Origin of the sequence: Defluviimonas sp. SAOS-178_SWC (assembly GCF_039830135.1) — a bacterium.
GTDB lineage: Bacteria > Pseudomonadota > Alphaproteobacteria > Rhodobacterales > Rhodobacteraceae > Albidovulum.
Map to the genome: position 1 here is coordinate 1,773,496 of NZ_CP156081.1, position 110,339 is coordinate 1,883,834.

Here is a 110,339-nt window from a genome sequence, read left to right on the forward strand (position 1 = left end):
TGTGCGATTTGCCGGCTCCGTGCCCGGAAAAGAGGCTTTGTAGGTCAGCGATTTTGACCTATAATGTCCGTGCTCGGACACCGGGGAGGGCCAGATGGGCAAACCGCAGATTTCACTGGACGACCGCTACGACCTGACCCGGTCGCCGGTTCTCCTGAACGGCACACAGGCGCTGGTGCGGCTGATGCTCGCGCAGAAGGAACGCGACCGCAAGGCGGGCCTGAACACGGCAGGGTATGTCACCGGGTATCGCGGATCGCCGTTGGGCGGCGTCGACCTCAACATGGCCCGGGCAAGAAAGCTCCTCGACGCGAACGATATCCGCTTTCAGCCGGGGCTGAACGAGGATCTGGCCGCGACGGCGGTCTGGGGCACCCAGCAGGCGGAACTGCGCGGCGAGGGGCGCTATGACGGCGTCTTCGCGCTCTGGTACGGCAAGGGGCCGGGGGTGGACCGGTCGGGCGACGTGATGCGGCACGCCAACATGGCCGGAACCTCTCCAATGGGCGGCGTCCTGATGGCGATGGGCGACGACCATACCGGCGAAAGCTCCACCACGCTGCATCAGTCCGACTGGGCGATGGTGGATGCCTACATGCCGGTCGTCAGCCCCGCGGGGGTGCAGGAGATCCTCGACTACGGTCACTACGGCTGGGCGCTGAGCCGCTTTGCCGGCGTCTGGGTCGGTCTCAAGACGATGAAGGACACGGTGGAGGCGACGGCCGTCATCGACGGCAATCCGTTCCGCATGTCCTTCGTCACGCCCGACTTCCGGATGCCCGAGGGGGGGCTCAACATCCGCGTCCAGGACACGCCCGTCGCGCAGGAAGCGCGGATGATCGACTACAAGCGCTTCGCGGCCGAGGCGTTTTCCCATGCCAACCGGATGGACCGGCGGATCTGGGGCAAGCCGGGGGCGAAGATCGGATTCGTTGCCGCCGGCAAGAACTGGCTCGACCTCGTCCATGCGCTCGCGCTTCTGGGGATCGACGAGGCGGAGGCGGAGCGGCTGGGGATCACCACCTACAAGGTGGGCCAGACCTTCCCGCTCGACATGAAGGGGTTTCACGACTGGGCCGAGGGGCTCGACCTCATCGTCTGCGTCGAGGAGAAACGCAAGCTGATCGAGGTGCAGATCAAGGAGGCGATCTTCGACGACCGCCAGGGCCGGCGCGTCTACGGCTGGTACAAGGGCGGCGCGGGCGGCATGCACCGGGAGGAGCTGTTCCCGACCCGCCACGCGCTCGACCCCGCCTGGATCGCCGAGAAGCTCGGCGACATCCTGATCGAGGAGGGGCGCGGGACAGACGGAATCCGGGCGGGGCTTCAGGCGGTCAGGGAGGCGAAGAAGGCCGACAACGCGCCCGAGATCGCATCGCGCCTTCCCTATTACTGCTCGGGATGCCCGCACAACACCTCGACCAAGGTGCCGGAGGGCAGCCGCGCCTATGCCGGCATCGGCTGCCACTACATGGTTCAGTGGATGGACCGCTCGACGCTTGGCTTCACCCAGATGGGTGGCGAAGGCGTGAACTGGGTCGGCGAGGCGCCGTTCTCGAAGACGCCGCACGTGTTCCAGAACCTCGGCGACGGCACCTACAACCATTCCGGCATCCTCGCGATCCGGGCCGCCCTGGCCGCCGGAACGACCATCACCTACAAGATCCTCTTCAACGACGCGGTCGCGATGACCGGCGGGCAGACGAACGAGGGCGGCCTCACCGCCGCCCGCATCGCCCGTGAGGTACAGGCGATGGGGGTGGAGCACGTCGCCGTCGTCTACGATGACAAGGAGGACGTTGACCGGAACGCCTTTCCTGCCGGACTGGAATTCCACGAGCGGCACGAGATGGATACGATCCAGAAGAAGATGCGCGATCTCGATGGTGTGTCGGTCATTCTTTACATTCAGACCTGCGCCGCCGAAAAACGCCGCCGGCGCAAGCGCGGCCTGTTCCCGGACCCCGACCGCCGGGTGTTCATCAATACCGACATCTGCGAGGGCTGCGGCGATTGCGGCGTGCAGTCGAACTGCGTCTCCATCGTGCCGGTCGAGACCGAGCTGGGGCGCAAACGGGCGATCGACCAATCGTCCTGCAACAAGGATTTTTCCTGTATCGACGGCTTCTGCCCGTCCTTCGTGACGCTTCAGGGCGCGAAGGTGAAGAAATCCGGCGCGGCGGAGTTCGATCTGCCGGACCTGCCGGAACCCGCGCTGCCGAGGATCGACGGCACCTATAACGTCCTGATCACCGGCGTCGGCGGTACGGGCGTCGTGACCATCGGCGCGGTCCTGGCGCAGGCCGCGCAGATCGACGGCAAGGGTGCCGGAATGATGGAGATGGCCGGCCTCGCCCAGAAGGGCGGCGCGGTCAACATCCACCTGAGGCTCGCCGAAAACCCCGCCGACATCAGCGCGATCCGCGTCGCGGTGGGCGAGGCTGACTGCGTCATCGGCGGCGATCTGGTCGTGACCGGGGGGGCGAAGACCCTTGGCCTGATGAAGACCGGCCGCACCGGTGCCGTCGTCAACGCGCATGAGATCATCACCGGCGCCTTCACGCGTGATCGCGAATTCCGCTTGCCGACCGGAGCTTTGCGGCTGTCTCTTGAAGCACGGCTTCGGGACCGGGTGTGGTTCCTCGACGCCACCGAACTGGCCCGGCGGCTGATGGGCGACTCGATCTTTTCCAACATGCTGATGCTGGGCGGGGCCTGGCAGAAGGGCCTCGTTCCGCTTTCCGCCGAGGCGATCCGTCAGGCCATCGAGATGAACGGCGCCGCGGTCAAGGGCAACCTCCGTGCTTTCGAGATTGGCCGCTGGGCGGCAGCCCGTCCCGGCGAAGCTGCGAAAATGGGTGAGGAACCCGAAGCGGAACCTTTGACATTGCAGCAAAAGATCGACTTCCGCGCCGATCTGCTTCGGACCTATCAGAACGAAGCCTATGCCGAGCGTTACCGGCGCCTCGTCGCATCCGCGCCCGAAGACCTGCGCGAGGCGGTGGCCGAGGGCTATCACAAGCTGCTCGCCTACAAGGACGAATACGAGGTGGCGCGCCTGCATCTCGAAACCGCCGAAAAGGCGCGGTCCGAGTTCGAGGGCGATTTCCGCATGAGCTTCCACCTCGCTCCGCCGATGCTGGCCAGAAAAGGCCCCAACGGGCGTCCGAAGAAGCGGGAGTTCGGGCCGTGGATCGTCCCGGTGTTCCGTCTTCTCGCGGCGATGAAGGGGCTGCGCGGAACGGCGTTCGATCCCTTCGGCCGATCGTCGGAACGGCGCATGGAACGCGCGCTGATCGCGGAATACGAGGCGGACATGACGGAGGTCCTGCCCAAGGTCACGCCCGCGACCCGCGATGCGGTCGAAGCGCTCGCCCGCCTGCCGCTCGACATCCGCGGCTTCGGTCCGGTGAAGGAGGCGTCGCACCGCGCGGCGGCAAAACGGCGTGAGGAGCTTCTGGCCCTGATCCGCGCCGGTGGCGCACCGGTAAAGGAAGCGGCGGAATAGCGCGGGCCGCTTGTCGGTGCGCGCCCGCCGCGCGGTGGAAGCGAAACAGGCGATGGATTTCCGTTGCCGGGCGGCGTATGACTTGTGTCCAAAGCCGCTGCCGCATCGCGACTACGGTATTGAATATAAAAAGGAATACCGCGCCTGAGCCCCGACGGCTCCGGGGCAGGGAAGGGAAGCGCGAATGGCGGTCGGCATTTTCGATTCGGGGCTCGGCGGGCTCACCGTCTACGACGCGGTGGCGCGGGCGATGCCCGACGTGCCCTTCGTCTACTACGGTGACAACGCCCATGCGCCTTATGGCGTGCGCGATGCCGAAGACATCTTCAACCTCACCTGCGCCGGGGTCGAACGTCTTTGGGCCGAGGGCTGCGACCTCGTCGTCCTCGCCTGCAACACCGCCTCGGCCGTCGCGCTGAAGTGCATGCAGGAGACCTGGGTGCCGAAGGACAAGCGCGTCCTTGGCGTCTTCGTGCCCCTGATCGAGGCGCTGACCGAACGGCAGTGGGGCGACAACTCGCCGCCGCGCGAGGTCGCGGTGAAGCATGTCGCGCTTTTCGCGACGCCCGCCACCGTCGCCTCCCGCGCGTTTCAGCGCGAACTGGCCTTCCGCGCTATCGGGGTCGACGTGGAGGCGCAGCCCTGCGGCGGCGTCGTCGACGCGATCGAGCAGGGCGACGAAATGCTGGCCGAGGCGCTCGTCCGCTCCCATGTCGAGGCGTTGATGCGGCGGATGCCGAAGCCGGAAGCGGCGATGCTCGGCTGCACCCATTATCCGCTGATGCAGGCCGCCTTTCAGGACGCGCTCGGCCCGGATGTGAAGGTCTATTCGCAGGCGGATCTCGTGGCGCCAAGCCTCATTGACTACCTCGCGCGGCATCCCGATTTCGCCGGAACCGGCACCGAGTCGAAGTTCCTCACCACGGGCGATCCCGTGCGGGTGTCGTCGAAGGCGACGCAGTTCCTGCGCCGGCGGATCGCGTTCGAGGCGGCCTGAGGGAGCGGCAATGCGCGCCTTCGTGGCGATTCCCGTCCCTGAGGACATTCGTGACCGGCTGGAGGAGTTGCAGTCGGACCTTCCGGTCGGCCGTCTCTCGGATCCCGGGACCTTCCACGTCACGCTAGCATTTCTTGGCGAGGAACCCGTTGAACGGATCGAGGCCGCCCATGAGGCGCTGGACCGACTTGCCGCCGCGCCGTTCAGCCTCCGGATCGACGGGCTGGACACGTTCGGCGGGGCCGCACCCAGGACGCTGTTCGCCGCCATTGCACCCTCCGCACCGCTCGACGCCCTTCAGCGCAAGGTCAGGAGCCTTCTGCACGGGGCGGGGATCATGCCCGACCGGACGCGGTTTCGCCCGCATGTCACCCTTGCACGCTTCCGGCCCGGATCGGGAATCGACGCGGCGCTCGCACGGTTCCTGACCCGACACGCGACCTTCGGCACAGCGCCCTTTCCGGTGACGGAGGTCGTCCTTTACCGCTCGCATCTGACCGGCGACGGCGCAATTCATGAAGCGCTCGCCGAGTATCCGCTCTAGGCCGTCCTTGGACGAAGAAATCGGTTGAATCCGATGCCCTCGTCGCCCATCAAACGGCGAACCTTGCGACACGAGGCCCGCCATGACCCACAAGATCGCCATTCTCGGCGCATCCGGCTATACCGGGGCGGAGCTTGTCCGCCTGATCGCCACCCATCCGGCGATGGAGATCGTGGCACTGTCCGGCGACCGCAAGGCCGGCATGGCGATGGCCGAGGTCTTCCCGCATCTGCGCCACCTGAACCTGCCGGTGCTGGAAAAGATCGAGGACATGGATTTTTCCGGCGTCGATCTGGCCTTCTGTGCCCTGCCGCATGCGACCTCGCAGGCGGTGATCAAGGCGTTGCCGTCCGATCTGAAGGTTGTCGACCTCTCCGCCGATTTCCGGCTCCGCGATCCGGCGGAATACGAGAAATGGTATGGCAAGCCCCATGCCGCCGTCGACTTGCAGAAGACCGCCGTCTACGGCCTGACCGAGTTCTACCGGGATGAGATCCGGGCCGCGCGGCTTTGCGCCGGCACCGGCTGCAACGCCGCAACCGGGCAATACGCGATCCGGCCCCTGATCGAGGCGGGCGTGATCGACCTTGACGAGATCATCCTCGACCTCAAGTCCGGGGTCAGCGGGGCAGGGCGATCCTTGAAGGAGAACCTTCTTCACGCCGAGCTGTCTGGTGGCACCTATCCCTATTCGGCGGGCGGAGCCCACCGACATCTGGGCGAGTTCGATCAGGAGTTTTCCAAGGTCGCCGGCCGGCCGGTACGGATCCAGTTCACGCCGCATCTCATGCCGTTCAACCGGGGCATCCTCGCCACCGTCTATGTGCGGGGCGATGCGCAGGCGGTCCATGCCGCGCTTGCGGGCCGTTACGCGGACGAAACCTTCCTCGAGGTGCTACCCTTTGGCGCACTCCCCTCGACAAGGTCGATCGCAGGCTCCAACTTCGTGCATATCGGCGTGATGGCCGACCGGCTGCCGGGGCGCGTTCTTGTCGTCGCGGCGCTCGACAACCTCGCCAAGGGGTCGTCGGGGCAGGCGATCCAGAACGCCAACCTGATGCTGGGGATTGAGGAAACTGCGGGGCTCATGCTCGCCCCCGTCTTCCCGTGAGGATGCGATGAAGGGACTGAAGAAACAACGCCGGATCCAGATCATCGTGCTTGCCGCCGTGGCGATGGCGGCCAGCTTCGGGGCGTTCTACCTTGCCGCCCCCGATGCGCTGCAATATTTCCGCTCGCCCACCGAGGTCGCCGAAAAGGCGCCCGGCCCGAACGAGACCTTCCGCATCGGCGGTCTGGTGGAGGAAGGCAGCCTCGTGCGCGGCCAAGGGGCGGCGATCACCTTCCGCGTGACCGATACGAACGAGGCGATCCCGGTGCGCTACGAAGGCGTTCTGCCGGACCTTTTCGGCGAGAACGAGGGCGTGGTGGCGACGGGAAAGTTCGTTGACGGCACGTTCGAGGCGACCGAGATCCTCGCCAAACATGACGAGACCTACATGCCCAAGGAAGTGGTCGACGCCCTGAAGGAACAGGGCATGTATGTCGATCCGAACGCTGAGGCTGCGACGAATTAACGAATTCGTCAGAGCCTTTTCCCCTGACCCCTGGGGAAAAGCTCATGCAGACCGTCACCGACATTGCCCGTGAAATCGTCGCCCGCGAGGGCGGGTTTGTGAACGATCCCGACGATCCCGGCGGGGCGACGAAATTCGGCGTCACGATCGGAACGATGCGGCGGCTCGGCCTCGACCTGACCGGCGACGGGCGGGTGACGGAGGCCGATGTCCGCCGCCTGACCCGCGCGAAGGCGGAAGACATCTTCATCCAGCACTATTTCCGCGGGCCGGGCCTCGCGGAGTTGCCGGAGGCGCTGCAGGCATCGGTCTTCGACATGTATGTCAATGCCGGGGCGAACGCGGTGAAGATCCTCCAGCACCTGCTCAATGACATGGGCAACGACCTGACGGTCGACGGCGTCCTCGGTCCGATCACCCTCGCCGCCGCCCATCGCGCCGCCGGGAATGCGCCGCATCTTCTCGCCGATGCCTACGGGATCGCCCGGCGGAACTATTACTACAGGCTTGCCGATACCCGGCCGTCCAGCCGCAAATATGCCCGGCGCAAGGACGGCGGCAAGGGCGGCTGGATCACCCGCGCCGAGGCGTTCATCTCGCCGCGCTTCCACCTCAGCGAGGCCGAGCACCGGGCGAGGACCGCGACATGGGCATGATCGGACGCATCCTCGCTGGACCCGCCGTCGCGACGCTCGGTCAGACCGTCACGACCGTGGCCGATGTCTTCACCCCGAATGCCACGAAGAGGATGCAGGCCTCGCACGAGGCCTATCTCGCCGCGCTTGGCGAATACGGGGCGGAATTCCAGTATGTTCGTCCGGGGCCTTTCGACCGGTTCGTGAACGGGCTGAACAGGCTGCCGCGCCCCATGCTGGCGCTCGGCACGCTCGCGCTCTTCGTCTACGCGATGATCGATCCCGACAGCTTCACCCGCCGCATGGTCGGGCTGAACTATGTCCCCGAACCGCTCTGGTGGCTCCTGGCCGCGATCGTCGGCTTCTATTTCGGCGCACGCGAGGCGCATTACGTCCGCGCCAAGCCCGTGCCGCCGCCGGCGGTGTCTGCGGCGGTCGCGTCCGAAGGCCGGGACGGCAATGCCGCGCTGGCGGAATGGCGCCGAGGCAACGGCGACTGAGCGCATCTTCTTCTTGGCCGAAATACTCGCGGGGGGCCGGGGGGCGGCAAGCCCCCCGTGGCGCTTCCGGAGCCGGTCCGGGTCGCGGCGCGTCGGGGGCGCGACATCGCAGCGCAGCCCATTGGCCCGGCGCCGCGAAGGCACTATGCTCGGCACATGATCGTAGAATTCGGCCATTTCACCCTGAGTCTCGCCCTCATGCTTGCGGCCTTTCAGGCCGTGGTCCCGCTTGTCGGCGCCCAGAAAGGCTGGCGCGGCTGGATGGCCGTCGCCGGCCCGGCGGCCACCGCCCAGTTCCTCTGCATCCTGATCTCCTTCGCGGCGCTCACCTACGCCTTCGTCGCCTCCGATTTCTCCCTCCGGCTGGTCGTGCAGAACTCGCACACGCTGAAGCCGATGCTCTACAAGGTGTCGGGCGTCTGGGGGAACCACGAGGGCTCTATGCTCCTCTGGGTGCTGATCCTCTCGGGCTTCGGCGCCACGGCGGCATGGTTCGGCGGCGCGCTGCCCGAACGGCTGAAGGCGCGGGTGCTGAGCGTCCAGGCGATGATCGGCGCGGCCTTCCTCGCCTTCATCCTTTTCACGTCGAACCCGTTCCTGCGGCTGGCGGAGCCGCCGTTCGACGGGCAGGACCTCAACCCCCTCCTGCAAGACCCCGGCCTCGCCTTCCATCCGCCCTTCCTCTATCTCGGCTATGTCGGCCTTTCGATGGCCTTCTCCTTCGCCGTCGCGGCGCTGATCGAGGGCCGGGTGGATGCTGCCTGGGCGCGCTGGGTGCGGCCCTGGACGCTGGCCGCCTGGATGTTCCTCACCGTCGGCATCGCGCTTGGTTCGTGGTGGGCCTATTACGAACTCGGCTGGGGCGGGTTCTGGTTCTGGGATCCGGTCGAGAACGCGTCCTTCATGCCCTGGCTCGTCGCGACGGCGCTGCTGCATTCCGCGATCGTCGTGGAAAAGCGCGAGGCGTTGAAAAGCTGGACGATCCTTCTGGCGATCCTTGCCTTCGGCTTCTCGCTCATCGGCACGTTCATCGTGCGCTCGGGCATCATCACCAGCGTTCACGCCTTCGCCAATGACCCCGAGCGCGGCATCTTCATCCTCGCCATCCTCGCCGTCTTCATCGGCGGCGCGCTGACGCTCTATGCCGCGCGGGCGGGGGCGATGGAGGCGAAGGGCGTCTTCGGCCTCGTCAGTCGCGAATCGGCGCTCGTCCTGAACAACGTCCTCTTGTCGGTCGCGGCCTTCGTTGTCTTTGTCGGGACACTCTGGCCGCTCATTGCGGAACTCGCCTTTGATCGCAAGCTTTCGGTTGGCGCACCGTTCTTCGATCAGGCGTTCACGCCCTTCATGGTGCTTCTGGCCGTGATCCTGCCCATCGGTGCGATCCTGCCCTGGAAACGCGCGAACCTCGCGCGGAGTTTCCGGCCCCTGCGCGGCGCGCTGGCGCTGGCGCTGGCCTTCGGCGCCCTCGCCTTCGCGGTCCAGAGCGGCCGCTCGGCCCTGGCGCCCGTCGGCCTCGCGCTTGGCGTCTGGCTGATCGCCGGCGCGGCGACCGAACTCTGGCAACGCGCCGGCCGGCAACTGTCGCGCCTGAAACGCCTGCCGCGCGCCGACTGGGGCAAGGCCGCAGCGCATTCCGGCCTTGGCATCACCTTCATCGGCATCGCCTGCCTGACCGCCTGGGATATCGAGGATATCCGTGTAGCGAAAATCGGCGAGACCTTCGATGTCGGGGGCTATGCGATCACGCTCGAAAGCGTCGATCGCGTCCAGGGCCCGAACTACATTTCCACCACGGCGACGATGCGGGCGGCCAAGGGCGGCCGCGACGTGGCGATTCTTCATCCCGAGAAGCGGGTCTACCCGGTCGCCGGAATGCCGACGACCGAAGCCGCGATCGACAACGGGGTCTGGCGCGATCTCTACCTGGTCATCGGCGACCCCCAGGACGATGGCGGCTGGGCGGTGCGGACTTATGTGAAGCCGTTCGCCAACTGGATCTGGGCGGGCGCGATCATCATGGCGTTCGGCGGCATCCTCAGCCTTTCGGATCGGCGCTACCGCGTCGCCGCCGGTGCGCGCAAGGCCCCGGCGATGGCCGCGCCGGCGGAGTAGGGAATGCGCTGGCTGATCCTTGCCCTGGCGCTTCTCGCCGGCCCGGCGCAGGCCGTGCAGCCGGACGAGGTGCTGGCCGATCCCGTACTTGAAGCACGGGCGCGGGAGTTGAGCCAGGGTTTGCGCTGCCTCGTCTGCCGCAACGAGAACATCGACGAATCGAATGCCGATCTCGCGCGGGATCTGCGGATTCTTGTGCGCGAACGGCTCGTGGCTGGCGACAGCGACAGCGAGGTCATCGCCTATCTCGTCGACCGTTACGGCGAATACGTGCTCTTGAAACCCACGGCGACGGGCGAGAACCTGATCCTCTGGATCGCCGGGCCGGCGATGCTGCTTGTGGCGCTGGCATCCGCGGCGGTCTATCTGCGCCGCCGGAGATCCGCGCCCGACGTGGCGCCGGCCCCGCTCAGCGATGACGAACGCGCCCGGCTTGACGAAATCCTGAAGGAATGACGCGGGGTTTCGCTTTGCGATCCGCAGCCCGGCGGTAAGCTGGCGCGGCGAAGGCACCGGAGGAGGCGCGCGTGAGCTATCAGACCATCCGCTACGAGGAGACGGACGGAATCGCCGTCATCACGCTGGACCGCGAAGCGGTGATGAATGCGCTGAACCGCGCGATGCGGGCCGAGATCACCGAGGCCGTGGGCCGGGCCGCCGGTGCCGCGCGGGTGATCGTCCTGACCGGGGCCGGCCGGGCCTTCTGCTCCGGCCAGGATCTGAGCGACCCGGCGGTCGCGGACGGTTTCGATGTGGGCCGCGTGCTCGCCGAGGAATACGAGCCGATGCTCAGGGCGATCCTCGCGGCGCGGGTGCCGGTCATCGCCGCCGTTAACGGCACCGCCGCCGGGGCCGGGGCAAACCTCGCGCTTGCCGCGGATGTCGTGATCGCCGCCGAGAGCGCCAGTTTCATCCAGGCTTTCACCCGGATCGGCCTCATCCCCGATGCCGGCGGCACCTATGTCCTGCCGCGCACGATCGGCATGGCCCGCGCGATGGGGGCGGCCCTTTTCGCCGACAAGGTGAGCGCCCGCCAGGCCGCCGACTGGGGGATGATCTGGGAGGCGGTGCCCGAGGACACCTTCGAGGCGCATTGGCGCGCACGGGCCGCCGCCCTTGCGAAAGGGCCGACCGAAGCCTTCGCGCGGATCAAGACGGCGATGCGCGCGAGCCTCGGCAACGACCTCGACACGCAGCTTTCGCTGGAGGCGGCGCTCCAGGGCGAATGCGGAGAGACCGCGGATTTCCGCGAAGGCGTCAACGCCTTTCTCGAAAAGCGCCCGGCGCGGTTTCAGGGACGTTAGGGCCGATCCGGTTGCGGCGCGGTTCCCGAGCCGGTGTTCCTCTCTCGCCGCCCCGGCGGGGCCGGGACGGCTCGGGTCGCCTCCGGCGGGGATATTTCCTGCAAGGTGAAGGCGCGGCGTTTCGGAACTTGACCGGAGGCCGTTCGGGGCCGACAGTTGGAACATGAGGGCGCTTGGCCCGGAAGGCACGGGGGCCAGCCAGCGAAGGCGTCCGGTCGCGTGCCGTCGGGGGATATCATGCGCTGCATCACGGTACTGGGGCCGTCTCAATCGGGGAAAACCGAGCTTGTCCGGGCGCTTGCCGCGCTCGAGGATGGCCATCCCCGGTCCGAGACGGCCGGTCATCTGACGCTGACGCGCTTCGGCTTCATGGGCGAGGACTGGTGCGCGCTCGATCTTGCCGGGGGGCCGGAATTCGCGCGTATGGGCGGGGCGGCGCTTCTCGCCGCCGACGCGGCGGTTCTGTGCGTCGCGCCCGACCCGGAGGAGGCGGTCCTTGCCGCGCCCTGGCTGCGGGCCATCGAGGCCGCGAACGTGCCCGCCTTCATCTTCGTCAACCGCATGGACATGCCCAAGGGACGGGTCCGCGACATCGTCTCGGCGCTTCAGGCCTATACCGGCCACACCGTCGTCCTGCGCCAGATCCCGATCCGCGAGGGCGGCCAGATCGTCGGCGCCGTCGACCTTATCTCCGAACGCGCGTGGCGCTACCGCGAGGGCCAGCCCTCGCAGCTGGTCGCAATGCCGAAGGATCTCGAGGACCGCGAGCATGAGGCGCGGGCCGAGCTTCTGGAGCACATGTCCGATTATGACGACGCGCTTCTTGAGGAGTTGATCGAGGATCACGAACCGGCCGCCGGCGCGCTTTACGAGATCGCGCGGCGCGAGACCCAGCACCGCGACGTCATTCCCACTTTCCTCGGTGCCGCGAGCCACAAGAACGGCATTCTCAGGCTGATGAAGGCGCTGCGGCACGAGGCCCCCGATGTCTCGGCGCTGCGCGAGCGGCTCGATGTCGCGGATGCGCAAGCGGTGGGGTTCCATGCCCAGATCCGCAAGCATCTTGGCAAATGCGTGATGCTGCGGGCGCTTGGCGACGGGGTGAAGCAGGGCGCGCAGCTCGGCGGGGCCGGGCTTGGCGGCCTGGTCGAGATCGGGGGAAAGGCCGGCGGCGGTCAGCTCGGCATCGGCGAGGTCGGAATCTCTGTGAAGTCCGATCAGCTGGATGCCGGCCGGGTCTTCACCGCGGGCGCCGCCGTGCCGGTGCCCGATTGGGGGCGCGGCTGTCCGCCCGCGCTCGCCCGTCTCGTGACCCCCGCGCATGAGCGCGACGAGGTGCGGCTGTCGGCGGCGCTGAGCCGTCTCGCGGAGGCGGATCCGATGCTCACGCTCGGTCAGGATCAGGCGACGGGCCATGCGCTTCTGAAGCTTCAGGGCGTGATGCACGAGCGCCAGGTCCTGGCCTCCTTGGCAGAGGATTTTGGCGTCGAGGTGACGACGAGCGTGCCCGATCCGCGCTACCTTGAGACCATTTCGTCCCCGATCGAGGAGCATTACCGCCACCGCAAGCAGTCGGGCGGCGCCGGGCAGTTCGCCGATGTCGCGATCACCGTGCGGCCGGGGTCGCGCGGCGAGGGGTTCCAGTTCGCCGAGGTTGTGAAGGGCGGCGCCGTACCGCGTAACTACATCCCTTCGGTCGAGGAAGGCGCGCGCGAGGCGCTCGACAGGGGGCCTTTGGGCTTTCCGGTCACCGACCTCACGGTCACGCTCAACGACGGCAAACATCATGCCGTCGACAGTTCCGACTTCGCCTTCCGCACGGCGGGCCGCATGGCGGTGCGCGAGGCGCTGGCCAAGGCCGGGCCGGTCCTGCTGCAACCGATCGAGCGGGTCGATATCCACGTGCCCTCGGTCTATTCCGGGGCGATGGTGTCGATGATCTCGGCGCTCAAGGGGCAGGTCCTCGGCTTCGACCGCGATCCCGATTGCCGCGGCTGGGATATCTTCCGCGCCCTTCTGCCAGCCTCGGTCGAGGAGGAACTGGTGATGGCGCTTGGATCGGCGACGCAAGGCACCGCCTGGCATGAGACGGAGTTCGACCATTACGAGGAAATTTACGGGCGCGAGGCCGAACGGATTTCGAAGGAGCACGCCTCGGCGGCGGCGTGATCTTTGGCGGTGCCGCAAGAGGACGGCAGCGGCCCCCTTGCGACGCCCGGCCGACAGGGACTATCCTGACGACGGTCGGCAGTTCACCAAGGCGTCGCCGCCCCCAAGAGGGGTCAGCTAAACCTGCATCAGGGCATCGAAGGCTGCTTGTTTCCACAAGCGCCGAGCCGGCAAGGGCGACCATCGGCCCCCGCACAGGCGGGGAGGGGCGCATGTCGGAGGACAGGACATGGCACGCGATGCGATTGCCTTTCACGTGAACGATCTTTCCGCCTTTGCGCGGTCGCTCCGCAAGGGGCTGGGGGAAGAGGGGTCGCTTCCGGGGCATCTGGCACTTCTCAACCACATCGCCCGGGCCGGAGGGTTTCGGAATTATCAGCACCTGAAGGCGCTTGCGTCTGCGGGGGCCGGGTTGAAGACGGAACCGGTCGACGAAAAGCGGCTGGCGCAGGCGCTCCGCTCGTTCGATGCAGAGGGGCGGATGGTCCGCTGGCCGGCCAAGACGGGGATGCAGGGACTCTGCCTTTGGGCGCTCTGGGCGCGTTTGCCGGTGCGGCAGGAGGTGACGGAGGCGGAGGTGAACGCGATCCTCGACCGCTGGCACCTTTTCGGCGACCGGGCGCTCCTCAGGCGGTCGCTCATCGACCACGGGCAGGCGACCCGCAGCATCGACGGGCGCGCCTACCGGCGGACAGAGGCCGCGCCGCCGGCCGAGGCGCGGGCGCTGATCCGGGCGCTTGCGGGGCGCGCGGGCTAAACGAAAACGGCCGCCCGGGCTGGGGCGGCCGTTCCATTCCGGATCGCGGCGGATCAGCGGGCGTCGACGTCGACGTAGTCGCGCGCGGTCTGACCGATATAGAGCTGGCGCGGGCGGCCGATCTTCTGGGTCGGATCGCCGATCATTTCCTTCCACTGCGAAATCCAGCCCACGGTGCGGCTGACCGCGAAGATCGGCGTGAACATCGAGGTCGGGAAGCCCATCGCCTCGAGGATGATGCCCGAGTAGAAATCGACGTTGGGATAGAGCTTCTTCTCGACGAAATACTCGTCCTCGAGGGCGATACGCTCCAGTTCCTTGGCGACCTTCAGCGTCTCGTTGTCGTGGATGCCAAGAAGGTCGAGCACTTCGTCGGCGCTTTCCTTCATCACCTTCGCGCGCGGGTCGAAATTCTTGTAGACGCGGTGTCCGAAGCCCATCAGGCGGAACGGATCGTTCTTGTCCTTCGCGCGGGCGATGAATTCGGGAATCCGGTCGACGCTGCCGATCTCGCGCAGCATCTCCAGGCAGGCCTGGTTGGCGCCGCCGTGCGCCGGCCCCCAGAGGCAGGCGATGCCGGCCGCGATGCAGGCGAAGGGGTTGGCGCCGGAGGAGCCGGCCAGCCGCACCGTCGAGGTGGAGGCGTTCTGCTCGTGATCGGCATGCAGCATCATGATCCGGTCCATCGCCTTCGCGAGGATCGGATCGACCACGTATTCCTCGCACGGAACCGCGAAGCACATGTGCAGGAAGTTCGAGGCGTAATCGAGCGAGTTCTTCGGATAGACGAAGGGCTGGCCCATCGAATACTTGAAGGCCATCGCCGCGATCGTCGGAAGCTTGGCGATCATGCGGATCGCGGCGACCTCGCGCTGCCACGGGTCGGAAATGTCGGTGGAGTCGTGATAGAAGGCCGACATCGCGCCGACCACGCCGACCATTGTAGCCATCGGATGGCTGTCCCGCCGGAACCCCCGGAAGAAATAGTGCATCTGTTCATGCACCATCGTGTGCTTGGTCACGCGGTTTTCGAAGTCCACCATCTGCGCTTCGTTCGGCAGTTCGCCGTAAAGCAGGAGGTAGCAGACTTCGAGGAAGTGCGACTTCTCCGCCAGCTGTTCGATCGGATAGCCGCGATAGAGAAGCTCGCCCTTGTCGCCGTCGATATAGGTGATGGCGCTGTCGCAGGCGGCGGTCGAGGTGAAGCCCGGGTCGTAGGTGAAGACGTCGCCCTGCGCGTAGAGCTTGCGGATGTCGATGACGTCCGGCCCGACCGTCGGCTGCAGGATGGGCAATTCGATCGATTTGCCGTCAAAGCTCAGCGTCGCGGTCTTGATCATCTTATCCATCGCGGTTTCCTTTCCTAGCATCCGCCCGGTCCTGGCCGGTCGAAGGGTGAACGTGGCGGTCAACGCGCGAAGGTGCGCCTCAGGCCGCTGCATCCTTGAGCCGGGCGAGGGTCTCTTCCCGCCCGATGACGAGCATCATATCAAAAACGCTGGGACTGATCGTCCGTCCGGCAAGGGCTGCCCTGAGTGGTCCCGCGATCTTGCCGAGCCCCAGCCCATGGGTTCCGGCGACGCTGGCCACGATCTCCTCCAGCTTATCCCGGCTCCAGCTAGCATTTTGCAGCTGCGGCGTCAATTCATTCAGTATACCACGGGATACCGGGTCGAGTGCCTGCGCCGCTTTCTCATCCGGCGTAAAGGGCCGATTCCCAAGAATAAAATGGGCTTTTTCAAGCAGTTCCGGGAACGTTTTGGCGCGCTCCTTTAGGCAGTAAAGCCCACGGAGCAGCCCATCTTTCTGCACTTGCGAAAGGGCGGGAAGACCTGCGGCTTCCAAAAATGCCTCAATTTCAGGCAAAAGCTCGGCATCGGAGGTCGCGGCGATGTGCTGGCCGCAGAGGTTTTCGAGCTTTTTGAAGTCAAGTCGTGCCGGGGCGCGGCCGATTCCCTCCAGATCGAACCACGCGCGCGCTTCCGCATCGCTGAAAAATTCGGCGTCGCCATGCGCCCAGCCCAGCCGGGTGAGGTAATTTCGCATTCCCGCCGCCGGGTAACCCATTGCCTGGTATTCCTCGAGGCCCACCGCGCCGTGGCGCTTGGAGAGCTTCTTGCCATCCGGCCCGTGGATCAGCGGAATATGCGCCCAGACCGGTTCCGCCCAGTCCATCGCCCGGTAAACCTGCGTCTGGCGCGCCGCGTTGTTCAGGTGGTCGTCCCCCCGGATCACATGCGTGACGCCCATGTCGTGATCGTCCACGACAACTGCCAGCATGTAGGTCGGCGTACCATCCGAGCGTAAACACACCATGTCGTCGAGCTGGTCGTTGCCGAACGTCACGGTGCCTTGCACCTTGTCCTCGATCACCGTCTCTCCGTCGCGGGGGGCCTTCAGCCGGATCACGTAGGGCGCGTCGGGATGCGTCGCGGGGTCGGCATCGCGCCACGGGCTCTGGAACAGGGTCGAACGGCCCTCGGCGCGGGCGGCCTCGCGGAACGCCTCGATCTCGTCCTGCGTCGAGAAGCACTTGTAGGCATGACCCCGCGCCAACATCTCGCGCGCCACCTCGGCATGACGCTCGCGCCGGTCGAACTGGCTCACGACCTCGCCGTCCCAGTCGAGGCCGAGCCAGGTGAGGCCCTTGAGGATCGCCTCCGTCGCCTGCGGAGTGGAGCGTCCGCGGTCGGTGTCCTCGATCCGGAGCAGGAACTTGCCGCCACGGCCCCGCGCGAAGAGCCAGTTGAAAAGCGCGGTGCGGGCACCGCCGATATGCAGGTATCCCGTGGGCGAGGGGGCGAATCGGGTGACGATATCGGACATGGCCGCGTTAACCTTTCGGAAACCATAAGCGTTCAGGCTGACCTCGGTTCATTAGGCAAAGCCGGACGGGGACACAAGGTGCGGGTGCTGACAGGTCCGCTTGAAGCGCTCGGGGCGGCGCGGGGGCGGCTCCTGCCCTGGGCGCCGGTTTTCCTGTCGGTCGGCATCGGTGTCTACTTCGCACTGCGGGTCGAGCCGGGGGCGGCGGGTCTCGCGACGGCCGGGCTTGTCGCGGCGGTTGCCGCGCTCGCCGGCCTGCGCGGGCCGGACCTCGCGCGGATTCCCGCAACCGCACTCGCCCTTGTCGTGGGCGGGCTTCTTCTCGCCTCGGCGCGCACCCACCTCGTGTCCGCGCCGGTTCTGACCTTCCGGTATTACGGCCCGGTGGAGGGGCGGGTTGTCGGAATTGACCGCTCCTTTTCGGACCAGCTTCGCCTGACCCTCGATCATGTCGTGCTGGAAGACGTGCCGCCAGACCGGACTCCCTTGCGGGTAAGGGTCGCATTGCATGGCGAACAGGGCTTCACCGACCCACAGCCGGGCCTCACCGTCATCCTCTCGGCACATCTCTCGCCCCCGGACGGACCGGTCGAACCGGGCGGCTTCGACTTCCAGCGTCTTGCCTGGTTCTCGCGGCTCGGCGCCGTCGGCTATACACGGTCGCCGGTTCTTGCCATTGCGCCGCCGGAGGGCGGGCTGCCGCTCCTCGCATTCCGGATGCGGCGGGCAATCTCCACGGCGATGCAGGAGCGAATGGAGGGGCAGCCGGGGGCCTTCGCGGCGGCCCTGATGACGGGCGACCGCTCCGGCGTGGCGCATTTGACCAACGATGCGCTCAGGGGGGCGAATCTCTCGCACCTCATTGCGATCTCGGGTCTTCACATGGGGCTTCTGACCGGCTTCGTGTTCGCCGCGTGCCGCTACGGTCTGGCGCTTGTCGCGCCGCTGGCGCTCCGGCTCGACACGCGGAAGCTGGCCGCGTTTCTCGCGCTCCTCGCGGCGATCTTCTACCTTGTTCTCGCGGGGCCGAGCGTGGCGACCCGGCGCGCCTTCATCATGGCCGCCGTGATGCTTGTCGCGGTCATTGCCGACCGGCGGGCGATTTCCCTCCGCTCGGTGGCGATCGCGGCCCTGATCGTCCTCGTCCTCGAACCTGAAAGCCTGGTCGAGCCCGGCTTTCAGATGTCCTTCGGGGCGACCGTGGCGCTCATCGTGACGTTCAAGCCCTGGGTCGCGGTGCAATGGCGCATTCCCGCACCCTTGCGGCCGATGGCGATGCTCGTCCTCTCGTCGTTGGCCGCGAGCCTCGCCACCGGCCCCATCGCTGCCGCGCATTTCAATCGGATCGCCGAATACGGGCTCCTCGCGAATTTCCTCGCGGTGCCGCTGATGGGACTCGTCGTGATGCCGTCCGGGGTCGTCGCGGCCATCCTGTCCCCCCTGGGCCTCGCGGCGCCGGCGCTTTGGGTGATGGAAAAGGGAACCTGGGCGATCCTTCTCATCGCCAGCTGGGTCTCGGGTCTCGACGGCGCGGTCGTGGTGGTCCCGGCGCCGCCGCCGCTGACCTTGCCGCTTCTGGCACTCGGCGCTCTGGCCGTCCTGATCGCCAGGCCTCTTCCGCTGCGCGCCGCTGGCGGCGTGGCGGTCATCGCGGCAATGGCATTTTGGGCGATGGTCGAGCGGCCCGCGCTCCTCGTCGCCGGTGACGGATCAATCATCGGCGTGATGGGCGAGAAGGGGCGGGCGCTTTCCAAACCGAAGGGGGCCGGCTTCATCGCCCAGAGCTGGCTTGAGGATGACGGGGACCTCGCGCTGCAGGAAGACGCCTTCGCCCGACCGGGCCTCACTGGCGCCCCTGGCGCGTTCCAGACGGTGGTGGCGGGGCGCAAGGTCTGGCATTTCGCCGGCAAGGGCGCCGCAGCCAAGGCGGCCAACGCCTGCACCGGCGATGGTCTCGTGATCCTGTCCACGGATTGGGAAGGAACCGTGCCTGCGGGTTGCCGCATATACGACGCCGCGAAGCTCCGCGATACCGGCGCGCTCGGGGTCTATGCCGACGGAGCGACCCTGAGGATCGTCAGCGCCAAGGACATGGCGGGACAAAGGCTCTGGAACATCCGGCCGGGCCGAAGATCCGACCGACGTCGGGCGGCGCTTCAGTAGCTTCGGATCAACCCGACGAGCCGACCCTGGACCTTGACATGTTCCTCGGGCAGGACCCGCGTCTCATAGGCCGGGTTCGCGGCTTCTAGAGCGATCATCCCGCCCCGACGGCGGAACCGCTTCAGCGTCGCCTCGTGGCCTTCGACCAGCGCCACGACGATATCGCCGTTATCGGCCGTCGTCTGTTCCCGGATCACGACGATATCGCCGTCGTTGATGCCGGCCTCGATCATCGAGTCGCCCTTGACCTCGAGCGCATAGTGCTGGCCGCGCCCGGCGAGCATGGATCCCGGGACCGCGACGTGATGCGAGACCTCCGAGATCGCCTCGATCGGCACGCCCGCGGCGATCCGTCCCATCACCGGCAATTCCAGCGCATGAACTTCCTCGACCGGCATGGCGCCCCTCGGCGGGTCGGCCCTGTCGCCCTCGATCACGCGGGGCGAGAAGCCCGGCTTCTCCATCGCGTCGGGCAGTTTCACGATCTCGATCGCGCGGGCCCGATGGGCAAGGCGGCGGATGAAGCCGCGCTCTTCAAGTGCAGTGATCAGCCGGTGGATGCCCGACTTCGACCGCAGGTCAAGCGCGTCCTTCATTTCGTCGAAAGAGGGCGGCACACCGTCACGGGCCACGCGTTTCTGGATGAAATCGAGAAGTTCCAATTGCTTGCGGGTCAGCATGATGCCTGTTTTCCTTTGCCGATTGCCACGCCGTTCTGTTGACGTTCTACGCGCGTTCCCCTTTTGTGTCAACAAATTCGGGCGCGGAGCGTGGGCTGGCCGTCACAGCGGAATGTAATCGACCTCGGTCCCTTCCGGCCGCGCGTCATCGCCGACGGGACGCACCAGCAGCGCGTTCGCCTCGGAAAGGACAGAGAGGAGCGCGCTGTCCTGTCGGTCGAACGCCGTGATCCGGGCGCCGCTCTCCGCGGCTTCGACCCGTGCCCGCATGTAATGGGCGCGCGGCCCGTTGGCGGCGACCGGCCGGGCCAGACGGGCGCGGTGGACCGGCGCGGGCGCGGGGGGCAGGCCCTGCAGCGCCCGCAGCATCGGACGCATGAAGATGTGCCCGCAAACGATCGACGATACGGGGTTTCCAGGAACGCCGAGCAGGATGGAACTGCCGAGCCGCCCGGCCATCAGCGGTTTGCCCGGACGCATCGCGATCTTGTAGAACGACCGCTCCATCCCCATCGCCTCGGTTACCGGCGCGACAAGGTCATGGTCGCCGACCGACGCGCCGCCGATCGTCACGACAAGATCGGCGCCCTCGGCGAGGCCGAGCGTGAACCGCAGGCTTTCGGCGTCGTCGCGCGCGATCGGCAGCATCCGCACCTCGGCCCCCTCCGCCTCGGCCAGGGCGCCAAGCGCGAAGCTGTTGGAGGCGATGATCTGGTCGGGCCCCGGCACTTCGCCCGGCATCACCAGCTCGTTCCCGGTGGCGAGGAGCGCCACGACGGGGCGCCGCGCGACGGTCACCTCGGCCACGTTCATCGCGGCGATAAGCGCGAGGTCGGACGGCGCCAGCCGCCGCGGGGCCGCGATCCGGTCGCCGGCGCTGAAATCCTGACCGGCCGCGCGGATATTCGTCGCCGCTTCCAGCTTGTCGCCAAGGGTGATCCGGTCACCCTCCCGGATCACGTCTTCCTGGAGGATCACACGCTCGGCACCCTTTGGCACGGGCGCGCCGGTGAAGATACGGACCGCTTGGTCGGGACCAACAGAACCGGAAAACCCTTTTCCGGCAGCAGCTTCCCCGATGATATTCAGGCAGGCACCTGGCTGGTGATCCGCCTCCCGGATCGCGTAGCCATCCATGGCGGAAGCCGCGAAGGGCGGCTGGTTCAACCGCGCCACGACCGGCGCCGCCAGAACCCGGCCCGCCGCGCGCCGCAGCGGTACCACTTCCGTTCCCACCGGTGCGCAGAGCGCGAAGAGCCGGCCGAGCGCCTCATCAACCGAAATCATGCCGCGCCTCCGCTATTGCTCCGCCTCGTAACGGCCTGATTTTCCGCCGTCCTTCAGGACGACCCGCAAGCCCTCGATCCGCATCGACTTCTCGGCCGCCTTCAGCATGTCGTAGACCGTCAGCGCCGCGACCGACGCGGCCGTCAGCGCCTCCATCTCGACCCCGGTCTGGCCGGAGGTCTTGACCGTCGCCTCGATCCTCACGCCGGGAAGCGCCGGATCGGGCGTGAGGTCCAGCGCCACCCTGGTGATCGGAAGGGGATGGCAGAGCGGGATCAGGTCCGAGGTGCGCTTCGCCGCCATGATCCCGGCCAGCCGGGCCACGCCCAGAACGTCGCCTTTCTTTGCCCGTCCCTCGGTGACCAATGCCAGCGTTTCTGCCCGCATCACCACCTGGGCCTCGGCCACGGCGATCCGGTCGGTCACCGCCTTGTCCGAGACATCGACCATATGGGCATGACCATCCTTGTCGAAATGCGTCAGCGCCATGTTCAGACCTCCACCGGATTGGCGAGGATCGCCCGCGTCGCCGATGCCACATCGTTCTGCCGCATCAGGCTCTCGCCGATAAGAAACGACCGGGCGCCGCAAGCGGCCATGTCGGCAAGATCCTGCGGGGTGAAGAGCCCGCTTTCGCAGACCACCATCCGGTCGGCCGGGATCCTCGGGGCAAGCGTCCGCGTCGTCTCAAGAGTAACCTCGAACGTCTTGAGATTACGATTGTTTATCCCGATCATCGGTGATTTCAGTCGAAGCGCCCGGTCCAGCTCCGCGCCGTCATGGACCTCGAGAAGCGCGTCCATCCCCCAGCCGATCGCCGCGTCCTCAAGCTCCGCCGCCTGAGCGTCGGAGACCGAAGCGAGAATGATCAGGATGCAATCGGCCCCCCAGGCCCGCGCCTCGGCGACCTGGTAGGTGTCGTACATGAAATCCTTGCGGAGCGCCGGCAGGGAGACGGCCGCGCGGGCGGCTGTGAGGAATTCGGGGGCGCCCTGGAAAGAGGGCGCGTCGGTCAGGACCGAGAGGCAGGTGGCTCCGCCCGCCTCGTAGGCGCGCGCGAGCGCCGGCGGGTCGAAATCGGCGCGGATGAGGCCCTTTGACGGGCTCGCCTTCTTGATCTCGGCGATGAGGCCGTAGCCGGTCGCCGATGCCCGCCGCAACGCCGAGGCAAAGCCGCGCGGGGCGCTTGCCGCCCGCGCCGCGGCTTCCAGATCGGCCAGCGGCCGCGCCGCTTTCGCGGCCTTCACTTCCTCAAGCTTGTAGGCCTTGATCTTGTCGAGAATATCCATGGCCCTTCCTTACCTCCGCGTCCCGCCGGCGAAAAGCCCTTCCGCCTTCTTCTGTTCTCAAATACTCCCCGGGGGTGTGGGGGTGGGAAACCCCCGCTTCCGCGCTATCCGCCCCAGTCGACCGTTGGCGCCTGCTGTGCCGCGAGCCAGGCATTGATCCGGCTGAACGGACGCGAGCCGAAGAAGCCGCGCCGGGCCGAAAGCGGCGAGGGATGCGCCGTCTCGATGACGAGATGATCGCCCGGCCGGACATGGGGGCGAAGCTTCTGCGCGTGCCCGCCCCAGAGAAGGAAGGCCGTCGGCCGGGTGGAGACCTCGGCCAACACCTCCTCGGCCAGACGCTGCCAGCCGAGCCGGGCATGACCGCCCGCCGCCCCGGCGGGCACCGACAGGCTGGTGTTGAGCAGAAGAACCCCCTGCCGCGCCCAGCCGCGCAGGTCGCCGTTTGGCCTGCGGATGTCAAGATCGGCATGCAACTCCTTGTAGATATTCGACAAGGAGCGGGGCAGCGGCGTGACCTCCGGCGCCACTGAAAAGGCGAGCCCGTGGGCATGTCCGGGCGTCGGATAAGGGTCCTGACCGAGGATCACCACCCGCACCGCCTCCGGCGGCGTCAGGTCGAGCGCGGCGAACCGCTGGGCTTCGGGGGGCAAGACGGGACGAGGGTCGTCCGCCAGCGCCGCCTCGATCCGGGGCAGGTCGCGGGTGAAGAAGGGCAGATGCGCCCAGGCCTTGGGGATCATGCCCTTTGCGTCGCCCGTGCCAGGGCGTCGATCTTCGCCTTCGCCGCGCCGCTGTCGATGCTTTCCGCCGCGCGCGCAACGCCATCGCGCAGATCGCTTGCCTTGCCGGCAACGACAAGGGCCGCCGCCGCATTGAACAGGACCGCATCGCGATAGGCGCCCAGTTCGCCATCGAGGAGCCTGCGGAAGGCCGCCCCGTTTTCTTCCGGGCTGCCGCCGAGGATCGCCTCGAACGGATGAACCGGCAGGCCGACCTCTTCGGGGTGCAGCTCGAATTCGTGGACCTTCCCGTCTTCGAGCGCCGCGACCGAGGTCGGGCCGGCGATCGAGATCTCGTCGGTCCCGTCTGCGCCATGCACGAGCCAGGCACGCTCGGACCCCAGCGCCGCGAGGGTCTCGGCCATCGGCCGGATCCACTGGCTGGAGAACGCGCCGGTCAGTTGGCGTTTCACCCCGGCGGGATTGGTCAGCGGCCCGAGAAGGTTGAAGACGGTGCGGGTGCCAAGTTCCGCCCGGGTCGGCATGACGTGGCGGATCGCCGGATGGTGCATGGGCGCCATCATGAAGGCGATCCCGCAGCTTTCAAGCGCTTTTTCAACGGCTTCCGCGCTGATCATCACGTTGATGCCGAGCTGGGTCAGCGCGTCCGCCGCACCCGATTTGGAACTGAGATTGCGGTTGCCGTGCTTGGCCACCACGACGCCTGCGCCCGCGACGACGAAGGCCGTGGCGGTCGAGATGTTCAGCGTCCCCTTGCCGTCGCCGCCGGTGCCGACGATGTCCATCGCGCCCTCGGGCGCCCGCACGGCATGGCATTTCGACCGCATCACCCGCGCCGCGGCCGCGATCTCCTCGACCGTCTCGCCCCGCGTCCTGAGTGCCATCAGGAGGCCGCCCATCTGGCTTGGGGTCGCGGCACCTTCGAAGAGGGCGGCAAAGGCGCGCTCGGCCTCGTCCCGCGTGAGCGGCCGGTCGGCGGCAAGGCCGATCAGCGGGCGGATATCGCCGCTCATGCCGGCACCTTCAAGGGCACGTTGGCACCTTCGAGGAAGGTCCGGAGCATCTGGTGCCCGTGTTCGGAGGCGATCGATTCGGGGTGGAACTGCACCCCCTCGATCGGCATTTCGCGGTGGCGCAGCCCCATGATCGTCCCGTCCTCCAGCCAGGCGGTAACTTCGAGGCAATCGGGCAATGTGGCGCGGTCGACGACCAGCGAGTGGTAGCGCGTCGCGAGGAACGGCGAGGGCAGGCCGGCGAACACGCCCTTGCCCGAATGGTGCATGACGCCCATCTTGCCGTGCACGATCTCATGGCAGCGCACCACCTTGCCGCCGAAAGCCTGACCGATGGTCTGATGGCCAAGGCACACGCCCAGAAGCGGTGTCTTCGTCTCGGCCGCCGCCGCCGTCAGAGCGAGGCAGATTCCCGCCTGATCCGGGTCGCAGGGGCCCGGCGACAGCACGATGGCCGATGGATTCAGCGCCATCGCCTCCTGCACGTTCAGCGCGTCGTTGCGGTGGACGACGACATCCGCCCCCAACTCACCCAGGTAGTGGACGAGATTGTAGGTGAAACTGTCGTAATTATCGATCAGAAGCAGCATGGCCTTGCCTTCATTCCTGACGGATGCAATCGGGGGGTGATCGCGCCCGCGTGACGGGCTATACATGGTCAGAGCCACGCGGCCGGGTCAAGGCAAGAAGCGGGCCAATGAGGTTGACAGGCGTCGGAGGCGGACGTGGGCAGAGGCTATTTCTTCGGTTTGCTGATCGGGGCGCTCGCCTCGGTTTTGGGCTTTGCGGGGGCGTCGCTGATGCTCCCGCCGACAGCCGCGCCGGTCGCGGGGTCGGGCACGGCGGAGGTCGCATCAGGAGGCGAAACCGTGTCGCCTGAAAAGGCGGCGGAGGAGCCGGAACCCACCGAGGCCGTCGCGGACAAGCCCGCATCGGAAGCCGTCGCATCGGTCACGCCCGAGGCCGTGACCGAGCCGGAGCCTCAACCTGAACCCTCTCCGGCGGCGGAACCCGCAGTCGCCGCCCCGGCACCGGTGTCAGCCCCGGCAGAGGGGACCGAGGCAAGCCTGGAGGCCGACACCGCATCGACCGGCGCCGAGGCGACGGCATCCGTTCCGGAGACGCCCGAAGTCGAAGTGCCTGCCGGATCGGAATTCGCCCGCCCCAAACCGGAAGAAGACCCGGTCCTTCCCGCGCCCGAACCCGCTCCGGCCATTACCGAAACGCCGGATGTCGCCCGGCCCGAGGCCGAAGCCGCGCCGCACCTGGCAGAGGTCAATCCGGCCGCGATGCCCGAGGGCCAGTCCGAGGCGCCGTCCGCACCCGCGGCACCGGATACCGCCACGGCGCAGGCCGTCGCCGACGTTCCGGCCGCCGAAACGACTGTGCCCGTGCCGCCGCCGGGAGAGGCCACGGCGCCGGTTCTCGCGACCGAGGCGCCGGCCGACTCGACGTCCGAGATTGTCACCGCGGAAGCCCGGCAGGTTCCGGAACAACCCGCCGCGCCGTCAGAGGCTGCCGTCCCTGCGGAACCTGTGAATGAACCCGCTGCGGAGCCCGCCCCGCCGGTTGCCGAAGCCGCTCCCGCGCCCGCTGCCCCCGAGGCCGCGCCCGAGCCGGCGCCGGTTTCGCCCACCCCGGCGGCCGAATCGTCCACCGCCGAGCCGTCCGAAGACCTGCCACCGGCGGATACGGGGCCGACGATCATCGACATCGCACCGCGCGCGCCGATCGGCGCGGCGAATGCGCCGCAGCCAGGGTTCAAGCAGTCCGTGCCGGGGGTGAAGGTGAACCGCCTTCCGTCCATCGGAGCCGAGCCTGCCGCCGATGTGCCCGGCGCCGAGCCCGAAACCTTCGCGCCCGCACCCGCGCCGGAGATCGTGCTCGACAAGCCGCAATTGCCGCTCGCGGAAACGGCCGTCGCGCGCTTCGCGGCGCGGTTCGACAATTCAGAAGCGAAGCCGCTCATCGCGGTCATCATGCTGGACATCGGCGAGGAGAATGGTGGCGTCGCACCCGACGCGCTTGCGGCCATCGACGGCCCCGTCACCATCGCCATCGACCCAGAGCGCCCGGACGCGGCCGCGCGTGCGGCGGTCTACCGGCTCGGGGGCCATGAAGTGGCGATCCTTGCGCCCGATCTGCCGGAAGGCGCCACGGCGAGCGATCTGGAGGTGAGCTATCAGAGCTATGTGCAGGTGCTGCCCGAATCCGTGGCCTTCATCGGCGCTCCAGGGGCGGCTTTCCAGAGCGACCGTCGCGTCGCGCAGCACCTCGTGGCGCTTCTGGCGACCGAAGGGCGCGGGCTCGTGAGCTATGCGCGTGGCCTCAACCCCGCACGCCAGGCGGCGGCGGGCGAGGGGCTGCCCCATGCCGATATCTACCGCGACCTCGATGCAGGGGGCGAAAGCGCCACGACGATTGCCCGCTACCTCGACCGGGCGGCGTTCGAGGCCGCGCGTCAGGGCGAGGTCGTCGTCGCCGGCACCTCGGCGCCCGAAACCGTCGGGGCGATCGAGGACTGGATCGCGGCAGGCGCCAAGGGCACGGTGGTGGGGCCGGTCTCGGCGGTCATGCTGGGTGATTGAGCGGGGCCGGGGTCGCGTTCAGGAATTACCGCGCTGGACGAAGAGGCCGGCATCCTCGGCCGCAGCCTTGAGGGCCTTGGACTTGTTCACGGTCTCCTGGAACTCCGCCTCGGGGTCGCTGTCATAGACGACGCCGCCGCCGGCCTGGATATAGAGCTTGCCGTCCTTCACGACGGCGGTGCGGAGCGCGATGCACATGTCCATCTCGCCGTTCGCCGCGAAATAGCCGACGCCGCCGCCATAGATGCCGCGCTTTTCCGGCTCCAGCTCGTCGATGATCTCCATCGCCCGGACCTTCGGCGCGCCCGAGACGGTGCCGGCGGGCAGGCCCGCGAGCAGGGCGGAGAGGGCATCCTCGTCGTCGCGGATCTCGCCCACGACGTTCGAGACGATGTGCATGACGTGGCTGTAGCGCTCGATGATGAACTTCTCGGTCGGGTGCACGGTGCCGATCTTCGCCACGCGGCCGACATCGTTGCGGCCGAGGTCCAAGAGCATGAGGTGCTCGGCCAGTTCCTTCTGGTCGGCCAGAAGGTCGGCTTCATGGGCGCGATCCTCCTCCGGCGTCGCCCCGCGCGGGCGGGTGCCGGCGATCGGGCGCACCGTCACCTCGCCGCCGCGCAGCCGCACGAGGATCTCGGGCGAGGCGCCGACGATGTGGAACGATCCGAAGTTGAAGAAGGTCAGGAAGGGCGAGGGGTTGGTGCGCCTGAGACTCCGGTAAAGCGCGAAGGGCGGCAGGGTGAAATCGGCGGTCCAGCGCTGCGACGGCACGACCTGGAAGATGTCCCCGGCGCGGATATACTCCTTGGCTTTTTCGACGGCGGCTTTGTAGCCCTCCGGCGTGAAATTGGACTTGAGCGGCCCGACCGCGGCGACGTCGCCGAGCGACCGCGCCTCGCCCGCCGGCGCGCGTTCGAGATCGCGCACCGCGTCCATCACCCGTTCGGCCGCCTGCGCGTATGCTGCCCGCGCCGAAAGGCCGGAGCCGATCCAGGCCGGCGAACAGACCGTCACCTCGCCCTTCACGCCGTCGAGGACCGCGACGATCGTCGGCCGCATCAGCATCGCGTCGGGCGCCCCGATCGGGTCAGGCTTGACGTTCGGCAGATGCTCCACCAGCCGGATCATGTCATAGCCGAGATACCCGAAGAGACCGGCGGCGATGGCCGGAAGCCCCTCGGGCATCTCGATCCGGCTTTCGGCGATCAACGCCCGAAGTGTCTTGAGCGGATGGCCGTCGAGTGCCTCGAAGGCTTCGGAATCGTAGCGCGCCTGCCGGTTGATGCGGCTCGTCGTGCCGTGACAATCCCAGATCACGTCGGGCTTGAGGCCGACCACCGAGTAGCGCCCCCGTACCTCGCCGCCGGTTACCGATTCGAGCATGAAGCTCATCGCCTGCGCGTCGGCGAGCTTCAGCATCAGCGATACCGGCGTGTCGAGATCGGCGGCGAGCCTTGCGTAGACGAGCTGATTCTCGCCACGCGCCCAGCCGGCCTCGAAATCCTCGAAGGTGGGGATCAGTGCCACGGTGCCCTCAGTTCATCTGTGCGTGGACGGCGTTGATCGCGGCCGCGTCAAGGCGGATGCCCGCCTCGCCCTCGATCGCCTGGGTGAAAAGCTGGAACATGTCCTGCGCCAGCGACTGGCCGAACTGCGCCTCCAGCGCCTCGCGGGTCCGCACCACCTCGTCGCTCGTCGGATCTGCCGCATGGACCGCGTTGACCGCGACGAGAAGCACGCGGCCCGAGTCGTCGACCACGGCGGAGCCGCCGTCGTCCAGCGCGAAAGCCTTTTCGCCCACGGCGGTCGGAGTGTCGGCGATGAAGCCACCCCGCGCGAAGCCGTCAAAGCGGGTGGTCACGAGGCCGGTGCCTTCCAGCGTCGCGCCGCCGGCAAGCTTTGCCTGAACCTCTTCGGCGTGCTTCAGGAGACGGTCATGCGTTTCCTTCACTTTCCAGGCCGCCGCTGCCTGATCGCGAACCTCGTCAAGCGGGCGCAGGGCCGGCGGGTCGATCCCGTCGAGGCGAAGCGCGAAGACGCCACCGTCGTCAAGCGGCGTCAGGGTCGGGAAATCGTCGGTCGTTGCGGCAGCCGCGGCATCCCGGAAGGCCGTGTAGGCGGCAATGCCGTCTTCGGTTCCGGTGCTGAACGCGATCTCGCCCAACTCCATCCCGGTTTCCTTCGCGACCTCTTCGAGCGTCGCCCCGCTGGCCAGAAGATCCTCGATCCCGTCGCTCTTGTCCGCCACCATGCGCCGCGCCTTGTCGGTCGCGGCTTCGGCGGACAGATCGTCGCGCGCCTCGTCGAAGGTCACTTCCTGAGCGTCCAGAATACCGTTCATCGCGTAGAGTGCCGGTCCGAGATCGGACTGGATCGGCCCCGCGACGCCCGGCGCGTCGAGCGCGAAGACGGCATCGCCCGCCGCCCCGAGCGCGTCCTTCGACATCTCGCCGAGGTCGATATCGGTCAGCGACAGGCCGCGTTCGGCGGCAAGCTCCTCGAACGTTGCCTCGCCGGCATCGAAGCGCGCCTTCGCGGCCTCGGCGCTGGCCGCGTCGGGATAGACCAGCCGTTCGACCAGGCGCCGTTCGGGGGTCACGAATTCGTTGATCCGGTCGGCATAGGCGGCCCGGAGCGTCGCATCGTCGAGTTGCACATCGCCCGCCAGCATGTCCGGAGAGAGCCAGACATAGGTGATCCGCCGGGTTTCGGGGCGGGTGAAATCGTCCGGATGCGCATCGTAATAGGCTTTTATCGCCGGCTCGTCCGGGGCGGCGACCGGCTCCGGCAGGTCGGAGGCGATCAGTTCGGCGACGGTGAAGTCACGCGTTTCGCTCGCCCAGGCGGCGATCCGTGCAACATAGGTCTCGGGAGCGGCGGTGCCGCCGAGGATCGCGCCTTGAAGGACGGTCCGGGCCGCCTCGTCCCGAAGCTTGGATTCGAATTCGCCCTCGCTCAGGCCTTCCTGCTTGAGGGTCAGCGCATAGGTGTCGCGGTCGAACTTGCCGTCGAGGCCCTGGAAGGCCGGCACCGCGACAAGTTGCTTGCGCACCTCGGCATCGCCGACCGACAGGCCGATGCGGCCCGCTTCGTTGTCGAGGGCGGCGGAGGCGATGACGCGTGCCTGCACCGTCCGGTCGATGCCGAGGGCCTGCGCCTGAGAGAAGCTGAGGGGCGTGCCGATCTGGGCGGCGACGGCGGAGATTTCGCGCTGCAATGTCCGCGCGTAGTCGCGCAGGTCGATATCGCGGTCGCCGACGGTGCCGAGCGAACGGACCGAGCCGCCGAAGTTCCGCGCCCCGAAACCGCCGAGGCCGAGGATCAGCATCGCCATAAGGATCCAGACGATGGTGTTTCCGCGCTTCTTGCTGCGCAGCGGGTTCGACATGGCGTTTCCTTCCCCCGAACGGACCTTGTGCGAAGGTGTTTAGGCCAGCGGACCGGGCGGGGCAAGGCCGCCCGTCGGGGGCCAGGGTCAGGGCTTGAACGCGGCGAGCCGGTCGATCAGCGTGCCGATCCCGGCGCTGTCGATATTGGCAAACGCGATGCGCAATTCCCGATCCCCGGCCGGGTCGTCCGCGGGCCGGAACATCGTGCCGGGAAGGAGAAGGACGCCCGCCTCCTGCACCAGCCGTCTGGCCAGCTCCGGCGAGGCGATCGGGTAGGGGTGGCGCACATAGGCGAAGAAGGCACCGCAACCCAGAAGCTCCCAACCGTCGAGCCGCGCGAACCCCGCTTCGAGCGCGGCGCGGCGGGCAAGCGTCTCGGCCCGTTCGCCCGCGACCCACTGACCAAGGTTGAGCATCCCCCAGAGCGCGCCGATCTGGCCGAGCTGCGAGGGGCAGATCGCGACGGTGTCGAGGAACTTCTCCACCTCGGCGAGGCGCGCAGTATCGGCGACGATGGCGCCGACGCGGTGGCCCGTCAGACGGTAGGCCTTCGAAAAGGAATAGAGATGCACGAGCGTCCCGCGCCAGTCGGGATCGGCAAAAAGGTCGTGCGGTGCGTCCGGCCGGCTGTCGAAATCGCGGTAGGTCTCATCGACGATCAACGCGATGCCCTTCGCCTTGGCGAGGTCGAAGAAGGCACGGAGCACCTCGGCCGGGTATTCGACGCCGCCTGGATTGTTCGGCGTCACGAGAACGATCGCGCGGGTGCGGGGGGTGATCAATCGCTCCGCCGCCTCCGCCTCGGGGATCAATCCGGGCCCGGTCGGCAGCGGCACGGAGCCAACCCCCTGCATGTCCAGCCACATTTTGTGATTGAAATACCAGGGGGTTGGAAGGATGATTTCATCCCCGGCCCGTGCCAGGGTCGACAAGATCGCGCAAAAAGCCTGGTTGCAGCCTTGCGTGATCGCGACCTCGGTGGCCGCGATCTCTCCGCCATAGGCCGCCGACCATTGAGCCGCGACTTCGGCCCGCAGGGCCGGCAGGCCGAGCACCGGGCCGTAAAGATGCGCGGCCGGTTCGTTCAGTGCCGCCTCAGCCAGCGCCTGCCGGAGCGCGGGGGGCGGCGGGTCCATCGGCGCCGCCTGGCTCACGTTGATGAGCGGCCGGTCGGCAGGAAACACGACCCCGTCCAGCCAACGCCGCGCCTCCATCACCGGTGGCGGGAAGGTGGCGGCCATGTCGGGGTTGAGCGGCAGGGTCATCGGGGGTTTGTCCTCGGCAATCTCTCGCCTCCCTTGGTACAGGGATCACGGCCGGAGGCAAGGCGTCTTACGGTTCCTCGGGTCCGGCCTTCATGCGCTGATACTCGTGCCAGACGAGCCAGATCACCACGAGGTCGAAGATCGTGAGCGCGATCAGAAAGGGCGCATGGGTGAGGGAAAAACGTTCGATTTGATAGAGAATGAACCCGACCAGCACGAGGATCGAGGCCGGGTAGGCCCAAAGGATGCGGAAGGCGAGCGCCGCAACGATCACAAGTTTCACCACCCCGTGACCGATGAGGTAGAGCGCCCAGAAATTCTGGGTCGAGACCGAATACCCTTGGGCAAGCCCCAGAAGCCAGTTCGCCACCCGGTCGCCCGGATCCTCGACGATCTCGTAATGCGTGAGCCAGCGGACCGTTCGTGTCACCCAATCGGCACTGGCCAGCCAGATAGCGATGCCAGACAGCAATTCGGTGGCGGCGAATGCCCCCTTGGCGATCAGGCTGACATCGAAAAGCTGACGCAGCCGGCGCTCGACATGGGCGCTGAACGGCCTGCCCACCGCGCCTCAGTCCCGTCCGCGATAGGGCTCGACATATTGCAGGGCCATGTCCCACGGGAAGAAGATCCACGTGTCCTGGCTGACCTCGGTGATGTAGGTATCGACCATCGCGCGGCCCTCGGGCTTGGCGTAGACGGTGGCGAAATGCGCCTTCGGATAGAGCTTTCTCACCAGTTCCAGCGTCTTTCCGGTATCGACGAGGTCATCGACGACCAGAACGCCCGCGCCGTCCGGGCCCATGATGCTGGCCTGCGGCTCCTTGATGACGCGGGGCTGGGTCTGATCCTGATGGTTGTAGGACTTGACCGAAATCGTATCGACGACGCGGATGTCGAGCTCGCGGCTGACGATCATCGCCGGCGCCATGCCGCCGCGCGTGATCGCGACGACCGCCCGCCAGGCGCCGTCATCGGGGCCTTTGCCGTCCAGACGCCAGGCCAGCGCCCGCGCGTCGCGGTGAATCTGATCCCAGGAGACGTGAAAGCCTTTTTCGTGCGGCAGCCGGTCGCTCAATGTCCGCTCTCCTTGTCGCCCCTTCCGGTGACGACGTCGATATCGGGCGCGTCAACCGCTTTCATGCCAACGATATGATATCCCGCATCGACGTGATGCACCTCGCCCGTGACACCCGATCCGAGATCGGAGAGAAGATAGAGCGCGGACTTGCCGACGTCGCCCTGGTTGACGTTGCGCCGCAAGGGTGAGTTCAGCTCGTTCCACTTCAGGATATAGCGGAAGTCGCCGATGCCGGACGCCGCGAGCGTCTTGATCGGACCGGCGGAAATCGCGTTGCAGCGGATGCCGTCCTTGCCGAGATCCTCGGCGATGTAGCGCACCGACGCCTCCAGCGCGGCCTTGGCGACGCCCATCACGTTGTAATGCGGCATCACCCGCTCGGCCCCGTAGTAGGTCAGCGTCAGAAGCGAGCCGCCATCGGGCATCATCGCCGCCGCGCGCTGGCAGACGGCGGTGAAGGAATAGACCGAGATGTCCATCGTCATGCGGAAATTCTCGATTCCGGTATCGACATAGCGGCCGCGAAGCTCGTTCTTGTCGGAAAAGCCGATCGCATGCACGACGAAGTCGAGCTTGCCCCACACCTTTTCCAGATGCGCGAAGAGCGCGTCGAGCGACCCGGCATCGGCCACGTCACACTCGACCAGTTCGGTGACGCCGATCTGCGCCGCAAGCGGTTCGACCCGCTTTTTCAAGGCTTCGCCCTGATAGGAAAAGGCCATTTCGGCGCCATGATCCGCGCAGGCCTTGGCAATTCCCCAGGCGATCGACTTGTCGTTCGCAAGCCCCATGATCAGGCCGCGCTTGCCGGCCATCAATTTGGTTGCCATATCTGTCCCCGCGCCACTTTCTTAACGAGTTACGAAGCATTAGGCTAAGTTCCAACCTGCTTCAAGGGCGGGGGACGCCGCTTGGCGAAGTCGTTCGGCAGTATGCAATCAGAGCGTGAAGCAGCCTGGAAGGCCCGATAATGGCAGACCGAAGCGGAATATTCGGGGGAGACGACCCCTTCGTCCTCGCACGGTCCTGGCTGACGGAGGCCGAGGCGTCCGAACCGAACGATCCGAACGCCATCGCGTTTGCCACCGTCGATGCGGACGGGTTGCCGAATGCGCGCATGGTGCTTCTGAAAGAGATTGAGGCCGACGCTTTTCTCTTCTACACAAACTACGGTTCGGCAAAAGGGCGCGAAATCGCGATCGCCGGCAAGGCGGCTTTCGTGATGCACTGGAAGTCGCTGCGCAGGCAAATCCGGGTCCGGGGCGTGACCAGCCGGGAGGAAGGGTCGATGGCGGACGAGTATTTCGCCTCGCGGTCCTTGCAAAGCCGGCTCGGCGCCTGGGCGTCGCGGCAGTCCGAACCGCTTGCCTCCCGGGGCAGGCTGATGGCTGAGGTGGCACGAGTGACCGCGGCGCAAGGATTGGCGCCGGAGCGACCGCCCTTCTGGGGGGGAATACGGCTCAAACCGCTGGAGATCGAATTCTGGGCCGATGGGGCCTTCCGTCTTCATGACCGATTCCAATGGCGTCGCGCGACGCTGGCGGACAGTTGGGAGATTACGCGACTGAACCCTTAATCGTCGCGAGTGTTGGTGATCAGTTTCATTCGGTGCCTTCAGTGAGCTTCAATTCGCTTCCTCTCCGGTTAGGCCGGCATGAGGGGCGGGGATGGGAAAACGACCGGTTATGACACAAGAACAACAGGACCAGCACGAGGTCGTCGGCCGCGTGAAATGGTTCGATCCTGCGAAGGGATTCGGCTTCATCGTCGCCGATGAAAGCGGAGGCGACATTCTTTTGCATGCGAATGTCTTGCGGAATTTCGGTCAGAGCTCCGTCGCCGACAACGCGCGAATCACCGTGCTCGTCCAGCAGACTGCACGCGGCGCCCAGGCGGTCGAGGTGCGGGAGATCCTGCCGCCCGAGAACGAAGACGCGATGCCGATCGAGGATCTCGGGGATAGCGACGCGGCCGAGATCGCCGCGCTGCCGCTGGAGCCGGCGCGGGTGAAATGGTTCGACAAGACGAAGGGATTCGGCTTCGCCAATGTCTACAGCCGCCCCGAGGACGTGTTCATCCATATCGAGGTTCTGCGCCGCTCCGGCTTTGCCGATCTGCAACCGGGCGAGGCGGTCTGCCTTCGCGTGATCGAGGGCAAGCGCGGCCGCATGGCGGCGCAGGTCGCCTCCTGGGAAGCGGCGGTCCGGGAAAAGAAATGATCCTGCGGGTTGCGATCGCGGCGATCCTCCTTGGCGGCCCGGCGGCGGCTGCCTGCACCGAGACGGTGGCCGAGTTTCGCTGGGACGCTGGTCAGGCGCGATTCGCGGTCGAGATTGCCGACGATCCGGGCGAACGCGCCAACGGGCTGATGTTCCGCAAGCGCCTGCCGGCGAGCGCGGGGATGCTCTTCATCTACGAACATCCCCAGCCGGTCTCGTTCTGGATGAAGAACACGCTCATTCCGCTCGACATGGTGTTCATCGGCCCGGATGGCCGCGTGAACGCGGTCCATGCGAACGCGGTGCCGGGCGACCTAACGCCGATTCCGGGACCCGACGGCACGCTGATGGTGCTGGAGATCCAGGGCGGGCTCGCCGCGCGGCTGGGGTTGGGCGAGGGGGCCGAGTTGCGCCATCCGGCCGTCGATCCGGCGACGGCGCTTTGGGCCTGCGGGCAACCTTAGGCCTTTTCCTCCGGCCCTCAACTCGCTAGAGACGGGGCGTCGGGGCGTAGCGCAGCCTGGTAGCGCGACGGTTTTGGGTACCGTAGGTCGGAAGTTCGAATCTTCTCGCCCCGACCAGCCTTCCAAAGAATGCATTCGGCACCCGCCGCGGCCGTATGTGCCGCCGCGTGAATTCACCTGCCCCGGCAGACTCGCGGGGCAAATCCCTTGCAGGCAAAAGATTTCCGGGCTGGCGGCCCGCGCCGCCCGATTTCGGGTGAATCACCCCGGCCGGCCTCATCGGGCAGGTCAACCGAAATCTCCTCCCGAACGCGTGAAAAACTAGTTGACCCGACCGGGTCGAATACGTCAGTTTGTATGGGCTGACGGAGAAGCCACAAGATTTAGTGGTCGGCACGGCGGGGACAGAACAACACCAACATCGGTCACGTTAACAGATGACCAGGACGCAGCGGGCGCATCCGCTGTGAACGATGGCTTGTCCCTCAACGCCCCGAAAGCGCTTGCGCGGCAAGACGCTCCGGTAAGGGGCGCGTCGCGGCCTAGAGAAGTGAAAAGATGGGGCAGACATGAAGATCGAACGCAAATTTACCAAGGCCGGGCGCGACGCCTACTCGGAAATCGGATTCACCACGACCGTGTCGGAGATCCGCAACCCCGACGGCAAGATCGTCTTCCGCAACGACAGCGTCGAAGTGCCCGAGGGCTGGAGCCAGGTCGCCTCCGACGTGCTCGCCCAGAAGTATTTCCGCAAGGCCGGCGTTCCGGCGCGGTTGAAGAAGGTCCGCGAAAAGGGGATGCCCGAATTCCTCTGGCGCTCAGTGCCCGATGAGAAGGCGCTGGCCGACCTGCCCGAGGACGCACGCTATGTCGGCGAGACCTCCGGCAAACAGGTCTTCGACCGCCTCGCCGGGGCATGGGCCTACTGGGGCTGGAAGGGCGGCTACTTCACGACCGAGGCCGACGCGCAGGCCTATTACGACGAGATGCGTTTCATGCTGGCCGAACAGATGGCCGCGCCAAACTCGCCGCAATGGTTCAACACCGGCCTGCACTGGGCCTACGGCATCGACGGCCCGTCGCAGGGGCACTACTACGTCGACCACAAGTCCGGCGAGCTGACGAAATCCGCCAGCGCCTACGAGCATCCGCAGCCGCATGCCTGCTTCATCCAGTCGGTGAAGGACGACCTCGTCGGTGACGGCGGCATCATGGACCTCTGGGTTCGCGAGGCGCGGCTTTTCAAGTATGGGTCGGGCACGGGCACCAACTTCTCCTCGCTCCGGGGCGAGGGCGAGAAGCTGTCGGGCGGCGGCAAGTCCTCCGGCCTCATGGGCTTCCTCAAGATCGGCGACCGCGCGGCGGGCGCGATCAAGTCGGGCGGCACCACGCGCCGCGCGGCCAAGATGGTGATCTGCGACATGGATCACCCCGATATCGAGGACTTCATCAACTGGAAGGTCATCGAAGAGCAGAAGGTCGCCGCGCTGGTGGCCGGCTCCAAGATGCATGAGCGTCAGCTCAACGAGATCTTCGCGGCGATCCGCACCTGGGACGGTTCCACCGAGGACGCCGTGGATCCCGCGAAGAACGAAGCCCTGAAAGCCGCGATCAAGTCGGCGAAGAAAGTGGCGATCCCAGAAACATACGTCAAACGCGTGCTCGATTACGCGAAACAGGGGTACGGGAGCATCGAATTCCCGACCTACGACACCGACTGGGACAGTGAAGCCTATGCGTCGGTCTCCGGGCAGAACTCCAACAACTCCGTCCGGGTGACCGACGCCTTCCTCAAGGCCGTAAAGGACGACGCGGATTGGGAGCTTGTCCGCCGGACTGATGGCAAGATTGCCAAGACCGTGAAGGCGCGCGACCTCTGGCAGCAGGTCGGCCACGCCGCCTGGGCCTGCGCCGATCCCGGCATCCAGTTCCATGACACGGTCAACGCCTGGCACACCTGCCCGGAAGATGGCCAGATCCGGGGATCGAACCCTTGTTCGGAATACATGTTCCTCGACGACACGGCCTGCAACCTGGCCTCGATGAATCTGCTGACGTTCCATAAAAACAATGCCTTCGACGCCGAAGCTTATGTGCATGCGACGCGTCTCTGGACGGTCACGCTGGAAATCTCGGTGACGATGGCGCAGTTCCCGTCGAAGGAGATCGCGCAACGCTCCTACGACTTCCGCACGCTCGGCCTCGGCTACGCCAATATCGGCGGGCTGCTGATGAACATGGGCCTCGGCTACGACTCGGACGAAGGCCGGGCGTTCTGCGGCGCGCTGACGGCGATCATGACCGGCATCTCCTACGCCACCTCGGCCGAGATGGCGGGCGAACTGGGCGCTTTCCCGGGCTACGCCAAGAACGCCGACCACATGCTCCGCGTCATCCGCAACCATCGCACGGCGGCTTACGGCAAAACCGGCGGTTACGAGGACCTCGCTGTCGCCCCGGTCGCGCTCGATCACGCGAACTGCCCGGACCAGGCGCTTGTTTCCCTTGCGAAATCCGCCTGGGACGAGGCGCTGGCCCTCGGCGAGAAGAACGGCTACCGCAACGCCCAGGCGACCGTCATTGCGCCGACCGGCACGATCGGCCTCGTGATGGACTGCGACACGACCGGGATCGAGCCGGACTTCGCGCTGGTGAAGTTCAAGAAGCTCGCCGGCGGCGGCTACTTCAAGATCATCAACCGCTCGGTTCCCGCCGCGCTCGAAACCCTTGGCTACGGCTCGGCCGAGATCGAGGAGATCATCGCCTACGCCGTCGGTCACGCCAGCCTTGGCAACTGCCCCGGCATCAACCACACCTCTCTGATCGGACACGGCTTCGGCCAGGCGGAACTTGAGAAGATCGAGGCGGCATTGCCTTCGGCCTTCGATATCCGCTTTGTCTTCAATCAGTGGACACTCGGCGAGAAGTTCTGTCAGGAAGCCCTTGGAATTCCTGCGGAAAAGCTGAACGACCCGACCTTTGACATCCTTCGCCACCTCGGCTTCACCCGCAAGCAGATCGAGGCCGCGAACGACCATGTTTGTGGGACGATGACTCTTGAAGGCGCACCGCATCTGAAGGCGGAACACTACCACGTCTTCGACTGCGCCAATGCCTGCGGCAAGAAGGGAACCCGTTTCCTGTCCGTGGACAGCCATATCCGCATGATGGCGGCGGCGCAGTCCTTCATCTCGGGCGCGATCTCCAAGACGATCAACATGCCGAACAACGCCTCCATCGAGGAGACTCTGGCGGCCTACGAACTCTCCTGGTCGCTCGGCATCAAGGCCAACGCGCTTTACCGCGACGGGTCCAAGCTGTCGCAACCGCTGGCCGCCGCGCTCGTCGAGGATGACGAGGAGGCCGAGGAGATCCTCGCCACCGGATCGGCACAGGAAAAGGCCGCCGTTCTGGCCGAGAAGATCGTCGAGAAGATCGTGGTGAAGGAACTTGTCCGCAGCCACCGCGAAAAGCTTCCCGAACGCCGCAAGGGTTACACCCAGAAGGCGATGGTTGGCGGGCACAAGGTCTATCTGCGCACCGGCGAGTACAAGGACGGCACGCTGGGCGAGATCTTCATCGACATGCACAAGGAAGGCGCGGGCTTCCGGGCGATGATGAACAACTTCGCCATCGCTGTCAGCGTCGGCCTGCAATACGGTGTGCCGCTTGAGGAATTCGTGGATGCCTTCACCTTCACGAAGTTCGAACCGGCGGGCATGGTCCAGGGCAACGACTCGATCAAGCAGGCGACCTCGATCCTCGACTACATCTTCCGCGAGTTGGCGGTCTCCTACCTCGACCGGACCGACCTTGCCCATGTGAAGCCGCAGGGCGCGAGCTTCGACGATCTCGGCGGCGGCGCGAACGAGGGCCAGTCGAACCTCGCGGAACCGAGCGAGCGCACCGCGTCGAAATCGCTGGAGGTCCTGAAGCAGGTCGCCTCGACCGGCTACATGCGCAAGCGGCTGCCGCAGGAGCTTGTGGTCCTGCAGGGCGGCGTGGGCGCCACCGCGCTCGCCGGCGATCCGGTCGCGGCGCTGAACACGCTGGTGCCGGCCACGGCGCAGGCGGTGCTGACCGCCGGCGCGACGGCCATCGCCTCCGGGACGGTCACGATGGACGCCCGCACCAAGGCCAAGATGCAGGGCTACGAGGGCGATCCCTGCGGCGAATGCGGCAACTACACGCTGGTGCGCAACGGCACCTGCATGAAGTGCAACACCTGCGGGGGAACGAGCGGGTGCAGCTGAGAAGAGAATGCCGGTCACTCCGGTGACGGGTTTCCGGGGCGGGTGCGCTCGCCCCCGACGACGTTCAGGCCGCAGGCAGAAAACCGAGCGGTATGAAGGATGAGCCTGAACGGCGAGACTAGGGGGGCCTCCGGGCCCCCCGTTTTCTTTAAGGGATCGCCATCCCTGGGTGGCAATTCATGCGTGAAACGCGGAAGGCTGCGCAAAACCGATGGGTGTATCGGCGCCATTCCGCCAGAGCGTTCACGGCGGCGTGATCATGCCTCACGAGCCTCTTGCGGGACGCTTCGGGAAGATCCACATAGCGGGCGGTGGCGGTTAAGCCACTGATTCTAGGGCAGTTGCCCTTACCTGGAGTACAACAGAGATGAAAAAGCTCGTTCTGGCCCTCGGCGCCGTTGCTGCCTGCACCGTTGCCGCCCAAGCCCAGACCGTCGTGACCGACACCGATGGCAACGGCACCTACTCGATCGAGGAGCTGACCGCGGCCTATCCGGACATGACGGCCGAGACCTTCTCCATGATCGACGCCAACGCCGATGGCGCCGTCGACGCGGACGAACTGAAGGCCGCGCAGGAAGCGGGCACGATCGCCGGCTGATCGGCCTGAGATCTCATCCGACGTGACGGGGCCCCGGAGATATTCTCCGGGGCCCTTTTGCTTGCGCGGCGGGCGGCGGGCCGGTCACGCGGCATCCTCGCCGGTCAGAAGGGCCGCGGCCGGACCGTCGGCCGGCAGCCCGCAATCGACGCGAAGGCGCGAGCGCAGCCGCGAGAGCCGCGACATGACCGTGCCGAGCGGCAAACCCTCGGCCGCGGCGATGTCGGCATAGCTCTCGCCCCGCGCCGCCTGCCGCACGATCAGCTTCACCTCCGCCTGCGGCTGCCGCGACAGGGCGCGCGCCACCTCGCGCAAGGCCAGGCGCCCGGGGGCCTCGGCCGGCGTGGCGGGTTCCGGCGCGTCCGACAGGGCGAGCACGGGGCGGCGCCGCTTCCGCGCGAGGTTTCTGGCCGCGGTCATGAGATAGGGTCGCAGATCGTCGATCTCGGCCCCGGCGGCGATCTGCGTCCAGACCCTGAGCAGCGCCTCCTGGGCCAGATCCTCCGCCGCGACCGGATCGCGCATGAGGAGCCGGGCGAGGCGCAGGAGCTCGGGCATGTAACCGACGATGTCGGCGCTCTGCGCTCGCGGCGGGCATGTGGAAAGCGGATCAGTCATGGGATGTCTCCTTCTCCACCGGACTTTGGGCCGCCGGCGCGCGGGCACAACCTGGGGGAAATCCGCCGAGCCGTCTTTCGCCGCCCGTTCCCGCGCCTTTCCGGCGGCTTCCCGCGCGGCGGGGGCAGGGCAATGGGCGAGGGACCGCGCGTCGGCGGCGGTGGGGAGGGGCGTCGGGAATAAAGCCCCGCCTCCGGTGTCCTGATCACTGAAGGCGGCACAAACGCGGCTTTCGCGACCTAAAGATCAAGGAGATGATCCGATGAAGAAACTGGCACTCACCCTCGCGCTCGGCCTCGCCACCACCGGCATGGCGTTCGCGCAGGGGATTTCGGACATGGATGCGGACGGGACGGGCAACCTCTCGATGTCGGAATTGCAGGCGGTCTATCCGAACCTGACCGAGGAGGGATTCACCGCGATCGACACGAATGCAGACGGGGCGGTGGACGAGGCCGAGCTTGCCGCGGCCGTCGAGGCGGGCACGCTGAAGACCGAAGGCTAGGGCGCTGCCCGGGTCCGTTCACGGATCAAGGGCCGGCTGACCCGAGGCCGCCGCCCGGTCCGATGCAAACCCGACACGCCCACCGGCCTTGCGCCGGCGCGGGGTCCCGCCACCGTGACCCCTTCCCCAGCCATCACGGGCCGGGGCCCCGCGAGAATGCCGCGTGAGTTCAGATCCCGCGCGGCAGGGCGGCCACGCCGGTCCTGGCCACGTCGGCAAGGCCCAGGGGGCGCATCAGGTCGGCGAAGGCGTCGATCTTTTCCGGCGTCCCGGTAATCTCGAACACGAAGCTTTCGAGCGTCGAATCCACGACATTGGCGCGGAAGATATCGGCAAGGCGCAAAGCCTCGACCCGCTTCTCGCCGGTCCCCGCCACCTTGAAAAGCGCGAGCTCGCGCTCGACCGAGGCGCCCTCGACCGTGAGGTCATGCACTTCGTGCACCGGCACGATCCGGCCAAGCTGCGCCTTGATCTGCTCGATCACCGTCGGCGTTCCCGTCGTCACGATGGTGAAGCGCGACAGGTGCCCCTTGTGATCGACCTCGGCGACGGTCAGGCTCTCGATATTGTAGCCCCGCCCGGTGAAAAGCCCCGCGACGCGGGCCAGGACACCGGGATCGTTGTCGGTCAGCACCGTCAGTGTGTGGCGTCCGGCAATCTCGGCATGGGGATCGCGCAGGTCATAGGCCGAATGGCTTGTCGACCCCTTCTTGATGTTCAGTGCGGACATGCTGCCCTCTGCTTCTTCTTGGTCCAAATACTCTGGGGGGCCGGGGGCAAGGCCCCCGGGGGCCGCCCTCTACACCAGCACCGCGCCGCCCGCCTGGATCGCGCCCTCGGTCGAGGCGTCGCCCATGAGCATCTCGTTATGCGGCTTGCCCGAGGGAATCATCGGGAAGCAGTTCTCGTGCTTCTCGACGAGGCAGTCGAAGAGAACCGGGCCGTCGTAGTCGATCATTTCCATGATCGCCTCGTCGAGATGCTTTGGGTCCGAGCACTGGATGCCTTTCCAGCCGAAGGCCTCGGCCAGCTTGACGAAATCGGGCAGGCTCTCGCTCCAGGAATGCGAATAGCGTTCGCCATGCAGAAGCTGCTGCCACTGCCGCACCATGCCGAGCCGTTCGTTGTTCAGGATGAACTGCTTGACCGGGGTGCGGAACTGGGTCGCGGTGCCCATTTCCTGCATGTTCATCAGCCACGACGCCTCGCCCGCCACGTTGATGACCAGCGCGTCGGGATGCGCGATCTGCACCCCGATCGAGGCCGGGAAGCCGTAGCCCATCGTGCCGAGCCCGCCGGAGGTCATCCAGCGGTTCGGCGCCTCGAAGCCGAGGAACTGCGCCGCCCACATCTGGTGCTGGCCGACCTCGGTCGTCACGTAACGGTCGCGGCCCTTGGTCAGCGCCTCCAGCCGTTCGAGCGCGTATTGCGGCTTGATGGTCTTGTCGGAGTTCTTGTAGGTCAGGCAGCGCTTCAGCTTCCACTGCTCGATCTGCCCCCACCACTTGGCAAGGCCGTCCTTGTTGACCTTGCGCCCGCGCGACTTCCAGACCTTCAGGAGGTCTTCGAGCACATGCCCGACATCGCCGACGATGGGCAGGTCGACATGGATCACCTTGTTGATCGACGAGGGGTCGATATCGACATGCGCCTTCTTCGAGCGCGGCGAGAAATCGGCTATGCGGCCGGTGATCCGGTCGTCGAACCGGGCGCCGAGATTGATCATCAGGTCGCAGCCATGCATGGCGAGGTTGGCCTCGTAGAGGCCGTGCATCCCCAGCATGCCGATCCAGCCCTTTCCGCTCGCCGGATAGGCGCCGAGGCCCATCAGCGTCGAGGTGACAGGAAAGCCCGTCGCATCCGCGAGTTCGCGCAGGAGTTGGCTCGCGCCGGGGCCGGAGTTGATGACGCCGCCGCCGGTATAGAGGATCGGCCGCTCGGCCTTTTCCATCAGTTCGACGAGTTCGGTGATCTTCGCCAGATCGCCCTTCACCTTCGGCTGGTAATGCGCGACGCGCGCCTCGCGCGGGGCCGAATAGGATCCGGTCGCGAACTGAACGTCCTTGGGGATGTCGATCAGGACCGGGCCGGGGCGGCCATGCGTCGCGACATGGAAGGCCTGATGGATCGTCTCGGCCAGGTTCGCGGTGTCCTTCACCAGCCAGTTGTGCTTGGTGCAGGGCCGGGTGATGCCGACCGTGTCGGCCTCCTGGAACCCGTCCGTGCCGATCATGAAGGTCGGCACCTGCCCGGTCAGGACGACGAGCGGGATCGAATCCATCAACGCATCCGTCAGCCCGGTGACGGCATTGGTCGCCCCGGGCCCCGAGGTGACGAGAACGACGCCCGGCTTGCCGGTCGAGCGGGCATAGCCCTCGGCCATGTGCACCGCGCCCTGTTCGTGGCGGACGAGGATGTGGCGGATGTCGTTCTGCTGGAAGATCTCGTCATAGATCGGCAGCACCGCGCCGCCGGGATACCCGAAGACCACCTCGACGCCCTGATCCTTGAGCGCCTGAACCACCATCTTCGCACCGGTCATCTGCCGCGACATCTCGATTTTCTCCGTCCGTGCTTCGCTACGCAACAAAAAGCCCCCGATTTTTCGGGGGCGCATGGGAACCAGTATGGTCAACCGTTACCGGCCCATGCGCCATGTCCCGACAAGTACGAGGATCGGTGCCATTGCCCAGGTTCCCTTTGCTGCTGTGCGGCGGACATTATGCAGCGTTCGTCGGGGCGTCAACCGGCAAAATCCGGAATAAAGTGTCGCATGGTGACGTTTTCGCATATTTTTCTTTCGCAAGAGGGCCGGTCTGGCGAAAGAAACCGAATCTGACGGGGAATTCCGCTGCTCCCGAACCGCGACAGGCCCGCCTATCCGGCCGCCATCAGCCCGATATAGCCGGCATAGCCGGCCAGGAGCACGCCGCCGCCGATGCGCCCGATGCGCCCGCCGAAGACGGCAAAACCCAACATCGCCAGCGCCGCCGCCAGAGCCAGAGCCATGTCGAGCCCGGCAAAGCGCGGCTCCACCGGGATCGGCGTGACAAGCGCGGTGATCCCGAGGATGCCGAGAATGTTGAAGACGTTGGAGCCGAGGATGTTGCCGACCGCGATTTCGGGATGACGGCGCATGGCCGCGATGATCGCGGTCGCCAGTTCCGGCAGCGAGGTGCCGATGGCCACGATGGTCAGGCCGATGACCGCCTCGCTCACGCCGAAGGCGCGCGCGATCTCGGTCGCGCTGACGACGAGAAGCCGGGCGCCGACCATGAGGATGATCAGCCCCGCGACGGCGAATAGTGCACTTTTCCAGAGCGGTGCCGCGACCTCCGCATCGGCAGGGGGGGCGCTGCCTGCCGTGCCCCTGAGCGAGAGCCAGAGATAGAGGGCCAGCCCTGCCGTCAGGATGGCGCCCTCGGCCCGCGATACGACCCCGCCCGCGATCATCACCCAAAGGAGAAGGGTGGCGCCGATCATGACCGCGAAGTCGCGCCGCATCGCGCCGAAACGCATCGGGACGACCGCGATCACGGCCGATATCCCGAGGATCAGGAGAATGTTCGCGATATTGGAGCCGATCACATTGCCGACCGCCAGCGAGGGCGCGCCGGACAGCGCCGCCTGAATCGAGACGAGCAGTTCCGGCGTCGAGGTTCCGAAGCCGACGATGGTGAGGCCGATGACCAAGGGCGGAACATGCAGGCGCCGCGCCACGCCAACGGCCCCCCGGATCAGGAACTCGCCACCAAAAAAAAGGCCGACGAGTCCGGCCAGGAACAGTAGATAGGTCAATATCGCCTCCCGTTGGGGTTCCGCTCTAGATCGGGCCGATGCCGGTTATTGCAAGGGCCGGCCGCAAGTTTCCGCACCGAACGTGAGGGCAGGGGCGGGTGTGGTCGGATCGCCCCGTCTTGCCGTGGCGATCCCGGAACACCCCGGCCGAACCCGGATGGACAATGTCCGGCGCCGCGGTCAGGATCGCCGCCACGAAGAGTGCCCACAACGACGAGAGGCCGGGAAATGACTGCGGATACCATGCGCTATGCGGCGATCATGCTGATGGCGGGCATCGGCATCCCGATCCTCGCGGCGCTCAACGCCAAGCTCGGGGGACGCATCGAGTCGCCGGCGGCGGCGGGGACGATCCTCTTCGCGGTGGCCTTTCTCGGCACCGTCGCGACGATGATCGCGACCGGCGGCACCAGCGCCCTCGCCGCGGCGCCCGGCCAGCCGAAGCACCTCTTCCTCGCCGGCCTTCTGGTGGCGTTCTATGTCCTTTCGATCACCTGGGTCGCGCCCCGGTTCGGTCTTGGCAATGCAATCACCTGCGTCCTTCTGGGGCAGCTCCTGTCGGCGGCGGTCATCGACCAGTTCGGGCTGATGGGCGCGATTGTCCGGCAGGTGACGCCGATGCGGGCGGCGGGGCTCGCCCTGATGGCGGCCGGCGTGTTCCTGACCCAGCGCGGCTGAGCCGGTGGCCGGGCGGGGGGGCGTCCCGCCCTCTCTGGCCCCCCGGGGGCGGCAATTCACCCCCGGGAGTATTTGGGAACAGAAGAAGTCCGGGCGCCGGGACGCGGTGACGCGGCCCCCGCCGAGCGGGGGCTCGATGCCCCCCGAGGCGGTCCCTTCCGCCCCTCAGAACCCCTTGCCGGTACCCTGCAACACGCCGTGCTCGATCGCGTAGCGCGTGAGCCCGGCAGTCGTGGCGATGCCGAGCTTGCGCTTGATGTTCTTGCGATGCGTCTCGACCGTGCGGACCGAAATGTCGAGGTCGGCCGCCACGTCCTTATTCGACTTGCCCTGCGCCAGTTCCAGCAGGATCGTCTGTTCCCGCTGGGTCAGCGGCTCGCGCCCGTCTGCCGTGCCGGGATCGAGGCTCGCCGTGGCGCCGGTGCAGAGGTAACGCCCGCCCGCCATCACCCGGTCGATGGCGCTCTTGATCTCTTCGATGGGGACGTCCTTCAGGATGTAGCCCATCGCGCCGTGCCGGAGCGCGGTCGAGATGTATTCGGGGCTGTCATGCATCGACAGGATCACGATCCGGGTGTCGGGATTGCGCTCAAGCAGGATCTCCGTCGCCGAAAGCCCGTTGACCTGCGGCATGTTGAGGTCGAGGAGGATCACATCGGGGGCGAGTTCCCCGGCGCGGTCGATGGCCTCCTGGCCGTTGCCGAGCGTGCCGACCACCTCGATATCGTCGTAGGTCTCGAGGATCGCGCGGATGCCTTCGGCGACCATCGGATGATCGTCGACGATGAGGATGCGGACCGGCTTGGTCATGCGGAGGTTCCCGTTTTCGGAGCCTTCCCGGCGGGCGGCAGCATGTGGGTCAGTGGTACCTGAGCCTCGATCACGGTGCCCGAAGCCGAAGAGAGAACGCGGAGGCTGCCGTCGAGCTGTTCCATCCGTTCGGCCATGTTGCGCAGGCCTAGCCCGCCGTCGGCCTGATCGCCGCGCGTCGCGCCGCCGCGGCGCCCTGCGATGCCACACCCGTTATCCTCGATCCTGAGAAGCGCGCCCTGCTTGTGGCCACGCACCATGAGCCGGATCCTTGTCGCGCCGGAATGCTTCTCGATATTCGTCAGCGCTTCCTGCGCGATGCGGTAAAGGGCGATCTTCGCCTCCTGGTCGAGCCGGTTGCGGAACACCACGGTTTCGAACTCGGTCGCGATCCCGGTGCGCCGGCCGAACTCCTCGACGAGCGATTGCAGCGCGGGGCCGAGGCCGAGATCGTCGAGCACGCCGGGGCGCAGGTCGCGGCTGATCCGGCGCACCTCGCCGATCGCCCCGTTCAGCCGCTCGATTCCCGTCGACAGGCTTTCTTCCGCGCGCGCGTCGCCGAGGCCGAGGCGGCGGCGCGCCAGTTCCAGAGTGTAGCGCACGCCGACAAGGATCTGCGAGATGGAATCGTGGAGCTCCCGCGCGACGCGTCCGCGCTCCTCCTCCTGCGTGTCGATGATGCGTTGGGTGAGCTTCTTCAGCTTCGCATCGGCGAGGCGGCGTTCGTGGATCGTGATCCCCATGCCGGAGGCGAAGACGAAGAGGACCGCGCCGAGGGCGATGGCGGCGATCCACTGGAAGGTGCGCCGCACCCGCGCCTCGGTCTCGGCACGCGCGGTGGCGATGGAGCCAAGGACGTCATCGAGAAAGACGCCGGTCCCCACCGCCCAGCGCCAGTCCTGAAGGCCGATCACGTAGGAGACCATCTTGGCCGGTTCGCCGGTCGACGGTTTCGGCCAGATATAGGAGTGATAGCCGCCACCCTGCCGGGCGATGCGGATCAGCTCGTCGACGACCGGCGTGCCCTCGGGATCGTCGAGCCCCGCCCAGTTTCGGTTGATGAGCCAGGTCTGGCGCGGCGCCACGATATTGGTGCCGTCGTAGTCGTAGACGAAGAAGTAGCCGTCCTGCCCGTAGATCATCGCCGCGAGGATCTGCGCCACCGCGGTCTTGGCCTTCTGATCGTCGGGCAGCGCATTGCCGTAGATCGCGGTATAGGCGGTCCGGGCGAGGCTGATGTAGTTCCGCAGTTCCTCTTTCTTTGCCGTGATGAGTTGCGCCTCCAGCACGGCGATCTCGCGCTCGGACAGGGCGCGGGACTGGTTGGCGACGAGAAGGGCGATGGCGGCGGCCGCGACGACAAGCGGCAACGTCGCCAGAAGGTAGATCTTCTGGCCGTAGGACAGGCGCAGGACCCGCCTCAATCTCGCAAATCCGGCCGGCATCGCCGTCGCGGTCCCCCAGGATCATCCCCGATTCGTTCTGAAGATTGTGCGGTGCGGGCCGGTGCGTCAATTCGCGAGGCGCAGGACGCGGCGCGGGTGACTTCACGGCAGGCGGCGCAGAATACGGGGAATCTACGTAGTACTCGGTATTCCACAGGCGAAAATGCGCCGTTAGTGTTTCGTCAGTCGCGATGATCCGCCGGCAAGGTGGGCGGGCGTCTTGGGAGAACACAATCAATGGGAGGTAAGACCCGAATGGACCGTCGTTCATTTCTGACGAAGGCCGCCGTCGGCGGCACGGCCGCAGCCGCCGCGAGCACGCTGGCTGCGCCGATCTATGCGCAAGGCAACCGCACGCTCACGCTCGTGACCACGTGGTCGCGCGGCCTCGCGGGCGTTCATGACGCAGCCCAGCGCTGCGCCGACACGATCACGGCGATGACCGACGGACAGCTCACGGTTGACCTCAAGGCGGCGGGCGAACTCGTCGGCGCCTTCGAAGTCTTCGACGCGGTGACCTCGGGCCAGGCCGACATGTATCACGGCGCCGACTACTATTTCGTCGGCCAGCACCCAGGCTACGCCTTCTTCACCTCCGTGCCGATGGGCATGACCGCGCAGGAGCTCGCCAACTGGTACTATCACGGCGGCGGCATGGAGCTGCACGACGAACTCGGCTCGATCTTCGGCCTGAAGTCCTACCTTGGCGGCAATACCGGCGCGCAGGCCGGTGGCTGGTTCCGCAAGGAAATCGCGGGTCCGGAAGATTTCAACGGCCTGAAGTTCCGCATGCCCGGCCTTGGCGGCAAGGCGCTCGGCAAGCTCGGCGCCTCGGTGCAGAACCTGCCCGGCGGCGAGGTCTATCAGGCGCTCTCGTCCGGTGCGATCGACGGCACCGAGTGGATCGGCCCCTGGGCCGACGAGAAGGCCGGTTTCCAGGAGATCACCAAGATCTACTACACCGCCGGCTTCCACGAGCCGGGCGCGGGCCTCTCGCTCGCCATGAACCGCGAAGTCTACGACAGCCTGACCCCCGCACAGCAGAAGATCTACGAGATCGCCTCGGGCGAGGCGCATCAGTGGAACCTCGCGCAATTTCTGTCGAACAACTCGGCCGCGCTCGGCCGGTTGCAGGCCGCGGGCGTCAAGACGCTGGAATTCCCGGATGCGGTCTGGGATGCGTTCGGCAAGGCTGCGCAGGAAGTCCATGACGAGAACATGGGCGACGAGCTCTACAAGAAGATCTACGACAGCTATATCGCGTCGATGAAATCCTCCTCCGCGTGGATCAAGCTGTCGGACGGCGCCTATACTAGGCAGCGCGACCGCGTCCTCGGCTAAGGCTCGGCCCATCGGAAAAAGCGAACCCTCCGGCCCCTGTGGCCGGAGGATATAACCGGCGCGGAAAGCGCCGAACGAACCATGGGGGGATGTGATGGTGGACGCCATCGGGTGGTTCTTCGCCAATATCCTGAAGGCCTTCGTGAACTTCTTCTACGCCATCACCCATCCGGGTGAATGGCTGGCTTGGTTTGCCTATATCAACAAGCCGATGCCGACGCCGGAAGTGAAGGAATCGCTGATGCGGTTCATCTATTACGGCGCCTCGCAGGAGTTCTTTTTCGTCCTTCTCGTCATCTTCCTGATCCTGACCGCCATCGGACTTTGGCGCCGGCCCGTGATGTGGGCCTATGTGCGCGGGCTCGAATGGTTCGCCAACACGACGGGACGGATCGTCGCCTGGGTCGGCCTGATCATGGTGATCCAGCAGATCGTCATCGTCTTCCTGCAGCGCATCTTCCGCGTCGCCCAGATCGAATTCGGCTTCTTCGGGATCGGCTTCACCAAGGACCTGTCCTGGTGGTCCGAAGAGCTGAAACTCTACAATGCGATGGTCGTGGCGCTCTGCGTCACCTACACGTTCGTGCAAGGCGGCCACGTCCGTGTCGACCTCATCTATTCCAACGTCTCCTACCGCTGGAAAAAGGCCATCGACATGGTCGGTTCGCTGGTCTTCATGGTGCCGGTCGCCACCTTGACCTGGCTTTTCGCTTGGTCGTTTTTCTGGCGCGTCATGGTCGTGCCGAACACCTCGGCATCGGACACGCTCGACAAGCTCCTTCTCAAGGCCAAGGCCGTGCGCTGGAACATCGAGACGATCGGCTTCTCGCCCAACGGATTTGACGCCTATTTCCTCTTCAAGCTGCTGATCCTCAGCTTTGTCGCGCTGACTTTCCTGCACGCGATCGCCTTCTTCTACCGCTCGCTTCTGGAGTGGATCGAAGGCCCGGCAAGCGATGGCAAGTATCTCGACAGGGATAACCTCGGCGCCGGTGAAGAAGCCTACGAAGGCACACATTAAGGAACGGATGGACCATGTTTCTCGGATTTGACGGCGTCGAGATCGGCCTGATCATCGTTTTCCTGTGCCTGTTCTCGGGCATCCTCTCGGGCTTTCCGGTCGCCTTCGCGCTGGGCGGGGCGGGGATCATCGCCTTCGCGATCATCGCGGCGCTCGACAGTTCGGGGCTGCTTGTCCACGAATTCCTCGACCGGAGCACGGCGGAATACCAGGCGCTCATCGCCCAAGGTATATCCGACATCGAGATATCGAAGTTCACCTATCCCGACCTGCCAAGGGCGGTGGAACCTTTGTTCCCGCAAGGCTGGGAAGTGGCGATGGACCGCAACCTCGCCTTCATCGTCAACCGCATGAACGAACGGGTCTTCGCCGGACAGTCGATCGAGACGCTGTTGGCGGTCCTCATGTTCGTGATGATGGGCATCACGCTCGAACGCTCCAAGATCGCGAACGAGCTTCTGACGACGATGGCGCGGGTCTTCGGGCCCTTGCCTGGCGGTCTTGCCGTGTCGGTCGTGGTCGTGGGGGCGTTCCTTGCCGCGTCGACCGGGATCGTCGGGGCGACCGTGGTGACGATGGGCCTCCTGTCGCTGCCGACGATGCTGCGCAACCGCTACTCGCCCGAGCTTGCGACCGGCGTCATCGCCGCGTCCGGCACGCTCGGCCAGATCATCCCGCCCTCGATCGTCATCGTGCTTCTCGGCACGCTCGCCGGTGATCTCTACGCCGCCGGGCAGGAGATCCGCGCCGACGCGGCCGGCTGTTCGGATGCGCTGACCTATCTTGGACAGGCGGCGGTCCTGTCGGTCGGCACGCTCTTTCAGGCGGCCCTTCTGCCGGGGATTCTTCTGGCCGCGATGTACGGGCTTTATGCCTTCGGCTACGCGCTGGTGAACCCCGAAAAGGCGCCCCCGGTCGCGCTCGAGGCGGTCGGCGGCGACATCGTCACCCGCTCGGACGCGGTGCGCTGGTTCGTCGTGGCGCCCGTCGCGATCATCGGCGGGATCCTTCTTGCCGCGCAGATCAACCTTGTCGGCAGCCAGGACCTGACCGTCGACAGCTACACCGATGCGGGGCAGGCCGCCTCCCTGCGCACCAAGGTGTCGGACCAGTGCAAGGCGTCGATGATCGAACTGCACGGCCAGGAAGCCTGGGACGCGGCCGTCGCCCAGCAGTCCGAGATCGACGCGGCAGGCGGCATCGCCCAGAGCTACAAGCGTTCCGAAGAGGAACTCGCCACCGCTCATGCCGAGAAGATCGCCAACGCGGCGCCGGTCGGCACCGGCGTCGCCATCCTCTTCACCCTCGCGGCGCTGCTCCTTGCGATGGCGCGCGGCGTGTCGCCTTCGGCCGACCCGCGGCCGCTCATGGTGGGGGCGGGGGGCATCCTTCTCGGCCTGATTGCCGATGCCGCGCTGATTCCGCCGACCATGGGGCCGGGACCGTCTTTCCTGATCCTTTCCGTTCCCTTCGCGATCACGCTTTACGGGTGTGGCGTGGCGGCAAAGAGCATGTCGCACAACGACCTTGTCCGCGTCGTGTTCCCGCCGCTGGTGCTGATCATCGCCGTTCTCGGCTCGATCCTCGGCGGTATCACCAACCCGACGCCCGCGGCCGCGCTCGGCGCCGGCGGCGCGCTTCTGCTGGCCGCCTACCGCAAGCTCCACGACGAGAAGAAGAGCGGCGTGATCATCCTCGCCGCCTCCTTCGCGATCATCATCATGATCCTGATCGGCATCAACTTCGACCTGCGGATCAACCGCTCCGACGTGGCGATGCCGGACCTGATCGCCTACTACGCCGCCCGCGCGACGTATTTCTTCGCGCTCTTCGGCATCGTCTACAGCTGCTGGGTGCTCTTGCGCGCCTCGGTTCTCGGCCCCGTTGTCCGCGAGACCGCGAAGGTCACGTCGATGGTCTTCACCATCCTTATCGGCTCGCAGCTTCTGAACCTCGTTCTGATCTCCTTCGGCGGCGAGCACTACATCCAGTCGTTCCTGCGCTCGTTCGAGCAGGAGTGGACGGCGTTCCTGATCGTCATGCTCGTCCTCTTCATCCTCGGCTTCGTGCTCGACTTCCTGGAGATCATCTACATCGTGGTGCCGATCGTCGGCCCGGTGATCTATGGCGGCACATACGATCCGTCCTGGGTGACGATCATGATCACGGTGAACCTGCAAACCTCGTTCCTGACGCCACCCTTTGGCTTCGCGCTCTTCTACTTGCGTGGTGTCGCACCGGCGAGCGTGACGACCGCGCAGATCTATCGCGGCATCATCCCCTTCGTGCTGATCCAGATGCTGAGCCTGATCATCCTGTGGATGTTCCCGGCCATCGTGACGATCGTTCCGGCGCTCCTGCCGCACAACTGACGAAAACGCCCGGACTGTCCCTGCGGATGGTCCGGGCCGTCTTGGCATGTCGGATTGCGCGGCGGGTCCGGTCTATTTGACTGTTAGCACCGGGCATTTCGCCAACAACTCGACACGGTGCGAAACGCCGCCGCGCAACGTCGCCTCGATGTTTCCCAGGCCCCGAGAGCCGATCACGATGATGTCGGCTTTCTTCCGGTTTGCCACATCGACAATGGTCCGGGCGACGGGGCCGGTTTCGACCCGCGTCTCGGCGTGCTCGATGCCCTTCTTGCGAGCGATCTTGGCGGCATGGTCCAGAAGGTCGCTCGACAGAAGCCGGATCGCCTCGTAGTCCGGCCCCTCGATGCTTTCGAGTTCCGCGTATTTGCGCAGTTCCTTGGAAAGCTTCGGAACCTGTAGCGGCTTGAGGACGGTCAGGATCATCAGTTCGGCCTTGCAGGCGACCGCGATCTCTGCCGCATACTCCACCGCCTTGATTGAATGAGCGGAGCCGTCGATCGCAACAAGCAGCTTCTTTATCATGGATTTATTTACCTCGAATGCGCGGACGTTTCGTTTTTTCGGTGCGCCTTTGCTCAGCCCCGCGTCGGCCGGGTTTCCGGCAGCGCGATGCGCGCCACCTGCTCGGCGATCGGGTCGACCGAAAGGGGATGCGTCTCGCCGGTATGGTCGGCCGGGTCGCCGATATCCTGCCAGCGGCCGTTCTTGTAGATCTCGAGCGCGTCGAAGCCGGCCTTGTAGCCCATCTTGCGGCTGCCCGGCACCCAGTAGCCGAGATACACATAGGGAAGCCCCGCGCGGCGCGCGATCTCGACATGGTCGAGGATGATATAGGTGCCGAGGCTGTCGCCGGCCTTGTCGGGCTCGTAGAAGCTGTAGACCATGCTCAGCCCGTCATCGAGGACGTCGGTCAGGCAGACGGCGGTGAGGATCCGCAGCCCGCCCGGTCCCTTCGGCGGCGCGGAATATTCGACGACGCGGCTCTTGACCGGCGTTTCCTCGATCATCGCGGCGAACTCGAAGATATCCATGTCGGCCATGCCGCCGTCGGAATGCCGGCTGTCGAGATAGCGGCGGAAGAGCCCGTACTGGTCCTCGGTCGCCCAGGGGCTGGTCGCATCGCGCCTGAGATAGGCGTTGCGACGGATCGTTCGCCTCTGGCTCTTGCTCGGGGTGAAGTCCGCGACCCGGATCCGGGCCGAGAGGCAAGCGGTGCATTCGGCGCAGGACGGACGGTAGAGCACGTTCTGGGATCGCCGGAACCCCTGCTTCGACAGCGCGTCGTTCAGCTTCTCGGCATTCTCGCCCTGAAGCGCGGTGAACAACTTCCGTTCCGACCGGCCCTCGAGATAGGGGCAGGGCTGTGGTGCCGTCACATAGAACTGGGGCGCTATGGGAAGCGTGTGGCGCATGATAGGCCGAGCGTGGCGGTTCAGAGCGGTCGTGTGATGTGGCGACGTTAGCAAGCGATCTTCCATCCGCCAAGCCCCGAGTTCGGGACAATTCCGCGCGTCTCCTTGGGGAAAAGGGCAACGGCCCGGCGGGGGCCGGGCCGTCGTCGCGGTTGCGTCTCGGGGTCAGTAGCGTCCCGGCTCCTGCCGGTCGGGGCTGCCGCCCGCGTCACCCGCGTCGCCGTCGCTGTCGGCCTCACGGGCCGCGCGGGCGCGTTCATCGAGGTACTGGTCGAACTCGGCCTTGTCCTTGCTTTCGCGCAGCCGCTTCAGGAAGCCCTCGAACTCCTCCTGCTCGCGCTCCAGCCGGTCGAGCGTGTCGGCCTTGTAGGCGTCGAAGGCGGTGTTGCCCGAGGATCGGAAGCCGTGCCGCCGGGCATGGCAGCGGGCCATGTGGGAATGGGCGTCGTGGCGGCCCCAGCCGCAGTTTTTCGAGAACATGCGCTTGCTCCAGATCATGTAGGCGAGAAGGAAGAGGCCGAGCGGCCAGAAGAAGATGAAGCCGAGCACCATGGCGGCGATCCAGGCGCCCTTGCCGCGATCGTCGAGCCAGGCTTCGGCCCGACCGGGCCAGGCGGCGATGGTGGACATGCGGGGTTCCTCCGTGGGGTTGATGTAAATCCGTTTCACATGACGAAAGATCGGGTGCCCCCGGCGCTTCGTCAAGAGGTATGTGAAAGATTTTTACATTGCTCGGGGGCGGGGCTATTCGGTGAAGTCCGCGACCTCGGCCCCTGTGGCCGCCAGAAGTGCATGCGGATCGACCGGGAAGATGTGACGTGGCGTGCCGGCCGCGCCCCAGACCGTGGGGAACTCCAGAAGGCGCGGATCGAAGTAACTGCGGATCGGCGTCAGGTGACCGACCGGGGCGACGCCGCCGATGGCAAAGCCCGTCTCGGCGCGGATCAGGTCGGCATCGGCCTTGCCGAGTTCCTGGCCTGCGACGGCGCTCGCCTTCGCGGCCGAGACGCGGTTGCCCCCGGCGGTGAGGAAAAGGACCACATGGCCCGTCGCCTCGCCCCGGAAGATGATCGACTTGGCGATCTGGTCGAGCGTGCAGCCCGCTGCCGCCGCCGCCTGCTCGGCCGTCCGCGTCTCGCCCGGCATTTCAAGGATCTCGCTGGCCAGCCCCGCCGCTTCGAGGGCCGCCGCAACCCGTTTCAGGCTCTTGCTCATGCTCTTCTGTCCGTTCCTGTCGCCAAGTCCGGGCATTCAAGCCATGACGCGGCGGCCTGTGCAAGGCCGCGTAGCATCGGGCGGCCGGGCACGGGCCGGTCGGGGCCGATCGCTTGCCCGCGCTTTTCCGTTTCGCGTTTGTGGCGGACCGTTGACGCTGCCCCGTTGCCAGATACTGTCAGGCCATGAATTTCGCATCCCGCCTGACCCGTTGCCCGATCCCGTTCGATCCCGCCCGGATCGACGAGGTGCGCACGCGCTTCGCGTCCCTCGGCCCCGAGCTTCGCGCACTTCTGGAGGGGACGGCGGGGTGCAGCCCCTATCTCGCCGGCCTTATGGAGCGCGAGGCCGACTGGCTTGAAACCGCCCTTGCCGGGGCGCCCGAGGTCGTGCTCGACGCGGTCCTCGCCGAGGTTGGCGCGGCACCGCCCGATACGCTTGGCTCCGCGCTCCGGCAAGCCAAGGCGCGGGTGGCGCTTCTCGCGGGGCTTGCCGATCTCGGCGGGGTCTGGCCGCTGGAAGCAGTGACCGGTGCACTGACCCGGCTTGCCGATTGCGCGGTGGACAGGGCGCTCCGCACCCTCGTCGCCGACGAGATCAGGCGCGGCAAGGTGCCGGGTGCGGTGCCCGAGGATGCCGACACGGCGGCGGGGATCGTCGCCATCGCGATGGGCAAGATGGGGGCGGGGGAACTCAACTATTCCTCCGACATCGACCTCATCTGCCTGTTCGACGATGGCCGCTACGATCCCGGCGACGTGCAGGAGGCGCGGGCCGCCTTCATCCGGGTGGTCCGCAAGATGACCGCGCTCCTCTCCGACCTCACCGCCGACGGATATGTGTTCCGCACCGACCTGCGCCTGCGCCCCGACGCCTCGGTGACGCCGGTCTGCATCTCGATGGCGGCAGCGGAACAGTATTACGAGGCGCAGGGCCGCACCTGGGAACGCGCGGCCTATATCAAGGCGCGCGCCTCGGCCGGGGATATCGCGGCGGGGGAGCGGTTCCTCCATGCCCTCACCCCCTTCGTCTGGCGCCGGCACCTCGATTTCGCCGCGATCCAGGATGCGCACGACATGCGGCTCCGGATCCGCGACCACAAGGGATTGCATGGGCGCATCGTCCTCGAAGGCCACGACATGAAGCTCGGCGTCGGCGGCATCCGCGAAATCGAGTTCTTCACCCAGACCCGCCAGCTCATCGCCGGCGGCCGCGACCCGGACCTCAGGGCCCGCGACACGGTCGGCGGGCTCGCCGCCCTTGCCGCGAAGGGCTGGGTGCCCGAGGCGGATGCGACCGAGCTGACTGCGCTCTACCGCGCGCACCGGGACGTGGAACACCGGGTGCAGATGGTCGGCGACGCCCAGACCCATGACCTGCCGGCGAATGCCGAGGGTTTCGATCGCATCGCGAGGATGTCGGGCGAGGGCGATACCGGGCGTTTCCGCGCGGATCTTCTTGATCGGCTGACACGCGTTGCCGAGCTGACCGAAGGCTTTTTCGCCCCCGGCGAGGCGCGCGCCGAACCCGAGATGAGCGATGAGGCGCGCGACATCGTCGATGGCTGGCGGTCCTATCCGGCGCTCCGCTCCGAACGCGCGGTGACGATCTTCAAGCGGGTCCAGCCGGAGATCCTCACCCGGCTCGACCGGGCCGCGAGCCCGGCCGAGGCGCTGCGGCAGTTCGATGGCTTCCTGGCCGGACTGCCCGCCGGCGTTCAGCTCTTTTCTCTGTTCGAGGCCAATCCGCAGCTTATCGACCTTATTGTCGATGTCTGCGCAACGGCGCCCGGCCTCGCGGTCTATCTGTCGCGCAATGCCGCCGTGCTCGACGCGGTGATCGGGGGCGATTTCTTCGCGCCCTGGCCGGGGACGGGGCCGCTGACCGCGCTTCTTGCCGAACGGCTGGCCACTGCTCGGGATTACGAGGCGCGGCTCATGGCGGCGCGGGTCTGGGCGCGCGAATGGCATTTCCGCATCGGCGTCCATCACCTGCGCGGGCTGATCGGCGCGAGCGCGGCCGGGCGCGAATATGCCGACCTTGCGGGTGCGGTGCTTGCCGCGCTCTGGCCGGTCGTGGTCGAGGAGTTCGCGGCCAAGCATGGCGCGCCGCCGGGGCGCGGGGCGGTGGTCCTCGGCATGGGATCGCTCGGGGCAGAGCGTCTGAACGCGGCCTCCGACCTCGACCTCATCGTGGTCTACGACGCGGCAGGCGTCGATGCGTCGGACGGCAAGCGGCCGCTCGCCGCGCGGGCCTATTACGCGCGGCTGACGCAGGCGCTGGTGACGGCGCTGACGGCGCCGATGGCCGACGGGCGGCTCTACGAGGTCGACATGCGGCTTCGCCCCTCGGGGCGCCAGGGGCCGGTCGCGACCTCGATCCAGTCGTTCCGCGACTACCAGATGACGGAGGCCTGGACCTGGGAACATCTCGCGCTGACCCGTGCCAGGCCGGTCGCGGGGGACCCGGACCTGGCAGACGAGGTCGAGGAGATCCGCCTCGCGGTTCTCGCCGCAAAGGGCGGCGCGCCGTCGGTCCTGTCGGACGTCGCGGAGATGCGGGACCGGATCTTCGCCGCCAAGGCGCCGGACGGCGCGTGGGAGGCGAAGATCGGTCCGGGGCGCTTGCAGGATATCGAGCTTCTGGCCCAGTCCTGCGCGCTTCGCGCTGCCTCTCCCGCGCGTCGGGTAGAGCCGCAGCTGCGCGCCGGGCTGCGCGCCGGCTTGCTGTCGAAAGAGGAAGAGGCGGCGCTTCAGGAAGCCTACAGGTTCCTTTGGCGGCTTCAGGCGGGGGGGCGGCTCCTGACCGAAAAGCCGCTCGACATGGACGCTGTCGGCGAGGGCGCGCGCGCATTCCTCATGCGCGAGACGGGGGCGTCGGATCTCGCCGGGATGGCGTCGCTGCTGGAGTGGCAGGTGGCGCAGGCCGCGGACATCATCGCCGCGACCCTCGGCATACCTGCGCGAGGGGTGGGTGAGGACGGACGGGACGGGGCCGGATGGGAAGGAAAGTGATGGATCTGACGGTTGCCGACCCCAAGGGGCTGATCCGGGAAAGCTATGCGATCGAGGGGATCAGCCTCGGCGAATGCCGGTCGATCTTCCTCGACTGGGCGCTCAGCCTCGCCGCCGGGACTGACACGCGCGAGGCGCTGCGCGTCCTCATTTCCCATTACCCGCCCGGCGCGCTCGGGCATCCGATGAACGGGGTGCTGACCGCCGGTCTTGCCGCCCCGCCGAAGCCCGCGCGCCGTGGCGGCCGCGCGGCACGGATCGCGCCGGACGCGGGAACCCGGTAACCCGACTCGGCGTCGTAAGGCCTTGCCACGTCGAAGATCCCGGGCCACGCAACCGTCGAATTTCCCGGATTTCGCCGCGCGAACACCGCAGCCGCGCCATCCCGTCGCCCGTTTGCGCCCGCATCCTGTGACCGTGCGGGGTGCGTGGTGACGGTATTATGCGGAATTATCATCCGATCCGACTGTTTGTACTGACATTCCTGCCGGGCGCAAGCTCAGCCCTGCTTCTCGGCCTTCTCGCCACGGCGAGTGCGCCGTCCCTCGCACCGGTGGTACTCTTGTCCTTCGGATTCCTCGCCTTCGCGCTGGCGGTGGGGTTCGCGGCCAAGCCGCCAAGACCACGGCGTGACGGTTCAGGTCGGGCCGGTCCCGTCCTGGCGCTTCTGGAGTTGCGGCGCAACCGCTGCCGATATGCCTTCGTCTTCGCGGCCGCCGCCGCTGGCTTCGCGGCTCTGGCACTCCGCCTCGCATTGGTACTGGGGATCGAGGTGCCGTTCGTGGTCAATACCGGGCACGTTCTTCTCACGCTCGCGGTGCTGTTCGTCTCGGCCTGGATCCAGATCGGCGAAGCCGCCTGTTCCACCGGTGCGGTGCGGCGCGCCTTTCTCGGCCATCGCGGCGAGGAGTGAGCGGCGAACCCCTGCGGCCGGCGACGGGCCCGGGGTTCGCTCAGCGTGGCAATTCCGATGCCGTGCGGGCCAGCGCCTCGATCGCGGCCCAGTCGCCTGCCGCTACGAGATCCTTGGGCGCGACCCAGCTTCCGCCGACACAGAGGACATTGGCGAGCCGGAGGTAGTCGGCGACGTTCCCGGGGCCGATGCCGCCGGTGGGGCAGAACCGCACCTGCGGGATCGGCGCGCCGATCGAGGCAAGCGCCAGCGCCCCGCCCGAAGCCTCGGCGGGGAAGAATTTCTGCACGGTGTAGCCCTTTTCGAGCAGCGCCATGACCTCGGTCGCCGTGGCGGCCCCCGGCAGGAGCGGCAGATTCTCCGCCTCGCAGGCGGCGAGAAGCCGGTCTGTCGCGCCCGGCGAGACGCCGAACCGCGCGCCGGCTGCTTTCGCGGCCTTCACATCGGCGGGCGTGAGCAGAGTGCCGGCGCCGACCATCCCGCCCGGCACCTCGGCCATCGCACGGATCGCGTCGAGCGCGGCCGGGGTGCGAAGCGTGACCTCGAGCGCTGGAAGTCCGCCCGCGACGAGCGCGCGGGCGAGGGGGGCGGCATCCTCGACGCGCTCGATCACGAGGACGGGGACGACCGGGGCGAGCGCGCAGATCCCGGCGGCGTGGCGGCTTTGTTCGGCTGGGGTCATCGCATCGTCCTTTCGGTCGCTTGGGCGGGGAGGGCGGTTGCCTCCGGCGGGAATATTTGGAGCAAGATGAAGGGCATAAGTCAAAAGAGCGCCGAGGCGCCTTCGGTGGCTGGGCCGACATTGCGGCGGAAGGCTTCGAAAAGTTCGCGGCCGGTGCCGTGGCGGTTCGCGGAGAGGTCGGGAACCAGGGGCGCGCGGGCGGCGAGGTCGATGCCCGTCGCGTCGAGCGTTCCGGCCGTCGCGTCGAGCCGGACGATGTCGCCGTCCCGGAGCCGCGACAGGGGGCCGCCGCACGCGGCCTCGGGGCTGACATGGATCGCCGCCGGCACCTTTCCGGACGCCCCGGACATGCGCCCGTCGGTGACGAGCGCCACCTTTAGCCCGCGGCCGAGGAGGACCGACAGGATCGGCGTCAGCGAATGGAGTTCCGGCATCCCGTTCGCCTGCGGCCCCTGGAAGCGGACGACGACGACGGTGTCGGAGGTGAATTCATCACGCTGGAAGGCCGCCTTGACCTCATCCTGGCTGGAGAAGAGGCGCGCGGGGGCCTCGATCACCCGGTGTTCTTCGGCGACGGCCGAGATCTTGATGACGGCACGGCCGAGATTGCCGGTCAGTTCCTTCAGCCCGCCCGAGGCGGCGAAGGGATCGCCGGCCGGGCGCAGGATACGGTCGTTCAGGCTTTCCTTGGGGCCGGCGCGCCAGCCGAGGCTGCCGCCGGTCAGGACGGGTTCCTCGGCGTATCGCGCAAGACCGTCGCCCGCGACCGTGCGGACATCGGGGTGGAGCAGACCGGCGTCGAGAAGCTCCCCCACCATATAGGCGAGCCCGCCCGCAGCGTGGAAGTGGTTCACATCCGCCAGCCCGTTCGGATAGACCTTGGCCATCAAGGGGACGATCCCCGAGATCGCGTCGAAATCCTCAAGCTCCAGCAGCACACCCGCCGCCCGCGCCATTGCCGGCAGATGCAGGATCAGGTTGGTCGAGCCGCCGGTCGCCATCAGCCCGACGATGCCGTTGACGAAGGCGCGCTCGTCGAGGATCTCCCCGGCCGGACGGTAGTCGTTGCCGAGCGCGGTGATTGCCGCGGCGCGCTCCACCGCCGCCGCCGTCAGCGCCTCGCGCAAGGGGGTGCCGGGGTTGACGAAGCTCGCCCCCGGCAGGTGGAGGCCCATGAATTCCATCAGCATCTGGTTGGTGTTGGCGGTGCCGTAGAAGGTACAGGTGCCGGGGCCGTGGTAGGAGGCCATCTCGGCCTCCATGAGCTTGTCGCGCCCCACCTCGCCCGCGGCGAATTGCTGGCGGACCCTCGATTTCTCGTCATTTGGCATGCCCGAGGTCATCGGTCCCGCCGGGACGAAGACCGCCGGGACATGGCCGAAGGTCGCCGCCGCGATCACGAGGCCCGGCACGATCTTGTCGCAGACCCCGAGATAAAGCGCCGCGTCGAAGCAGTTGTGGCTGAGCGCCACGCCCGCCGCGAGCGCGATCACGTCGCGCGAGAAGAGCGACAGTTCCATTCCGGCGCGGCCTTGCGTGACCCCGTCGCACATCGCCGGCACGCCGCCCGCCACCTGCGCGGTGGCGCCCGCCTTGCGCGCGGCGGCGCGGATCAGTTTGGGGTAGTCCTCGAAAGGCTGATGGGCGGAGAGCATGTCGTTGTAGGCCGTCACCACCCCCAGATTGGGCGCCCGTCCGCCCGCGAGCTCGGCCTTGTCATCGCCCATCGCGGCATAGGCATGGGCCTGGTTGCCGCAGCTCAGATGCGCCCGGGCCGGGCCGTCCTCGGCAGCGCGCCGGATGCGGTCGAGATAGGCGGCGCGGGAGGTGGCCGAGCGGGCGCGGATGCGGTCGGTGATCTCGGTAAGGCGGGGGCTGACGGGACGCGGGTTGGCGGGCATGGCTTTACTCCTCGGCTGTCCGGATCCGGGTGGACATGGCGGCGGGTTCGGCTCTAGCACATGTTGTTAGCGCTAACAACAGAAAGCTCCGGGCCGATGCGCACCGGTGCAGCCATGCCGGGCGCACATGGCGGGGTTTCGGATCTGTTCGTAGTGCTGCGCCGCAGCATCACCTAGCTTTGATATCAATGATAGCGTAATCAAAGGAGCCTGACATGGCCTCCCAAATCAAGACTGAAATGCCGAAAGCGGTGGATATCAATGCCGTCGTGATCGCCGCGCGCGCCCGGCAGTCCGAGGCTGTGGCCGAACTGCTGCGTGACGCCGGCCGTGGGATCCTGCGCCTGTGGGCGCGGCTCCATACCCGGAGTCAGGCGGCGCACTGATCCGCAGGATTGCTCGGTCGATGCCCCCGGCTGAAAGGCCGGGGGCGCTGCTTTTTTGGCACTCCGCTCTTCCGTCGCGACCGCCTTGGGGCTAGGTGTCTGACACCCTTTTCAGACGGACGCGCCAGATGACCGACGCCCATGACATGCCTACCGTCCGCCTCCGGCCCAAGGCCGAGGTGCGCGCGATCCGCCACGGATTTCCCTGGGTCTATGCCGACGAGCTGGTGACCGACCGGCGCACGCAAGCGCTCGCCCCCGGCGCCATCGCGCGGCTGGAGGACGCAGAGCGCCATCCGCTTGGCATCGTCACGGTCAATCCGAAGTCGAAGATCATCGCCCGGATGCTCGACCGCGATCCGGCGGCGGTGATCGACGGCGGCTGGATCGCGGCACGGCTGGCCCGTGCGCTTTCGCTGCGCGAACGGCTCTACGGGGCGCCCTTCTACCGGCTTGTCCATGCCGAGGCGGACGGGCTTCCGGGCGTCGTGATCGACCGTTTCGGCGATGCGGCGGTGGTGCAACCGAACGCGGCCTGGGCCGAGGCGATGATCGGCGACCTCGCGGACGCGCTCGCCTCCGTCGCCGGCGTCACGACGATCATCAAGAACGGAACCGGCCGCGCGCGGGGCCTGGAAGGATTGTCGGAGGAGACGCAGATCCTTTCAGGGGCACTCGATGGTCCGGTTCCGGTGCCGATGAATGGCGCCACCTACATGGCCGACCTTCTCGGCGGGCAGAAGACCGGGCTTTTCTTCGATCAGCGCCCGAACCACGCCTTCGCGGCGTCGCTGGCCAGGGGGGCGCGGGTTCTCGACGTCTTTTCCCATGTCGGCGGGTTCTCGCTCGCGGCGCTCGCGGCGGGGGCAGAGCGCGCGCTTGCGGTCGATGCCTCTGCGTCGGCGCTTGAGCTTGCGGAAGCCGGGGCAGGGGCGTCTGGCAGGGCCGACCGTTTCACGACGCGCAAGGGCGATGCCTTTGCGGTGATGGAGGCACTGGCGGAGGAAGGGGCGGTCTTCGATCTCGTGGTCTGCGATCCGCCGGCCTTCGCGCCGTCGAAGCCGGCGCTTCAGGCCGGGCTCCGTGCCTATGAGCGGGTGGCGAAGCTCGCCGCGCCGCTCGTGGCGCCGGGGGGCTTTCTCGGGCTCTGTTCCTGCTCTCATGCGGCCGATCTCGCGCAGTTCCGCAATGCCTCAGCGCGCGGCATCGGGCGCGGCGGGCGGCGGGGACAACTGCTCCACACCGGATTTGCCGGGCCCGATCACCCGCAATTGCCGCAACTGGCCGAGAGCGGTTACCTGAAGGCGCTCTTCTTCCGGCTCGACGGATGAAGGTGCTGCTGGACGCCTGCGTCCTCTATCCGACGGTCCTGCGCGAGATCCTCATCGGGGTCGCGCGGGCGGGGCTTTTCACCCCGCTCTGGTCGGAGCGCATTCTGGAGGAATGGGCGCGGGCGACGGTGAAGCTTGGCCCCGGCGCCGAACTGGTGGCGCGGGGCGAGATCGCCGCGCTCCGGGCCGAGTTCCCGAAGGCCGCCGTGGCGCCGCGCGAGGGGCTGGAAGCGCGGCTCTGGCTGCCCGACCCGGCCGATATCCACGTTCTCGCCGCCGCCATCGCCGGCAATGCCGACCAGATCCTGACCTTCAACGCCGCCGATTTTCCGCGCAACACGCTCGGCGAGGAAGGGCTTCGGCGCGAAGACCCCGACGCGTTTCTCCTGTCGCTCTGGAATGACCGTCCCGAGGCGATCAAGGGCGTTGTCGAGGCGGTGCGGGCGGAGGCGGAGCGTCTGTCGGGCGAGGCTCAGCCCCTTCGTCCGCTTCTCAAGCGCGCCCGCCTGCCGCGCCTTGGCAAGGCGCTTGACCGCTGATCCGCCAGGCGGCGAGGCCCGCATGCAGGCGACGTGATCCGACGCGGTTATTGCGCCTGCCTTACGGCGTCACGCCCCATTTCCGCTCGTTCGCGACGATCGCGGCGATCCGGTCCTCGGTCTTCGGATGGCTCATCAGCCAGGCCGGGCTACCCGCGCCGCCCATGCCGGTCAGGTGGCCGAGCTTGTCGAACAGCGACTTCTGCGGCCCGGTCCCGATCCCGGCCTTGACGAGAAGCGCCGAGGCCCACTCGTCCGCCTCGTATTCGTCTTGGCGGCTGAGCCGCGCGGCGAGAAGCGAGGTGACGAGCCCGGCGAGCCAGACGCCGATGCCGGGCAGAAGGCGGCCGAGCACCGTCGCCAGCAGCACCCGGATCGCGTTCTGGCCGGTGAAGTCGATCATCCGCCGCCGGGAATGGCCGAGGGCGACATGTCCAAGCTCATGGGCGATGACGCTGGCCAGTTCCTCGGCTGTCACCGCGCCCTCGCGGAACTTCTGGTAAAAACCGCGCGTCAGGAAGATCCGGCCATCTGGTGCCGCAAGCCCGTTCACCGGCGCGATCTCGTAGATATGAACCGGCACGCGTGCCACACCGAGCGCCTTTGCCAGCCGCGACGTCACGGCGAGAAGTGCCGGGTCCGCGAGCGGCGAGGAGCGGGCATCAAGCTCGCGCGCCGTCCGCCAGGCCGAGAAGCGCCAGCAGGCGAGGGCGTAGAGGAGGGCCAGGAGGATGGGCAGGAATCTCAGCATGGCACCAATATGGGCATTCCCGCCCGCCGCTCAATGCGCGTGATCGCGAAGGCTCGCCTTCAGCCACAGGCCGAGCCCGAGCATCGCGGCCAGCCCGCCGACGAGGCCAAGGCCGGAGGAGAGAAGATCGCCCGCCGCTTCAAGATTGCCGGCGAATGCGTGTCCCATCCCGATGTAGAGCGCGACCCAGACCGCTTCTCCCGCGATGCTCCAAAGCGTGAACCGCAGCCACCGCAGTCCGCCGGCGCCGGCGGCGAAGTTCGCCCAGGGCCCGACCGGGCTGAAGAGCCAGCGGGTGAGAAAGATCGCGACATCGCCGCGCCGGTCGAGGATCGCGCGGGCGCGGTCCAGCGCCTTGGCCCGTGACGGCTTGCGCCCAAGCCGGGACAAAAGCCCCGGCCCACCGGCGCGGCCCGCGGCAAAGCCAGCCTGATCGCCGATAACCGCGCCGAAAAGGGCGGCGGCGATCGTCGATACAAGCCCGAGATCGCCGGAGGCCGCGAACCCGCCAGCGGCGAGCATCATCATCGAGGACGGCACGGGCAGCGCAAGGCAAGAGAGAAACGTCGTCGCGGCCAGAAGCCAGAGCCCGTATTGGGGAACGAGCGACAGAAGCCAGTCGGTCATTGCCCCGCCTGTCCGGCCCTGAGCGCGGCAAGGGCGGCCTCGACATCGGCAATCACGGTCGCGACCGGCTCGCCCCGCGCCGCGGCGATTTCGGCCAGCGTGCTTGGCCGTCCGGGTGACGGAGCAATGCCCAGAACGGCGGCCAGATCGTCGCGCGGGACGTTCCAGCTCCGCGCGACATAGCCGGGCGTCATCCATCCCGCCGGGTGCTGATCGCGATGCGCCGGGTCCGACCAGTAAAGCGCGAAAAACAGAAGGCGGGCAGCGAAGAAGAGTGTGACGGCAGCGGCGGCAAGGAAGGCCAGGAAGACGGCCCGATGGCCATGCCAGAGGCGGGTGACAACCGTCACGTCAACGCCTTAACCGCCCGGCCGATCCCGTCGAGCGTCAGCGGGAACATCCGGTTCTCGAAGATCTGCCGAATCATGGCGACGGACTGCGTGTATTGCCACTCCCGCTCGGGCAGGGGGTTCAGCCAGACATTGGACGGCCACTGGTCGCGGGCGCGGCCGAGCCAGACCTGCCCGGATTCCGCGTTCCAGTGTTCGTTCGCGCCGCCGGGATGGGCAATCTCGTACGGCGACATCGAGGCGTCGCCCACGAAGATCGCCTTGTAGTCGCCGCCATAGGTCCTGAGGACCTCCGCCGTCGGGGTCTGCCGGTCCCAGCGCCGCCGGTTGTCGCGCCAGACGCCTTCGTAAAGGCAGTTGTGGAAGTAGTAATATTCGAGATGCTTGAACTCGGCCCGCGCGGCGGAAAACAGCTCCTCCACGACCTTGATGAACGGGTCCATCGAGCCGCCGACATCGAGAAAGAGAAGGACCTTCACCGCGTTGTGCCGCTCGGGCCGGGTCTTCACGTCGAGATAGCCATGCTCGGCCGTCGCGCGGATCGTGCCGGGCAGGTCCAGCTCTTCGGCGGCGCCTTCGCGCGCCCAGCGGCGGAGGCGTTTCAGCGCGACCTTGATGTTGCGGGTGCCAAGCTCGACCTGGTCGTCGAGGTTGCGAAAATCGCGCTTGTCCCAGACCTTCACCGCGCGCTGGTGGCGGCTCTCCTTCTGGCCGATCCGCACACCTTCGGGATTGTAGCCATAAGCGCCGTAGGGCGAGGTGCCCGCGGTGCCGATCCACTTCGATCCGCCCTGATGCCGGCCCTTCTGCTCCTCAAGCCGCTTCTTCAGCGTTTCCATGAGCTTGTCGAACCCGCCCAAGGCTTCGACCTCGGCCTTCTCCTTGGCTGTCAGTGTGCGTTCCAGCATCTTTTCGAGCCATTCGCGCGGCAGGTCTATGGCGTCGAGCACCTGATCGGCGCTGATCGCTTCAAGCCCCTTGAAGGCTTCCGCGAAGGCGCGGTCGAACCGGTCGAGATGGCGTTCATCCTTCACCATCGCGGTGCGGGCGAGGTAGTAGAACCCGTCGATGTCATAGGTGACGAGGCCCGCCGCCATGCTTTCCAGGAACCCCAGATATTCGCGCAAGGAGACCGGGATACCGGTCTTGCGCAGGGTTTCGAAGAAGCGCAGGAACATCCGCCTCAGCTCATGCGATAGTAGAGGATCGTCGTGAAAAGTCCCAGAATCGCAAAGAAAATCGCATGGGCGATCGCATATTGCAGCTTGTCGAAGCGGTTGCCGCCCCGGCGCGCGGCACGGACCCATCCGATCGCGGCGCCCGCGACAATGGCTGCGAAGAAGATCATTTCTGCCTCATTCTCGTCGCCGGCGACAGCGCCGCGATGTTCATCAGCCGAAGGCGCACCTCGGCGTCGGAGGCAAAGCCATACCGTGCCCAGCCGAGACTGTCGAGCCGCACTTGCCGCGCTTCGGAGGCGCGGCCGACGAGGTCGAGCGCTTCCGCCTTGACCATAAGGAGGCTTGAGAGAAGGGCCGCGTTCTCGGCCGCGGCGGCAAGGGGCAATGAACGGTTGGCGCGCAGGATCACCTCCTCGGCCTCCCCGTTGGACAGCGCGAAGGCGGCGAGCTGCATGTCGGCATGGGCCGCTTGCAGCGCCAGTTCGGGGCGGCTTTCATAGATCGCCGCGGCTTCGCGGAAGGCGATCTGCGCGGTTTCCGCGTCATGGCCCAGGGAAAGCCGGCCGAGCGCCAGCCAGGCAAAGCCGGTGCGGGTGTCGCGCCATCCGCGCGCTTCGGCGATGTCGAGCGCCTCGCGCGCGGCCACGCGCCGGCGCGGCGCAAAGGTTCCCGGACCGAGCGCGGTTTCGATCGCTTCGGAATAGGCCCTCGGCGTCGGGTCGGGAAGCGGCGCGCGCCCGCGCTCTCCTGCCGGGTTGAGGCGCGCCAGGAGGGCCGGGAGCCTGGCCGCGACCTCGGGCGCCGTCATGCCGCTTCTGAGCTCGGGCGCATAGGTCACGCGCAGCATCAGCATGTCGAAACCGGTCAGGACGGTATGGATGTTATCGTCGTTGAACACGGAATCAGGGAGACGGTAGAGGTCGTTCAGGGGACCGAGCGCCTGGGCGAGTTCCTCGTGAAGGCAGTCGCGGACCTCCTGCGGGGCGGTATCGTTCGGGATGAAGATCGCCGCCACGTCGCGGTGGGTCAGGGTGGCCCAGTCGAGGTCCGCCCGTGGCGCCCGGCGGTAGGCTTCCCAGGACCCGACGCGGGGGGCAACGAAACAGGCCGCGCGCGGCACCAGCCGCTGCATGACCTTTCGCGGCAGGAACTCCACGGTGATCTGCGCCGGCCCGTCCGGGGCCGAGGAAATGTCGATGCCGGCCTCGTTCCGCAACCGGGCCAGCAGCCGGCCGAGATCCTCGGCTGCCGTCGGCGGCGCCACGCCGGTCATCCGGACATGGATCGGTTCCTCGAACCGCGTCAGGACGGGCAGCGCGCGGCCGCTTTCAAGAGAGAAGGACAAGTCCATGAAATCGCGCGCCATCTCGGCGTTCGATCGTTGCGGTGGTGGGGCTGCGGTTGCCGGAAAGCGCCGCATCGGCGGGAGGTCGGGAACGGCCGTGGCGCCGGGCTTAACACCAGCCGTTGGCACCCCGCCGCAGGACGACAGAAGGAGGGCGGCGAGGCAGACGGTCAGGAGGCGGCGCAAAGGCTCACACCCGTTTGTACTTGATGAAGGGGGTCTTCTCGCCGATCCGGTCGTAAAGCTGCCGCGCGGTCGTGTTGAAATCCTGCGTCAGCCAGTAGACGGAGGCGGCGCCTTCGGCATCGGCCGCCGCATAGACCGCCTCGATCAGCGCCCGTCCGATTCCTTGCCCGCGCGCCTCGGGGTCGGCGAAAAGGTCCTGGAGGTAGCAGGTATCGGCGACGGCCCAACAGGTGCGGTGGAAGAGGTAATGGGTCAGCCCGACCGGCTTTCCGTCGAGAACCGCCAGGAACCCCCGGAACTCGCCGGCGCCGCCGGAGAGCAGCCGGGCGAAGGTTTCCTCGTAGACCGCATCGGGCAGTTCGGTCTCGTAGAAGGCGAGATAGGCGCGCCAAAGCCGGCGCCAGTCGGCGGCATCGCCTGGTTCGATCGGGCGGATCACGAGCGTGTCTGGACGGGCCATGCCTTCCCTCTTGCGGTTGACGCAGGCTAGCCTGCCTTCATCGCGCCGACCAGCCCGGCGGGGCGCGATTTTCCGCCTGCCTTCAGCCCCGGTTTCGGGCAAGAAAGGCGAGGCGTTCGAAGAGATGCACGTCCTGTTCGTTCTTCAGGAGCGCGCCGTGCAGCTTTGGCAGCAGACTCGCGCTGTCGCGCTTCAGGTCCGCGGGCGCGAGGTCTTCGGCGAGGATCAGCTTCAGCCAATCCAGCACTTCCGAGGTCGAGGGCTTCTTTTTCAGGCCAGGCGTTTCGCGGATCTCGTAGAACTGGGTCAGCGCGGTGGCCAGCAGGTCATCCTTGATGCCGGGGAAGTGGACGTCGACGATGCGCTTCAGGGTCTCGGCCTCGGGAAAGCGAATGTAGTGGAAGAAGCAGCGGCGGAGGAACGCGTCGGGCAGTTCCTTTTCGTTGTTCGAGGTGATGATGATCACCGGCCGGTGCCTGGCGCGGATCGTTTCGCCGGTTTCGTAGACATGGAACTCCATCCGGTCGAGTTCCTGCAGAAGGTCGTTCGGGAACTCGATATCGGCCTTGTCGATCTCGTCGATGAGAAGGACGACCTTGGTCTCGGCTTCGAAGGCCTGCCAGAGCTTGCCCTTGCGGATGTAGTTCTTCACGTCGTGGACGCGCTCGTCGCCGAGCTGGCTGTCTCGAAGCCGGCTGACGGCGTCGTATTCGTAAAGGCCCTGCGCCGCCTTGGTCGTGGATTTCACATGCCATTCGACCATCGGCAGGCCGAGAGCGGTTGCCACCTGGCGGGCCAGTTCGGTCTTGCCGGTCCCCGGTTCCCCCTTCACCAATAGCGGGCGTTCCAGCGTGACTGATGCGTTTACGGCGACAGTCAGGTCCTCCGTCGCGACGTACTGATCGGTTCCGGTAAATTTCATAACATTTCTGATAAGATGGAGGGGGATGCTCGGCGCAGTCTTACCCCCGCGATCAATTTGCCGCAAGTCGGGCCGTGCACTAGTGACATCCCCCGCCGCTTGGGCTATGGGAGCGCGCAAGGAGTGCCGGATGAATATCAGCGACCTAAATTCCAAGTCCGGACCGAAGAACGGAGCAGATATGAAGGCAGAAATCTTTCTACCCGATGACTACCGTCCGGCCGAAGACGAACCCTTTATGAATGAGCGTCAGCTCGAATATTTCCGCCGGAAGCTTCAGGTCTGGAAGGAAGAACTGCTGGAACAGTCGGCCGAGACGCTGGAAGGCTTGCAGGACAGCGCCCGCAACGTGCCCGACATCGCCGACCGCGCCAGCGAGGAAACCGACCGGGCTCTGGAGCTCAGGACCCGTGATCGCCAGCGCAAGCTGGTGTCGAAGATCGACGCGGCGCTCCGGCGGATCGACAACGGCGAATACGGGTACTGCGAGATGACCGGCGAACAGATCTCGCTCAAGCGCCTCGATGCGCGGCCGATCGCCACGATGACCCTCGAGGCCCAGGAAAAGCACGAGCGGCGCGAGCGCGTTCACCGCGACGACTGATCCCCGGAGCCAGGGGATGTGGAATTCCGGCACCGGGGTCGCAGGACTCCGGTGCCGTTGCTTTTGAAGGAGTGGCGATGCTCGACGGACGACAGGTGACGGTGCTCGGGGCCGGGATCGCGGGACTTGCCGTCGCCCGGGCGCTGGCGCTGCGCGGGGCCGAAGTGACGGTGCTGGAACAGGCGCCCGAGATCGGCGAGGTCGGCGCAGGTTTGCAGATTTCGCCGAACGGGGCGCGTGTGCTTGAGGTGCTCGGGCTTGGCGATGCCCTCTCAAGCGCCGGCATGCGGGCGAGGGCGGTGGAGTTGATCGACGGCGAGACTGGGGGGCGGGTCGTTCGCCTCGACCTCTTGCGCGACCGGCCCGATCAGGCGTTCCGCTTCGTCCACCGTGCCGACCTGATAAATTGCCTCGCAACGGGTGCCCGGGCCGCGGGCGTCACGATCCGGCTCTTGCAGAAGGTGGAAACCGTCACGCTCGGCAAGCACCCGCCACGGGTCACCACTTCGCAGGGGGCGGAGATCGAGGCGGGCCTTCTCATCGGCGCCGACGGGCTCCATTCGAAGCTCCGCGCCGCCCTCAACGGCACGGTGGCGCCGTTCTTCACCCGGCAGGTCGCGTGGCGCGCGACCCTTCCGGCGGAACCGGGTATCGCGCCGGTCGCCAAGGTCTATCTCGGACCGGGCCGCCATCTCGTGACCTATCCGCTGCGGGGCGGGACGCTCAGAAATATCGTCGCGGTCGAGGAGCGGGGAAAATGGGCCGAGGAAAGCTGGTCCTTGACCGACGACCCGCTCGCCCTGCGCATCGCGTTCGAGGGGTTCGTGCCGGAAGTGCGCGGCTGGCTCGACCGGATCGAGCGGCCAAATCTCTGGGGCCTTTTCCGCCATCCGGTGGCGCCGAAATGGCACGGGCAGGGGGCGGCGATCCTCGGCGATGCCGCGCATCCGACGCTGCCCTTCCTCGCCCAGGGGGCGAACATGGCGCTGGAAGATGCCTGGGTGCTGGCCGGCTGTCTGGCCGAAGACGAACCCGACGCCGCCTTCGCCACCTACCAGGCGGGGCGCATGGCCCGGGTGCGGCGCATCGTCGAGGCCGCGAATACCAACGCGCGCAACTATCACCTGTCAGGGATCCGGCGCGACATCGCCCATGCCGGCCTGCGTCTCGCGGGTCGTTTCGCACCGGACCGCCTTCTCGGCCGGTTCGACTGGCTCTATGGCCACGATGTGACGGCCGGCTGAGAATTCAGGCGTCGAGGTCGACCCAGACCGGGACATGGTCGGACGGCTTGTCGCCACCGCGCACCGCCTTGTCGATCCCGACATCGCGCATCAGGTCGGCCGCCTGCGGGCTGAGCAACAGATGGTCGATGCGAATGCCGTTGTTCTTCGCCCAGGCGCCGGCCTGATAGTCCCAGAAGGAATAGTGGCCGGGCCGGGGTTCGCGGGTGCGGAACGCCTCGGTATAGCCGAGATGAAGGATGCGCCGGAACGCGGCGCGGCTCTCGGGGCGGAACAGTGCATCCTCGACCCAGGCGTCGGGCCTGGCCGCATCCTCGGCCTGCGGGATCACGTTGTAGTCGCCCCCCATGACGACCGGCATTTCCTCGGCCAGAAACTCGGCCGCGCGGGTCTTCATCCGCGCCATCCACGACAGCTTGTAATCGTATTTCGGCCCCGGCGCCGGATTGCCGTTCGGCAGGTACAGCCCGCAGAGGCGGACCGCGGTCTTGCCCACCACCGTCGCCTCGATCCACCGGGCCTGTTCGTCCGCCTCGTCGCCCGGAAGGCCGCGCGTTACATCCTCGAGTGGCAGCTTCGACAGGATCGCCACCCCGTTGAAGCTTTTTTGCCCGTGGGTCTCGACGAAATAGCCGCGATCTTCGAACAGATCGCGCGGAAAGGCCTCGTCGACCGATTTGATCTCTTGCACGAGAACGACATCGGGGCTGGCTTCGTCGAGCCAGGCGGGAAGGGCCTCGGCGCGCGCTTTTATGCCGTTGATGTTGAAGGTCGCGATTTTCATGGTCTTCCCCGCTGGTTGCGGCCTATCCTGCCCCGGCCGCACGACGGGCACAAGGGAACGGAGGTAGGGCAGACATGGCATTCCTGACGTCAAGCTGGCAGATCTGGGCGATCCTTGCGGCGCTGTTCGCCGCCGCGACCGCGATCCTCGCCAAGATCGGTGTCGATTCGATTGCGCCGGACCTCGCGACGCTGATCCGCACTGTGGTCGTCGCTGTCCTGCTGACGGGACTTGTTCTCGCGACCGGGCAGGGGCGCGGGCTGGGCGCCATCGCACCGCGGTCCTGGCTGTTCCTGACGCTGTCGGGCTTCGCGACCGGGGCCTCGTGGCTGTGCTATTTCCGCGCACTGAAGCTCGGCCCCGCCTCTCAGGTCGCGCCCATCGACAAGCTGAGCGTCGTCTTCGTCGCGCTTCTGGGCGTTGCGTTTCTGGGTGAGCGCCTGTCGCTGACCGCCTGGACCGGGATTGGGCTCATAACGGCAGGGGCAGTTCTGGTCGCCGTCGGAAATTGAACCCACGCGACGCGCGTCAGATCGAGAAACTCGTCCCGCAGCCGCAACTCGACGTGGCGTTCGGGTTGTCAACCACGAAGCGCGCGCCGATCAGTTCCTCGGTGTAGTCGATGACGGCATTTTGCAGGAAGGGCAGCGACACGCTGTCGACAAGCACCTTTTGTCCGCCCCCTTCGAGGATGAGATCGTCCGGCGCGGCATCGTCGAGCCGGATGTCGTATTGAAACCCGGAACAACCGCCTCCCTCGACCGCGACGCGAAGCGCCTTGGCCTCGCCGGCTGCCGCGTTGATTTCGGCCAGCCGCGCGAAGGCGCGCGGGGTCACTTTCGGGGGCAGGGTCAGCTCCATCGCGGCAACCTGTGTCAATTCCTCACCCCATCATATATGACGAAGCCGATACGCTACAAGAACCGGACCCGATGACCCTAGCCCCCTATGCCTGCCATCCCGACGACAGCCGGGGCCGGCAGTTCCGCGAAACCATGTCCACCTTCCGCTCGCCGTTCCAGCGCGACCGCGACCGGATCATCCATTCCTCGGCCTTCCGGCGGCTGAAGCACAAGACGCAGGTGTTCGTGGAGCATGAGGGCGATTATTACCGCACCCGCCTGACCCACACGATCGAGGTCGCGCAGGTCGCCCGGACCATCGCGGGGACGCTCGGGCTCAATGTCGAACTGGCCGAGGCCGTGGCGCTCGCCCACGATCTCGGCCATCCGCCCTTCGGCCATACCGGCGAGGATGCGCTGGCCGAACTGATGGCGCCCTACGGCGGGTTCGATCACAACGCGCAGGCGATCCGGATCGTTACCCGCCTCGAACGGCATTATGCCGATTTCGACGGGCTGAACCTGACATGGGAAACGCTCGAAGGCATCGCCAAGCACAACGGCCCGGTCATCGGCCCCCATGCCAGCGGGTCGCATGCGGTGAAGGAGGGCGGCGAGATGCCCTATGCGCTGGCCGAGTTCAACGCGGGATACGATCTGGAACTCCATACCCATGCCTCGGCCGAGGCGCAGGTCGCCGCCGTCGCGGACGATGTGGCCTACAACCACCACGACCTGCATGACGGCCTGCGCGCGGGGCTTTTTACCGAAGCGGATCTGATGGAGCTTCCCGTCACCGGCCCGGCCTTCGAGGAGGTGGACAGGCTCTACCCGAACCTCGATCCCTCGCGCCGGCGGCACGAGGCGCTGCGGCGGGTGTTCGGGGTGATGGTGGAGGACGTGATCGCCGTCGCCCAGAACCGGCTTCAATCGAGCCAGCCGCAGTCGGCGCAGGCGATCCGCGAGATGGACGGGCCGATCATCCGCTTCTCGAAGCCGCTTTATCAGAACCTCAAGGCGATCAAGGGCTTCCTCTTCACCCGGATGTATCGTGCGCCCTCGGTCGTCGCCGAGCGGCGGCGCGTCACCGCGATGATCAACGACCTTTTCCCGCTCTTTCTCGACGATCCCGCGCTTTTGCCGGCCGAATGGCGGGCCGACGTGGCGCGGGCAAAGGACCGAACGCAGCTTGCGCGCGTGGTGCTGGATTATGTCGCCGGAATGACGGATCGTTTCGCCATTCAGGAACACGAGCGGCTTTGCGGCCCCTCGCCGGGCTGACCGGGGAGCGATCCGGGGCGGTCGAAGCGGTTGCGAGCGAAGGTTTGACCCCGGTTTCGGCCTTCGCGCGCCACCGGCCTCGTGCCCGAATTAAGCCGCGACAACATCGTGCGGCTCGGTCGTCAGAAGGCTGAGAGACCTCTGCCCGGCACCGGGGTCATCTTCCCCGGCCCGCCCGGCGAGGATATCGGAGAGGCGCGCGAACGGGGCCTGAACGGGGCCAAGGATTGACGCGGCTGCCCGCCTCTGGCATGGCCGAGCCAATCACAGAGGTATGACATGAACCTTTTTGCCGAAATCCGGTCGCTGGTGATCGCCAGCCTGGACGACATGGTCACGGCGGGCGAGTTGCCCGCAGGGCTCGACACCGCCAACGTCGCGGTGGAGCCGCCGCGCGACGCCGCGCATGGCGACATGGCGACCAACGCCGCGATGGTGCTCGCCAAGCCCGCCGGGATGGCGCCCCGCGCCATCGCCGACGCTCTCGCCGCGCGGCTCGTGTCCGATCCCCGCGTAGTCACCGCTGAAGCGGCGGGCCCCGGTTTCCTCAACCTCCGCCTCGCGCCCGCCGTCTGGCAGGGCCTGGTCAAGGCGACGCTGGTCGAGGGGCGCGACTTCGGCCGCTCGACGCTCGGGCAGGGCGCGCGCGTCAATGTGGAGTTCGTGTCAGCCAACCCGACCGGCCCGATGCATGTCGGCCATACCCGCGGCGCGGTCTTCGGCGATGCGCTGGCGAGCCTTCTCGACTTCGCCGGCTACGCCGTCACGCGCGAATACTACATCAACGACGGCGGCGCCCAGGTCGATGTGCTCGCCCGCTCCGCCTATGAGCGTTACCGCGAGGCGAACGGCCTTTCGCCCGAGATCGCCGAGGGGCTTTATCCCGGCGATTATCTTATTCCCGTGGGGGAGGCGCTAAAGGCGAAATACGGCGACAGCCTTCTCGACAAGCCCGAAAGCGTATGGCTGGCCGATGTCCGCGAATTCGCGACCGCGGCGATGATGTCGATGATCCGCGAGGATCTGGCGCTTCTTGGCGTGACGATGGATGTCTACTCCTCGGAAAAGGCGCTTTACGGCACCGGCAAGATCGAGGCCGCGATCGAGACGTTGCGCGGCATGGGCCTCATCTACGAGGGCACGCTGGAACCGCCGAAGGGCAAACTGCCCGAGGATTGGGAAGAGCGCGAACAGACGCTCTTCCGCTCAACCGCGCATGGCGACGACGTGGACCGGCCGGTGAAAAAGTCGGACGGCTCCTGGACCTATTTCGCGCCCGACATCGCCTATCACTACGACAAGGTCACGCGCGGCTTCGATCAGCTGATCGACGTTCTCGGCGCCGATCACGGCGGATACGTGAAGCGGCTGAAGGCGGTGGTCTCGGCGCTGTCGGACGGCAGGGTGCCGCTTGAGGTCAAGCTTATCCAACTCGTGAAGCTCTGGAAGAACGGCGAGCCGTTCAAGATGTCGAAGCGGGCCGGAACCTTCGTCACGCTTCGCGACGTGGTCGAACAGGCGGGCGCCGACGTGACCCGGTTCGTGATGCTCACGCGGAAGAACGATGCCGCGCTCGATTTCGATTTCGACAAGGTGCTGGAGCAGTCGAAGGACAATCCGGTCTTCTACGTCCAGTATGCCCATGCGCGCGTGTGTTCGGTGATCCGCAAGGCGGGGGAGGCCGGCATCGCCGCCGACGACGCGACCCTTGCCGGGGCCGACCTCACCCTGCTCTCGCACGAGGCCGAGATCGGGCTTGCCAGGAAGATCGCCGAGTGGCCGCGCCTGGTGGAGATCGCCGCGCGCGGGCAGGAGCCGCATCGGGTGGCCTTCTACCTCTACGAGATCGCGTCCGACCTCCACGCGCTCTGGAACCGGGGGAACGACGATGCCTCCTTGCGGTTCCTTCAGGCGGATGCGGAGACGAGTCAGGCCAAAATCGCCCTTGCGCGGGCGGCGGGCGTTGTCATTTCCGCAGGTCTTGCTATCCTTGGCGTGACCCCAGTGGAAGAAATGCGCTGACCGACAGGCGCCGCCGCCGGGGCAAGGCAGGCAAGACGCGGACCCCACCGGCCCAACGGTGGCGGTCGACGAGCGAGGCAGAGCATGGCGGACGCGGATTTCGACGAATTTGACGCCTATCGTGCCCATCGGCCGGCTTCGGCGGGGCAGGGTGGACGGATGCAGAGATGGATGAACGGCGCCGGCGCGGTGACTTCGGTCGCGCTGATCGCCGGGCTTGGCTTGTGGGCCTACAACCTCGCCGTCCGCGACGTGCGGGGTGTACCGGTGATCCAGGCGCTGGAAGGCCCGGCGCGGGTGGCCCCGGACGATCCGGGCGGCGAACTTGCCGTCCATCAGGGCATGGCTGTGAACGAGATCGCGGCCGACGGGACGGCGGGCGATCCGGCCGACCGGCTGACCCTCGCGCCGCGTCCCGACGGACTTGCCGAGGAAGACCAGCCGATGGGGGAGCTTGCTGCCTCCGCGGAAGACAGTGTTCCGCCGACCTTGCTGCCGTTGACCGCGCCGGGCAGCGACTTCACCGAAGCGCCGGTGGCCGACGCCCCTGGCGTGGAGGCGCCGGTGCTCGCCGCGCTGCGCCCGGATGAACCCTTGCCGGACGGCCCGGTCGAGGGCGTACCGCTGGATGCCGGAATCGAGGAACCACGCGCCTCTGCAGAGGCGATTTCCGCCGACATCCCCGGCGTGTCGGCGTCGCTGCGCCCGGCGGCTCGGCCCGCATCCGATGTCGATATCGACGCAATGGCCGAAGCGGCCGCCGCCGCCGTCGCGGCCGCGCTCGCGCCGCAGTCTCTCGACGTCGCGCCCGACACTTTGGCCGAGGGCACGCGGCTGGTGCAGATCGGCGCCTATCCGGACGAGGCGCGGGCCCGGCTCGAATGGGACAAAGCTTCCGCCCGCTTCGGTGCGCTTCTCGACGGCAAGCGCCGGGTGATCGAGGCTGCGACGAGCGGCGGCCAGACCTTCTACCGGCTTCGGGTCGAAGGGTTTTCCGATCTCGACGACGCGCGGCGCTTCTGCGCCGCGCTCAAGGCCGACAACGCCGAATGCGTGCCCGCCGTGGTGCGCTGATGCCCGAAGCGGCTTCGGCCACGGTCCTTGGGTGCGAAGGCCCCGTCCTGTCAAAGGACGAGGCCGCGTTCTTTCGCGACTCGGACCCCTGGGGCTTCATCCTTTTCGCCCGGAACGTCGAGACGCCCGGGCAGCTTCGCCGCCTGACCGCAGACCTCAGGGCAAGCGTCGGCCGCGACACGCCGGTGCTGGTCGATCAGGAGGGCGGGCGCGTGCAGCGATTGCGCGCGCCGCACTGGCGCGAATGGCAGCCGCCGCTGGACGAGGTCGCGGCGGCCGGGGCGGCGCGCTATGAGCGTGCGCTCTGGCTCCGCTACCGGTTGATCGCGGAGGAGTTGCGCGCCGTCGGGATCGACGCCGATTGCGCGCCGAGCGCCGACATTGCCGGGCCGGACACCCATCCTTTCCTGCGAAACCGGTGCTTCGGCGACAACGCGGCCACGGTAGCCAGGGCGGCGCGGGCGGCGGCCGAGGGGCTCCTGTCGGGCGGCGTTCTTCCGGTGGTGAAGCACATGCCCGGTCACGGTCGTGCGGTCGTGGACAGCCACCTCCACCTGCCGCGCGTCTCGGCACCGCTCGACGACCTTGCAGTCACGGATTTCGCGCCCTTCTCGGCACTCGCCGATCTGCCGATGGCGATGACCGCGCATATCGTCTTCGACGCCCTCGATCCCGGCCGTCCGGCCACCTCCTCTCCCGCCGTCATCGCCATGATCCGCGACCGGATCGGGTTCGGCGGATTGCTTCTCAGCGACGACCTGTCGATGGAAGCGCTGTCCGGGTCGATCGGCGAACGGGCGGGTTCGGCCATCGCGGCGGGGTGCGATATCGCGCTTCATTGCAACGGCAAGCGGCCGGAGATGGAGGCGGTGGTCGCCGCCGCCGGCCGCCTCGGTCCGGCCGCCTCGATCCGCGCCGAGGCGGCACTGGCCTGCCGGCAGACACCTGATCCCATTGACACCGCCCTTCTGGAGGCCGAATTTGAGGCGCTTTCGAAGGGACGGGCGTATGGCTGAGCCGGACGGCTTTCAGGAAGACACGGTCACGGTCAGCGACCGGCTCGCGGCCGAGGCGCTGATCGTCGATGTTGACGGGTTCGAGGGCCCGCTCGACATCCTGCTGACCCTGTCGCGGACCCAGAAGGTCGATCTGCGGAAGATATCGGTCCTGCAACTGGCCGAGCAGTATCTGAATTTCGTCAATCAGGCCAAGGCCCTGCGCATCGAGCTTGCGGCGGATTACCTGGTGATGGCGGCCTGGCTCGCCTTCCTGAAGTCGCGCCTACTCCTGCCGCCCGATCCCACCGACGAAGGCCCGTCGGGCGAGGAACTGGCCGCACATCTCGCCTTTCAGCTCGAACGCCTTCAGGCGATGCGCGAGGCGGCGGCGCGGCTCATGGGACGCGACCAGAAGGGGCGCGATTTCTTTGAGCGCGGCATTCCCGAGGATGTGACGCGCCTGAGGAAGGTCACCTACAGCGCAACGCTGCTTGACCTCATGCAAGCCTATGCACGCATCCGCACCCATGACGAATTCCGGCCCTACGCGATGGACCGCCACCATGTCTTCACTATGGAGCAGGCGCTGGAGCGGATGCGCGGGCTCATCGGTTTCGCCGGTGACTGGACCGATCTTTCGTCCTATCTTCCCGACGGCTGGACTGCGGATCCCGCCCGGCGACGTTCCGCCACCGCCGCGACCTTCGCGGCCTCCCTCGAACTTGCCAAACAGGGACGGATCGAGTTGAGACAGGCCGACACCTTCGCGCCCATCGCCATCAGACGGAAAGAAACGTGACCGAGACGAGCACCGCCGAGAAGAGCCTTTTCGAGGCGCCGCCCATCGCCGAGCAGGAGCGCATGGTGGAGGCCATCCTCTTCGCCTCCGCCGATCCTGTGACGGTTGCCGAGCTGGAGGCGCGGATGCCGCATGGCGCCGACCCGGCGGAGGCGCTGGTGCATCTGCGAAAGCGCTACGAGGGGCGCGGCGTGCGGGTCGTCAAGGTCGGCGACGCCTGGGCGATGCGGACGGCCCCCGATCTTGGCTTCCTGATGCAGAAGGAAACCGTCGAGACCCGCAAACTCAGCCGCGCGGCGATCGAGACGCTGGCGATCATCGCTTATCACCAGCCCGCAACGCGGGCGGAGATCGAGGAGATCCGCGGTGTCGCGGTCAGCCGCGGGACCGTCGACCAGTTGCTGGAGCTTGAATGGATCCGCTTCGGCCGACGGCGGATGACGCCGGGCCGGCCGGTGACCTATGTCGTCACGCAGCAATTCCTCGACCATTTCGGCCTTGAGTCGGCGCGCGACCTGCCGGGGTTGAAGGAGCTTCGGGCGGCCGGGCTTCTCGACAATCGTCCGCTGCCGGGCAGCGCGGCCCTGCCGGACGACGAGGCGGAGGACCAGATCGGGCAGAGCGAGCTCTTCGAGGATTGAGAGGGCGTTGGAATATGAACCTGAACCGTCTTCTGAACATCGTGATCAACACGGTCGTGCGCCGCCTGGTCAATTTCGGTATCAACAAAGGCGTCGGCTACGCGAGCCGCAAGGGCGGCGCGAAGACTGCGGATCACGGACAGGCGCGCGATGCGCGGGCGCTGGCCAAGCGCGCCCGGAAGGCGGCGAGGATCACGCGGCGGCTCGGGCGGTAGAAGGCCGCGCGTTACGCCGCCCGGAAGTGCTTGGAGAGCTTGAGGCCCTGTCCCTGGTAGTTGGACGCGATGCCGGCGCCATACATCCGGTCCGGGCGCGCGGCCATGCGTTCGTAGACCAGCCGCCCGACGACCTGGCCATGTTCCAGCACGAAGGGGGCTTCGTGGCAGCGCACCTCCAGCACCCCGCGCGATCCGGCGCCGCCGGCTTCCGCCCAGCCGAAACCGGGATCGAAGAATCCGGCGTAATGGACCCTGAATTCGCCGACCATCGCCAGATAGGGGGCCATTTCGGCCGCGTAATCGGGCGGGATCGTCACCGCCTCGCGGCTGACGAGGATGTAAAAGGCGCCGGGGTCGAGGATGATCCGCGCCTCGGTGGTCCGGACCTCCTCCCAGAAATCCGCAGGCGCGTAATGGCCGATAAGGTCGAGGTCGATTACCCCGGTATGCGGTTTGGCGCGGTAGCCGACAAGGTCACCCTCGGCCGGCTTCAGATCGACCGAGAATCCAAGACCGTCCGAAATCAGTGCTGTCCCGGAGACCAGTTGATCGCGCCGGTGCAGGTCGCCGAGTTCGGCGTCGGAGAGAACTGCCTGCCCCTGCCGGAAGCGGATCTGGTTGAGCCGCATCCCCGGCCGGACGAGGACCGAGAAGGACCGGGGGCAGATTTCCGCGTAGAGGGGGCCGGAATAGCCGTCCGGAATGCGGTCGAATTCCTCGCCGCCATCGGCAATGGTCCGGGTGAGGAGGTCGAGCCGCCCGGTCGAGCTTTTCGCATTGGCGACGGCGGTAAGGCCGCGCGGCAGCGAGAGACGCTCCATCAGCGGCACGACATAGACGCAGCCCTTTTCGAGCACGGCGCCCTCGCGCAGGTCGACCCGGTGCATCTCGAACTCGGCGATGCGGTTCTGAACCGTGCGGCCCTTGCCGGCAAGGAAGGAGGCGCGGACGCGGTACGCAACATGCCCAAGGCGCAGATCAAGGCTCGCCGGCTGGACCTGCGCATCGGTCACGGCGGGATCGGCGGCGATTGCGCCCTCCGCGATCATCCTGCGGATCGCCCCGTCGGCAAGAACGCCGGTGCCGGTCATCTGCACGCTCCTGACATGCGAACGCCCACCCCGCGAACGGAGTGGGCGGTTCGGTGATGGTCGGGCCGGTGAGATTCGAACTCACGACCTTCCGCCCCCCAGACGGACGCGCTAACCAGGCTGCGCCACGGCCCGACGCTGCGCGGTATAGGCCGATTGGCGGGGCGGGGGCAAGCGCCAAAACGCAATCCGGAAGCGATGAAAATTCGGGCCACGGATCGGGGCTTACTTCTGCGCGGGCCGGTCGCTTTGCGCCAGACGTTCCTTGAGGTCGACGAGCCTGAGATAGACCGAGGTCAGCTCGCTCCTCTTGTCGCGCGCGCGCAATGCATCCATCGCCCGCAGCATCGCGGCGGCGGGGGGATTGGTCGGGGCGGGTCGTGGCGCCACGATCGGCTGGTCGGCGCGCGGGCGCGCCGCAGTGTCGTTGCCAAGGGGAAGGACATTGTCGGCCGTTCCCTTGGGCAGCGTCGGAACATCGACCTGCATCGGCGCCTCGGGCGCGCGGCGCTGGCGGTCGAGTTCGTCCCGACGCTCCGCCCCGGGCGAGACCGCGGGCCGCGATGGCGGTGGCGTGGTGGCCGTAGGCGATGCTTCGGCGTCGTCTTCGGGATCGGGCACGAGGTCGTCGCCGTCGGCCGCCGCGTCCGGCGAGGGCGCGGCCGGCCAATGGCCGGCCTCTGGCTGGGACGCCGCCGCCGGAATCGTCGCGGACTTGGCCGCTTCGGAGGTATCGGCCCTGTCGCCCCGCGTGATGTCGACATCCGAGAGGCTCGCGACGTGGCGCACGCCCTGTTCCTTCAGGATCTTCTGAACCCCACGGATCGTCAGCCCGTCCTCGTGGAGAAGCTTCTTGATGCCGCCGAGAAGCGCGAGATCGGTGGGCCGGTAGTACCGGCGCCCGCCGGCGCGCTTCACCGGCTTCACCTGCGAGAATCGGCTTTCCCAGAACCGTAGGACATGCGCGGGCGTATCCAGGTACTCAGAGACTTCGCTGATCGTGCGAAAGGCCTCGGCCGATTTCTCCATGACGTGGGGCCTCAGCTTCTGTTGCCTGCCGCGACGCGGTCTTTCATCAGATGCGAGGGCCGGAAGGTCAGGACCCGCCTGGGGTGGATCGGAACTTCGTCGCCGGTCTTGGGGTTGCGGCCGACGCGGGCCGCCTTGTCGCGCACCGAGAAGGTGCCGAAAGACGAGATCTTGACCGTCTCGCCGTCCACCAGAGCGTCCGACATGTGTTGCAGGACACCTTCGACCAACTGCGCCGATTCATTGCGCGAAAGGCCGACTTCGCGGAAAACCGCTTCGCTCAGATCCATGCGAGTCAACGTCTTTTCGGTCATCTCGTCCCCCTGTTGTTTGGGGGAGGATGGTCGGATTAAATTTCCGAGTCAATATCAATGGCTTGGGGAGGGGCTTTCAAGCGGGATTTCACCACCTGAGAACGACCGACCCCCAGCTCAGCCCGCCGCCGATCGCTTCGGTGACGAGAAGGTCGCCTTGCTTGATCTGTCCACGCTCCTTGCCGACCGACAGGGCGAGGGGGATCGACGCGGCCGAGGTGTTGCCGTGATCCTGCACGGTGACGACGACACGCTCCATCGGGACCTGCATCCGGTTCGCCGTGGCGCTGATGATGCGCAGGTTCGCCTGATGCGGCACGATCCAGTCGACATCGCCACTGGTCAGCCCCGCCTTGTCGAGCGCGGCATGTGCCGTCTCGGCCAGTTTCTCGACCGCGTGGCGGAAGACCTGGTTGCCCTGCATCCTCAGATGGCCCGCCGTGCCGGTCGTGGAAACGCCGCCATCGACGTAGAGAAGCTCCCGGTGGCTGCCGTCGCTGTGAAGGTCGGTCGCGAGGATGCCCCGGTCGTCCGGACGGCCGGTGCCGGTCGCCGCCTCAAGCACCACGGCGCCGGCGCCGTCGCCGAAAAGGACGCACGTCGAGCGGTCGGTGAAATCGAGAATGCGGCTGAACGTCTCCGCCCCGATGACGAGAATCCGCCTTGCCTGCCCGGAAAGGATCAGGGCGTTGGCATTGGCCAATGCGAAGACGAAGCCGGCGCAGACCGCCTGCACGTCGAAGGCAAAGCCTTTTTTCATGCCGATCTTCGCCTGAACCATCGTCGCGGCGGAGGGAAAGGTCAGGTCGGGCGTCGAGGTCGCGACGATGATCGCGTCGAGATCGTCCGCCGACATGCCGGCATCGGACAGAGCCGCTGTCGCGGCCTTGGCGCCAAGGTCGGACGTCGTTTCGCCATCGGCGGCGAAATGGCGCTGCTCGATTCCGGTTCGCGCGCGGATCCATTCATCGGTGGTGTCGACCCGTGCCTCGAACTCGGAATTCGGCACCACGCGCTCGGGCAGATAATGCCCGACGCCCCGGACCACGGCACGGATTGTCATGAATGTGTTCCGCCTGCTTCACCAACTTGCGCGGCATCCTGCCCCGCCTGCGCGGCAGAGGCAACCCGTGCCGCGAGGCGTTCCTGGAAGCCGGACTTGGCGAGTTTGAACGCGAGCTTGATCGCCGCCGACACGCCGGTCTCGTCGGCCGAGCCATGCGACTTGACGATCGTGCCGTTCAGCCCGAGGAAGACACCGCCATTCTGCCGCCGAGGGTCGATCCGGGCCTGCAACCGGCGCAGCGAGCCAAGCGCGAGAAGCGCGGCGAAGCGCGAAAGGATGCTGGCGTTGAACGCCTCCTTCAGGAAGTCGCCGACGAGTTTCGCCGTGCCTTCCCCGGTTTTCAGGGCGATATTGCCGGTAAAGCCATCAGTCACGATCACATCGACGCGGGCAGAGGGCAGATCCCCGCCCTCGACGAAGCCGGCATAGTCGAAGCCGCCGGTCTCGGTCGCCGCCTGAATCAGATCCTGGGCCTGCTTCAACTCGGCCCGGCCCTTGTGATCTTCGGTCCCGACATTCAAAAGCCCGATCCGTGGCCGGTCGATGCCAAGCCCGTTACGGGCGTAGGATGCGCCCATCAGCGCGAATTGCAGAAGGTCGGGCGCGTCGGCCTTGATGTCGGCTCCGACGTCGAGCATGAGGTTGAAACCGCCGGGATTTCGTGACGGCCAGAGGCAGGCGATGGCGGGCCGGTTGACGCCGGGAAGTTTCCGCAGCCGGATCACCGAAAGCGCCATGAGTGCCCCGGTATTGCCGCAGCTTACCGCGACGGTCGCTTCCTTGTTGCGCACGCTTTCGATCGCCGACCACATCGACGTGCCTTCGCCGTGGCGCATGACCTGACCGGGCTTGTCGTCCATCGTGACGACGCCCGCCGCATGCCGGATCGTGCAGCGGCCGGCGAGTTCCGGGCGCTTGCCGACAAGCTGCGCCAGTTCGGCTTCGGGGCCATGAACGATGAATTCGATCTCGGGGTTTCTGACGGCGGATTCGGCCATGCCGGCGACGACGGCCGACGGCCCCCGGTCACCGCCCATCGCGTCGACGGAAATAACGATACGGCCCGAGGTCCCGTGTCCGGGGGCCTCGGGCTGCATGGCATTCGGTGACGGCATCGCGCCGGCCGTTCGGACGCGGCCTTACGCCGCGTCTTCGTCCAGGTCGACTTCGGCGGTCTGGGCGACGATCTCGCGGTCATTGTAATGACCGCAGGCGCCGCAAACGTGGTGCGGACGCTTCAGTTCGCCACAGTTCGGGCATTCGTTCGGATTCGCGGCGACCAGAGCATCGTGTGCGCGGCGCATGTTGCGGCGGGACCGCGTGGTCCGGTTCTGAGGGACAGCCATGTCTCAACCTCGGGCTATTTGGGGCCGTGGCCCGGTTTTCCTGGGGTTTCGTCACAGGTTGCCGCAAAGCGACCGGGTGCGAACCCAACGTTCAAGCGAGGCCGGGAACATACTGCGATTCCGCGCGGGCGCAAGTCTTTTCTGGCGCTGCGGAGGCAGGGTCGATCCCGACCGCGATCATTCGTCCCTATCGGCCTTTTTCATGAGATCCGCAAGCCCCGCGAAGGGCTTTATCGCGTCGTCGTCGAGCGGTTCCGCGCCCGGTGCGGCCGCCGTCATGGTGCCGAGTTTGGCACCATCGGCGCGGGGATAGGCCGGCAGCGCGAGGGCCAGCGCCTCGACCAGGATGGCGCCGAGGTCGATGGTCTCGGGCAGGGGTTCCAGGCTGTCGTCTTCCGGCATCTCAACCTCGTCGCCTTCGGGCTCAGGCATGTCGGACAGGAAGCGCCGCACCACCGCTTCGTCGATTTCGATCGTGACGGGGGCAAGGGTGACGATACAGGCTTGCGTGACCGTCGCCGTCAGCCGGGCGTCGAGCGTCCAGTCGTGCCGGCCCGCGGGGCGCAACTCTCCCTGAAGGCGCGCCATCTCGACGGACAGGATGTCGAGCGCCGCCGCGATCCGCGCCCGCGCCCCGGCATCGGGGGCAATGTCGAACCGCGTCGGTTTTCGTCCGGCGAGTTCGGTGACACGGACGGGATGCGAAAAGGGCGGGGCGTCGAACGTCATCTGCGGCTCGCGTTCAGGGGACCAGTTCGGGCAGGGTGCTTCGTCCTTGAAGGACCGGCCCGGCATGTTGTAAGCGGGATAGAAGGCTTGAGGCGTCAAGGCAAGAGGGTGGTATGGGCAGGCTCGGTTTCGGGGTAAGGCGCGGCGCGGTCGTGCTGCTGCTGATGGCGCTTTCCGCCTGCACCGCACTCTACCAGAACCACGGCTACGTTCCGCGCGATCAGGATCTTGAAAAGATTGTCGTCGGAGATTCCACGCGGGAGGACGTCGCGCAAGCGGTTGGCCGGCCGTCCTCGACCGGGCTGCTGACCGGTGGGGCCTGGTACTATGTCGGCAGCCGCTTCCGTCATTACGGTCCGCGCGAGCCTCAGGAGATCGACCGCGAGGTCGTCGCGATCAGCTTCGACGAGGGCGGGACGGTCGAGAATGTCGAGCGTTTCGGGCTGGAGAACGGCCAGGCGGTGGTGATCTCGCGCCGGGTCACGGACAGCAACATCAAGGGCCTCGGCTTCCTGCGTCAGCTTCTGGGCAATATCGGCAATATCAGCGCCGGGCAGCTCCTGAACGACACTTGACCGGCGGCGTTCGCAGGGGCGGTGTCCCGGCCCCGGCATGTGCCATCATTCCTTCGGCCGGTGCGTCAACGCCACGCCATTGACGCAGTAGCGCAGGCCCGTCGGTTTCGGCCCGTCGGGGAAGACATGGCCGAGATGGGCGTCGCAGGCGGCGCAGTGGACCTCGGTCCGACGCATGAACCAGCTCCGGTCCTCGGTTTCTCCGATCGCGTCGGCGTCCATCGGCCGGTAGAAGCTGGGCCATCCGGTGCCGGAATCGAACTTGGTTTCGGAGTCGAACAGCGGCGCGCCGCAGCAGACGCAGTGATAGGTTGCCGGCCCCTTGGGGAAATCATCGTGGGTGAACGCCCGCTCGGTGGCGTGTTTGCGTGTGACCTTGTAGGCAAGGTCCGAGAGTTGTGACTGCCATTCCTCATCGGTCTTGTGGATCTTCGCAGCCATGACATTCCCTCATTTCTTTGTCGTTTCGCCATCCGGATCGGATAGAGTGTTGCTCGGGCTGAATGTAGGCGGCGAAACGGTTCCCGCCAAGCCGGAGAACGCTCACGATGCGGGCATTCAGGGCAGGCCGCTACGAGGCGCGCCTCGCCGAGACAGAAGACGACATCCGGCGCGCCCAGGGCCTGCGCTGGCGGGCGTTCCGGGCGGCGAGAGGCCGTGGCAAGGTGGTCGCGACCGACGCGGATTCCTTCGACGCGATCTGTCGTCATGTGCTCGTCGAGGACAGGTGGAGCGGCGCGCCCGTCGCGGCGTTCCGGCTGCTTGACCTGAGGAACGGGGCCGAGGCGGGGCGCAGCTATTCCGCGCAGTTCTACGACCTTTCGGCGCTTGCGGCCTATCCCGGCCGGATGGTGGAGATGGGGCGCTTCTGCCTCGATCCGGAGTGGCACGATCCCGACATCCTGCGCGTCGCCTGGGGCGCGATGGCCCGCCATGTGGACGAGGAACGGGTCGAGATGCTGTTCGGGTGTTCGTCCTTTCAGGGCACCGATGTCGAAGCGCATCTCGACGCGTTCGCACTTCTCTGCGCCCGGCATCTTGGGCCGGAGCGCTGGCTGCCGAAGGAAAAAGCGCCCGATCTCTTCCGCTTTGCGGCGCGGCTTCGCGGACGGGTCCCGGACCGCCGGCGGGCCATGCAGGGCCTGCCGCCGCTTCTTCGGTCCTATGTGGCGATGGGCGGCTGGGTCAGTGATCATGCCGTCGTCGATCCCGACCTCGGGACGATCCATGTCTTCACCGCGCTTGAGGTCAATCGAATTCCCGCCGCGCGGGCCCGGACACTGCGCGGGGTTGCGGAATCCTGTCTTTAGTATATCGGAACACCCGTCAGGCAGGAGCTTCCCGGGCGTGAGAAACAAAGAAACGGCGCGGAAATGCGCGAACCCATCCGATCAACCCGCGCGGCGCTGGGTGCAGGTGCTTGCACGCTACCGCGAACCGCGAACCGGACGCAGCATTTTCGAACTCGGAGTCACGCTGATTCCGTTCTTCCTGATCTGGGCGCTGGCATGGTGGGCGCTTTCGGTCAGCCTCTGGCTCGCGCTTGGCCTTGCGGTCCTGAACGCGGGATTCCTGGTGCGGATCTTCGCGATCCAGCACGATTGCGGCCACGGCGCCTTCTTCCGGAACCGGACGGTGAGCGACTGGGTCGGGCGGGCGCTCGGTGTGCTGACGCTGACGCCTTACGACGTCTGGCGGCGCACGCATTCCGAGCATCACGCCTCGGCGGGTAACCTCGACAAGCGCGGGATGGGCGACGTGACGACGCTGACGGTCGAGGAGTACCGCGCGCTGACGCCGTTCGGACGGTTTCGCTATCGGCTCTACCGGCACCCGCTTGTCCTTTTCGGTCTGGGGCCGAGCTACCTGTTCCTTCTGCAGAACCGGCTGCCGATCGGGTTGATGCACTCCGGCGCCCGCTACTGGACGAGCGCGATGGCGACGAATGTCGCGATTGCCGCCGCATTGGCGCTGATCATCTGGTTCGGCGGCGTGATGCCTGTCCTGATGGTTTTCCTGCCGACGTCGATTATCGCCGGTGCGGCCGGGGTCTGGCTGTTCTACATCCAGCACCAGTTCGAGGAAGCCTATTGGGACAAGGATACCGACTGGGATCTGCATGACGCAGCACTTCACGGCAGCTCGCACTACGTCCTTCCCGGTGTCCTGCGCTGGATGACGGCGAATATCGGGATTCATCACGTCCATCACCTCTACAGCCGTATCCCGTTCTACCGGCTGACCGAGGTGCTGCGCGATCACGCGGATTTGGCGCAAGCCCAGCGGATGACGCTACGCGAAAGCTTCGAATGCGCGAGGCTGCACCTCTGGGACGCGCGCGAGCGGCGGCTTTTGTCCTTCTCGCAGGCGAAGCGGCTTTACGGGCCGGTCTGAAGGGGCGCGGCCCCCTGACGAGGTCGGGCGCGTCCCAAAGCTGAATGTCCGAAAAAAGAAAAACCCCGCGTTGCGCGGGGTTTTTTGTCATCCCTTTGGCTCTTGCCGATCAGCCGCGGGCACGGCGGCCGCCGCGGCGGCCCGACGCGGCGCTGGTCTGGCTGGCGGAGGCTTCGGCGAAGCTCATGCCGCCCTCCACCGCTTCCAGGACCTTGGCGAAGCGGATCCACTCGCCGCCATTGGCGTCGTGGTTCATCAGGAAGTTGGCGGCGCGGATCGCCTCCATCTCCATCTGGCGGACCGGGTTCATGATCGCCGAGGTCATGCCGGCGCCGATCGCCATCGGCAGGAAGGCGGCATTGATGCCGTGACGGTTCGGCAGGCCGAACGAGATGTTCGAGGCGCCGCAGGTCGTGTTGACACCAAGCTCATCGCGCAGGCGTTTCACCAGCGCGAAGACCTGACGGCCGGCGGTGCCCATCGCGCCAACCGGCATGACGAGGGGATCGACCACGATGTCATGCGCGGGAATGCCGAAATCGGCGGCGCGCTGCACGATCTTCCTGGCCACTTCGAAGCGGACATCCGGGTCTTCGGAAATCCCGGTGTCGTCGTTGGAGATCGCCACGACCGGCACGTTGTACTTCTTCACCAGCGGCAGGACGAGTTCCAGCCGATCTTCCTCGCCCGTGACCGAGTTCAGAAGCGGGCGTCCCTCGGCGGCCGCGAGCCCGGCCTCGAGCGCACCCGGAACCGACGAGTCGATGCACAGCGGCACATCGACCAGCCCCTGGACGATGTTGATCATCTTCGTCATCAGCGGCGGTTCGGTTTCGTTCGGGTTCGGGTTGGAGTTGTAGACCACGCCCGCGTTCACATCGAGAACCATCGCGCCGCAGGCGACCTGCTCCAGCGCGTCCTTCTCGACGGTGGAGAAATCGCCGGCCTCCAGCTCGGCCGCGAGTTTCTTGCGGCCCGTGGGGTTGATCCGCTCGCCGATGACGCAGAACGGCTCGTCAAAGCCGATGACAACGGTTTTCGATTTCGATTCAAGGACGGTGCGGGTCATACTTCCCTCAATTTCTTAGGATTGCGCGGCCGGAACGGTGGACTTGCCACCATTCTCGATGGCCCAGGTGGCGTTGGTCTTGATCCCGCCGAGCGGGAAGAAATGCACGGCCTCGATGCCGAAATCCGGATTCGCGGCCTTGTGCGCGGCGAGTTCGGACACGACCTCGGTCGGCTCGTAGGGCAGGAGCAGCTTTGTCACGTCCATCGCCCGCTTCTGCAGCACCTTGAGCGAGGGGCCGACGCCGCAGGCGATGGCAAACTTGATCAGGGTCTGGAGCTTCGCCGGGCCGGCGACACCGATATGGACCGGCAGCTTCACGCCTTCGGCGTTCAGCCGGTTGACCCAGGAGATGACCGGTTTGGCGTCGAAGCAGAATTGCGTGGCCATCGCCATTTTCGCGTCCGTGCGGTTCGCGAAATCCTGTTTCCAGCGCGCGGCTTCCATGACCATCTTGTCCGACCCGTCAGGGTCGATGTCGCGATTGCCTTCGGGGTGGCCGGCGACATGCAGGCGCTCGAACCCGCCGAAGAGGCCGGTCTCAAGAAGCTGCATGGACGAGTTGAACTCACCCACCGGTTCGGCAACGCCGCCGGCGAGCATCAGGCCCTGCTTCACGTCGGCCTCGCCCTGATAGCGGGCGATCCAGTCGGCGAGCGTCGCCTTGTCCTTGACGATCCGCGCCGGGAAGTGCGGCATGACCGGGAAGCCCTCGGCGTTCAGCCGCTTCGCCGTCACCACCATGTCCTCGATGGGTGTGCCTTCGATATGGGCGATGTAGACCCGCGTTCCCGCAGGCAGCAGGTCGCGGAAGCTCTCGACCTTCTCGGCGGTGCGGGGCATCACCTCGATCGAATAGCCTTTCAGGAAGGCCTCGACCGGGGCCGATACGCCGGCGGGGGCCGGGGTTTCCTTGCGGCGGAAGTTCAGAAGCGCCATTGCCGTCCTCCAAAAACGATTGGGTATCACGCCCAGCCATCATTCGCGATGAGCGTCTTGAGACGCTCGGTGTCGTATTCCGCGTCGATCCGCGCGGCTTCGGCCGCGGCCACTGCGGCATCCTCGCCCGCGACCTCGACCGGGGGCGCCTTGCGCCATTCGGCCAGATAGGCATCGGTCCCAGCCGCGCCGGTCTTCATGGCGCAACGGTCGATCGCCTGTTCGAACCGCTCCGGCAGCGGTTTCTTCACGCCTCGGCGACCCTTGCCCACGATGACCTGGGCCGGAATGTCGCGCCAATAGACGATGGTCACATCTGCCATGACGATTCCTCTTTTCTGGCGCCCTCAATACTCCCGGTTTCACGACCGCCGATGACGTTTTTCGACATTGTGCGCGACCGGAGCGACCTACGTTTCATGGATAGCGCGAGCGCGCCCTCGATGCCACAGCGCGGGTTGCCCGCGAATGCCAAAAATCTTCATGAAGACCATGAGCCGCGCGGCCGACCTGCCCGGAGGATCGCAAATATCGCGGCGGGGCAGCGCCACGTCGCTTGCACGGATGCGGTAGCGGCACTAGATTGGACCCAACATCATATCGGAGGGCGCGAATATGGCGCCCAGGCGTCCCGGAGGTGCGGGCGCGTTCCCGAGATCGGTCGAGCCGCCCGGCACCCCAAGGCCAGATTCCGCGCAGCTTTATGCGGCGCTGGATCTTGGAACAAACAGTTGTCGCATGCTGATTGCCCAGCCGAAGGGCAGTCAGTTTCATGTCGTGGACAGCTTCTCCAAATCGGTTCAACTCGGCCAGGGCCTCGAGGCGTCGGGGCGGCTCAGCCGGTCTTCGATGTCGCGGACGGTTCAGGCACTTCAGATCTGCCGCCGCAAGATCGAGCAGCACGAGGTGAAGCGGATGCGGCTCGTGGCGACGGAAGCCTGCAGGCGTGCCAAGAATGCCGGCGAATTCCTGCGTCTCGTCGCCCGGGAAACCGCCCTGCCGCTGGAGATCATCCAGCCGGAGGAAGAGGCGCGGCTGGCCGTCGTGTCCTGCGCCCCCCTGGTCTCAACCAAGACCGAGCAGCTTCTGGTCGTGGATATCGGCGGCGGCTCGACCGAGCTTGTCTGGATCGACCTCTCCGCCGTGCCGCGAAGCGAGCGTCCGCGGGCGATCATGCGGCTTCATGCCGGATTTCACCCACCGGAGAGCCCGTTCCCGGCGGCGAAAGTGGTCGACTGGATTTCTGTGCCGCTTGGCGTCGCGACGCTGAAGGACCAGTTTTCGGATGTCGAGGACGACGCGGCGCGCTTCGCGCTGATGAGCTGGTACTTCGAGGAGAACCTGTCGGATTTCTCGCCCTACAATGCCTCGCAACCGCGCGAGGGGTTCCAGATCATCGGCACGTCCGGTACCGTGACCACGGTCGCGGCGAGCCATCTGGGGCTGAAGCGCTACGACCGGACCAAGGTCGACGGGCTCAGGATGACCTCCGACCAGATCGACCGGGTGATCCGCGACTATCTCAGCATGGGGCCGGCGGGGCGGCGCAACGATCCCCGGATCGGCCGTGACCGGCATTCGCTGATCATGTCGGGGGCCGCGATTCTTCAGGCGCTCATGCGGATCTGGCCGACCAACCGACTCTCTGTCGCGGACCGTGGTCTGCGCGAGGGTCTGCTTTATGCGCAGATGTCGGCGGATGGCGTTCTGGAAGACGGACCGTTCTGATCGTCAGGCACTCTCGCACGATTGCGGCCCGGGCGTATTTTGCTTAACTGGGCCAACGAAAAAGGGCGGGGTGCGGCGGGACGTGCCCGGGCGGAGTGACATGGCAAAGACACCTTCGGGCAAGACATCGGGACGCGGGCAGCGCGACCTCCGCGTTAGGGTGAAGACCGCGAAGGGCCGGAAGCTGTCCTCGACGCTCTGGCTGGAACGTCAACTCAACGATCCTTATGTGCAGCGGGCGAAGAAAGAGGGCTATCGCGGCCGCGCGGCCTTCAAGATCCTCGAACTGGACGACAAGTTCCGCTTCCTCGTCCCCGGCGCGCGGGTCGTCGATCTCGGCTGCGCGCCGGGCGGCTGGTGCCAGGTCGCGGTGGAGCGGGTCAACGCCCTTGGCCAGAAGTCCGGCAAGAAGGTGGGCCGCGTGCTCGGCGTCGACCTGCAGGAGGTCGAGCCGATCGCGGGGGCGGAGATCCACCAGCTCGATTTCCTGTCCGACGATGCCGACGAGAAGGTGAAAGCCTGGCTCGGCGGCCGGGCCGACGTCGTCATGTCTGACATGGCGGCGGCCTCGTCGGGCCACAAGGGCACCGACCACCTCCGCATCGTCGCCCTGTGCGAGGCGGCGGCGCATTTCGCTTTCGATGTTCTGGAAGAGGGCGGCACCTTCGTCGCCAAGGTCCTCGCGGGCGGCGCCGAGAACGAATTGCAGGCGCTTCTGAAGCGGGCGTTCACCAAGGTCGCGAATGTGAAACCGCCTGCAAGCCGGGCGGACAGTTCGGAAAAGTTCGTTGTGGCGACGGGCTTTCGTGGCGTGCCCGACGCGAAGGACGTCGAGGAGTGATCCCGCTCAGGGACTGACGCTGACGCAAAGGCCTTCGACCATCACGGCGGCCGGGGCCGCGCAGTGGAAGACATAGTAGCTGATCAACATCTCGGGCTGCCGCATGATGCCCGGCTTGTCGGTGAGGTCGCGCGCCCGGCGGAAATCCTGCTGGAACTGGCCGGGTGCGACATTCACCACCTGATGCGGTGAAACGATCACGTCCCGTTCCGGCCTCCCGTTGCCGAGGGCGCCGGCGCTGATGCGGACCGGAAGCGCATCGGGATTGGCATGAAGGAAATCTTCTTCGAGCTGGATGCAATCGATCCAGTCGACTGTGGCGAGTGTGCCTTGGACGGTGCGCAGCGGATCGCGCCGGCGCAGGGCCTGGATCGGCAGGTCGCCGAACGAGGTCGTGACCCGCGCGCTTCCGCAAAAGCCGGGAAGGGTCCAGCGGATCGGTTCTTGACGGGGGGGGCGGCGACCCGGCTCGGACCGGGTCGCCATTCCTGCGGGCTTCAATACCGTGCCCGACGCACTCGTTGAAATATTGTTGTGTTCCATTCTTACCTACTAAACCTTTCACACTCACGCATACCCACATACACTCGCATGCCGGGGCGGAGCTGCGCGCCCCGACATGGAGATGCTGGCCGACGGGAAAGGTGCCGGCCACACTCGTACGATCAAACCAAAGACACTCACATAACCCGTCGGCAGTTGCGCCGCCGACAAGACGGTAAACTACGGGTGAATCGGGCCGGTCTGTGGCGTATTTTTTCCGAAATCGGGCAAGGTTAATGCCTGCCGCACGGCGTGACTTAACCTATGCGTGTGCGATAACGGGGTGGCGGAAACAATGCGGGGGCCAAACCGGAGATCCGCGTTCAGGGGCGGTATTCTTGCTGTTGGATTGTTCACAGGCCGCTGCGACGAACTAACCTTAAAGATGTATTAGATTATGGCGGAATTGCCCAAATGCGCCGTCTACTTATTGGAAACACAGCGTTTTTCCTGAAATCCGGGCGCGGGAAGCCCGGAAGTCCGGTCCCTTGGCGGGCGGAGTCCGACGGGACGACTCACCTTTCATCGGGCAGATGCCGCCGATCAGATCGCGTGCATGACGAAATCAGGCACGATCCCCGACGCCTCCATCGCCGTTCGCGGGTTCAGCCCCAGAAGCGCGCCATGCCCGGTGACGAGCGCGGTCCTGAGGCCCGCCGCGGCACCGCCGAGGATGTCGGTTTGAAGCGTGTCGCCGACCATGATGATCCGCCGGGGGCGCACGCCGGGCAACCGCGACAGCGCAAGGTCGAAGACATTGCCGAAGGGCTTTCCGAAGAATTCCGGCTCGATCCCCGTGGCGTCTGCGATCCGGTGGGCAAAATAGCCGGGTTCATGCGTCAGGCCATGTTCGCGCGGGGCGACGAGGTCGGGGTTTCCGACGAGGATAGGCCGGGGCCGCCGTTCAAGGCTCCTGAGCAGGAGCTGCTGCCGTGCTTCTGTCCACTCGCCGGAGCCGAAAAGCAGGAACGCTTCGGCAGCCTCGTAGGCGTCGGGGTCGTCTTCAAGGAACTCCGCGTCGAGATGCTCGATCCCTTCACGCCCCTCCGCGCGCGGCGCCATCATGCCCCAGCGCCGTCGTGGCTGGGTTTCGAGCGCCGACAGCAATGCGTCTCGGGAGGAGATCACATCCTCTGCCGTGAAGTCGAAGCCGATCCGGCGGTAGCGGTCGAGCAGCACGCGCTTGCAATAGCTCGCCGCGTTCGAGACGACGATCACCCGCTTGCCCGCCCGTCGAAGCACATCGACGGTTTCACGCGCGCGGGGGATCGCGCGGTTGCCGACATTGAGGACGCCGAAGGCGTCGAGGAGGAAGGCGTCCGCCTCATCGCTCAGGGCGACGAGGGTCTCCACCTCTCTTGGCGCCTGCGGAAAGGCAGCGCCGGGAAGGCGGTGGCGCACCGCCTCGTAGGCCGCAAAGGCGGCGGCGGCGTCGGTTCCGGTCCGCATCAGATGATCGCGCCCCTGACCTTGGCAGAGACCCATTCGGAGACGACGACCGCGAACAGGATCACCAGAAGAATCAGCGAGACCTGCGGCCAGGCGAGCGTGTTCAGCGACGCCTGAAGCTGCAACCCGATACCGCCCGCGCCGACAAGGCCGAGAACGGTCGACTCGCGGATATTGATGTCCCAGCGGAAGACCGCGACCCCGGCGAAGGCGGGCAGGATCTGCGGCACGATCCCATAGGCCATGACCTGCATCGGGCTGGCGCCCGTCGCGCTGACGGCCTCCACCTGCGACTTGTCGATTTCCTCGATCGCCTCGTAGAGCAGTTTCGCGCAAAAGCCGATGGAGCGGATGGCGATGGCGATGATGCCGGCGAACACGCCGGGCCCGATGATCGCGATGAGGAGAAGCGCCCAGATCAGCGAGTTGATCGAGCGGGTCGAGACGATGATCAGCAGTGCTATGGGCCGCACGAAGCGGGTCGAGGGGGTCGTGTTGCGCGCGGCGAGGAACGCGACCGGCACGGCGAGAAAGAGCGCGCCGATCGTGCCGAGGGTGGCGATGTTCAGCGTGTCCCAGATCGGCCACCAGAGCTTGTCCATGTAGCTCCAGCGTGGCGGCGTGGCCCGGTCGAGGATGTCGCCGGCGATGGCGGGCGCATCCCACACGAAGAACCACGTGGTGGCGTCCGATATCTGTTTCCAGCACACGAGGAAGATCGCCGTTCCGGTGAGCCATGCCGCCCAGCGGATCAGGCTTTCGTTGCGGGTGCGAAGCTGCCAGACCTTCTGTCCGGCGGAGGAGCTTGTGACCGGCATTACTGAACCCTCGCCCGGATGATCCCCGACAGGTATTCAAGCGCCATGACCGTGCCGATGATCAGAAGAAGGATCGCCGCCGCCGTGTCGAACTCGTAACGATCGAACGCGGTGTTGAGCGTCGCCCCGATGCCGCCCGCGCCGACAAGGCCGAGGATCGCGCTTTCGCGGAAGTTGATGTCGAGCCGGTACATCGACAGCCCGATGAGGCGCGGCATGACCTGCGGCTGGACACCGTAGTTGATCCACTGCATCCAGCTCGATCCCGTGGCGCGGATCGCCTCGGCCTGGACCCGGTCCATGCTCTCGATATCTTCGGCCAAGAGTTTCGACAGGAAACCGATGGTCGCGAAGCTGAGCGTCAGGAACCCGGCGAGCGGGCCGAAGCCGAAGATCGCGACGAGGAGGATCGCCACGATGACTTCCTGCAAAGCGCGGCTGATCGCGACGATGCCCCGGCAGACGACGTAGACGGGCAGGGGTGCGATGTTGCGCGCGGCCCCGAGGCCAATGGGGATCGAGATCAGGATGCCGACGACAGAGGCGGCGACCGTCATGATGACGCTCTCAAGCATCCCGTCGCGGATATCGCCCCAACGGGTGAGGAAATCCGGCGTCGCGAAAGAGGCGATGAAAGCCGCGCCACGGTCGAGGCCTTCCCAGACCCGGCTCCAGTTCACCTTGATCGAGGCGATGGCGAGGACGAGATAGATGACCGCGCCGGCAGCCAGAGACCATCGCAGCCAGGCGCGCTTTATCAGCGGCGGTTTCTTCCAGGGGCGGCCGAGGCGGGTGTCGAGGGCTGTGTTCATGCCGGCACCTCCTCGTCTTCCTCGATCTTGCGGATCGTGGCCTGCCAGTCTTCCTCGCCATAGATCGTGGTCAGCACGTCGGGCGTCAGCGCCTCGGGCGCGCCGTCGAATTCGACCGCGCCGAAGCGCAGCCCGATGACTCGAGAGACGAACATCTGGGCGAGCGCCACGTCATGGATGTTGATGATCGCGGCAAGCCCGCGTTCGGCGCAAAGCTCGCAGATCAGCCGCATGATCTGGCGCGAGGTCTTGGGGTCGAGGCTGGCGGTCGGTTCGTCGACCAAAAGGAGCGCCGGGTTCTGGATCAGCGCCCGGCAGATGCCGACCCGCTGGCGCTGGCCGCCCGAGAGTTCGTCAGCGCGCTTGTCGGCCATCTCCACGAGGCCCACGCGGTCAAGAAGCCGGAACGCCTCGTCCACGTCCGATTGCGGATAGTGCCGGGTGAAGCTGCGCCAGAAGCCGACATAGCCGAGCCGGCCGGAAAGCACGTTCTCCATCACCGTCAGCCGTTCGACGAGTGCGTATTCCTGAAAGATCATCCCCATCCGCCGCCGCTCGCGGCGCAAGGCGGTGGCGCCGAGCCCGCTCAGTTCCACATCGCCGAGCCAGACCTTGCCGCTGGTCGGTTCGACCAGCCGGTTGATGCAGCGTATGAGAGTCGATTTGCCCGCGCCCGACGGTCCGATCAATGCGAGGACCTGCCCCTTCGGCACCTCCAGATCGACCGCCTTCAATGCCTGATCGCCGGTGCGATAGGTCTTGGTCAGCTTTTCCAGCTTCAGCATGCCTGCCCCTATGTCTTGCAAGAGAGGCGGCGACCCGGAGGCCGCCGCCGGTCCGGATCATTCGCAGGCGTAGCTGACGCCGTTGGCCGCGTCGATCTTGCGGATCACGTCCCAGAAATCCTTGTAGTTCATCTCAAGGAACTGGCCTTCGCCGGACTTCTCGAACTCCGTCTGAAGGGTGGTGCCGTCCCAGTTGAAGTCGAAGAAGGCTTGCCGGATCTGCTCCTGAAGCTCGGGCTTGAGGTTGTAGACGACGCCGAAGCCGGTCGTCGGGAAGGTCTGCGACTTGTAGATCGAGACGACCTGATCCGGGGTGATGACGTCGCGCTCGATCATGCGGGCCATGACCGAGTTGGCGATGGCGCCGGCGGGGTAGTCCTTGTTCGCCACGCCAAGGATCGTGTTGTCGTGCTTGCCCGAGAACACCGGCTCGAAATCGCGGCCGGCGATCATGTCGTAATCGGCCTTGAGGATTGCCGAGGGCGCCTTGTAGCCGGAATTCGAGGTTTCGGACGAAAAGGCGAGTTGCTTGCCCTTGATGTCCTCGACCTTCTCGACCCCGGAACCGGGATAGGTGATGATCTCCATCTCGTAGCCGAAGCCGCCGTCGAGGCTTGCCATGATGGTGAAGGGACGGAAGCCGGCGCAGTTCACGGCAAGCGGATTAGAGCCGGTATTGAAGCCCGCGATGTGCAGGCGGCCCGAGCGCATCGCCTCGATCTGGGCGGCGTTCGACTGGACGGGGAAGAAGATGACCTTCTTGCCGGTCTTCGCTTCGAGATGGGTGAGGAAATCCGACCAGGCGGTCTTGTAGACGGCGGGATCCTCGACGGGCGTGTAGGCGAAGATCAACTCGTCGGGGTCGATCTGCTGGGCCGGGTCGGTGGGGATATCGGCGACCAGGTCGCCGTCGACGTCGCAGAAGCGTTCGTCGAGATCGCCGCGCGGACAATCTTGCGCGGCGGCTGGCAATGCCGTCCAGGCGAAGGCGGCGGCGACGGCCACCGATGAAAGCAGCTTGGATAGGGTCATTTTCTCCTCCTCGTTGGTTGGTCTTTTTTGAATAAAGGTGCCGGCGAACCGGCGGGGCTAGTCGCGTACTCCTGTTGCTGTGGCGAGGGCGGGGGGCAGATCTGCATAGATTTCGGCGCGGATCTGGCAGAAATCGTAGGCGGGGCCGGTGCAGCCGGGGCCGACGGCGACGGTGAATAGCCCGGCGCCGGTGGCGGAGCGGGCGCCGGCCACGGAATCCTCGACCGCGAATGCGTCTTCGGCGGCGAGACCGAGCGTTCTGAGCGTCGTCACGAAGGGAAGAGGGTCGGGCTTGCCGACCGGCAGTTCGGCACCGGATACCGACAGTTCGACGATGTCGCGAAGGTCGAGCATCTCCAGCGCGCCGTCGATATGCCGGCGCGGCGACGACGAGCAGACCGCGATCCTGCGACCCGCCTCGGCGTGGGAAAGAAGCCAATTGCGGGCTCCCGGCACCGGTTCGCGCAGCCGGTCGAGCCAGAGATCGGCCTCCGCGCCGATCTGGTCGCCGATGACGCGGCGCATCTCGGGCGTCAGCGGCATCCCGAAGAGTTCGTCGAGAAAATCCTTCAACCCCCGCCCGACATGGGCGTCGAGCAGCGCACGGCTGGGGCGCTTGCCGTAGCGCGCCGTCACTTCGATCTTCGCCTGTTCCCAGACATGCTCGCTGTGCACGAGTGTGCCGTCGAGATCGAAGATCGCCGCCCGGAATCGCGTCGGGTCGAATATCGCGTCTCGCGCAGGCGTGGTCATGCTGCTAGCCTCGCCGTGACACGAGCGGGTGAACGGGGACGGAAATGAACGCGGACGACATCGACAGAAGATACGCCGAAGCACGCCGCATCGCGCAAGAGGCAGGTGCTCTCGCGCTCGATTATTTTCGGCGCTTCGACGGGTTGACGGTCGAGGTCAAGAGCCATCAGGACTTCGTGTCCGAGGCCGACAAGAACGTTGAGGCCTTCGTGCGCGGGGAAATTGCCGCCGCCTTCCCCGAAGACGGCATCGTCGGGGAGGAGGACGCGCCGAAGCCCGGGACGAGCGGGTTCACCTGGGTGATCGACCCGATCGACGGCACGACGAACTTCATCCACGGGATTCCCGGCTGGACGGTGGTCCTGGCCGGCGTGGTCGGCAAAAGGACCGAGGTCGGCGTCATCCATGACCCCAACCACGACGAGACCTACCATGTCCGCCGGGGCGGGCCGGCCTTCTGCAACGACCGCAGGATCGGCGTTCTCCGCGGCCGTGACATCCGGACCGGATCGGTTGGCGTCGGCTTTTCCGGGCGCACGCGCGCGGGCGGGATCAAGCGGCTCGTCAACGAGATCATCGGTGCCGGCGGCGTCTTCTACCGCAACGCGTCCGGCGCCCTGTCGCTGGCCTATGTCGCGAGCGGCAAGCTTCTCGGCTATGTCGAGGAGCATATGAACGCCTGGGACTGTCTTGCCGGCCAGCTTCTGGTGGCGGGCGCCGGGGGCGTCGTCGAGGATCAGGATGCCGCCGACATGGTGGCGCAGGGCGGTCGGGTGATCGTCGGCACGCCCGAGGTCTTCGCCGATCTCGTCGTGATCGCCGAACGGTCCTATGCGGACGGCGCCGACTGATCGGCGGATTTCGGACAGCTCAGACATCGGCGACCAGAACCGGGCCGGATTCCGAAAGGCCGATGGCGACCGTGTCGCCGGCGGTATAGGGGTTATCTATATTGTCGCTGACCGCGAAAATGCGGCCGAAATCGCCGGCCAGCGAATATTCCATGCGCGCGCCGACATAAGTGACCTTCTCCACCGTGGCGGGAAGACCGGCGCCCGGCACGATCCGCACACGCGAGGGCCGGATCGCCAGCGTCGCCTTGCCGGGCCGAAGCCCGCGCGACGGCAGGCGGTGACGCATGGCGCCGACGGCGATCTCGGCACTGTCGCCCTCGACAGACACGATCTCGCAGGCGACAAGATTCGCCTCGCCGATGAAATCCGCGACGAACGTGTCCGCCGGCGCGTCGTAGAGTGCGCGCGGCGGCCCGATCTGGGCGATGGCGGCGTTCCGCATCACCACGATCTCGTCCGAGACGGCGAGTGCCTCTTCCTGGTCATGGGTGACATAGACCACCGTGAGGCCGAGGTTCTGCTGGATCTCGCGGATCTCCTCGCGGACATGACGGCGAAGCTTGGCGTCGAGGTTCGAGAGCGGCTCGTCGAAGAGAAGTACCTGCGGTTCGAGCACCAGCGCCCGCGCGACCGCGACGCGCTGCTGCTGGCCGCCCGAAAGTTCGGACGGCAGCCGGCCGCCATAACCGTCGAGCCCCACCAGCGACAGGCCGGCCGCGGCGCGCTCCGCCGTTTCCGTCTTGGAGAAGCCGGAGAACTTCAGCCCGTAGCTGACATTTTCCATCACGGTCATATGTGGGAAGAGCGCGTAGGACTGGAACACCATCGACACGTCGCGGTCGGTCGCGGGCAGGGTGGTCACATCCTTGTCGCCGATGAGGATCCTGCCCCTCGTCGCCATCTCGAGGCCCGCGATCATCCTGAGCGTCGTCGTCTTGCCGCAGCCCGAGGGGCCGAGAAGCGTTACGAGACGGCCGGTCGGGATCGTCAGGCTGACATCGTCCACCGCCACCACGTCCTTGCCATAGACCTTCGTTACGTTCTCGAAAACGACCGAGGCGGCCTTGGAGCTTGTATTGGCCATCATCCCCCTCCCTGTTCGTGGGCGAGCCTGCGCCCGATCTTCGTGCGGCCGACGAGGAGCTGGAGCAATCCGACCGCCGCGAGCATCACGAAGATGAGCGCGGTCGAATAGGCGATGGCCAGACCGTAATCGTTGTTCTCGACCCGGCCGATGATGTAGCTCGTCGCCATGTCGTAGCGGGCGGAAACGAGAAAGATCACCGCCGAGATCGCCGTCATCGCGCGGACGAAGGAATAGACGAGCGCCGCGAGGATCGCGGGGCGCAGAAGCGGCAGGATCACCCGGCGGAATGTCTGCCAGCTGTTGGCGCCGAGGGTCAGGGAGCTTTCATCGAGCGAGCGGTCGAGCTGGCTCATCGAGGCGATGCCGGCGCGGACACCGACGGGCATGTTGCGGAAGATGAAGCTGATGACGAGGATCAGGCCCGTCCCTGTGATCTCGATCGGCGGCACGTTGAAGGCGAGGATGTAGCTCACGCCGATGACGGTGCCGGGGATCGCGAAACTCAGCATCGTTCCGAATTCGAAGCTGCGTTTTCCGGCGAAGTCCTGACGTGTCAGCAGGTAGGCGGTGATGAGACCGACCGCCGCCGTCAGCGGGGCGGCGACGGTCGAGATCAGCATCGTCGTCCAGAAGCTGTCCCAGGCCGAGCCGGTCCAGCGGATGCCGCCGTCGTCGAGGCGGATCGAGAAGGCGGTGAGGTAGTGCTTGAAGGTCAGCGTATTGTCGACGCCCCAAAGCTGCACGACCGAGCCGTAGAGGATCATCCCGTAGATCACGACCGTAAAGGCCGCCCAGAGCGCGGCAATCGCATAGACGGGAATGGCCAGCCCTTTGGGCATTTCGGGGTGGACGCCGGCATCCCCCTTGCCGGTGACCGTGGTGTAGCTTTTCCGGCCGAGCCAGAAGCGCTGGATGTAGAAGGCGGCGAGCGTGAAGCCGAGAAGGACGATGGCCAGCACCGCCGCCCGCCCCTGATCGTATTGCGCGCCGACGATGGCGAAGAAGATCTCGGTCGAGAGGACATCGTAATTGCCGCCGAGCACCAGCGGATTGCCGAAATCCGCCATGCTCTCGATGAAGCCGAGCAGGAAGGCATTCGCGAGCCCCGGCCGCATCAGCGGCAGCGAGACGGTGCGGAAGGTCTGCCAGCGGTCGGCCCGGAGCGTCTGCGCGGCCTCCTCCATCGAGGGCGAGACGCCTTCTACGACCCCGATCAGCACCAGAAAGGCGATCGGCGTGAAGGCGAGAACCTGCGCGATCAGGATGCCCGGCAGGCCATAGACCCAGCGGGTAGGGCGGACCCCGATCAGGTCGGCGACCCATGTCGTCACCGCGCCCGAAAGACCGAAGAGCAGGATGATGGCAAGGCCGATCACGAAGGGGGGGGTGATGATCGGCAGCACCGTGAGCGCCCTGAGCCCGCGCTTGAAGCGGAAGCCCGAGCGGGTGAGGACCAGCGCGAAGACGAGGCCGAGAAGCGTCGTGAGGAGGCCGACGAGCACGGCGAGGAACAGAGAGTTCCACGCCACCCCGCAGCGCGCACCCGTCAGGCAGCCCAAACCCCAGATCCGGTCGTCGAAGAACTTCCCGAGGAAGGTGAGGATGGAATAGCTGCCCTCTTCCGTGATGAACGCCGCCACCATCAGTTTCGCGATGGGAAAGAAGACGAAGATCGTGACGACCGCGATCACCCCGCCGATAGCCCCCGTTACGAACACATCGCCGTTGATCGCGCCGCGCGCGGCGATGCCTTGCGTGAAGAGAAACAGAAAGGCCGAGGCGACGATCAGCGCGCCATAGCCCATCCCGTATTGCCGGTCGCCGAGCGGGCCGAACAGGGCCTCGAGCCAGCCCGCGCTCCAGCCGCGGATGCCGATGCCGAGCCCTTGAGCCGTGAGCCAGGCAAAGCCGAATCCGCCGGCGGCCAGGAGAACCTTCGCGAAGACGGGATCGGTCTTGCGCCGCCGCAGGATCAGGACCGGTGCGATCAGCGCGGGCACGAGCGGCAGGAGCCAGAGTTTTTCGCCCTGCGCCAGAAGGAAGGCCGCGGGCGCATAGTCGGTATCGACCGGCCAGCCGTCCACGAGCCACTCGAATTGCCAGAAATCCTCCACCCCGTACCAGGGGAGCAGGGAGAACCCGACCCACCCGGCGATGATCCAGAAGATCAGGACCGGGTGGGTGGTCTTTTCAGACGTGATATCCCGCAAAGACTTATTGGGGCAGGGTGGAGACGTCGCTATCCCACTTGGCCAGAAGCCGCTTGCGCTCGTCGCTCGACCCGTAGGTCTTGAAGTCGTAGTCGATCAGCTTGATCGAGGCGAGGTCGGGTGCCTTGTCCGAGGTCTGGGCGTTCTTGTTCGACGGCACCTGGAAGGCATTGACCTGCAGCGCGAGGTTCTGCGCATCCGCAGTCAGCGCCCAGTCGTAGAACTGCTTGGCCTCGTCCATGTTGCGCGCGCCGGCGATGATCGACATTGACCCGATCTCGTATCCGGTGCCCTCGCACGGGGCGACGGTGACGATCGGGAACCCGGCCACCGTCTGCGCGACGGCGTCATGCATGAAGACGATGCCGATCGTGGTTTCGCCCTGTCCCGCAGCCTTGATCGGAGCGGAGCCGGACTTGGTGTACTGGTTGATGTTGGCATGAAGCCGCTTCATGTAGTCGAAGCCGCCATCCTCGCCAAAGAGCTGCACCATCGTGGCCAAAGTCGTATAGGCGGTGCCCGACGAATTCGGGTTCGCCATTTGGACCTGCCCTTTGTATTCGGGCTTGGTCAGGTCTTCCCAGCAAGCCGGTGCATCGAGGCCATTCGCCTTCAGAAGGTCGGAGTTGTAGCCGAAGCCGAGCGCGCCAGAATAGATCCCGATCGTGCGATTGCCGGCGCTTTCGGCCTGGGCGATGGCCCAGGGTTGAAGTTCGGCGCGCATCGGGCTTTCGTAAGGCTCCGTCAGCCCCTCTTCGGCCGCCTGGAGGTGCGGATCACCGGTTCCGCCCCACCAGACGTCGCCCTTGGGGTTCGAGGCCTCGGCCTTCACCTGCGCGAAAGTCTCACCGGAGGATTTCCGGGTCATGTCGACATCGATCCCGGTGGCATCCTCGAAGCCGCGGGCCATGACCTGGCACCACTCCTCCTGGGCCGCACAGTAAAGACTAAGCTTGCCGGCCGCCTCGGCCATACCGGCCGAAAGCGCGAACATGGATACTCCGACGACTATGTGCCGCATTGGCTCCTCCCATTGTAAATTTTTTGTAACAGTTTTTTGACAGGCTATGCGCGCGCCGCAATCGGGGCAACCGAATTTTCTTCTGAATGGTCAAAACCGCGACGCTCACGATGGGCCGCGGTGCCCCAATACCGGGAGGCGCGCCCGCGAAAGGCTGGCATGTCGCCGCCGGGAGTGTATCCTGGGAGCGTCCCGAGCCATCTGACGTCAGGCGTTTCAATAACTTGGCCAACTCACCCACATCGGCTCTTCAGCAAAGCGGCGCCTTGCGGATCACGCGGTCGCTTGGTCAGGCGATCAACCTCCTCAAGTTCAGCAACCGCGAACTCGCGGCCTTCCTCGCCTTTCAGGAAGCCGTGAACCCCCATCTCTCGCTGCAAGCCGACCGCAATCCTCCGGCCCGCGCTTCCGCGCGTGGATGCGCGCCGACGGGCAGCGCGGCGGAGGCGTTCCCCGTCGACCAGATCGCCGGCCCGCCGGCCAGCATTCACGAGCACGCGAAACGGGAAATCGGGCTGGTTCTGAGGTCCGAGCACGAGCGTGCCATCGGGGACCAGTTCGTCGCGGCGCTGGAACCGACCGGCTGGCTCGGCCGGTCTGTCGAAGACATCGCGCGTGACGCCGGTTGCGATCGGACCGAGGCGGAAACGGTGCTTGCGAAGATCCAGCGGATCGATCCGCCGGGGCTGTTCGCACGGTCGCTGGCTGAATGCCTGCGGCTTCAGGCCGAGGATGCGGGGGTTCTGTCCGACCAGCTGTCCTGCCTGCTCGACAACCTCCCCATGCTCGCGCGGGGCGAATTCGACGCTCTCGCCAAGCTGTGCGGGTGCGGCCGCGGGGAGATTTCCGACCATTTCGCGACCATCCGGGGGTTCAACCCGAAGCCCGGCCTTGCCCTTGGCGTCGAAACACCCCGATCAGCCCCCCCGGATCTCGTCGTATCCGTGGGCGAAGACGGCCTCGATGTGGAACTCAACCGCTCCACCCTGCCGACGCTCACCGTCAGGGACGTGAAAGGTCTGGACGGGTCCAACCTTGGCATGCTTGACGCCGCGAAGGCGGTAGCGCGGGCCGTCGAGCGGCGGAACATCTCGACCTTGCAGATCGCGGCGGAGATCATCCGCAGGCAGTCCGACTTTCTGAGGGACGGGCCGGCCGCCCTCCGGCCGCTCGCGCTGCGCGATGTCGCCGATGTGGTCGGCATGCACGAAAGCACGGTCAGCCGGGTGACGGCCGGCCTCAGGATAGACACGCCCCGCGGCCCGATGGGACTGCGTGATCTATTCAGCGGCGCGCTGTCCACAGAAGGCGGGCCGGTGTCCACTGTCGCGGTGCGGGCGCGTATCGGCGACATGATAGAAGCCGAAGATCCGGCACGCCCGCTGACTGATCGGGATATCGCGGCCCGATTGTCGGAGGCGGGCATCCGGATCGCGCGGCGGACGGTTGCAAAGTACCGGGATGAGCTTCGTATAGCTGGGGCCGCCAAGCGAGGGCGGGCCAATCATCCGCGTCGAGGCTAGGCGGTCGGTTTTCATGATCGAAGGCGTTGCGCGGAATGCGCCCGCATCGCGTGGAACACACGCGCGCCGGAATGCGGCGGTTGGGGACTTGGGGAATGGTTTCGGTCAAGGCATTGGAAAAACGCCCGTTTAAGCGCTTTCAGCATACAGATCGAGTGCGGCACAGGATTTGCATGTAAGATTGTGTCCGCCAAGCGGATAGCCGCGGCGCCTGTCCGCCGACGAACGAAAACAGGGAGAACGAAAATGACATCCATCACCCGCGCCCTCCTGGCGTCAACAGCAGTCTTCCTCGTGACCGCGCCCGTCGTCCCGGCGGCGGATCTGACCGTCGGTTTCACGCTCGACGCCGATACGCTTGATCCGGCGAACCACCGCAAGCGCGAGACCGAAACCATCATCCGTAACATGTATGACGGTATCCTCACCCGGGATTCCAACATGAAGGTGGTGCCCGAGATCGCCGAGTCGATGACGCAAGTCTCGCCGACCGTCTATGACTTCAAGATCCGCTCCGGCATCAAGTTCCATGACGGCAGCGACCTGACCGCCGAAGACGTTAAGTTCACCATCGACCGCATCACCCAGGAAGGTGCCATGGGCGACGGCCAGACGAGCCCGCGTCAGAGCCTCATGGGGCCCGTCGCCTCTGCCGAGGTCGTCGATGGGGATACCGTCCGCATCACCCTGAAGGAGCCGTGGCCGATCCTGCCTGCGATGCTCCCCTTCCAGGAAGTCGTCTCGAAAGCCTTCGTCGAGAAGGTCGGCTCCGCCGGTCTGGCGACGATGGAAAACGGAGCCGGTCCCTTCAAGCTGGTCGAATGGCGCAAGGGTGACGCGATCATCATGGAACGCTTCGACGATTACTATGGCGGCGCGGCCGACATCCCGCCCGTGGGAAAAGCCTGCGTCGACCGCGTGATCTTCAAGATCATTCCGGAAAGCGCCAGCCGCGTTGCCGCCCTTCTGGCCGGCGACGTCGACATCATCAACGAATTGCCGCCCTTCTCGGTCGATCAGGTCAAGAACAACGAGGGCACCGACGTGATGACGGTGAACGGCACCCGCAGCTTTTTCATTGCGATGAACATGCAGGGCGAGTATTTCGACGACCCGAAGGTCCGCGAGGCCGCCGCCCATGCCGTGGACAAGGACCTGATCATCGACAAGATCCTCGGCGGCAACGCGGCGCGGATCGAGGGCATCCTGTCGCCCGACGCCTTCGCGGCATCGCCCGACCTGACACGCTACGATTACGACCCGGAACTGTCGAAGAAGCTTCTGGCCGAGGCCGGCTTCCCCGACGGGATCGAGGTGACGATGGATACCGAGGGCGCGTTCAAGGACACGGCCGAAGCCATCGCCTCGCTCCTGACCAAGGGCGGTATCAAGACCACCGTTCAGGTCGGCGAGGGCGCGCAGCTTTCCGACAAGTGGCGGACAAAGGGGGCGCCAAAATCCGGCGACATGTACTTCACCAGCTGGGGCAACGGCTCGCTCGACCCCTATGACATCTTCACGCCGACCCACAAGACCAACGACCGCGGCAACTCCGCCGGCTACTCGAATCCCGAGGTGGACAAGCTTCTGGACGAGGCGGCGGTCGAACTCGATACCGCGAAGCGGGCCGACATGTACCATCAGGCCGAGACCATCGTGAACGCGGAACTGCCCTACATCTACCTCTGGGTGCCGCAGGACATCTATGGTGTCTCGAAGCGTCTGAAGGGCTGGAAACCCAGTGCCGACAGCCGCATCAACCTGCACGACGCCTGCGTCGAGTGAAGCGGACCTGATCGGGAGGACCGGACATGAGCCTTGGCAAGCTGATCGAACGGCTGATCCAGCTTGTGCCGGTCCTACTCGGCGTCAGCCTCATCGTCTTCGTGATGATGACGCTGACGCCGGGTGACCCGGTGCAGATCATGATCGGCGATCAGGCGGTCACGCCGGAACAGGAAGCGGCGATGCGCCGCGACCTCGGGCTGGACCGGCCAATCGTCGAACGCTTCTTCGTCTTCCTCGGCAATGCCGCAACGGGCGATTTCGGAACAAGTTTCTATCACAGGCGCCCGGTCCTCGAAGTCATCGCCGAACGCCTGCCCGCGACGATCGAGTTGAGCCTCGTCGCGCTGATCGTGGCGCTGCTCACCTCGATACCGCTTGGGGTTCTGGCGGCGATCCGCAAGAACTCCATCTTCGACAGGATCGCCACGGTCGGCTCGCTTCTGGGTGTGTCGCTACCCGGTTTCTGGTTCGGCATCCTGCTGCTGATGCTCTTCGCCGTGCACCTCCACATCCTGCCGGTCTCCGGCCGGATCGGTTATTCGGCGGAAATCGAACCGATCACGCATCTTCTTTTGATCGACACCCTGCTGCGCGGCCGGTTCGACGCCTTCCTCGACGCGCTCTCGCACATCATCCTTCCGGCGATCACGCTCGGTCTGCCGATGACGGCGATCCTGATGCGGGTGACGCGAACCTCGATGCTGGAAGTCATGCGTCAGGACTATGTCACCTTCGCCGAAGCGAAGGGGCTGTCGCGGCGCCGGGTCATTTTCCGCCACGCCTTGAAGAATGCGCTGATCCCGACCGTCTCGGTCGCCGCGATCGAGACCGGCAGCCTTCTGGGTGGCAACATGATCGTGGAGACGGTCTTCGGCTGGCCCGGCCTCGGTCGGCTCGTGGTCGAGAGCATCTTTCTCAGGAACTACCCGCTCGTCCAGGCGGCGGTGCTCTTCTATGCCGTCACCTACGTTCTTTTGAACTTCGTGGCCGATATTCTCTACACTGTCCTGAACCCGAGGGTGAAGCTGTGACGCTCGCTGCCGACATGCCCGTCCGGGCGGACTCCATCTTCCGCCAGAACGTTCGCAATTTCCTCGGCAACCGGCTGGCCGTCGGAAGCGCCGCCGTCGTCGTCCTCTTCGTCGTGATGGCGATCTTCGCGCCGCTGATCGCGCCGCACGACCCGAACGAGACCGACCTGTTCCGCAGGCTTCAACCGCCGGGATGGGCTGCCGGGGGCGAGTGGTCCTATTTCCTCGGCTGCGACGCGCTCGGACGGGATATCCTGTCGCGGATCATCTACGGCACGCGGATCTCGATCTTCATCGGCGCGGCGGTGATCCTTGTCGCGACCACCATCGGCATTCTCGCCGGCCTCGCCTCGGGATATCTGCGTGGCTGGGTCGATATCGTCATCTCCCGTCTCGTCGATATCCTTCTCGGCTTTCCCTACCTGATCTTCGCCATCGGGCTGATGGCGATGATGGGGCCCGGGCTCGTCAACATCATCCTCGCCCTTGCCTACAAGGAATGGGTGATCCCCTGCCGCGTGGTGCGCGGTGAGACGCTGGTGACGCGGGAACTTGAATATGTGGAGGCGGCGCGGGCGCTGGGTGCGTCGCGCGGACATATCATGATGCGGGAGATCCTGCCCAACATCCTGTCGCCCGTCATTGTGGTCGCGACGATCCGGATGGCCCATGTCATCATCCTCGAGGCCTCGCTGTCGTTCCTCGGCCTCGGGGTGCAGCCGCCGACGGCCTCCTGGGGCTCGATGGTCGCCGATGGCCGCGCCTTCATCCTCGAAGCCTGGTGGGTTTCCACCTTCCCCGGCCTCGCGATCCTGCTTCTGGTTCTCGCGATCAACGTCGCAAGCCAGGGTCTGCGCGATGCCTTCGATCCGAGGTTCCACGAATGAACGCCCCGCTTCTCTCCGTGAAGGACCTGCGCACCGTCTTCGACACCCGCGCCGGCCGGGTCTATGCGGTCGATGGGGTGAACGTCGAGGTCAGGCGCGGCGAATGTCTCGGCGTCGTCGGCGAAAGCGGTTCCGGCAAGAGCGTGACGTTCTCCTCCGTCATGGGCCTCGTGCGGTCGCCGGGCAGGATCGACGGCGGAGAGATCGTCTTCGACGGGCGCGACCTGCGCGGTCTCTCTCCGCAGGCCATGCGCGCGGTGCGGGGGCGTGACATCGCGATGACCATGCAGGACGCGCTGACCGCGCTCAACCCGGCGCTGAACGTGGGCGAACAGATCGGCG

Annotated in this window: 109 protein-coding genes and 2 tRNA genes (1 of these 111 running past the window's edge); 52 read left to right on the forward strand and 59 right to left on the reverse strand. The window is 66.5% G+C overall.

Translation table 11 applies throughout. The features are described 5' to 3' along the window. Nucleotides 1–94 precede the first annotated feature (94 nt). The 12 genes from V5734_RS09570 (at nt 95) to V5734_RS09625 (ending at nt 14,106) form a co-directional block, all read left to right on the forward strand. Complete coding sequence (locus V5734_RS09570; RefSeq protein ID WP_347313270.1) at nt 95–3,508, forward strand: indolepyruvate ferredoxin oxidoreductase family protein; 3,414 nt, start codon at nt 95–97, stop codon at nt 3,506–3,508. 184 nt (nt 3,509–3,692) lie between these two features. Then, a complete protein-coding gene (locus V5734_RS09575) occupies nt 3,693–4,505 on the forward strand; it encodes a glutamate racemase (protein ID WP_347313271.1) in 813 nt (270 codons plus the stop codon). 10 nt (nt 4,506–4,515) lie between these two features. Beyond that, a complete protein-coding gene (gene thpR / locus V5734_RS09580) occupies nt 4,516–5,049 on the forward strand; it encodes an RNA 2',3'-cyclic phosphodiesterase (protein ID WP_347313272.1) in 534 nt (177 codons plus the stop codon). Between the two features lie 82 nt (nt 5,050–5,131). Further along, nucleotides 5,132–6,160, forward strand: coding sequence for an N-acetyl-gamma-glutamyl-phosphate reductase (argC, locus tag V5734_RS09585; protein ID WP_347313273.1), 1,029 nt, complete (start codon nt 5,132–5,134; stop codon nt 6,158–6,160). Between the two features lie 7 nt (nt 6,161–6,167). Then, nucleotides 6,168–6,626 (forward strand): cytochrome c maturation protein CcmE, encoded by a 459-nt coding sequence (gene ccmE / locus V5734_RS09590; protein ID WP_347313274.1) that lies wholly within the window; start codon nt 6,168–6,170, stop codon nt 6,624–6,626. A 44-nt stretch (nt 6,627–6,670) separates the two neighbouring features. Next, nucleotides 6,671–7,282: a holin-associated N-acetylmuramidase gene (locus V5734_RS09595; protein WP_347313275.1), complete on the forward strand. Its 612-nt coding sequence runs from the start codon at nt 6,671–6,673 to the stop codon at nt 7,280–7,282. Next, on the forward strand, nt 7,273–7,761 hold the full coding sequence (locus tag V5734_RS09600) for a holin family protein (RefSeq protein WP_347313276.1): 489 nt from the start codon (nt 7,273–7,275) through the stop codon (nt 7,759–7,761). The genes V5734_RS09595 and V5734_RS09600 overlap by 10 nt, the downstream gene beginning before the upstream one ends. A gap of 156 nt (nt 7,762–7,917) precedes the next feature. Further along, the gene (locus tag V5734_RS09605) at nt 7,918–9,876 is read left to right on the forward strand and encodes a heme lyase CcmF/NrfE family subunit (protein ID WP_347313277.1); all 1,959 of its coding nucleotides are present in this window, start codon (nt 7,918–7,920) and stop codon (nt 9,874–9,876) included. Between the two features lie 3 nt (nt 9,877–9,879). Continuing rightward, the gene (locus V5734_RS09610) at nt 9,880–10,332 is read left to right on the forward strand and encodes a cytochrome c-type biogenesis protein (protein WP_347313278.1); all 453 of its coding nucleotides are present in this window, start codon (nt 9,880–9,882) and stop codon (nt 10,330–10,332) included. A gap of 71 nt (nt 10,333–10,403) precedes the next feature. Continuing rightward, nucleotides 10,404–11,180: an enoyl-CoA hydratase-related protein gene (locus V5734_RS09615; protein ID WP_347313279.1), complete on the forward strand. Its 777-nt coding sequence runs from the start codon at nt 10,404–10,406 to the stop codon at nt 11,178–11,180. A gap of 237 nt (nt 11,181–11,417) precedes the next feature. Next, complete coding sequence (locus V5734_RS09620) at nt 11,418–13,349, forward strand: elongation factor G (protein ID WP_347313280.1); 1,932 nt, start codon at nt 11,418–11,420, stop codon at nt 13,347–13,349. Between the two features lie 229 nt (nt 13,350–13,578). After that, on the forward strand, nt 13,579–14,106 hold the full coding sequence (locus V5734_RS09625) for a DUF2087 domain-containing protein (RefSeq protein ID WP_347313281.1): 528 nt from the start codon (nt 13,579–13,581) through the stop codon (nt 14,104–14,106). 53 nt (nt 14,107–14,159) lie between these two features. On the opposite strand, the gene gltA is transcribed toward V5734_RS09625, so the two are convergent. Both gltA and gltX read right to left on the reverse strand, forming a co-directional pair. Then, nucleotides 14,160–15,446 (reverse strand): citrate synthase, encoded by a 1,287-nt coding sequence (gene gltA / locus V5734_RS09630; protein WP_347313608.1) that lies wholly within the window; start codon nt 15,444–15,446, stop codon nt 14,160–14,162. An 88-nt stretch (nt 15,447–15,534) separates the two neighbouring features. Continuing rightward, the gene (gltX, locus tag V5734_RS09635; RefSeq protein ID WP_347313282.1) at nt 15,535–16,932 is read right to left on the reverse strand and encodes a glutamate--tRNA ligase; all 1,398 of its coding nucleotides are present in this window, start codon (nt 16,930–16,932) and stop codon (nt 15,535–15,537) included. A 78-nt stretch (nt 16,933–17,010) separates the two neighbouring features. On the opposite strand from gltX, the gene V5734_RS09640 reads away from it, so the two are divergent. Continuing rightward, complete coding sequence (locus tag V5734_RS09640) at nt 17,011–19,095, forward strand: ComEC/Rec2 family competence protein (RefSeq protein ID WP_347313283.1); 2,085 nt, start codon at nt 17,011–17,013, stop codon at nt 19,093–19,095. Here V5734_RS09640 and lexA read toward each other — a convergent pair. The 7 genes from lexA to V5734_RS09675 form a co-directional block, all read right to left on the reverse strand. Then, complete coding sequence (gene lexA / locus V5734_RS09645) at nt 19,089–19,775, reverse strand: transcriptional repressor LexA (protein WP_347313284.1); 687 nt, start codon at nt 19,773–19,775, stop codon at nt 19,089–19,091. The genes V5734_RS09640 and lexA overlap by 7 nt on opposite strands. Nucleotides 19,776–19,877: 102 nt before the next feature. Then, nucleotides 19,878–21,062 carry a molybdopterin molybdotransferase MoeA gene (locus tag V5734_RS09650; RefSeq protein ID WP_347313285.1) on the reverse strand — a complete coding sequence of 395 codons (1,185 nt, stop codon included), beginning with the start codon at nt 21,060–21,062 and terminating at the stop codon, nt 19,878–19,880. A gap of 12 nt (nt 21,063–21,074) precedes the next feature. Next, complete coding sequence (gene moaC, locus V5734_RS09655; RefSeq protein WP_347313286.1) at nt 21,075–21,551, reverse strand: cyclic pyranopterin monophosphate synthase MoaC; 477 nt, start codon at nt 21,549–21,551, stop codon at nt 21,075–21,077. Between the two features lie 2 nt (nt 21,552–21,553). Continuing rightward, nucleotides 21,554–22,351, reverse strand: a complete 798-nt coding sequence (gene trpC / locus V5734_RS09660) for an indole-3-glycerol phosphate synthase TrpC (protein WP_347313287.1) — start codon at nt 22,349–22,351, stop codon at nt 21,554–21,556. A gap of 104 nt (nt 22,352–22,455) precedes the next feature. After that, nucleotides 22,456–23,094, reverse strand: a complete 639-nt coding sequence (locus tag V5734_RS09665) for a uracil-DNA glycosylase (protein ID WP_347313288.1) — start codon at nt 23,092–23,094, stop codon at nt 22,456–22,458. Next, nucleotides 23,091–24,107, reverse strand: a complete 1,017-nt coding sequence (trpD, locus tag V5734_RS09670) for an anthranilate phosphoribosyltransferase (RefSeq protein WP_347313289.1) — start codon at nt 24,105–24,107, stop codon at nt 23,091–23,093. Before trpD ends, V5734_RS09665 begins: the two co-directional genes overlap by 4 nt. Next, nucleotides 24,104–24,697: an anthranilate synthase component II gene (locus V5734_RS09675; RefSeq protein WP_347313290.1), complete on the reverse strand. Its 594-nt coding sequence runs from the start codon at nt 24,695–24,697 to the stop codon at nt 24,104–24,106. Before V5734_RS09675 ends, trpD begins: the two co-directional genes overlap by 4 nt. 135 nt (nt 24,698–24,832) lie before the next feature. Here V5734_RS09675 and V5734_RS09680 point away from each other — a divergent pair, with 135 nt between their 5' ends. After that, nucleotides 24,833–26,695 (forward strand): divergent polysaccharide deacetylase family protein, encoded by a 1,863-nt coding sequence (locus tag V5734_RS09680; RefSeq protein ID WP_347313291.1) that lies wholly within the window; start codon nt 24,833–24,835, stop codon nt 26,693–26,695. Nucleotides 26,696–26,713: 18 nt separating this feature from the next. On the opposite strand, the gene trpE is transcribed toward V5734_RS09680, so the two are convergent. The 6 genes from trpE to fabI all read right to left on the reverse strand — a co-directional run bounded on the left by trpE (nt 26,714) and on the right by fabI (nt 33,263). Next, nucleotides 26,714–28,225, reverse strand: a complete 1,512-nt coding sequence (gene trpE / locus V5734_RS09685; protein WP_347313292.1) for an anthranilate synthase component I — start codon at nt 28,223–28,225, stop codon at nt 26,714–26,716. A gap of 7 nt (nt 28,226–28,232) precedes the next feature. After that, nucleotides 28,233–30,086 carry a peptidylprolyl isomerase gene (locus V5734_RS09690; RefSeq protein ID WP_347313293.1) on the reverse strand — a complete coding sequence of 618 codons (1,854 nt, stop codon included), beginning with the start codon at nt 30,084–30,086 and terminating at the stop codon, nt 28,233–28,235. A gap of 87 nt (nt 30,087–30,173) precedes the next feature. Beyond that, on the reverse strand, nt 30,174–31,352 hold the full coding sequence (locus V5734_RS09695) for an aminotransferase (protein WP_347313294.1): 1,179 nt from the start codon (nt 31,350–31,352) through the stop codon (nt 30,174–30,176). A 67-nt stretch (nt 31,353–31,419) separates the two neighbouring features. Then, nucleotides 31,420–31,917: a DUF2127 domain-containing protein gene (locus V5734_RS09700; RefSeq protein WP_347313295.1), complete on the reverse strand. Its 498-nt coding sequence runs from the start codon at nt 31,915–31,917 to the stop codon at nt 31,420–31,422. A gap of 6 nt (nt 31,918–31,923) precedes the next feature. Next, nucleotides 31,924–32,430: a xanthine phosphoribosyltransferase gene (gpt, locus tag V5734_RS09705; protein WP_347313296.1), complete on the reverse strand. Its 507-nt coding sequence runs from the start codon at nt 32,428–32,430 to the stop codon at nt 31,924–31,926. Beyond that, nucleotides 32,427–33,263, reverse strand: coding sequence for an enoyl-ACP reductase FabI (fabI, locus tag V5734_RS09710; protein ID WP_347313297.1), 837 nt, complete (start codon nt 33,261–33,263; stop codon nt 32,427–32,429). Before fabI ends, gpt begins: the two co-directional genes overlap by 4 nt. Before the next feature lie 140 nt (nt 33,264–33,403). Between fabI and pdxH the strand changes: the two genes are divergently transcribed. The 6 genes from pdxH (at nt 33,404) to V5734_RS09740 (ending at nt 39,970) form a co-directional block, all read left to right on the forward strand. Further along, on the forward strand, nt 33,404–34,009 hold the full coding sequence (gene pdxH / locus V5734_RS09715; RefSeq protein WP_347313298.1) for a pyridoxamine 5'-phosphate oxidase: 606 nt from the start codon (nt 33,404–33,406) through the stop codon (nt 34,007–34,009). 109 nt (nt 34,010–34,118) lie between these two features. Further along, a complete protein-coding gene (locus V5734_RS09720) occupies nt 34,119–34,652 on the forward strand; it encodes a cold-shock protein (protein WP_347313299.1) in 534 nt (177 codons plus the stop codon). Beyond that, entirely contained in the window at nt 34,649–35,116 is a 468-nt protein-coding gene (locus V5734_RS09725; RefSeq protein WP_347313300.1) for a DUF192 domain-containing protein, read from the forward strand. Before V5734_RS09720 ends, V5734_RS09725 begins: the two co-directional genes overlap by 4 nt. Nucleotides 35,117–35,156: 40 nt before the next feature. Continuing rightward, nucleotides 35,157–35,233: transfer RNA gene (locus V5734_RS09730), tRNA-Pro, on the forward strand. 452 nt (nt 35,234–35,685) lie between these two features. Further along, nucleotides 35,686–39,369, forward strand: coding sequence for a vitamin B12-dependent ribonucleotide reductase (locus V5734_RS09735; RefSeq protein ID WP_347313301.1), 3,684 nt, complete (start codon nt 35,686–35,688; stop codon nt 39,367–39,369). A 367-nt stretch (nt 39,370–39,736) separates the two neighbouring features. Beyond that, the gene (locus V5734_RS09740) at nt 39,737–39,970 is read left to right on the forward strand and encodes an EF-hand domain-containing protein (protein ID WP_347313302.1); all 234 of its coding nucleotides are present in this window, start codon (nt 39,737–39,739) and stop codon (nt 39,968–39,970) included. Between the two features lie 84 nt (nt 39,971–40,054). Here the strand turns inward: V5734_RS09740 and V5734_RS09745 are convergent, their stop codons facing one another. After that, on the reverse strand, nt 40,055–40,588 hold the full coding sequence (locus tag V5734_RS09745; RefSeq protein ID WP_347313303.1) for an RNA polymerase sigma factor: 534 nt from the start codon (nt 40,586–40,588) through the stop codon (nt 40,055–40,057). Nucleotides 40,589–40,850: 262 nt separating this feature from the next. Here V5734_RS09745 and V5734_RS09750 point away from each other — a divergent pair, with 262 nt between their 5' ends. Continuing rightward, nucleotides 40,851–41,093 (forward strand): EF-hand domain-containing protein, encoded by a 243-nt coding sequence (locus V5734_RS09750; protein ID WP_347313304.1) that lies wholly within the window; start codon nt 40,851–40,853, stop codon nt 41,091–41,093. 169 nt (nt 41,094–41,262) lie between these two features. Here the strand turns inward: V5734_RS09750 and ilvN are convergent, their stop codons facing one another. The 3 genes from ilvN to V5734_RS09765 all read right to left on the reverse strand — a co-directional run bounded on the left by ilvN (nt 41,263) and on the right by V5734_RS09765 (nt 44,891). Then, the gene (gene ilvN, locus V5734_RS09755) at nt 41,263–41,823 is read right to left on the reverse strand and encodes an acetolactate synthase small subunit (RefSeq protein ID WP_347313305.1); all 561 of its coding nucleotides are present in this window, start codon (nt 41,821–41,823) and stop codon (nt 41,263–41,265) included. A 69-nt stretch (nt 41,824–41,892) separates the two neighbouring features. Continuing rightward, nucleotides 41,893–43,647 carry an acetolactate synthase 3 large subunit gene (locus V5734_RS09760; RefSeq protein ID WP_347313306.1) on the reverse strand — a complete coding sequence of 585 codons (1,755 nt, stop codon included), beginning with the start codon at nt 43,645–43,647 and terminating at the stop codon, nt 41,893–41,895. A gap of 323 nt (nt 43,648–43,970) precedes the next feature. After that, a complete protein-coding gene (locus tag V5734_RS09765; RefSeq protein ID WP_347313307.1) occupies nt 43,971–44,891 on the reverse strand; it encodes a calcium/sodium antiporter in 921 nt (306 codons plus the stop codon). Nucleotides 44,892–45,119: 228 nt separating this feature from the next. Between V5734_RS09765 and V5734_RS09770 the strand changes: the two genes are divergently transcribed. Then, nucleotides 45,120–45,569 (forward strand): DMT family transporter, encoded by a 450-nt coding sequence (locus V5734_RS09770; RefSeq protein WP_347313308.1) that lies wholly within the window; start codon nt 45,120–45,122, stop codon nt 45,567–45,569. 165 nt (nt 45,570–45,734) lie between these two features. Here V5734_RS09770 and V5734_RS09775 read toward each other — a convergent pair whose 3' ends face one another. After that, nucleotides 45,735–46,379 carry a response regulator transcription factor gene (locus tag V5734_RS09775; protein ID WP_347313309.1) on the reverse strand — a complete coding sequence of 215 codons (645 nt, stop codon included), beginning with the start codon at nt 46,377–46,379 and terminating at the stop codon, nt 45,735–45,737. After that, nucleotides 46,376–47,824: a cache domain-containing protein gene (locus tag V5734_RS09780; protein ID WP_347313310.1), complete on the reverse strand. Its 1,449-nt coding sequence runs from the start codon at nt 47,822–47,824 to the stop codon at nt 46,376–46,378. Before V5734_RS09780 ends, V5734_RS09775 begins: the two co-directional genes overlap by 4 nt. Nucleotides 47,825–48,079: 255 nt before the next feature. Here V5734_RS09780 and V5734_RS09785 point away from each other — a divergent pair, with 255 nt between their 5' ends. From V5734_RS09785 to V5734_RS09795, 3 genes are all read left to right on the forward strand, one after another. Beyond that, on the forward strand, nt 48,080–49,165 hold the full coding sequence (locus V5734_RS09785) for a TRAP transporter substrate-binding protein (protein WP_347313311.1): 1,086 nt from the start codon (nt 48,080–48,082) through the stop codon (nt 49,163–49,165). Nucleotides 49,166–49,259: 94 nt separating this feature from the next. Beyond that, nucleotides 49,260–50,186, forward strand: coding sequence for a TRAP transporter small permease subunit (locus V5734_RS09790; protein ID WP_347313312.1), 927 nt, complete (start codon nt 49,260–49,262; stop codon nt 50,184–50,186). Nucleotides 50,187–50,200: 14 nt separating this feature from the next. Then, nucleotides 50,201–52,558 (forward strand): TRAP transporter large permease, encoded by a 2,358-nt coding sequence (locus V5734_RS09795; protein ID WP_347313313.1) that lies wholly within the window; start codon nt 50,201–50,203, stop codon nt 52,556–52,558. A 72-nt stretch (nt 52,559–52,630) separates the two neighbouring features. Here V5734_RS09795 and V5734_RS09800 read toward each other — a convergent pair whose 3' ends face one another. From V5734_RS09800 to V5734_RS09815, 4 genes are all read right to left on the reverse strand, one after another. Continuing rightward, complete coding sequence (locus V5734_RS09800) at nt 52,631–53,083, reverse strand: universal stress protein (RefSeq protein WP_347313314.1); 453 nt, start codon at nt 53,081–53,083, stop codon at nt 52,631–52,633. A 53-nt stretch (nt 53,084–53,136) separates the two neighbouring features. Further along, a complete protein-coding gene (locus V5734_RS09805) occupies nt 53,137–53,973 on the reverse strand; it encodes an arginyltransferase (RefSeq protein ID WP_347313315.1) in 837 nt (278 codons plus the stop codon). 165 nt (nt 53,974–54,138) lie between these two features. Next, entirely contained in the window at nt 54,139–54,603 is a 465-nt protein-coding gene (locus tag V5734_RS09810; RefSeq protein ID WP_347313316.1) for a DUF2852 domain-containing protein, read from the reverse strand. Nucleotides 54,604–54,717: 114 nt separating this feature from the next. Next, complete coding sequence (locus V5734_RS09815; protein WP_347313317.1) at nt 54,718–55,188, reverse strand: YbaK/EbsC family protein; 471 nt, start codon at nt 55,186–55,188, stop codon at nt 54,718–54,720. Nucleotides 55,189–55,373: 185 nt separating this feature from the next. On the opposite strand from V5734_RS09815, the gene V5734_RS09820 reads away from it, so the two are divergent. The 3 genes from V5734_RS09820 to V5734_RS09830 all read left to right on the forward strand — a co-directional run bounded on the left by V5734_RS09820 (nt 55,374) and on the right by V5734_RS09830 (nt 59,115). Next, nucleotides 55,374–58,202, forward strand: coding sequence for a glutamine-synthetase adenylyltransferase (locus V5734_RS09820; RefSeq protein ID WP_347313318.1), 2,829 nt, complete (start codon nt 55,374–55,376; stop codon nt 58,200–58,202). Next, nucleotides 58,202–58,486 (forward strand): hypothetical protein, encoded by a 285-nt coding sequence (locus V5734_RS09825; protein ID WP_347313319.1) that lies wholly within the window; start codon nt 58,202–58,204, stop codon nt 58,484–58,486. Before V5734_RS09820 ends, V5734_RS09825 begins: the two co-directional genes overlap by 1 nt. Before the next feature lie 158 nt (nt 58,487–58,644). Beyond that, on the forward strand, nt 58,645–59,115 hold the full coding sequence (locus V5734_RS09830) for a hypothetical protein (protein WP_347313320.1): 471 nt from the start codon (nt 58,645–58,647) through the stop codon (nt 59,113–59,115). A 40-nt stretch (nt 59,116–59,155) separates the two neighbouring features. On the opposite strand, the gene eda is transcribed toward V5734_RS09830, so the two are convergent. Together eda and edd are read right to left on the reverse strand one after the other, a co-directional pair. Then, entirely contained in the window at nt 59,156–59,797 is a 642-nt protein-coding gene (gene eda / locus V5734_RS09835; RefSeq protein WP_347313321.1) for a bifunctional 4-hydroxy-2-oxoglutarate aldolase/2-dehydro-3-deoxy-phosphogluconate aldolase, read from the reverse strand. 80 nt (nt 59,798–59,877) lie between these two features. Continuing rightward, nucleotides 59,878–61,698, reverse strand: a complete 1,821-nt coding sequence (gene edd, locus V5734_RS09840) for a phosphogluconate dehydratase (RefSeq protein WP_347313322.1) — start codon at nt 61,696–61,698, stop codon at nt 59,878–59,880. A gap of 215 nt (nt 61,699–61,913) precedes the next feature. On the opposite strand from edd, the gene V5734_RS09845 reads away from it, so the two are divergent. The 3 genes from V5734_RS09845 to V5734_RS09855 all read left to right on the forward strand — a co-directional run bounded on the left by V5734_RS09845 (nt 61,914) and on the right by V5734_RS09855 (nt 63,954). Continuing rightward, nucleotides 61,914–62,084, forward strand: a complete 171-nt coding sequence (locus V5734_RS09845) for a hypothetical protein (RefSeq protein ID WP_347313323.1) — start codon at nt 61,914–61,916, stop codon at nt 62,082–62,084. Between the two features lie 128 nt (nt 62,085–62,212). Continuing rightward, complete coding sequence (locus V5734_RS09850; RefSeq protein WP_347313324.1) at nt 62,213–63,415, forward strand: RSP_2647 family RNA methyltransferase; 1,203 nt, start codon at nt 62,213–62,215, stop codon at nt 63,413–63,415. Then, nucleotides 63,412–63,954, forward strand: coding sequence for an RSP_2648 family PIN domain-containing protein (locus V5734_RS09855; protein WP_347313325.1), 543 nt, complete (start codon nt 63,412–63,414; stop codon nt 63,952–63,954). The genes V5734_RS09850 and V5734_RS09855 overlap by 4 nt, the downstream gene beginning before the upstream one ends. Before the next feature lie 61 nt (nt 63,955–64,015). Here V5734_RS09855 and V5734_RS09860 read toward each other — a convergent pair whose 3' ends face one another. From V5734_RS09860 to V5734_RS09895, 8 genes are all read right to left on the reverse strand, one after another. Next, nucleotides 64,016–64,705 carry a M48 family metallopeptidase gene (locus tag V5734_RS09860; RefSeq protein ID WP_347313326.1) on the reverse strand — a complete coding sequence of 230 codons (690 nt, stop codon included), beginning with the start codon at nt 64,703–64,705 and terminating at the stop codon, nt 64,016–64,018. A gap of 30 nt (nt 64,706–64,735) precedes the next feature. Further along, entirely contained in the window at nt 64,736–65,332 is a 597-nt protein-coding gene (locus V5734_RS09865; protein ID WP_347313327.1) for a DedA family protein, read from the reverse strand. After that, nucleotides 65,329–65,682, reverse strand: a complete 354-nt coding sequence (locus tag V5734_RS09870; RefSeq protein WP_347313328.1) for a hypothetical protein — start codon at nt 65,680–65,682, stop codon at nt 65,329–65,331. The genes V5734_RS09865 and V5734_RS09870 overlap by 4 nt, the downstream gene beginning before the upstream one ends. Next, the gene (locus V5734_RS09875; RefSeq protein ID WP_347313329.1) at nt 65,679–66,860 is read right to left on the reverse strand and encodes a vWA domain-containing protein; all 1,182 of its coding nucleotides are present in this window, start codon (nt 66,858–66,860) and stop codon (nt 65,679–65,681) included. Before V5734_RS09875 ends, V5734_RS09870 begins: the two co-directional genes overlap by 4 nt. A gap of 5 nt (nt 66,861–66,865) precedes the next feature. Next, nucleotides 66,866–67,030 carry a hypothetical protein gene (locus V5734_RS09880; RefSeq protein ID WP_347313330.1) on the reverse strand — a complete coding sequence of 55 codons (165 nt, stop codon included), beginning with the start codon at nt 67,028–67,030 and terminating at the stop codon, nt 66,866–66,868. Beyond that, the gene (locus tag V5734_RS09885) at nt 67,027–68,394 is read right to left on the reverse strand and encodes a DUF2927 domain-containing protein (protein WP_347313331.1); all 1,368 of its coding nucleotides are present in this window, start codon (nt 68,392–68,394) and stop codon (nt 67,027–67,029) included. The genes V5734_RS09880 and V5734_RS09885 overlap by 4 nt, the downstream gene beginning before the upstream one ends. A 4-nt stretch (nt 68,395–68,398) precedes the next feature. Further along, complete coding sequence (locus V5734_RS09890; RefSeq protein WP_347313332.1) at nt 68,399–68,854, reverse strand: GNAT family N-acetyltransferase; 456 nt, start codon at nt 68,852–68,854, stop codon at nt 68,399–68,401. Nucleotides 68,855–68,936: 82 nt separating this feature from the next. After that, on the reverse strand, nt 68,937–69,776 hold the full coding sequence (locus tag V5734_RS09895) for an AAA family ATPase (protein WP_347313333.1): 840 nt from the start codon (nt 69,774–69,776) through the stop codon (nt 68,937–68,939). Nucleotides 69,777–69,957: 181 nt separating this feature from the next. Here V5734_RS09895 and dksA point away from each other — a divergent pair, with 181 nt between their 5' ends. Together dksA and V5734_RS09905 are read left to right on the forward strand one after the other, a co-directional pair. Further along, on the forward strand, nt 69,958–70,380 hold the full coding sequence (dksA, locus tag V5734_RS09900; protein WP_347313334.1) for an RNA polymerase-binding protein DksA: 423 nt from the start codon (nt 69,958–69,960) through the stop codon (nt 70,378–70,380). A gap of 77 nt (nt 70,381–70,457) precedes the next feature. Continuing rightward, a complete protein-coding gene (locus tag V5734_RS09905) occupies nt 70,458–71,624 on the forward strand; it encodes an FAD-dependent oxidoreductase (protein ID WP_347313335.1) in 1,167 nt (388 codons plus the stop codon). A 4-nt stretch (nt 71,625–71,628) separates the two neighbouring features. Here the strand turns inward: V5734_RS09905 and xth are convergent, their stop codons facing one another. Further along, nucleotides 71,629–72,408, reverse strand: coding sequence for an exodeoxyribonuclease III (gene xth, locus V5734_RS09910; RefSeq protein WP_347313336.1), 780 nt, complete (start codon nt 72,406–72,408; stop codon nt 71,629–71,631). Between the two features lie 74 nt (nt 72,409–72,482). Between xth and V5734_RS09915 the strand changes: the two genes are divergently transcribed. Next, nucleotides 72,483–72,920 (forward strand): EamA family transporter, encoded by a 438-nt coding sequence (locus tag V5734_RS09915; protein ID WP_347313337.1) that lies wholly within the window; start codon nt 72,483–72,485, stop codon nt 72,918–72,920. A gap of 16 nt (nt 72,921–72,936) precedes the next feature. Here the strand turns inward: V5734_RS09915 and V5734_RS09920 are convergent, their stop codons facing one another. Continuing rightward, on the reverse strand, nt 72,937–73,269 hold the full coding sequence (locus V5734_RS09920) for a HesB/IscA family protein (RefSeq protein ID WP_347313609.1): 333 nt from the start codon (nt 73,267–73,269) through the stop codon (nt 72,937–72,939). A gap of 71 nt (nt 73,270–73,340) precedes the next feature. Between V5734_RS09920 and V5734_RS09925 the strand changes: the two genes are divergently transcribed. The 7 genes from V5734_RS09925 to V5734_RS09955 all read left to right on the forward strand — a co-directional run bounded on the left by V5734_RS09925 (nt 73,341) and on the right by V5734_RS09955 (nt 80,280). Next, a complete protein-coding gene (locus V5734_RS09925) occupies nt 73,341–74,531 on the forward strand; it encodes a deoxyguanosinetriphosphate triphosphohydrolase (RefSeq protein ID WP_347313338.1) in 1,191 nt (396 codons plus the stop codon). A gap of 279 nt (nt 74,532–74,810) precedes the next feature. After that, entirely contained in the window at nt 74,811–76,553 is a 1,743-nt protein-coding gene (argS, locus tag V5734_RS09930; RefSeq protein WP_347313339.1) for an arginine--tRNA ligase, read from the forward strand. A gap of 84 nt (nt 76,554–76,637) precedes the next feature. Next, nucleotides 76,638–77,627: an SPOR domain-containing protein gene (locus V5734_RS09935; RefSeq protein ID WP_347313340.1), complete on the forward strand. Its 990-nt coding sequence runs from the start codon at nt 76,638–76,640 to the stop codon at nt 77,625–77,627. After that, nucleotides 77,627–78,643, forward strand: coding sequence for a glycoside hydrolase family 3 N-terminal domain-containing protein (locus tag V5734_RS09940; protein ID WP_347313610.1), 1,017 nt, complete (start codon nt 77,627–77,629; stop codon nt 78,641–78,643). Before V5734_RS09935 ends, V5734_RS09940 begins: the two co-directional genes overlap by 1 nt. After that, nucleotides 78,636–79,424, forward strand: a complete 789-nt coding sequence (locus tag V5734_RS09945; RefSeq protein ID WP_347313341.1) for a segregation and condensation protein A — start codon at nt 78,636–78,638, stop codon at nt 79,422–79,424. Before V5734_RS09940 ends, V5734_RS09945 begins: the two co-directional genes overlap by 8 nt. Before the next feature lie 62 nt (nt 79,425–79,486). Then, nucleotides 79,487–80,065 (forward strand): SMC-Scp complex subunit ScpB, encoded by a 579-nt coding sequence (gene scpB / locus V5734_RS09950; protein WP_347313611.1) that lies wholly within the window; start codon nt 79,487–79,489, stop codon nt 80,063–80,065. A gap of 14 nt (nt 80,066–80,079) precedes the next feature. Next, a complete protein-coding gene (locus tag V5734_RS09955) occupies nt 80,080–80,280 on the forward strand; it encodes a hypothetical protein (RefSeq protein ID WP_347313342.1) in 201 nt (66 codons plus the stop codon). 11 nt (nt 80,281–80,291) lie between these two features. Here the strand turns inward: V5734_RS09955 and V5734_RS09960 are convergent, their stop codons facing one another. From V5734_RS09960 to V5734_RS09995, 8 genes are all read right to left on the reverse strand, one after another. Then, nucleotides 80,292–81,374: a 2'-deoxycytidine 5'-triphosphate deaminase gene (locus V5734_RS09960; protein ID WP_347313343.1), complete on the reverse strand. Its 1,083-nt coding sequence runs from the start codon at nt 81,372–81,374 to the stop codon at nt 80,292–80,294. Between the two features lie 57 nt (nt 81,375–81,431). Continuing rightward, nucleotides 81,432–81,509: transfer RNA gene (locus tag V5734_RS09965), tRNA-Pro, on the reverse strand. A 90-nt stretch (nt 81,510–81,599) separates the two neighbouring features. Further along, nucleotides 81,600–82,403, reverse strand: a complete 804-nt coding sequence (locus V5734_RS09970; protein WP_347313344.1) for a MerR family transcriptional regulator — start codon at nt 82,401–82,403, stop codon at nt 81,600–81,602. Nucleotides 82,404–82,414: 11 nt separating this feature from the next. After that, entirely contained in the window at nt 82,415–82,717 is a 303-nt protein-coding gene (gene ihfA / locus V5734_RS09975) for an integration host factor subunit alpha (RefSeq protein WP_347313345.1), read from the reverse strand. 88 nt (nt 82,718–82,805) lie between these two features. Next, entirely contained in the window at nt 82,806–83,780 is a 975-nt protein-coding gene (locus V5734_RS09980) for a beta-ketoacyl-ACP synthase III (RefSeq protein ID WP_347313346.1), read from the reverse strand. Continuing rightward, entirely contained in the window at nt 83,777–84,898 is a 1,122-nt protein-coding gene (gene plsX, locus V5734_RS09985) for a phosphate acyltransferase PlsX (protein ID WP_347313347.1), read from the reverse strand. Before plsX ends, V5734_RS09980 begins: the two co-directional genes overlap by 4 nt. A 24-nt stretch (nt 84,899–84,922) precedes the next feature. After that, on the reverse strand, nt 84,923–85,129 hold the full coding sequence (rpmF, locus tag V5734_RS09990) for a 50S ribosomal protein L32 (protein ID WP_347313348.1): 207 nt from the start codon (nt 85,127–85,129) through the stop codon (nt 84,923–84,925). A 177-nt stretch (nt 85,130–85,306) separates the two neighbouring features. Next, nucleotides 85,307–85,858 carry a YceD family protein gene (locus tag V5734_RS09995; protein ID WP_347313349.1) on the reverse strand — a complete coding sequence of 184 codons (552 nt, stop codon included), beginning with the start codon at nt 85,856–85,858 and terminating at the stop codon, nt 85,307–85,309. A gap of 113 nt (nt 85,859–85,971) precedes the next feature. Between V5734_RS09995 and V5734_RS10000 the strand changes: the two genes are divergently transcribed. Continuing rightward, nucleotides 85,972–86,433 (forward strand): outer membrane protein assembly factor BamE, encoded by a 462-nt coding sequence (locus V5734_RS10000; protein ID WP_347313350.1) that lies wholly within the window; start codon nt 85,972–85,974, stop codon nt 86,431–86,433. A gap of 45 nt (nt 86,434–86,478) precedes the next feature. Here V5734_RS10000 and msrB read toward each other — a convergent pair whose 3' ends face one another. Beyond that, nucleotides 86,479–86,874 carry a peptide-methionine (R)-S-oxide reductase MsrB gene (msrB, locus tag V5734_RS10005; RefSeq protein WP_347313351.1) on the reverse strand — a complete coding sequence of 132 codons (396 nt, stop codon included), beginning with the start codon at nt 86,872–86,874 and terminating at the stop codon, nt 86,479–86,481. A gap of 107 nt (nt 86,875–86,981) precedes the next feature. Here msrB and V5734_RS10010 point away from each other — a divergent pair, with 107 nt between their 5' ends. Beyond that, nucleotides 86,982–87,743, forward strand: coding sequence for a GNAT family N-acetyltransferase (locus V5734_RS10010; protein WP_347313352.1), 762 nt, complete (start codon nt 86,982–86,984; stop codon nt 87,741–87,743). A 37-nt stretch (nt 87,744–87,780) separates the two neighbouring features. Further along, nucleotides 87,781–88,827 carry a fatty acid desaturase gene (locus V5734_RS10015; protein ID WP_347313353.1) on the forward strand — a complete coding sequence of 349 codons (1,047 nt, stop codon included), beginning with the start codon at nt 87,781–87,783 and terminating at the stop codon, nt 88,825–88,827. 109 nt (nt 88,828–88,936) lie between these two features. Here the strand turns inward: V5734_RS10015 and V5734_RS10020 are convergent, their stop codons facing one another. Genes V5734_RS10020 through V5734_RS10030 form a run of 3 tightly spaced genes read right to left on the reverse strand, consistent with a single transcriptional unit; the run spans nt 88,937 to nt 91,158 of the window. After that, nucleotides 88,937–89,896, reverse strand: coding sequence for a methyltetrahydrofolate cobalamin methyltransferase (locus tag V5734_RS10020; RefSeq protein ID WP_347313354.1), 960 nt, complete (start codon nt 89,894–89,896; stop codon nt 88,937–88,939). A gap of 15 nt (nt 89,897–89,911) precedes the next feature. Then, entirely contained in the window at nt 89,912–90,835 is a 924-nt protein-coding gene (locus tag V5734_RS10025) for a methylenetetrahydrofolate reductase (RefSeq protein ID WP_347313355.1), read from the reverse strand. A gap of 26 nt (nt 90,836–90,861) precedes the next feature. After that, nucleotides 90,862–91,158 (reverse strand): virulence factor, encoded by a 297-nt coding sequence (locus tag V5734_RS10030; RefSeq protein WP_347313356.1) that lies wholly within the window; start codon nt 91,156–91,158, stop codon nt 90,862–90,864. A gap of 292 nt (nt 91,159–91,450) precedes the next feature. On the opposite strand from V5734_RS10030, the gene V5734_RS10035 reads away from it, so the two are divergent. Together V5734_RS10035 and V5734_RS10040 are read left to right on the forward strand one after the other, a co-directional pair. Further along, nucleotides 91,451–92,563, forward strand: a complete 1,113-nt coding sequence (locus V5734_RS10035; RefSeq protein ID WP_347313357.1) for a Ppx/GppA phosphatase family protein — start codon at nt 91,451–91,453, stop codon at nt 92,561–92,563. Nucleotides 92,564–92,663: 100 nt separating this feature from the next. After that, nucleotides 92,664–93,404 carry an RlmE family RNA methyltransferase gene (locus tag V5734_RS10040; RefSeq protein ID WP_347313358.1) on the forward strand — a complete coding sequence of 247 codons (741 nt, stop codon included), beginning with the start codon at nt 92,664–92,666 and terminating at the stop codon, nt 93,402–93,404. Between the two features lie 6 nt (nt 93,405–93,410). Here V5734_RS10040 and V5734_RS10045 read toward each other — a convergent pair whose 3' ends face one another. The 7 genes from V5734_RS10045 to V5734_RS10075 form a co-directional block, all read right to left on the reverse strand. After that, nucleotides 93,411–93,890: a Hint domain-containing protein gene (locus tag V5734_RS10045; RefSeq protein WP_347313359.1), complete on the reverse strand. Its 480-nt coding sequence runs from the start codon at nt 93,888–93,890 to the stop codon at nt 93,411–93,413. A gap of 600 nt (nt 93,891–94,490) precedes the next feature. After that, on the reverse strand, nt 94,491–95,396 hold the full coding sequence (locus V5734_RS10050) for an HAD-IIA family hydrolase (RefSeq protein WP_347313360.1): 906 nt from the start codon (nt 95,394–95,396) through the stop codon (nt 94,491–94,493). Next, nucleotides 95,396–96,214: a phosphonate ABC transporter, permease protein PhnE gene (phnE, locus tag V5734_RS10055; RefSeq protein WP_347313361.1), complete on the reverse strand. Its 819-nt coding sequence runs from the start codon at nt 96,212–96,214 to the stop codon at nt 95,396–95,398. The genes V5734_RS10050 and phnE (V5734_RS10055) overlap by 1 nt, the downstream gene beginning before the upstream one ends. Beyond that, complete coding sequence (gene phnE / locus V5734_RS10060) at nt 96,214–97,026, reverse strand: phosphonate ABC transporter, permease protein PhnE (protein ID WP_347313362.1); 813 nt, start codon at nt 97,024–97,026, stop codon at nt 96,214–96,216. Before phnE (V5734_RS10060) ends, phnE (V5734_RS10055) begins: the two co-directional genes overlap by 1 nt. Beyond that, nucleotides 97,023–97,811 (reverse strand): phosphonate ABC transporter ATP-binding protein, encoded by a 789-nt coding sequence (gene phnC, locus V5734_RS10065; protein ID WP_347313363.1) that lies wholly within the window; start codon nt 97,809–97,811, stop codon nt 97,023–97,025. Before phnC ends, phnE (V5734_RS10060) begins: the two co-directional genes overlap by 4 nt. Nucleotides 97,812–97,868: 57 nt before the next feature. Beyond that, nucleotides 97,869–98,843: a phosphate/phosphite/phosphonate ABC transporter substrate-binding protein gene (gene phnD, locus V5734_RS10070; RefSeq protein ID WP_347313364.1), complete on the reverse strand. Its 975-nt coding sequence runs from the start codon at nt 98,841–98,843 to the stop codon at nt 97,869–97,871. A gap of 57 nt (nt 98,844–98,900) precedes the next feature. Further along, entirely contained in the window at nt 98,901–99,596 is a 696-nt protein-coding gene (locus V5734_RS10075; protein WP_347313365.1) for an HAD family hydrolase, read from the reverse strand. Nucleotides 99,597–99,640: 44 nt separating this feature from the next. Here V5734_RS10075 and V5734_RS10080 point away from each other — a divergent pair, with 44 nt between their 5' ends. Next, nucleotides 99,641–100,447, forward strand: a complete 807-nt coding sequence (locus V5734_RS10080) for an inositol monophosphatase family protein (RefSeq protein WP_347313366.1) — start codon at nt 99,641–99,643, stop codon at nt 100,445–100,447. 19 nt (nt 100,448–100,466) lie between these two features. On the opposite strand, the gene V5734_RS10085 is transcribed toward V5734_RS10080, so the two are convergent. Genes V5734_RS10085 through V5734_RS10095 form a run of 3 tightly spaced genes read right to left on the reverse strand, consistent with a single transcriptional unit; the run spans nt 100,467 to nt 104,741 of the window. Beyond that, on the reverse strand, nt 100,467–101,534 hold the full coding sequence (locus V5734_RS10085) for an ABC transporter ATP-binding protein (protein ID WP_347313367.1): 1,068 nt from the start codon (nt 101,532–101,534) through the stop codon (nt 100,467–100,469). Beyond that, complete coding sequence (locus V5734_RS10090; RefSeq protein WP_347313368.1) at nt 101,534–103,747, reverse strand: ABC transporter permease; 2,214 nt, start codon at nt 103,745–103,747, stop codon at nt 101,534–101,536. The genes V5734_RS10085 and V5734_RS10090 overlap by 1 nt, the downstream gene beginning before the upstream one ends. Before the next feature lie 4 nt (nt 103,748–103,751). Then, a complete protein-coding gene (locus V5734_RS10095) occupies nt 103,752–104,741 on the reverse strand; it encodes an ABC transporter substrate-binding protein (RefSeq protein WP_432759678.1) in 990 nt (329 codons plus the stop codon). 251 nt (nt 104,742–104,992) lie between these two features. On the opposite strand from V5734_RS10095, the gene rpoN reads away from it, so the two are divergent. From rpoN to V5734_RS10120, 5 genes are all read left to right on the forward strand, one after another. Then, a complete protein-coding gene (gene rpoN / locus V5734_RS10100; RefSeq protein WP_347313370.1) occupies nt 104,993–106,291 on the forward strand; it encodes an RNA polymerase factor sigma-54 in 1,299 nt (432 codons plus the stop codon). A gap of 246 nt (nt 106,292–106,537) precedes the next feature. Continuing rightward, nucleotides 106,538–108,076, forward strand: a complete 1,539-nt coding sequence (locus tag V5734_RS10105; protein ID WP_347313371.1) for an ABC transporter substrate-binding protein — start codon at nt 106,538–106,540, stop codon at nt 108,074–108,076. Between the two features lie 26 nt (nt 108,077–108,102). Then, nucleotides 108,103–109,110 (forward strand): ABC transporter permease, encoded by a 1,008-nt coding sequence (locus V5734_RS10110; protein ID WP_347313372.1) that lies wholly within the window; start codon nt 108,103–108,105, stop codon nt 109,108–109,110. Beyond that, entirely contained in the window at nt 109,107–109,997 is an 891-nt protein-coding gene (locus V5734_RS10115) for an ABC transporter permease (protein WP_347313373.1), read from the forward strand. The genes V5734_RS10110 and V5734_RS10115 overlap by 4 nt, the downstream gene beginning before the upstream one ends. Continuing rightward, nucleotides 109,994–110,339, forward strand: partial view of an ABC transporter ATP-binding protein gene (locus V5734_RS10120; RefSeq protein WP_347313374.1) — the beginning only. The gene runs 650 nt beyond the window's last position; the window shows 346 of its 996 coding nt (coding positions 1–346); the start codon lies at nt 109,994–109,996; its stop codon lies off the right edge, out of view. Before V5734_RS10115 ends, V5734_RS10120 begins: the two co-directional genes overlap by 4 nt.

What these genes read in the sequence shown, in the direction of transcription:
- V5734_RS09825 (WP_347313319.1), top strand. Translation starts at nt 58,202, where the DNA reads ATGGATCTGACGGTTGCCGACCCCAAGGGGCTGATCCGGGAAAGCTAT.
- msrB (WP_347313351.1), bottom strand. Translation starts at nt 86,874, where the DNA reads ATGGCTGCGAAGATCCACAAGACCGATGAGGAATGGCAGTCACAACTC.
- thpR (WP_347313272.1), top strand. Translation starts at nt 4,516, where the DNA reads ATGCGCGCCTTCGTGGCGATTCCCGTCCCTGAGGACATTCGTGACCGG.
- V5734_RS09795 (WP_347313313.1), top strand. Translation starts at nt 50,201, where the DNA reads ATGTTTCTCGGATTTGACGGCGTCGAGATCGGCCTGATCATCGTTTTC.
- gltX (WP_347313282.1), bottom strand. Translation starts at nt 16,932, where the DNA reads ATGTCCGATATCGTCACCCGATTCGCCCCCTCGCCCACGGGATACCTG.
- V5734_RS09575 (WP_347313271.1), top strand. Translation starts at nt 3,693, where the DNA reads ATGGCGGTCGGCATTTTCGATTCGGGGCTCGGCGGGCTCACCGTCTAC.
- trpD (WP_347313289.1), bottom strand. Translation starts at nt 24,107, where the DNA reads ATGAGCGGCGATATCCGCCCGCTGATCGGCCTTGCCGCCGACCGGCCG.
- pdxH (WP_347313298.1), top strand. Translation starts at nt 33,404, where the DNA reads ATGGCAGACCGAAGCGGAATATTCGGGGGAGACGACCCCTTCGTCCTC.
- plsX (WP_347313347.1), bottom strand. Translation starts at nt 84,898, where the DNA reads ATGCCGTCACCGAATGCCATGCAGCCCGAGGCCCCCGGACACGGGACC.
- V5734_RS10095 (WP_432759678.1), bottom strand. Translation starts at nt 104,741, where the DNA reads ATGTTCGCGCTTTCGGCCGGTATGGCCGAGGCGGCCGGCAAGCTTAGT.
- V5734_RS09750 (WP_347313304.1), top strand. Translation starts at nt 40,851, where the DNA reads ATGAAGAAACTGGCACTCACCCTCGCGCTCGGCCTCGCCACCACCGGC.
- V5734_RS10105 (WP_347313371.1), top strand. Translation starts at nt 106,538, where the DNA reads ATGACATCCATCACCCGCGCCCTCCTGGCGTCAACAGCAGTCTTCCTC.
- V5734_RS09955 (WP_347313342.1), top strand. Translation starts at nt 80,080, where the DNA reads ATGAACCTGAACCGTCTTCTGAACATCGTGATCAACACGGTCGTGCGC.
- ihfA (WP_347313345.1), bottom strand. Translation starts at nt 82,717, where the DNA reads ATGACCGAAAAGACGTTGACTCGCATGGATCTGAGCGAAGCGGTTTTC.
- edd (WP_347313322.1), bottom strand. Translation starts at nt 61,698, where the DNA reads ATGCCCGCCAACCCGCGTCCCGTCAGCCCCCGCCTTACCGAGATCACC.
- V5734_RS09830 (WP_347313320.1), top strand. Translation starts at nt 58,645, where the DNA reads ATGCGGAATTATCATCCGATCCGACTGTTTGTACTGACATTCCTGCCG.
- gltA (WP_347313608.1), bottom strand. Translation starts at nt 15,446, where the DNA reads ATGATCAAGACCGCGACGCTGAGCTTTGACGGCAAATCGATCGAATTG.
- V5734_RS10110 (WP_347313372.1), top strand. Translation starts at nt 108,103, where the DNA reads ATGAGCCTTGGCAAGCTGATCGAACGGCTGATCCAGCTTGTGCCGGTC.
- V5734_RS10075 (WP_347313365.1), bottom strand. Translation starts at nt 99,596, where the DNA reads ATGACCACGCCTGCGCGAGACGCGATATTCGACCCGACGCGATTCCGG.
- V5734_RS09625 (WP_347313281.1), top strand. Translation starts at nt 13,579, where the DNA reads ATGGCACGCGATGCGATTGCCTTTCACGTGAACGATCTTTCCGCCTTT.
- V5734_RS09815 (WP_347313317.1), bottom strand. Translation starts at nt 55,188, where the DNA reads ATGAGCAAGAGCCTGAAACGGGTTGCGGCGGCCCTCGAAGCGGCGGGG.
- V5734_RS09845 (WP_347313323.1), top strand. Translation starts at nt 61,914, where the DNA reads ATGGCCTCCCAAATCAAGACTGAAATGCCGAAAGCGGTGGATATCAAT.
- phnD (WP_347313364.1), bottom strand. Translation starts at nt 98,843, where the DNA reads ATGACCCTATCCAAGCTGCTTTCATCGGTGGCCGTCGCCGCCGCCTTC.
- V5734_RS09935 (WP_347313340.1), top strand. Translation starts at nt 76,638, where the DNA reads ATGGCGGACGCGGATTTCGACGAATTTGACGCCTATCGTGCCCATCGG.
- V5734_RS10045 (WP_347313359.1), bottom strand. Translation starts at nt 93,890, where the DNA reads ATGGCGACCCGGTCCGAGCCGGGTCGCCGCCCCCCCCGTCAAGAACCG.
- phnE (WP_347313361.1), bottom strand. Translation starts at nt 96,214, where the DNA reads ATGCCGGTCACAAGCTCCTCCGCCGGACAGAAGGTCTGGCAGCTTCGC.
- V5734_RS09860 (WP_347313326.1), bottom strand. Translation starts at nt 64,705, where the DNA reads ATGCTGAGATTCCTGCCCATCCTCCTGGCCCTCCTCTACGCCCTCGCC.
- V5734_RS09675 (WP_347313290.1), bottom strand. Translation starts at nt 24,697, where the DNA reads ATGCTGCTTCTGATCGATAATTACGACAGTTTCACCTACAATCTCGTC.
- V5734_RS09775 (WP_347313309.1), bottom strand. Translation starts at nt 46,379, where the DNA reads ATGACCAAGCCGGTCCGCATCCTCATCGTCGACGATCATCCGATGGTC.
- V5734_RS09960 (WP_347313343.1), bottom strand. Translation starts at nt 81,374, where the DNA reads ATGACCGGCACCGGCGTTCTTGCCGACGGGGCGATCCGCAGGATGATC.
- V5734_RS09945 (WP_347313341.1), top strand. Translation starts at nt 78,636, where the DNA reads ATGGCTGAGCCGGACGGCTTTCAGGAAGACACGGTCACGGTCAGCGAC.
- V5734_RS10085 (WP_347313367.1), bottom strand. Translation starts at nt 101,534, where the DNA reads ATGGCCAATACAAGCTCCAAGGCCGCCTCGGTCGTTTTCGAGAACGTA.
- ccmE (WP_347313274.1), top strand. Translation starts at nt 6,168, where the DNA reads ATGAAGGGACTGAAGAAACAACGCCGGATCCAGATCATCGTGCTTGCC.
- V5734_RS09695 (WP_347313294.1), bottom strand. Translation starts at nt 31,352, where the DNA reads ATGACCCTGCCGCTCAACCCCGACATGGCCGCCACCTTCCCGCCACCG.
- V5734_RS09940 (WP_347313610.1), top strand. Translation starts at nt 77,627, where the DNA reads ATGCCCGAAGCGGCTTCGGCCACGGTCCTTGGGTGCGAAGGCCCCGTC.
- fabI (WP_347313297.1), bottom strand. Translation starts at nt 33,263, where the DNA reads ATGGCAACCAAATTGATGGCCGGCAAGCGCGGCCTGATCATGGGGCTT.
- trpC (WP_347313287.1), bottom strand. Translation starts at nt 22,351, where the DNA reads ATGGATATTCTCGACAAGATCAAGGCCTACAAGCTTGAGGAAGTGAAG.
- dksA (WP_347313334.1), top strand. Translation starts at nt 69,958, where the DNA reads ATGAAGGCAGAAATCTTTCTACCCGATGACTACCGTCCGGCCGAAGAC.
- V5734_RS10030 (WP_347313356.1), bottom strand. Translation starts at nt 91,158, where the DNA reads ATGGCAGATGTGACCATCGTCTATTGGCGCGACATTCCGGCCCAGGTC.
- V5734_RS09865 (WP_347313327.1), bottom strand. Translation starts at nt 65,332, where the DNA reads ATGACCGACTGGCTTCTGTCGCTCGTTCCCCAATACGGGCTCTGGCTT.
- V5734_RS09785 (WP_347313311.1), top strand. Translation starts at nt 48,080, where the DNA reads ATGGACCGTCGTTCATTTCTGACGAAGGCCGCCGTCGGCGGCACGGCC.
- V5734_RS09855 (WP_347313325.1), top strand. Translation starts at nt 63,412, where the DNA reads ATGAAGGTGCTGCTGGACGCCTGCGTCCTCTATCCGACGGTCCTGCGC.
- V5734_RS09895 (WP_347313333.1), bottom strand. Translation starts at nt 69,776, where the DNA reads ATGAAATTTACCGGAACCGATCAGTACGTCGCGACGGAGGACCTGACT.
- V5734_RS09875 (WP_347313329.1), bottom strand. Translation starts at nt 66,860, where the DNA reads ATGTTCCTGCGCTTCTTCGAAACCCTGCGCAAGACCGGTATCCCGGTC.
- V5734_RS10040 (WP_347313358.1), top strand. Translation starts at nt 92,664, where the DNA reads ATGGCAAAGACACCTTCGGGCAAGACATCGGGACGCGGGCAGCGCGAC.
- rpmF (WP_347313348.1), bottom strand. Translation starts at nt 85,129, where the DNA reads ATGGCTGTCCCTCAGAACCGGACCACGCGGTCCCGCCGCAACATGCGC.
- V5734_RS10050 (WP_347313360.1), bottom strand. Translation starts at nt 95,396, where the DNA reads ATGCGGACCGGAACCGACGCCGCCGCCGCCTTTGCGGCCTACGAGGCG.
- V5734_RS10010 (WP_347313352.1), top strand. Translation starts at nt 86,982, where the DNA reads ATGCGGGCATTCAGGGCAGGCCGCTACGAGGCGCGCCTCGCCGAGACA.
- phnE (WP_347313362.1), bottom strand. Translation starts at nt 97,026, where the DNA reads ATGAACACAGCCCTCGACACCCGCCTCGGCCGCCCCTGGAAGAAACCG.
- V5734_RS09725 (WP_347313300.1), top strand. Translation starts at nt 34,649, where the DNA reads ATGATCCTGCGGGTTGCGATCGCGGCGATCCTCCTTGGCGGCCCGGCG.
- V5734_RS09620 (WP_347313280.1), top strand. Translation starts at nt 11,418, where the DNA reads ATGCGCTGCATCACGGTACTGGGGCCGTCTCAATCGGGGAAAACCGAG.
- V5734_RS09720 (WP_347313299.1), top strand. Translation starts at nt 34,119, where the DNA reads ATGACACAAGAACAACAGGACCAGCACGAGGTCGTCGGCCGCGTGAAA.
- V5734_RS09820 (WP_347313318.1), top strand. Translation starts at nt 55,374, where the DNA reads ATGAATTTCGCATCCCGCCTGACCCGTTGCCCGATCCCGTTCGATCCC.
- V5734_RS09605 (WP_347313277.1), top strand. Translation starts at nt 7,918, where the DNA reads ATGATCGTAGAATTCGGCCATTTCACCCTGAGTCTCGCCCTCATGCTT.
- V5734_RS10020 (WP_347313354.1), bottom strand. Translation starts at nt 89,896, where the DNA reads ATGACCCGCACCGTCCTTGAATCGAAATCGAAAACCGTTGTCATCGGC.
- lexA (WP_347313284.1), bottom strand. Translation starts at nt 19,775, where the DNA reads ATGCTGACCCGCAAGCAATTGGAACTTCTCGATTTCATCCAGAAACGC.
- moaC (WP_347313286.1), bottom strand. Translation starts at nt 21,551, where the DNA reads ATGGCGCTGACGCATTTCGACAAGGATGGTCATGCCCATATGGTCGAT.
- V5734_RS09970 (WP_347313344.1), bottom strand. Translation starts at nt 82,403, where the DNA reads ATGGAGAAATCGGCCGAGGCCTTTCGCACGATCAGCGAAGTCTCTGAG.
- V5734_RS09595 (WP_347313275.1), top strand. Translation starts at nt 6,671, where the DNA reads ATGCAGACCGTCACCGACATTGCCCGTGAAATCGTCGCCCGCGAGGGC.
- V5734_RS10025 (WP_347313355.1), bottom strand. Translation starts at nt 90,835, where the DNA reads ATGGCGCTTCTGAACTTCCGCCGCAAGGAAACCCCGGCCCCCGCCGGC.
- V5734_RS09770 (WP_347313308.1), top strand. Translation starts at nt 45,120, where the DNA reads ATGACTGCGGATACCATGCGCTATGCGGCGATCATGCTGATGGCGGGC.
- V5734_RS09650 (WP_347313285.1), bottom strand. Translation starts at nt 21,062, where the DNA reads ATGATTTCGGTTGATGAGGCGCTCGGCCGGCTCTTCGCGCTCTGCGCA.
- V5734_RS09915 (WP_347313337.1), top strand. Translation starts at nt 72,483, where the DNA reads ATGGCATTCCTGACGTCAAGCTGGCAGATCTGGGCGATCCTTGCGGCG.
- V5734_RS09800 (WP_347313314.1), bottom strand. Translation starts at nt 53,083, where the DNA reads ATGATAAAGAAGCTGCTTGTTGCGATCGACGGCTCCGCTCATTCAATC.
- V5734_RS09735 (WP_347313301.1), top strand. Translation starts at nt 35,686, where the DNA reads ATGAAGATCGAACGCAAATTTACCAAGGCCGGGCGCGACGCCTACTCG.
- V5734_RS09760 (WP_347313306.1), bottom strand. Translation starts at nt 43,647, where the DNA reads ATGTCGCGGCAGATGACCGGTGCGAAGATGGTGGTTCAGGCGCTCAAG.
- eda (WP_347313321.1), bottom strand. Translation starts at nt 59,797, where the DNA reads ATGACCCCAGCCGAACAAAGCCGCCACGCCGCCGGGATCTGCGCGCTC.
- V5734_RS09570 (WP_347313270.1), top strand. Translation starts at nt 95, where the DNA reads ATGGGCAAACCGCAGATTTCACTGGACGACCGCTACGACCTGACCCGG.
- V5734_RS09980 (WP_347313346.1), bottom strand. Translation starts at nt 83,780, where the DNA reads ATGACAATCCGTGCCGTGGTCCGGGGCGTCGGGCATTATCTGCCCGAG.
- V5734_RS09740 (WP_347313302.1), top strand. Translation starts at nt 39,737, where the DNA reads ATGAAAAAGCTCGTTCTGGCCCTCGGCGCCGTTGCTGCCTGCACCGTT.
- V5734_RS09890 (WP_347313332.1), bottom strand. Translation starts at nt 68,854, where the DNA reads ATGGCCCGTCCAGACACGCTCGTGATCCGCCCGATCGAACCAGGCGAT.
- V5734_RS09905 (WP_347313335.1), top strand. Translation starts at nt 70,458, where the DNA reads ATGCTCGACGGACGACAGGTGACGGTGCTCGGGGCCGGGATCGCGGGA.
- V5734_RS10080 (WP_347313366.1), top strand. Translation starts at nt 99,641, where the DNA reads ATGAACGCGGACGACATCGACAGAAGATACGCCGAAGCACGCCGCATC.
- V5734_RS09925 (WP_347313338.1), top strand. Translation starts at nt 73,341, where the DNA reads ATGACCCTAGCCCCCTATGCCTGCCATCCCGACGACAGCCGGGGCCGG.
- phnC (WP_347313363.1), bottom strand. Translation starts at nt 97,811, where the DNA reads ATGCTGAAGCTGGAAAAGCTGACCAAGACCTATCGCACCGGCGATCAG.
- V5734_RS09745 (WP_347313303.1), bottom strand. Translation starts at nt 40,588, where the DNA reads ATGACTGATCCGCTTTCCACATGCCCGCCGCGAGCGCAGAGCGCCGAC.
- V5734_RS09850 (WP_347313324.1), top strand. Translation starts at nt 62,213, where the DNA reads ATGACCGACGCCCATGACATGCCTACCGTCCGCCTCCGGCCCAAGGCC.
- V5734_RS09790 (WP_347313312.1), top strand. Translation starts at nt 49,260, where the DNA reads ATGGTGGACGCCATCGGGTGGTTCTTCGCCAATATCCTGAAGGCCTTC.
- V5734_RS10035 (WP_347313357.1), top strand. Translation starts at nt 91,451, where the DNA reads ATGGCGCCCAGGCGTCCCGGAGGTGCGGGCGCGTTCCCGAGATCGGTC.
- V5734_RS09690 (WP_347313293.1), bottom strand. Translation starts at nt 30,086, where the DNA reads ATGTCGAACCCGCTGCGCAGCAAGAAGCGCGGAAACACCATCGTCTGG.
- ilvN (WP_347313305.1), bottom strand. Translation starts at nt 41,823, where the DNA reads ATGTCCGCACTGAACATCAAGAAGGGGTCGACAAGCCATTCGGCCTAT.
- V5734_RS10000 (WP_347313350.1), top strand. Translation starts at nt 85,972, where the DNA reads ATGGGCAGGCTCGGTTTCGGGGTAAGGCGCGGCGCGGTCGTGCTGCTG.
- V5734_RS09665 (WP_347313288.1), bottom strand. Translation starts at nt 23,094, where the DNA reads ATGATCCCCAAGGCCTGGGCGCATCTGCCCTTCTTCACCCGCGACCTG.
- argC (WP_347313273.1), top strand. Translation starts at nt 5,132, where the DNA reads ATGACCCACAAGATCGCCATTCTCGGCGCATCCGGCTATACCGGGGCG.
- argS (WP_347313339.1), top strand. Translation starts at nt 74,811, where the DNA reads ATGAACCTTTTTGCCGAAATCCGGTCGCTGGTGATCGCCAGCCTGGAC.
- V5734_RS09880 (WP_347313330.1), bottom strand. Translation starts at nt 67,030, where the DNA reads ATGATCTTCTTCGCAGCCATTGTCGCGGGCGCCGCGATCGGATGGGTC.
- V5734_RS09780 (WP_347313310.1), bottom strand. Translation starts at nt 47,824, where the DNA reads ATGCCGGCCGGATTTGCGAGATTGAGGCGGGTCCTGCGCCTGTCCTAC.
- V5734_RS09600 (WP_347313276.1), top strand. Translation starts at nt 7,273, where the DNA reads ATGGGCATGATCGGACGCATCCTCGCTGGACCCGCCGTCGCGACGCTC.
- xth (WP_347313336.1), bottom strand. Translation starts at nt 72,408, where the DNA reads ATGAAAATCGCGACCTTCAACATCAACGGCATAAAAGCGCGCGCCGAG.
- scpB (WP_347313611.1), top strand. Translation starts at nt 79,487, where the DNA reads ATGGTGGAGGCCATCCTCTTCGCCTCCGCCGATCCTGTGACGGTTGCC.
- V5734_RS09805 (WP_347313315.1), bottom strand. Translation starts at nt 53,973, where the DNA reads ATGCGCCACACGCTTCCCATAGCGCCCCAGTTCTATGTGACGGCACCA.
- V5734_RS09995 (WP_347313349.1), bottom strand. Translation starts at nt 85,858, where the DNA reads ATGACGTTCGACGCCCCGCCCTTTTCGCATCCCGTCCGTGTCACCGAA.
- V5734_RS09810 (WP_347313316.1), bottom strand. Translation starts at nt 54,603, where the DNA reads ATGTCCACCATCGCCGCCTGGCCCGGTCGGGCCGAAGCCTGGCTCGAC.
- V5734_RS09920 (WP_347313609.1), bottom strand. Translation starts at nt 73,269, where the DNA reads ATGGAGCTGACCCTGCCCCCGAAAGTGACCCCGCGCGCCTTCGCGCGG.
- V5734_RS09610 (WP_347313278.1), top strand. Translation starts at nt 9,880, where the DNA reads ATGCGCTGGCTGATCCTTGCCCTGGCGCTTCTCGCCGGCCCGGCGCAG.